At 64.1% G+C, this 111748-nt stretch carries 107 protein-coding genes, 1 tRNA gene and 1 pseudogene (2 of these 109 cut by a window edge); 52 read left to right on the top strand and 57 right to left on the bottom strand.

The genetic code is table 11. The features are described 5' to 3' along the window. The 4 genes from ACNJX9_RS03735 to ACNJX9_RS03720 form a co-directional block, all read left to right on the top strand. A protein-coding gene (locus ACNJX9_RS03735; protein WP_439407837.1) for an HIT family protein crosses the window boundary here: on the top strand, positions 1 to 388 show its 3' portion. 32 nt of this gene lie to the left of the window's left edge; the window shows 388 of its 420 coding nt (coding positions 33-420); its start codon lies beyond the left edge, outside the window; the stop codon is at positions 386 to 388. Positions 389 to 399: 11 nt separating this feature from the next. Continuing rightward, positions 400 to 1338 carry an NAD(+) diphosphatase gene (gene nudC / locus ACNJX9_RS03730; RefSeq protein ID WP_439407836.1) on the top strand — a complete coding sequence of 313 codons (939 nt, stop codon included), beginning with the start codon at positions 400 to 402 and terminating at the stop codon, positions 1336 to 1338. An 8-nt stretch (positions 1339 to 1346) separates the two neighbouring features. Next, positions 1347 to 2267, top strand: a complete 921-nt coding sequence (locus tag ACNJX9_RS03725; RefSeq protein ID WP_439407835.1) for a sugar kinase — start codon at positions 1347 to 1349, stop codon at positions 2265 to 2267. 99 nt (positions 2268 to 2366) lie between these two features. Then, positions 2367 to 2876, top strand: a complete 510-nt coding sequence (locus tag ACNJX9_RS03720) for an Lrp/AsnC family transcriptional regulator (RefSeq protein WP_057748368.1) — start codon at positions 2367 to 2369, stop codon at positions 2874 to 2876. 8 nt (positions 2877 to 2884) lie between these two features. Here the strand turns inward: ACNJX9_RS03720 and ACNJX9_RS03715 are convergent, their stop codons facing one another. The 6 genes from ACNJX9_RS03715 to ACNJX9_RS03690 all read right to left on the bottom strand — a co-directional run bounded on the left by ACNJX9_RS03715 (position 2885) and on the right by ACNJX9_RS03690 (position 9772). Beyond that, a complete protein-coding gene (locus tag ACNJX9_RS03715; RefSeq protein ID WP_439407834.1) occupies positions 2885 to 4384 on the bottom strand; it encodes a phosphomannomutase/phosphoglucomutase in 1500 nt (499 codons plus the stop codon). 155 nt (positions 4385 to 4539) lie between these two features. Then, entirely contained in the window at positions 4540 to 4746 is a 207-nt protein-coding gene (locus ACNJX9_RS03710; RefSeq protein ID WP_439407833.1) for a HepT-like ribonuclease domain-containing protein, read from the bottom strand. 123 nt (positions 4747 to 4869) lie between these two features. Continuing rightward, the gene (locus ACNJX9_RS03705) at positions 4870 to 5166 is read right to left on the bottom strand and encodes a nucleotidyltransferase family protein (RefSeq protein ID WP_439407832.1); all 297 of its coding nucleotides are present in this window, start codon (positions 5164 to 5166) and stop codon (positions 4870 to 4872) included. A 60-nt stretch (positions 5167 to 5226) separates the two neighbouring features. Then, entirely contained in the window at positions 5227 to 5739 is a 513-nt protein-coding gene (locus ACNJX9_RS03700; RefSeq protein ID WP_162268374.1) for a TIGR02281 family clan AA aspartic protease, read from the bottom strand. Positions 5740 to 5857: 118 nt separating this feature from the next. Further along, positions 5858 to 8332, bottom strand: coding sequence for an ATP-dependent helicase HrpB (gene hrpB, locus ACNJX9_RS03695; RefSeq protein ID WP_439407831.1), 2475 nt, complete (start codon positions 8330 to 8332; stop codon positions 5858 to 5860). Positions 8333 to 8455: 123 nt separating this feature from the next. Continuing rightward, a complete protein-coding gene (locus ACNJX9_RS03690) occupies positions 8456 to 9772 on the bottom strand; it encodes a UDP-glucose dehydrogenase family protein (RefSeq protein ID WP_439407830.1) in 1317 nt (438 codons plus the stop codon). A gap of 193 nt (positions 9773 to 9965) precedes the next feature. On the opposite strand from ACNJX9_RS03690, the gene ACNJX9_RS03685 reads away from it, so the two are divergent. After that, complete coding sequence (locus ACNJX9_RS03685) at positions 9966 to 11033, top strand: acyltransferase family protein (RefSeq protein ID WP_439407829.1); 1068 nt, start codon at positions 9966 to 9968, stop codon at positions 11031 to 11033. A gap of 107 nt (positions 11034 to 11140) precedes the next feature. On the opposite strand, the gene ACNJX9_RS03680 is transcribed toward ACNJX9_RS03685, so the two are convergent. Further along, entirely contained in the window at positions 11141 to 12112 is a 972-nt protein-coding gene (locus ACNJX9_RS03680) for a quinone oxidoreductase family protein (protein WP_439407828.1), read from the bottom strand. 96 nt (positions 12113 to 12208) lie between these two features. Here ACNJX9_RS03680 and ACNJX9_RS03675 point away from each other — a divergent pair, with 96 nt between their 5' ends. From ACNJX9_RS03675 to ACNJX9_RS03665, 3 genes are all read left to right on the top strand, one after another. Next, positions 12209 to 13051 (top strand): LysR family transcriptional regulator, encoded by an 843-nt coding sequence (locus ACNJX9_RS03675; RefSeq protein WP_439407827.1) that lies wholly within the window; start codon positions 12209 to 12211, stop codon positions 13049 to 13051. Between the two features lie 81 nt (positions 13052 to 13132). Next, positions 13133 to 16195: a DNA polymerase I gene (gene polA, locus ACNJX9_RS03670; protein WP_439407826.1), complete on the top strand. Its 3063-nt coding sequence runs from the start codon at positions 13133 to 13135 to the stop codon at positions 16193 to 16195. A 157-nt stretch (positions 16196 to 16352) separates the two neighbouring features. Further along, positions 16353 to 16988: a LysE family translocator gene (locus tag ACNJX9_RS03665; protein ID WP_439407825.1), complete on the top strand. Its 636-nt coding sequence runs from the start codon at positions 16353 to 16355 to the stop codon at positions 16986 to 16988. A gap of 43 nt (positions 16989 to 17031) precedes the next feature. Here ACNJX9_RS03665 and ACNJX9_RS03660 read toward each other — a convergent pair whose 3' ends face one another. Continuing rightward, complete coding sequence (locus tag ACNJX9_RS03660) at positions 17032 to 17658, bottom strand: glutathione S-transferase family protein (RefSeq protein WP_439407824.1); 627 nt, start codon at positions 17656 to 17658, stop codon at positions 17032 to 17034. Between the two features lie 198 nt (positions 17659 to 17856). Between ACNJX9_RS03660 and pyrE the strand changes: the two genes are divergently transcribed. Both pyrE and ACNJX9_RS03650 read left to right on the top strand, forming a co-directional pair. Then, positions 17857 to 18420, top strand: coding sequence for an orotate phosphoribosyltransferase (pyrE, locus tag ACNJX9_RS03655; protein WP_057744523.1), 564 nt, complete (start codon positions 17857 to 17859; stop codon positions 18418 to 18420). A 149-nt stretch (positions 18421 to 18569) separates the two neighbouring features. Then, on the top strand, positions 18570 to 19346 hold the full coding sequence (locus ACNJX9_RS03650; RefSeq protein ID WP_439410252.1) for a DUF2865 domain-containing protein: 777 nt from the start codon (positions 18570 to 18572) through the stop codon (positions 19344 to 19346). 97 nt (positions 19347 to 19443) lie between these two features. On the opposite strand, the gene ACNJX9_RS03645 is transcribed toward ACNJX9_RS03650, so the two are convergent. Further along, positions 19444 to 19875 (bottom strand): hypothetical protein, encoded by a 432-nt coding sequence (locus ACNJX9_RS03645; protein ID WP_057744520.1) that lies wholly within the window; start codon positions 19873 to 19875, stop codon positions 19444 to 19446. A 168-nt stretch (positions 19876 to 20043) separates the two neighbouring features. Continuing rightward, positions 20044 to 20289 (bottom strand): hypothetical protein, encoded by a 246-nt coding sequence (locus tag ACNJX9_RS03640; protein ID WP_220001399.1) that lies wholly within the window; start codon positions 20287 to 20289, stop codon positions 20044 to 20046. 206 nt (positions 20290 to 20495) lie between these two features. Here ACNJX9_RS03640 and ACNJX9_RS03635 point away from each other — a divergent pair, with 206 nt between their 5' ends. Together ACNJX9_RS03635 and ACNJX9_RS03630 are read left to right on the top strand one after the other, a co-directional pair. Next, positions 20496 to 23021: a glycogen/starch/alpha-glucan phosphorylase gene (locus ACNJX9_RS03635; RefSeq protein ID WP_439407823.1), complete on the top strand. Its 2526-nt coding sequence runs from the start codon at positions 20496 to 20498 to the stop codon at positions 23019 to 23021. Between the two features lie 188 nt (positions 23022 to 23209). Continuing rightward, the gene (locus tag ACNJX9_RS03630; protein ID WP_439407822.1) at positions 23210 to 24025 is read left to right on the top strand and encodes an acyl-CoA thioesterase; all 816 of its coding nucleotides are present in this window, start codon (positions 23210 to 23212) and stop codon (positions 24023 to 24025) included. Between the two features lie 173 nt (positions 24026 to 24198). Here ACNJX9_RS03630 and ACNJX9_RS03625 read toward each other — a convergent pair whose 3' ends face one another. The 3 genes from ACNJX9_RS03625 to ACNJX9_RS03615 all read right to left on the bottom strand — a co-directional run bounded on the left by ACNJX9_RS03625 (position 24199) and on the right by ACNJX9_RS03615 (position 29516). Beyond that, positions 24199 to 25815 carry a phosphoenolpyruvate carboxykinase gene (locus ACNJX9_RS03625; protein ID WP_439407821.1) on the bottom strand — a complete coding sequence of 539 codons (1617 nt, stop codon included), beginning with the start codon at positions 25813 to 25815 and terminating at the stop codon, positions 24199 to 24201. A 281-nt stretch (positions 25816 to 26096) separates the two neighbouring features. After that, a complete protein-coding gene (locus ACNJX9_RS03620; RefSeq protein ID WP_439407820.1) occupies positions 26097 to 28691 on the bottom strand; it encodes a CHAT domain-containing tetratricopeptide repeat protein in 2595 nt (864 codons plus the stop codon). A 78-nt stretch (positions 28692 to 28769) separates the two neighbouring features. Next, positions 28770 to 29516, bottom strand: coding sequence for a HugZ family protein (locus tag ACNJX9_RS03615; RefSeq protein ID WP_057744509.1), 747 nt, complete (start codon positions 29514 to 29516; stop codon positions 28770 to 28772). 240 nt (positions 29517 to 29756) lie between these two features. Between ACNJX9_RS03615 and ACNJX9_RS03610 the strand changes: the two genes are divergently transcribed. The 5 genes from ACNJX9_RS03610 to ACNJX9_RS03590 all read left to right on the top strand — a co-directional run bounded on the left by ACNJX9_RS03610 (position 29757) and on the right by ACNJX9_RS03590 (position 33858). Then, on the top strand, positions 29757 to 30458 hold the full coding sequence (locus ACNJX9_RS03610) for a response regulator transcription factor (RefSeq protein WP_027535781.1): 702 nt from the start codon (positions 29757 to 29759) through the stop codon (positions 30456 to 30458). Positions 30459 to 30653: 195 nt separating this feature from the next. Continuing rightward, complete coding sequence (locus ACNJX9_RS03605; RefSeq protein WP_057744507.1) at positions 30654 to 32444, top strand: sensor histidine kinase; 1791 nt, start codon at positions 30654 to 30656, stop codon at positions 32442 to 32444. After that, positions 32441 to 32935 (top strand): HPr kinase/phosphorylase, encoded by a 495-nt coding sequence (locus ACNJX9_RS03600; RefSeq protein ID WP_439407819.1) that lies wholly within the window; start codon positions 32441 to 32443, stop codon positions 32933 to 32935. Before ACNJX9_RS03605 ends, ACNJX9_RS03600 begins: the two co-directional genes overlap by 4 nt. A 207-nt stretch (positions 32936 to 33142) precedes the next feature. Further along, complete coding sequence (locus ACNJX9_RS03595) at positions 33143 to 33544, top strand: PTS sugar transporter subunit IIA (protein WP_007597752.1); 402 nt, start codon at positions 33143 to 33145, stop codon at positions 33542 to 33544. Further along, positions 33541 to 33858 (top strand): HPr family phosphocarrier protein, encoded by a 318-nt coding sequence (locus ACNJX9_RS03590; protein ID WP_057744504.1) that lies wholly within the window; start codon positions 33541 to 33543, stop codon positions 33856 to 33858. Before ACNJX9_RS03595 ends, ACNJX9_RS03590 begins: the two co-directional genes overlap by 4 nt. A gap of 95 nt (positions 33859 to 33953) precedes the next feature. Here ACNJX9_RS03590 and ACNJX9_RS03585 read toward each other — a convergent pair whose 3' ends face one another. Then, positions 33954 to 35579: a glycosyltransferase family 39 protein gene (locus tag ACNJX9_RS03585; RefSeq protein WP_439407818.1), complete on the bottom strand. Its 1626-nt coding sequence runs from the start codon at positions 35577 to 35579 to the stop codon at positions 33954 to 33956. Between the two features lie 114 nt (positions 35580 to 35693). On the opposite strand from ACNJX9_RS03585, the gene lepA reads away from it, so the two are divergent. The 3 genes from lepA to ACNJX9_RS03570 all read left to right on the top strand — a co-directional run bounded on the left by lepA (position 35694) and on the right by ACNJX9_RS03570 (position 40658). Continuing rightward, complete coding sequence (gene lepA / locus ACNJX9_RS03580; protein ID WP_057744496.1) at positions 35694 to 37505, top strand: translation elongation factor 4; 1812 nt, start codon at positions 35694 to 35696, stop codon at positions 37503 to 37505. Between the two features lie 360 nt (positions 37506 to 37865). Continuing rightward, complete coding sequence (locus ACNJX9_RS03575) at positions 37866 to 40397, top strand: metallophosphoesterase family protein (RefSeq protein ID WP_439407817.1); 2532 nt, start codon at positions 37866 to 37868, stop codon at positions 40395 to 40397. An 87-nt stretch (positions 40398 to 40484) separates the two neighbouring features. Beyond that, complete coding sequence (locus ACNJX9_RS03570) at positions 40485 to 40658, top strand: hypothetical protein (protein WP_157083436.1); 174 nt, start codon at positions 40485 to 40487, stop codon at positions 40656 to 40658. A 184-nt stretch (positions 40659 to 40842) separates the two neighbouring features. Here the strand turns inward: ACNJX9_RS03570 and ACNJX9_RS03565 are convergent, their stop codons facing one another. Then, on the bottom strand, positions 40843 to 41097 hold the full coding sequence (locus tag ACNJX9_RS03565; protein ID WP_439410264.1) for a hypothetical protein: 255 nt from the start codon (positions 41095 to 41097) through the stop codon (positions 40843 to 40845). Here ACNJX9_RS03565 and ACNJX9_RS03560 point away from each other — a divergent pair. Next, complete coding sequence (locus tag ACNJX9_RS03560) at positions 40999 to 41358, top strand: AAA family ATPase (protein ID WP_439410251.1); 360 nt, start codon at positions 40999 to 41001, stop codon at positions 41356 to 41358. The two genes, ACNJX9_RS03565 and ACNJX9_RS03560, sit on opposite strands and share 99 nt — an antisense overlap. 115 nt (positions 41359 to 41473) lie before the next feature. Then, a complete protein-coding gene (locus ACNJX9_RS03555; RefSeq protein WP_439407816.1) occupies positions 41474 to 41932 on the top strand; it encodes a GNAT family N-acetyltransferase in 459 nt (152 codons plus the stop codon). Between the two features lie 20 nt (positions 41933 to 41952). Here the strand turns inward: ACNJX9_RS03555 and ACNJX9_RS03550 are convergent, their stop codons facing one another. Further along, the gene (locus ACNJX9_RS03550) at positions 41953 to 43359 is read right to left on the bottom strand and encodes an FAD-dependent oxidoreductase (protein WP_439407815.1); all 1407 of its coding nucleotides are present in this window, start codon (positions 43357 to 43359) and stop codon (positions 41953 to 41955) included. Between the two features lie 379 nt (positions 43360 to 43738). Between ACNJX9_RS03550 and ACNJX9_RS03545 the strand changes: the two genes are divergently transcribed. Continuing rightward, a complete protein-coding gene (locus ACNJX9_RS03545; protein ID WP_057744482.1) occupies positions 43739 to 44029 on the top strand; it encodes a hypothetical protein in 291 nt (96 codons plus the stop codon). Positions 44030 to 44087: 58 nt separating this feature from the next. Here ACNJX9_RS03545 and ACNJX9_RS03540 read toward each other — a convergent pair whose 3' ends face one another. The 7 genes from ACNJX9_RS03540 to ACNJX9_RS03510 form a co-directional block, all read right to left on the bottom strand. Beyond that, entirely contained in the window at positions 44088 to 44339 is a 252-nt protein-coding gene (locus tag ACNJX9_RS03540) for a DUF3551 domain-containing protein (RefSeq protein ID WP_439410250.1), read from the bottom strand. A 63-nt stretch (positions 44340 to 44402) separates the two neighbouring features. Next, positions 44403 to 44654 carry a DUF3551 domain-containing protein gene (locus tag ACNJX9_RS03535; protein ID WP_063958215.1) on the bottom strand — a complete coding sequence of 84 codons (252 nt, stop codon included), beginning with the start codon at positions 44652 to 44654 and terminating at the stop codon, positions 44403 to 44405. A 635-nt stretch (positions 44655 to 45289) separates the two neighbouring features. Beyond that, positions 45290 to 45706 (bottom strand): SRPBCC family protein, encoded by a 417-nt coding sequence (locus tag ACNJX9_RS03530; protein WP_439407814.1) that lies wholly within the window; start codon positions 45704 to 45706, stop codon positions 45290 to 45292. A 200-nt stretch (positions 45707 to 45906) separates the two neighbouring features. Then, positions 45907 to 46431, bottom strand: a complete 525-nt coding sequence (locus tag ACNJX9_RS03525) for a hypothetical protein (protein ID WP_439410249.1) — start codon at positions 46429 to 46431, stop codon at positions 45907 to 45909. A gap of 67 nt (positions 46432 to 46498) precedes the next feature. Further along, positions 46499 to 47461 (bottom strand): tetratricopeptide repeat protein, encoded by a 963-nt coding sequence (locus tag ACNJX9_RS03520; RefSeq protein WP_439407813.1) that lies wholly within the window; start codon positions 47459 to 47461, stop codon positions 46499 to 46501. A gap of 81 nt (positions 47462 to 47542) precedes the next feature. After that, complete coding sequence (locus ACNJX9_RS03515; RefSeq protein ID WP_439407812.1) at positions 47543 to 48574, bottom strand: alpha/beta fold hydrolase; 1032 nt, start codon at positions 48572 to 48574, stop codon at positions 47543 to 47545. Positions 48575 to 48930: 356 nt separating this feature from the next. Then, a complete protein-coding gene (locus tag ACNJX9_RS03510; RefSeq protein WP_439410248.1) occupies positions 48931 to 51009 on the bottom strand; it encodes a putative bifunctional diguanylate cyclase/phosphodiesterase in 2079 nt (692 codons plus the stop codon). A gap of 530 nt (positions 51010 to 51539) precedes the next feature. On the opposite strand from ACNJX9_RS03510, the gene mepA reads away from it, so the two are divergent. The 5 genes from mepA to modC all read left to right on the top strand — a co-directional run bounded on the left by mepA (position 51540) and on the right by modC (position 55606). Then, a complete protein-coding gene (gene mepA / locus ACNJX9_RS03505; protein WP_439407811.1) occupies positions 51540 to 52499 on the top strand; it encodes a penicillin-insensitive murein endopeptidase in 960 nt (319 codons plus the stop codon). 275 nt (positions 52500 to 52774) lie between these two features. Further along, a complete protein-coding gene (locus ACNJX9_RS03500) occupies positions 52775 to 53278 on the top strand; it encodes a hypothetical protein (protein ID WP_439407810.1) in 504 nt (167 codons plus the stop codon). A 174-nt stretch (positions 53279 to 53452) separates the two neighbouring features. After that, a complete protein-coding gene (modA, locus tag ACNJX9_RS03495) occupies positions 53453 to 54232 on the top strand; it encodes a molybdate ABC transporter substrate-binding protein (RefSeq protein WP_439407809.1) in 780 nt (259 codons plus the stop codon). 13 nt (positions 54233 to 54245) lie between these two features. Continuing rightward, entirely contained in the window at positions 54246 to 54941 is a 696-nt protein-coding gene (modB, locus tag ACNJX9_RS03490; RefSeq protein ID WP_057744459.1) for a molybdate ABC transporter permease subunit, read from the top strand. A 2-nt stretch (positions 54942 to 54943) separates the two neighbouring features. Further along, complete coding sequence (modC, locus tag ACNJX9_RS03485; RefSeq protein ID WP_439407808.1) at positions 54944 to 55606, top strand: molybdenum ABC transporter ATP-binding protein; 663 nt, start codon at positions 54944 to 54946, stop codon at positions 55604 to 55606. Between the two features lie 146 nt (positions 55607 to 55752). On the opposite strand, the gene ACNJX9_RS03480 is transcribed toward modC, so the two are convergent. After that, the gene (locus tag ACNJX9_RS03480; protein ID WP_439407807.1) at positions 55753 to 57546 is read right to left on the bottom strand and encodes a potassium/proton antiporter; all 1794 of its coding nucleotides are present in this window, start codon (positions 57544 to 57546) and stop codon (positions 55753 to 55755) included. A 198-nt stretch (positions 57547 to 57744) separates the two neighbouring features. On the opposite strand from ACNJX9_RS03480, the gene ACNJX9_RS03475 reads away from it, so the two are divergent. Continuing rightward, entirely contained in the window at positions 57745 to 59061 is a 1317-nt protein-coding gene (locus ACNJX9_RS03475) for a mechanosensitive ion channel family protein (RefSeq protein WP_439407806.1), read from the top strand. A gap of 174 nt (positions 59062 to 59235) precedes the next feature. Next, positions 59236 to 60054, top strand: coding sequence for a type I methionyl aminopeptidase (map, locus tag ACNJX9_RS03470; protein WP_057744446.1), 819 nt, complete (start codon positions 59236 to 59238; stop codon positions 60052 to 60054). A 17-nt stretch (positions 60055 to 60071) separates the two neighbouring features. On the opposite strand, the gene ACNJX9_RS03465 is transcribed toward map, so the two are convergent. Then, the gene (locus ACNJX9_RS03465) at positions 60072 to 60992 is read right to left on the bottom strand and encodes a sigma-70 family RNA polymerase sigma factor (protein ID WP_439407805.1); all 921 of its coding nucleotides are present in this window, start codon (positions 60990 to 60992) and stop codon (positions 60072 to 60074) included. Between the two features lie 62 nt (positions 60993 to 61054). After that, positions 61055 to 61495 carry an antibiotic biosynthesis monooxygenase family protein gene (locus ACNJX9_RS03460; RefSeq protein ID WP_057744442.1) on the bottom strand — a complete coding sequence of 147 codons (441 nt, stop codon included), beginning with the start codon at positions 61493 to 61495 and terminating at the stop codon, positions 61055 to 61057. Positions 61496 to 61787: 292 nt separating this feature from the next. On the opposite strand from ACNJX9_RS03460, the gene radC reads away from it, so the two are divergent. Further along, positions 61788 to 62495, top strand: coding sequence for a RadC family protein (gene radC / locus ACNJX9_RS03455; RefSeq protein ID WP_439407804.1), 708 nt, complete (start codon positions 61788 to 61790; stop codon positions 62493 to 62495). 29 nt (positions 62496 to 62524) lie between these two features. Here the strand turns inward: radC and ACNJX9_RS03450 are convergent, their stop codons facing one another. Continuing rightward, positions 62525 to 64078 (bottom strand): serine hydrolase domain-containing protein, encoded by a 1554-nt coding sequence (locus tag ACNJX9_RS03450; RefSeq protein ID WP_439407803.1) that lies wholly within the window; start codon positions 64076 to 64078, stop codon positions 62525 to 62527. A gap of 174 nt (positions 64079 to 64252) precedes the next feature. On the opposite strand from ACNJX9_RS03450, the gene ACNJX9_RS03445 reads away from it, so the two are divergent. Next, the gene (locus ACNJX9_RS03445) at positions 64253 to 65041 is read left to right on the top strand and encodes a DUF4239 domain-containing protein (protein WP_439407802.1); all 789 of its coding nucleotides are present in this window, start codon (positions 64253 to 64255) and stop codon (positions 65039 to 65041) included. A gap of 24 nt (positions 65042 to 65065) precedes the next feature. Here the strand turns inward: ACNJX9_RS03445 and ACNJX9_RS03440 are convergent, their stop codons facing one another. The 9 genes from ACNJX9_RS03440 to ACNJX9_RS03400 form a co-directional block, all read right to left on the bottom strand. Further along, positions 65066 to 65371 (bottom strand): hypothetical protein, encoded by a 306-nt coding sequence (locus ACNJX9_RS03440; RefSeq protein ID WP_271620742.1) that lies wholly within the window; start codon positions 65369 to 65371, stop codon positions 65066 to 65068. Positions 65372 to 65586: 215 nt separating this feature from the next. Further along, complete coding sequence (locus tag ACNJX9_RS03435; protein WP_439407801.1) at positions 65587 to 65961, bottom strand: hypothetical protein; 375 nt, start codon at positions 65959 to 65961, stop codon at positions 65587 to 65589. A 100-nt stretch (positions 65962 to 66061) separates the two neighbouring features. Continuing rightward, a complete protein-coding gene (locus ACNJX9_RS03430) occupies positions 66062 to 67342 on the bottom strand; it encodes an RNA polymerase sigma factor (protein ID WP_439407800.1) in 1281 nt (426 codons plus the stop codon). Positions 67343 to 67373: 31 nt separating this feature from the next. Continuing rightward, positions 67374 to 67775, bottom strand: coding sequence for a YciI family protein (locus tag ACNJX9_RS03425; RefSeq protein ID WP_439407799.1), 402 nt, complete (start codon positions 67773 to 67775; stop codon positions 67374 to 67376). Between the two features lie 151 nt (positions 67776 to 67926). Beyond that, on the bottom strand, positions 67927 to 68619 hold the full coding sequence (locus ACNJX9_RS03420; RefSeq protein WP_057744426.1) for an AprI/Inh family metalloprotease inhibitor: 693 nt from the start codon (positions 68617 to 68619) through the stop codon (positions 67927 to 67929). Continuing rightward, complete coding sequence (locus ACNJX9_RS03415; protein WP_220001362.1) at positions 68619 to 69608, bottom strand: 2-hydroxyacid dehydrogenase; 990 nt, start codon at positions 69606 to 69608, stop codon at positions 68619 to 68621. The genes ACNJX9_RS03420 and ACNJX9_RS03415 overlap by 1 nt, the downstream gene beginning before the upstream one ends. Further along, complete coding sequence (locus tag ACNJX9_RS03410; protein ID WP_439407798.1) at positions 69608 to 70426, bottom strand: ABC transporter permease; 819 nt, start codon at positions 70424 to 70426, stop codon at positions 69608 to 69610. The genes ACNJX9_RS03415 and ACNJX9_RS03410 overlap by 1 nt, the downstream gene beginning before the upstream one ends. Beyond that, on the bottom strand, positions 70423 to 71238 hold the full coding sequence (locus tag ACNJX9_RS03405) for an ABC transporter ATP-binding protein (RefSeq protein ID WP_439407797.1): 816 nt from the start codon (positions 71236 to 71238) through the stop codon (positions 70423 to 70425). The genes ACNJX9_RS03410 and ACNJX9_RS03405 overlap by 4 nt, the downstream gene beginning before the upstream one ends. A 206-nt stretch (positions 71239 to 71444) precedes the next feature. Continuing rightward, a complete protein-coding gene (locus ACNJX9_RS03400) occupies positions 71445 to 72467 on the bottom strand; it encodes an ABC transporter substrate-binding protein (RefSeq protein ID WP_439407796.1) in 1023 nt (340 codons plus the stop codon). Between the two features lie 138 nt (positions 72468 to 72605). On the opposite strand from ACNJX9_RS03400, the gene ACNJX9_RS03395 reads away from it, so the two are divergent. From ACNJX9_RS03395 to ACNJX9_RS03385, 3 genes are all read left to right on the top strand, one after another. Continuing rightward, the gene (locus ACNJX9_RS03395) at positions 72606 to 73412 is read left to right on the top strand and encodes a creatininase family protein (protein ID WP_439407795.1); all 807 of its coding nucleotides are present in this window, start codon (positions 72606 to 72608) and stop codon (positions 73410 to 73412) included. 139 nt (positions 73413 to 73551) lie between these two features. Then, entirely contained in the window at positions 73552 to 73815 is a 264-nt protein-coding gene (locus tag ACNJX9_RS03390; RefSeq protein WP_057744551.1) for a hypothetical protein, read from the top strand. A 406-nt stretch (positions 73816 to 74221) separates the two neighbouring features. Continuing rightward, a complete protein-coding gene (locus ACNJX9_RS03385; RefSeq protein ID WP_439407794.1) occupies positions 74222 to 76189 on the top strand; it encodes a carbohydrate porin in 1968 nt (655 codons plus the stop codon). Between the two features lie 9 nt (positions 76190 to 76198). Here the strand turns inward: ACNJX9_RS03385 and ACNJX9_RS03380 are convergent, their stop codons facing one another. Beyond that, positions 76199 to 78274, bottom strand: a complete 2076-nt coding sequence (locus ACNJX9_RS03380) for a methyl-accepting chemotaxis protein (protein ID WP_439407793.1) — start codon at positions 78272 to 78274, stop codon at positions 76199 to 76201. Positions 78275 to 78488: 214 nt separating this feature from the next. Here ACNJX9_RS03380 and ACNJX9_RS03375 point away from each other — a divergent pair, with 214 nt between their 5' ends. Continuing rightward, a complete protein-coding gene (locus ACNJX9_RS03375) occupies positions 78489 to 79787 on the top strand; it encodes a hemolysin family protein (RefSeq protein WP_439407792.1) in 1299 nt (432 codons plus the stop codon). Positions 79788 to 79814: 27 nt separating this feature from the next. On the opposite strand, the gene ACNJX9_RS03370 is transcribed toward ACNJX9_RS03375, so the two are convergent. The 3 genes from ACNJX9_RS03370 to ACNJX9_RS03360 form a co-directional block, all read right to left on the bottom strand. Then, positions 79815 to 80057 (bottom strand): PilZ domain-containing protein, encoded by a 243-nt coding sequence (locus ACNJX9_RS03370; protein WP_439407791.1) that lies wholly within the window; start codon positions 80055 to 80057, stop codon positions 79815 to 79817. Positions 80058 to 80155: 98 nt separating this feature from the next. Beyond that, positions 80156 to 81844: an FMN-binding glutamate synthase family protein gene (locus tag ACNJX9_RS03365; RefSeq protein ID WP_430648612.1), complete on the bottom strand. Its 1689-nt coding sequence runs from the start codon at positions 81842 to 81844 to the stop codon at positions 80156 to 80158. Between the two features lie 280 nt (positions 81845 to 82124). Further along, on the bottom strand, positions 82125 to 82898 hold the full coding sequence (locus tag ACNJX9_RS03360; RefSeq protein WP_057744545.1) for a ferredoxin--NADP reductase: 774 nt from the start codon (positions 82896 to 82898) through the stop codon (positions 82125 to 82127). A 376-nt stretch (positions 82899 to 83274) separates the two neighbouring features. Here ACNJX9_RS03360 and ACNJX9_RS03355 point away from each other — a divergent pair, with 376 nt between their 5' ends. Then, positions 83275 to 84150 (top strand): ATP-grasp domain-containing protein, encoded by an 876-nt coding sequence (locus tag ACNJX9_RS03355; RefSeq protein WP_439407790.1) that lies wholly within the window; start codon positions 83275 to 83277, stop codon positions 84148 to 84150. Here the strand turns inward: ACNJX9_RS03355 and ACNJX9_RS03350 are convergent. Together ACNJX9_RS03350 and ACNJX9_RS03345 are read right to left on the bottom strand one after the other, a co-directional pair. Next, positions 84147 to 85067: an amino acid ABC transporter substrate-binding protein gene (locus ACNJX9_RS03350; RefSeq protein WP_439407789.1), complete on the bottom strand. Its 921-nt coding sequence runs from the start codon at positions 85065 to 85067 to the stop codon at positions 84147 to 84149. The two genes, ACNJX9_RS03355 and ACNJX9_RS03350, sit on opposite strands and share 4 nt — an antisense overlap. A 12-nt stretch (positions 85068 to 85079) precedes the next feature. Continuing rightward, positions 85080 to 86375 carry a dicarboxylate/amino acid:cation symporter gene (locus ACNJX9_RS03345; RefSeq protein WP_057744391.1) on the bottom strand — a complete coding sequence of 432 codons (1296 nt, stop codon included), beginning with the start codon at positions 86373 to 86375 and terminating at the stop codon, positions 85080 to 85082. 210 nt (positions 86376 to 86585) lie between these two features. Between ACNJX9_RS03345 and ACNJX9_RS03340 the strand changes: the two genes are divergently transcribed. The 4 genes from ACNJX9_RS03340 (at position 86586) to ACNJX9_RS03325 (ending at position 90256) form a co-directional block, all read left to right on the top strand. Continuing rightward, complete coding sequence (locus ACNJX9_RS03340; protein ID WP_057744388.1) at positions 86586 to 87587, top strand: NADP-dependent oxidoreductase; 1002 nt, start codon at positions 86586 to 86588, stop codon at positions 87585 to 87587. A 155-nt stretch (positions 87588 to 87742) separates the two neighbouring features. Continuing rightward, on the top strand, positions 87743 to 88582 hold the full coding sequence (locus ACNJX9_RS03335; RefSeq protein WP_439407788.1) for a cysteine rich repeat-containing protein: 840 nt from the start codon (positions 87743 to 87745) through the stop codon (positions 88580 to 88582). A gap of 118 nt (positions 88583 to 88700) precedes the next feature. Next, positions 88701 to 88916 (top strand): hypothetical protein, encoded by a 216-nt coding sequence (locus ACNJX9_RS03330; protein WP_057744385.1) that lies wholly within the window; start codon positions 88701 to 88703, stop codon positions 88914 to 88916. A gap of 185 nt (positions 88917 to 89101) precedes the next feature. Beyond that, the gene (locus ACNJX9_RS03325) at positions 89102 to 90256 is read left to right on the top strand and encodes an FAD-dependent monooxygenase (protein ID WP_057744382.1); all 1155 of its coding nucleotides are present in this window, start codon (positions 89102 to 89104) and stop codon (positions 90254 to 90256) included. 173 nt (positions 90257 to 90429) lie between these two features. Here ACNJX9_RS03325 and ACNJX9_RS03320 read toward each other — a convergent pair whose 3' ends face one another. Beyond that, the gene (locus ACNJX9_RS03320) at positions 90430 to 90942 is read right to left on the bottom strand and encodes a MarR family winged helix-turn-helix transcriptional regulator (RefSeq protein WP_057747090.1); all 513 of its coding nucleotides are present in this window, start codon (positions 90940 to 90942) and stop codon (positions 90430 to 90432) included. Further along, entirely contained in the window at positions 90932 to 91564 is a 633-nt protein-coding gene (gene maiA, locus ACNJX9_RS03315; RefSeq protein WP_057747092.1) for a maleylacetoacetate isomerase, read from the bottom strand. Before maiA ends, ACNJX9_RS03320 begins: the two co-directional genes overlap by 11 nt. Positions 91565 to 91763: 199 nt before the next feature. Here maiA and gtdA point away from each other — a divergent pair, with 199 nt between their 5' ends. Next, positions 91764 to 92804 carry a gentisate 1,2-dioxygenase gene (gene gtdA / locus ACNJX9_RS03310; RefSeq protein WP_439407787.1) on the top strand — a complete coding sequence of 347 codons (1041 nt, stop codon included), beginning with the start codon at positions 91764 to 91766 and terminating at the stop codon, positions 92802 to 92804. A 122-nt stretch (positions 92805 to 92926) separates the two neighbouring features. On the opposite strand, the gene ACNJX9_RS03305 is transcribed toward gtdA, so the two are convergent. The 4 genes from ACNJX9_RS03305 to ACNJX9_RS03290 form a co-directional block, all read right to left on the bottom strand. After that, the gene (locus ACNJX9_RS03305) at positions 92927 to 93745 is read right to left on the bottom strand and encodes an ABC transporter permease (protein WP_439407786.1); all 819 of its coding nucleotides are present in this window, start codon (positions 93743 to 93745) and stop codon (positions 92927 to 92929) included. Beyond that, positions 93738 to 94511, bottom strand: coding sequence for an ABC transporter ATP-binding protein (locus ACNJX9_RS03300; protein WP_439407785.1), 774 nt, complete (start codon positions 94509 to 94511; stop codon positions 93738 to 93740). Before ACNJX9_RS03300 ends, ACNJX9_RS03305 begins: the two co-directional genes overlap by 8 nt. A 90-nt stretch (positions 94512 to 94601) precedes the next feature. Beyond that, entirely contained in the window at positions 94602 to 95630 is a 1029-nt protein-coding gene (locus ACNJX9_RS03295; protein ID WP_439407784.1) for an ABC transporter substrate-binding protein, read from the bottom strand. Between the two features lie 35 nt (positions 95631 to 95665). Then, positions 95666 to 97030: an FAD-dependent oxidoreductase gene (locus tag ACNJX9_RS03290; protein ID WP_439407783.1), complete on the bottom strand. Its 1365-nt coding sequence runs from the start codon at positions 97028 to 97030 to the stop codon at positions 95666 to 95668. Between the two features lie 111 nt (positions 97031 to 97141). Between ACNJX9_RS03290 and ACNJX9_RS03285 the strand changes: the two are divergent. Next, positions 97142 to 98027 (top strand): annotated as a pseudogene (locus ACNJX9_RS03285) (LysR family transcriptional regulator). Positions 98028 to 98195: 168 nt separating this feature from the next. On the opposite strand, the gene ACNJX9_RS03280 reads toward ACNJX9_RS03285, so the two are convergent. After that, complete coding sequence (locus ACNJX9_RS03280) at positions 98196 to 99002, bottom strand: enoyl-CoA hydratase-related protein (RefSeq protein WP_439407782.1); 807 nt, start codon at positions 99000 to 99002, stop codon at positions 98196 to 98198. 155 nt (positions 99003 to 99157) lie between these two features. Between ACNJX9_RS03280 and ACNJX9_RS03275 the strand changes: the two genes are divergently transcribed. Next, positions 99158 to 100132: a ketopantoate reductase family protein gene (locus tag ACNJX9_RS03275; RefSeq protein ID WP_057747515.1), complete on the top strand. Its 975-nt coding sequence runs from the start codon at positions 99158 to 99160 to the stop codon at positions 100130 to 100132. A gap of 3 nt (positions 100133 to 100135) precedes the next feature. Here ACNJX9_RS03275 and ACNJX9_RS03270 read toward each other — a convergent pair whose 3' ends face one another. Together ACNJX9_RS03270 and ACNJX9_RS03265 are read right to left on the bottom strand one after the other, a co-directional pair. Beyond that, positions 100136 to 100813: an alpha/beta hydrolase family protein gene (locus tag ACNJX9_RS03270; RefSeq protein ID WP_057747496.1), complete on the bottom strand. Its 678-nt coding sequence runs from the start codon at positions 100811 to 100813 to the stop codon at positions 100136 to 100138. A gap of 25 nt (positions 100814 to 100838) precedes the next feature. Next, the gene (locus ACNJX9_RS03265) at positions 100839 to 101486 is read right to left on the bottom strand and encodes a TetR/AcrR family transcriptional regulator (protein WP_271603435.1); all 648 of its coding nucleotides are present in this window, start codon (positions 101484 to 101486) and stop codon (positions 100839 to 100841) included. Positions 101487 to 101560: 74 nt separating this feature from the next. Between ACNJX9_RS03265 and ACNJX9_RS03260 the strand changes: the two genes are divergently transcribed. Together ACNJX9_RS03260 and ACNJX9_RS03255 are read left to right on the top strand one after the other, a co-directional pair. Beyond that, positions 101561 to 102505 (top strand): SDR family NAD(P)-dependent oxidoreductase, encoded by a 945-nt coding sequence (locus ACNJX9_RS03260; protein WP_439407781.1) that lies wholly within the window; start codon positions 101561 to 101563, stop codon positions 102503 to 102505. A gap of 130 nt (positions 102506 to 102635) precedes the next feature. Beyond that, positions 102636 to 103781 (top strand): acyl-CoA dehydrogenase family protein, encoded by a 1146-nt coding sequence (locus ACNJX9_RS03255; protein ID WP_057747494.1) that lies wholly within the window; start codon positions 102636 to 102638, stop codon positions 103779 to 103781. 7 nt (positions 103782 to 103788) lie between these two features. Here the strand turns inward: ACNJX9_RS03255 and ACNJX9_RS03250 are convergent, their stop codons facing one another. After that, on the bottom strand, positions 103789 to 104673 hold the full coding sequence (locus ACNJX9_RS03250) for a LysR family transcriptional regulator (RefSeq protein WP_439407780.1): 885 nt from the start codon (positions 104671 to 104673) through the stop codon (positions 103789 to 103791). 103 nt (positions 104674 to 104776) lie between these two features. Here ACNJX9_RS03250 and ACNJX9_RS03245 point away from each other — a divergent pair, with 103 nt between their 5' ends. The 3 genes from ACNJX9_RS03245 to ACNJX9_RS03235 are packed head-to-tail and all read left to right on the top strand — an operon-like array spanning position 104777 to position 106261. After that, the gene (locus ACNJX9_RS03245; RefSeq protein WP_439407779.1) at positions 104777 to 105205 is read left to right on the top strand and encodes a DoxX family protein; all 429 of its coding nucleotides are present in this window, start codon (positions 104777 to 104779) and stop codon (positions 105203 to 105205) included. A gap of 17 nt (positions 105206 to 105222) precedes the next feature. After that, entirely contained in the window at positions 105223 to 105684 is a 462-nt protein-coding gene (locus tag ACNJX9_RS03240; RefSeq protein ID WP_439407778.1) for a DsrE family protein, read from the top strand. After that, positions 105677 to 106261: a TlpA family protein disulfide reductase gene (locus ACNJX9_RS03235; RefSeq protein ID WP_439407777.1), complete on the top strand. Its 585-nt coding sequence runs from the start codon at positions 105677 to 105679 to the stop codon at positions 106259 to 106261. Before ACNJX9_RS03240 ends, ACNJX9_RS03235 begins: the two co-directional genes overlap by 8 nt. Here the strand turns inward: ACNJX9_RS03235 and ACNJX9_RS03230 are convergent. Together ACNJX9_RS03230 and ACNJX9_RS03225 are read right to left on the bottom strand one after the other, a co-directional pair. After that, a complete protein-coding gene (locus ACNJX9_RS03230; protein WP_439407776.1) occupies positions 106258 to 107397 on the bottom strand; it encodes an amidohydrolase/deacetylase family metallohydrolase in 1140 nt (379 codons plus the stop codon). The genes ACNJX9_RS03235 and ACNJX9_RS03230 overlap by 4 nt on opposite strands. 199 nt (positions 107398 to 107596) lie before the next feature. Then, a complete protein-coding gene (locus tag ACNJX9_RS03225; RefSeq protein ID WP_439407775.1) occupies positions 107597 to 108223 on the bottom strand; it encodes a TetR/AcrR family transcriptional regulator in 627 nt (208 codons plus the stop codon). A 50-nt stretch (positions 108224 to 108273) separates the two neighbouring features. Between ACNJX9_RS03225 and ACNJX9_RS03220 the strand changes: the two genes are divergently transcribed. From ACNJX9_RS03220 to ACNJX9_RS03210, 3 genes are read left to right on the top strand one after another with little or no spacing between them, the layout of a single operon-like run. Beyond that, a complete protein-coding gene (locus tag ACNJX9_RS03220) occupies positions 108274 to 108678 on the top strand; it encodes a hypothetical protein (RefSeq protein ID WP_057747489.1) in 405 nt (134 codons plus the stop codon). A 38-nt stretch (positions 108679 to 108716) separates the two neighbouring features. After that, positions 108717 to 109973 (top strand): NAD(P)/FAD-dependent oxidoreductase, encoded by a 1257-nt coding sequence (locus ACNJX9_RS03215; protein WP_439407774.1) that lies wholly within the window; start codon positions 108717 to 108719, stop codon positions 109971 to 109973. A 2-nt stretch (positions 109974 to 109975) separates the two neighbouring features. Then, positions 109976 to 110413, top strand: coding sequence for an SRPBCC family protein (locus ACNJX9_RS03210; RefSeq protein ID WP_439407773.1), 438 nt, complete (start codon positions 109976 to 109978; stop codon positions 110411 to 110413). Between the two features lie 8 nt (positions 110414 to 110421). Here the strand turns inward: ACNJX9_RS03210 and ACNJX9_RS03205 are convergent. The 3 genes from ACNJX9_RS03205 to ACNJX9_RS03195 form a co-directional block, all read right to left on the bottom strand. After that, positions 110422 to 110498, bottom strand: a tRNA-Arg gene (locus ACNJX9_RS03205). A gap of 93 nt (positions 110499 to 110591) precedes the next feature. After that, positions 110592 to 111230, bottom strand: a complete 639-nt coding sequence (locus ACNJX9_RS03200) for an RraA family protein (RefSeq protein WP_439407772.1) — start codon at positions 111228 to 111230, stop codon at positions 110592 to 110594. Positions 111231 to 111293: 63 nt separating this feature from the next. After that, positions 111294 to 111748, bottom strand: partial view of an alpha/beta hydrolase gene (locus tag ACNJX9_RS03195; RefSeq protein ID WP_439410247.1) — the final stretch only. It continues 565 nt past the right edge of the window; the window shows 455 of its 1020 coding nt (coding positions 566-1020); its start codon lies beyond the right edge, outside the window; its stop codon occupies positions 111294 to 111296.

The following is a 111748-nucleotide window of genomic DNA, read 5'->3' as shown; positions in this document are numbered from 1 at the left end:
CCTGAAAGAGGACACCATCGACATCGGCGACCTGCCGCTGTCGAAGGTGCTGGTCATCAAGGACGCCAACTATCCCTGGCTGCTGCTGGTGCCGCGGCGGCCTGATGCGGTCGAGATCATCGATCTCGACGAGGTGCAGCAGGCACAGCTGATGACCGAGATCTCCCGCGTCTCTCGCGCGCTGAAGGAGATCACCAGATGCGACAAGCTCAACGTCGCGGCGCTCGGCAATCTCGTGCCGCAGCTTCATATTCACATCATCGCGCGCCGCACCGGTGACGCCGCCTGGCCGCGGCCGGTCTGGGGCGTGATGAAGCCCTTGGCGCATGACGCGGCCGAGGTACAGAATTTCATCAGCGCGCTTCGCAAGAAAATCTGGTTGGGTTGAAAGAACAAGAAATGTCAGCATTCGACTCGTTTCCCTTGGGGCAGCCGGCCTTCGTCACCAACGTCCTCGACCGCGCCGCGCATTTGCGCCGCGATGACGAAAAGCTGTTTGCACTGGAACAGAAACCGTCGTCGCGCGCCTATGTCGTCTACCGCGACTCGCTGCTGGTGAAGCGCGAGGGCGACAAGGTGCGTGCGCTGCTCTCGATCGACGAGGCGCTGAAATGCGGCGCCAATCCCGGCACGATCTTTCTGGGCTTGCGCGACGGCGCGGCGATCTTCGGCATGGGCCTGGCGCAAGCCGCAGCCGAGAAGCTGATCGGCCGTGACGACTACACCGTCACCGAGCTGCGCGGCATGGCGATGCAGGGCGCGATCCCGCCCGACCAGCTGTCGGCGATCGCGATGGCGAAGTCGATGGTCAGCTGGCATCAGCGCCACGGCTATTGCGCCAATTGCGGCGCCCGCAGCGCGATGAAGGAAGGCGGCTGGAAGCGCGACTGCCCGGCGTGCAAGGCCGAGCATTTTCCGCGCACCGATCCTGTCGTGATCATGCTGGTGGCAGCGGGCGAAAAGTGCCTGCTCGGCCGCCAGAAGCAGTTTCCGCCCGGCATGTTTTCGTGCCTCGCCGGCTTCGTCGAGGCCGCCGAAACCATCGAGGACGCGGTGCGCCGTGAAATCCTCGAAGAGTCGGGCATTCGCTGCACCGACGTGCAGTATTACATGTCGCAGCCCTGGCCCTATCCGTCGTCGCTGATGATTGGCTGCAGCGCGCGGGCGCTGAACGAGGACATCGTCGTCGATCATTCCGAGCTGGAGGATGCACGCTGGTTCACGCGCGATGAGGCGGCGCTGATGCTGAAACGGACGCATCCGGACGGGTTAGCCGGGCCGCATCCGTTTGCGATCGCACATCATCTGCTCGGCCGCTGGGTGCACGACAGGAGCTGAGGCTGCCGATGGCGCACTCTGCGACCGCGCCGCGCATCCTGTGCATCGGCATTCCCGTGCGCGACCTCACCTTCCGGGTGGAGGCCGTGCCGGAGCGCGGCAGCAAGGCGAACGCGACGCATCTTGCCGAGATATGCGGCGGCAACGCGCTCAATGCCGCGATCGCGATGGCACGACTTGGCGGCCGCGTCGCGTTTGCAGGTCCCATGGGCGACGCGCAGGAGACGTCGAGCGGCTTCATTCTCGAACGGATGGCTTCCGAGGGGATTGATGTCGGGCGGATCGTGCGCGTTCGGGGCGCTGCCACGCCCGTCTCGGCGATCATCATCGACGCATCAGGCGAACGAACGCTGACGATCTACCGCGATCCTGCGCTGTGGAGCGTGAAGCTATCTGACGCCGACGAATTGCTCGCTTGTTGCCAGGCGGTTCTCGTCGAGAGCCGCTGCGGCGTCTTCTGCATTGATCTCTGCACCGAGGCGCGCCGGCGCGGCATCCCCGTCATTGTCGGCGTCGATCGCGCGATGGCGCTGACCGACGATCTGCTCACGGCCGCCTCGCATCTGCTGTTCGCCAGCGCGCAGGTGCAGGAGACCGCTGGCATCACTGGTGACGGCGAGGCCTTGAAGCGGCTCGCCAAGCTCACGCCCGCTTTCCTCGCCGCTACCCGCGGCCCGCACGGCACGATCTGGCTGAACGAGGCAGGCCGGCTGGAGGAAACACCCGCCTTCCCGGTCGAGGCGGTGGATACGCTTGGCGCTGGCGACGTCTTCCACGGCGCCTTCACCCTCCGGCTCGCTGAGGGCGGAGGCCTGCCCGAGGCGCTGCGATTCGCCGCGGCCGCTGCGGCGCTGAAATGCACCCGCCATGGTGGCGGCCTGGCCGCACCGCAACGTGTTGAAGTTGAAGAGCTTTTGCGCAGCGTCTGAGACGCCGAGCCAGCCCGCCGCGGAGATTATGGGCTTGCTATAGAATGATTTTCTCTATATCAGGGAAATCAGCCCCTGAAATGGAACAAAGTTCTTCAAATGACCGACCTCGCTGTCCAGATCCCCGAGACCAGCCGCCGCCTCGACGCCATCGACCGCAAGATCCTGATGGTCCTCCAGGAGGATGCCTCCCTGTCCGTTGCCGAAATCGGCGACCGGGTCGGACTGTCCTCGACCCCCTGCTGGAAGCGCATCCAGCGCCTCGAGGCCGACGGCGTGATCCTGAAGCGGGTGGCGCTGGTCGATCAGAACAAGATCGGGCTCGGCATCTCCGTGTTCGTGTCGGTGGAGAGCTCGGATCATTCCGACGCCTGGCTGAAGAAGTTTGCCGAGGCGGTCAGCGCCATGCCCGAAGTGATGGAATTCTACCGTATGGCCGGCGACGTCGATTACATGCTGCGCGTCGTGGTCGCGGACATGCAGGCCTATGACATCTTCTACAAGAAGCTGATCAGCGCCGTGCCGCTGAAGAACGTCACCTCGCGCTTTGCGATGGAGAAGATCAAGTCGGTGACGGCGCTGCCGATCCCGGCGGTGGTAGCGGCTTAAGACAGTCCTCAAATCTTCTGGTTGTACTCTCCCACCTCGGGATGGGTCCGCAGCACGCTGTTCACCATCTCGAACATGTCGTGCATGCGTTGCTCGGAGACCGGGCTCTCGACCACGACCACGAGCTCGGGCTTGTTGGAGGAGGCGCGGACCAGGCCCCAGCTGCCGTCCTCGACGGTGACGCGCACGCCGTTGACGGTGACGAGATCGCGGATCGCCTGGCCGCCGATCTTGGCGCCCTTGGCCTGCAAGCCCTCGAAGTGCTTCACCACGGAATCGATGACGCCGTACTTCACCTCGTCGGCGCAATGCGGTGACATGGTCGGCGACGACCAGGTTTTTGGCAGTGCGTCCTTGAGGTCCGCCATCGACTTGCCGGGCGCGCGGTCGAGCATGTCGCAGATCGCGATCGCCGAGACGAGGCCGTCGTCATAGCCGCGCCCATACGGCTTGTTGAAGAAGAAATGGCCTGATTTCTCGAAGCCGGCGAGCGCACCGGTCTCGTTGGTGCGGCGCTTCATGTAGGAATGGCCGGTCTTCCAATAGGCGGTCCTGGCGCCCTGCTTCTGCAGCACGGGATCGGTGATGAAGAGGCCGGTCGACTTCACGTCGACGATGAACTGCGCGTCCTTGTGGATCGCCGACATGTCGCGCGCCAGCATCACGCCGACCTTGTCGGCAAAGATCTCCTCGCCGGTGTTGTCGACGACGCCGCAGCGGTCGCCGTCGCCGTCGAAGCCGAGGCCGACATCGGCCTTGTGATGCAGCACCGCGTCGCGGATCGCGTGCAGCATCTCCATGTCCTCAGGGTTCGGATTGTATTTCGGGAAGGTGTGGTCGAGCTCGGTGTCGAGCGGGATCACCTCGCAGCCGATCGCCTCCAGCACCTGCGGCGCGAATGCGCCGGCGGTGCCGTTGCCGCAGGCCGCGACGACCTTGAGCTTGCGCGTCAGCTTTGGCCGGTTGGTGAGATCGGCGATATAGCGTGCCGGATAGTTCTCGTGGAATTGGTAGGAGCCGCCCGCCTTGTTCTTGAACTCGGCATTGAGCACGATCTCTTTCAGCCGCGTCATCTCGTCGGGGCCGAAGGTCAGCGGACGGTTGGCGCCCATCTTCACGCCGGTCCAGCCATTGTCGTTGTGCGAGGCCGTGACCATGGCGACGGCGGGCACGTCGAGATCGAATTGCGCGAAATAGGCCATCGGCGTCACCGCAAGACCGATATCGTGCACCTTGCAGCCCGCCGCCATCAGGCCGGAGATCAGCGCATATTTGATCGAGGCCGAATAGCCGCGGAAATCATGGCCGGTGACGATCTCTTGGCTGACGCCAAGCTCGGCGATCAGTGCGCCGAGCCCCATGCCGAGCGCCTGCACGCCCATCAGGTTGATTTCCTTCTGGAACAACCAGCGCGCGTCGTATTCGCGGAAACCCGTGGGCTTCACCATCGGCTCGGATTCGAAGGCGTAGGTGTTGGGCAACAAGACGGATTTCGGCTTGGGGAACATTGAGGCGGTCTCGTGAAAATGACAGGAATCGATGCAGCCTTAGCGAAGGCCAGGGCGCGGTGGAAGGCGGGAATGAAGGCTTATGGCCGATAATTGCGGCAGTTTGGTAACGGGAAATGGTGCGCTGAGAGAGACCCGCGCTTCTGGCGCATCGGCTATCGGCGTGCCAGTTCGTCTTCGACGGCTGCCCTGAGAGATGGCAGGTCCTGCTGAACGATCTCCCAGACAAGGCGGGCTGCGACGTCCTCATAGTTGTGGCGATAGACATTGCCTGCAGCCGCCATCTGCCTCCATGCGATCGCTGGGTGCCTCGCCTTCAGTTCCTCTGGAAGACGCCGAGAGGCCTCCGAAATGATCTCCAAACATCGCGTAACAGTTAGACCGTCCGTAAATCCGTCGCGAATGCCTCGCGATCCAGATCTACGGCGAACTCGGTCGCCAAATCGATGTGATGTAAGATGTCCCGAAGGACTCCGTCGATGCGATCAGAAGGCATAGACAGCATCGGCTGTCGCGGCGGGCGCAACGTATGATTTCAGACCGTCGCGATTGACGATATCGACCCGCCCGTCAAAAAGGTTGGCGATATATTCCTTGAGTTCGATGTAGTCGAAGACCGTGATCCGCGCCTCCGGATCGATCTCGACTATAATATCGACATCGCTGTCAGGGCGATTTTCACCCCTCGCCACCGAGCCGAACAACGCGGCATGCAAGACGCCTCGCTCGCCTAGCGCGGGCTCGGATTGTCGGAGGATGTCGATCGCCTCGGGGCTGTTCATGGACGGAATATAGCACCCCGTCTGCCCTTAAGGGAGGCCCACCGACCAATTAGAGTGGATCTACTGCTCCAGCACCATCTGGCCGTTGGCGTACTCAAACCGCTTCAGGCGAGACAGGAAGGAGAGGCCGAGCAGGTTCTCGGACAGTGCAGCGTCCGGCAGCACCATGGCATCGACATCGCGCACCACGAGGTCACCGACCTCAAGCATCGCGATCCGGGTGCGCGCGGCCTTGACGGTGCCGTTAGCAGTGGTGACCGCGGCGTTGTACTCGTTGCGCGAGGGACGCAGGCCAAAGCGGGCGGCCGAGGTCTCGTTCAGCGCCACCACGGAAGCTCCGGTGTCGACCATGAAACCGATGCGCTGGCCGTCGATGCGGCCCTCGGTCTGGAAATGACCGCGGACGTCCCGGGGGATGTTGAGGCTGCGGCTGCCGGCCGGCGCGGTGGTCGCAACTGCGACCGTCGGATGCGGCGCTGACGTGGCGGAGGCGGAACTCATCCTGTCCGCCATCTGCGCCATGAATGTACCGAGACCGATCATCACGGCCGCGAAGATCATAATGTTACGCATCACACCACTTCCGAGCCGAACGCTCGATTTCACCACGCGGCGCACCCGTCTGCGAGCGACGCCGCGGCGGCGCCCGGGTCATTTTGACGAAAAGGATGAGCGAACGGTTAATGCGGACTCACGTCCCGCGCGGCTTCGGCCGCCGGGTCGGCAGCGCGGTCGCCGGATCGTCCGGCCAGGGATGGCGCGGATAGCGGCCGCGCAGGTCGGAGCGCACCGCGGCGTAACTGCCGCGCCAGAAGCCGGGGAGATCGCGCGTCACCTGCACCGGACGCTGCGCCGGCGACAGCAGCTCCAGCACCAGCGGCACCTTGCCGGCGGCGATCGAGGGATGGGTGTTGAGGCCGAACAATTCCTGCAGCCGCACGGCGATGGTCGGCCCCTGCTCGGCCTCGTAATCGATCGCCAGCACGCTGCCCGTCGGCGCCTCGAAATGTGTCGGCGCCTCGCGGTCGAGCCGCGCACGCATGTCCCAGGGCAACAGCGCCATCAGCGGATCGGAGAGATCACCGGCGGAGACGTCCTTCAGCGCGATCTTGCCGTAGAGCGCGGGCACCAGCCAATCGTCGCGCCGCGCGATCAACCCGTCGTCCGACAGGTCGGGCCAATTGTCGCCCTCGGCCTTGCGCAGGAACATCACACGGTCGCGCCATTGCTTTGCGGCCTTGGACCAGGGCAGCCGGTCGAGGCCTGCGGCGATCAGACCATCGGCAAAAATGCGCGCGGTGTCTTCCGAGGGCGACACCGCAAGCGTTGCTTCAGAAAGTGTGATCGCGTGCAGCACGCGCTTGCGCCGCGCGCGCAGCGCCATCGCGCCGCGGTCGAAGGAGATTTCGTCGGTGGTGTCGATATGTTCGGCAAAATGTCGCTCGATATCTTCTTCAGCAATTTGCGCCGCCAGCAAGATGCGCCCGCTTGCGGCCGTGCCCGTCATCTCACCGATCGCGATGTAGGGCGCGCGGGCCAGGGACGAGGTCTGCTCCACTGCGGCGCCGCGACCGTTGGCGAGTACAAAACTGCCATTACCGCGGTTGCGGGCCACGCGGTCCGGGAAGGCATAAGCAAGCATCAGGCCGGTCGAGAGATCCTCCTGCGGTCCCGGCTTCTCCGACGCTGCCACTTGCGAGGCCCAGCGCCGCGCCAGATCGCGCGCGCTCGCCGCTCGCGGCGAACGGTCGCGGCGAAACTGGTCGCGCCGGTGCTCCAGATCGGCGCTGTCGCCGCCGAGCCCGCGTTCGGTGAGGATCGCCGCGATCTCGGCCGCGTCCTCGCCGCACCCTGCGCGATGCGAATCCACGATCATGCGCGCCAGCCACGGCGGCAGCGCCAGTGCGCGCAGGCTCTTGCCCTCGGCGGTGATGCGGCCGTCGCGATCGAGCGCGTTGAGCTCGGTGAGGAGGCTTTTGGCTTCCTTCCATGCCGGCTGTGGCGGCGGGTCGAGGAACGACAGCGCGGCCGGATCGGCGACGCCCCATTGCGCGAGATCAAGCACCAGCGAGGAGAGATCGGCGCTGAGGATTTCCGGCTGCGTATAGGGCGCCAGCGAGGCCGTCTGCGGCTCGTCCCAGAGCCGGTAGCAGACGCCAGGCTCGGTGCGGCCGGCGCGGCCGCGGCGCTGGTCCACCGCCGCACGCGAGGCGCGGACCGTCTCGAGCCGCGTCAGGCCGATATCGGGCTCATAGCGCGGCACCCGGGCAAGGCCGGAATCGACGACGATGCGCACGCCTTCGATGGTGAGCGAGGTTTCCGCGATCGAGGTCGCGAGCACCACTTTTCGCGTGCCCTTCGGCGCCGGTGCGATGGCGCGATCCTGCACGGCGGCATCAAGCGCGCCGAACAGCGGCACGATCTCGATACTGGCGTCCTGCACGCGCTCGGCCAGGAAATTCTGGGTACGACGGATTTCGGCGGCACCCGGCAGAAAGGCGAGCACCGAGCCGCTGTCGGCGCGCAGTGCCGATGCGATGGCATCCGCCATCTGCCGCTCGATCGGTGCATCCGCCTTGCGGCCGAGATAACGGGTCTCGACCGGAAAGGCGCGGCCCTCGCTCTCGACGACCGGCGCTTCTCCGAGCAGCCTTGCGACACGCGCGCCATCAAGCGTCGCCGACATCACCAGGATGCGCAGATCTTCGCGCAGGCCGAGCTGCGCATCACGCGCCAGCGCAAGGCCGAGATCGGCATCGAGCGAGCGCTCGTGGAATTCGTCAAACAGGATGGCGGCAACACCGGAAAGCTCGGGATCGTCGAGGATCTGCCGGGTAAAGATGCCTTCGGTCACGACCTCGATGCGGGTTGCACGCGAGATCTTCGAGCCGAAGCGGACGCGATAGCCCACGGTCTCGCCGGCGCGCTCGCCGAGCGACTTGGCCATGCGGTCGGCGCTGGCCCGTGCCGCGATGCGGCGCGGCTCCAGCACGATGATCTTCTTGCCTTGGGCCCAGGGCGCATCGAGCAGCGCCAGCGGCACCCGCGTGGTCTTGCCGGCGCCGGGGGGCGCCACCAGCACGGCGGCGTTGTGCTGATCCAGCGTGCGCGAGAGGTCGTCGAGCACGGCATCGATCGGGAGGGGCGTATCGAAGTTGCGGGGCAAGGCCTATCCACTCGTCATGCCCGGGCTGATCCCGGGCATCCACGTCTTGGACTAGAAAACAGACGTGGATGGCCGGGACAAGCCCGGCCATGACGGTTTGAGGTCGACGATAATGCCTAACGATCAGCCCTGTACCGGCGGGCGGCCGACGCTCTCATAGGTGAAGCCGGCCGTAGCCATGTCTTCGGGGCGGAAGATATTGCGGAGGTCGACGACGACGGGCTGGGCCATGGCCGCCTTCAGCCGATCGAGATCGAGGCCGCGGAACTGGGTCCATTCGGTGACGACGACGACCGCATCGGCACCTTGCGCGCAGGAATAGGCATCTTCGCAATAGGTGATGCTGGGCAGCTCGCTCTTCGCCTGCTCCATGCCGACAGGGTCGAACGCCTTCACCTTGGCGCCCATGTCGAGCAGACCGGTGACGAGCGGGATCGACGGCGCATCGCGCATGTCGTCGGTATCGGGCTTGAAGGTCAGGCCGAGCACCGCGATGATCTTGCCGCGCAAGGAGCCGCCGAGCGCCTGGCTCACCTTGCGCGCCATCGCGCGCTTGCGGTTCTCGTTGACCGCGAGCACGGATTCGACGATGCGCAAATTGACGTCGTAGTCCTGCGCGATCTTGATCAGCGCCTTGGTGTCCTTCGGAAAGCAGGAACCGCCGAAGCCGGGACCAGCGTGCAGGAATTTCGTGCCGATGCGGTTGTCGAGGCCAATGCCGCGGGCAACCTCCTGCACATTGGCGCCGACTTTCTCGGAAAGATCCGCGATCTCGTTGATGAAGGTGATCTTGGTCGCGAGGAAGGCGTTGGCGGCGTATTTGATCATCTCGGCGGTGCGGCGCGCGGTGAACATCAGCGGCGCCTGGTTCAATGACAGCGGTCGGTAAATGTCGCCCATCACCTTGCGGCCGCGCTCGTCGGAGGTGCCGACCACGACGCGATCGGGAAACTTGAAGTCGCGGATCGCGGCGCCCTCACGCAGGAACTCCGGATTGGATGCGACCACGACATCGGCTGACGGATTGGTCTCGCGGATGATGCGCTCGACCTCGTCGCCGGTGCCGACAGGCACGGTCGACTTCGTCACCACCACGGTGAAGCCGGAGAGCGACTGCGCGATCTCCTTCGCCGCGGCGTAGACATAGGACAGATCGGCGTGGCCGTCGCCGCGGCGCGACGGCGTGCCGACCGCGATGAACACCGCGTCCGCATCCGCAACCGGCTTGGACAGATCGGTGGTGAAATCGAGCCGCTTGGCCTTGACGTTGTTGGCGACCAGCTCGTCCAGGCCCGGCTCATAGATCGGGATCTCGCCGCGATGGAGGCTAGCGATCTTCTTCTCGTCCTTGTCGACGCAGGTGACGTCGTGACCGAAATCCGCAAAGCAGGCTCCAGACACCAGTCCGACATAGCCCGTTCCAATCATCGCGATGCGCATGAAAATCCCTGCTTTGGCTTGGTTAACGAAACCCCTGATACGGGGCGGTTTAGCATTTTTCCGGCAGAAGAAAACCATCCGGCGCGAAATCAGGCATGCGAATTGTACAGGTAAAGAAATCCTAAGCCACAAGGCGGCAAACTGCCCCACGCCCGCACAGAGCCGGGCGGAATACGCCTCGAAAAGGGACACCATGGCATCACCAGGCACATCAGCCGCGACCGGGGGACCGAAAGCCCCGGACGCCGCGCGTGTCGACTGGGTCGATTACGCCAAGGGCATCTGCATCATCATGGTCGTGATGATGCATTCGGTGCTGGGGGTCGAGCTCGCCGCCGGCGAACCGGGGTTCATGCATCTGCTCGTGGCCTTCGCAAAGCCGTTCCGGATGCCGGACTTCTTCCTGATTTCGGGCCTGTTCCTGCCGCTGGTGATCGATCGGGACTGGCGAACCTATCTCGATCGCAAGGCGGTGCATTTCGCCTATTTCTATGTCGTCTGGGTGACAATCCAGTTCGGCTTCAAGGCGCCTGCCTTCGCGGCCGAAACCGGCTGGCGCGACGTTGGCCTGCTGTACCTGGAATCTTTCATCGAGCCCTTCGGCACGCTCTGGTTCATCTATCTGCTGCCGGTGTTCTTCATCGTCACAAAGCTGACACGCAGATGGCCGCCGCTCGCGATCTGGCTGATCGCGGCCGCGCTGGAGACGGCCCGCATCACGACAGGCTGGACCGCGATCGACGAATTCTGCGCGCGCTTCGTCTACTTCTATTCCGGCTATCTGTTCGCGCCTTATGTGTTCGCACTGGCGGACCGCGCACGAAGCCGCCCCACGCTTGCACTCGCGGCGCTCACGACCTGGGCGCTGGTCAATGCCGGCCTCGTCGCATCAGGCGCCGGCGAGTGGAGGATCGTCTCGCTCCTGCTCGGCTTCGCCGGCGCAGGGGCGATCATCACATCAGGCACGCTGCTGGCGCGCGCTGGATGGTGCAATTTCCTGCGCTTCTGCGGCGAGCATTCGATCGTGATCTATCTCGCCTTCTTCCTGCCGATGGCGGCAACGCGAACGCTACTGCTGCACACATCAGTCATTTCCGATATCGGCGCGATGTCGCTGATCGTGACCATTGTCGGCGTGCTCGGATCGCTCGCGATCTGGCAGGCCGCCTTGCTGCTCCACGCCGACTTCCTGTTCGAACGGCCCGACGCGTTCTGGATCGCGCCGAAGAAGCCCGGGCCGGTGTTGCAAGCGGCGGAGTAGACCGTTCTAGAGCGCGATGAGACCAGGATGAATCGTCATCGCGCTTTAGGTTATTGTTTGAGCATGATCTTTTCGGAAAACCGCTTCGCACTTTTCCGGATCATGCTTTAGGGGCGCAGATACAAAGCTCCCGTCGTACGCCCGGCTTCGAGGTCGGCCTGAGCCCGCGCCGCGTCCCGCAGGCTGTAGGCTGTGCCGCTGACCTGCAGCACGCCGTCGGTCATGGCGGCGAGCACCCGCGCGGCAGAACGGTGATACGCATCGGCATCGCTCATGTGGGCCATGACGCTCGGCCGCGCCAGCATCAGGCTGCGCCGCGGCCCGAGATCGTGAACATCGATTGATGGGATCGGCCCGGCCGACTGGCCAATGCTTGCGACGACGCCGAACGGTCGCACGCAGCCCAGCGTCTTCTGCAACGTCGTCGCGCCGACGCCGTCATAGGCGACATCGACGCCGCGACCGGCGGTGACATCGGCGACGGCTGCGGCAAAATCGGCATCCCGCCCAATGATCACATGCGACGCACCGGCAGCACGGGCGATCTCGGCCTTATCAGGTGATCCGACGGTCCCGATCACGGTCGCCCCTGTTACGCTGGCCCAGCGCGTCAGGAGCTGTCCGAGTCCTCCTGCCGCGCTATGGACGAGAATCGTCGTGCCAGGGCCAACCGGGAAAACACGATTGAGCAGCATGTCGGCCGTGATGCCCTTGACGAACACTGCCGCGACCGCCTCGTCCGGAATGCCGGCGGGAAGCTTGACGCAGCGCCAGGCTGGCAAATTGCGCTCGGACGCATAGGCGCCGACGGGAGTGCCCGCATAGGCGATGCGGTCGCCGATTTCGAGGCCGCTCACCTCCGGACCCAGCGCCGCAATAATGCCCACCGCCTCGACGCCGGGAATGCGCTCGGGTGGAAGCGCGTAGAGACCCATGCGCTGATAAATATCGATGGTATTCACGCCGATCGCGCTCTGCTGCAACCGGATTTCGCCCCGGCCTGGCGGCGGCAAATCAGCGCTCGCCAGCTCGAGCTGGTCTGCGCCGCCCGGACTCTTCAATCTCACGATGACGGCCATATCGGGGTCCTCCTGTCGATGACGAAGGACTATGGAATGACGCGAAAATCTGCGAAACTGCTCAAGATTGAGATCTTGTTGTGAGAATTCGCACAAATGGACTGGACCGACCTGCAGCATTTCCTGGCGCTCGCGCGCGAGGGCACCCTGTCCGCCGCGGCGAGGAGCCTCAATGTCGACCACGTCACCGTGGCGCGCCGCGTCGCCGCCCTGGAAGCATCCTTGTCGCTCAGGCTCGTCGACCGCAGGCCGCGCAGCTACGAGCTCACCGAGGACGGCAAGCGCATCGCCAAGATCGCAGCGCCGATGACGGACACGGCATTTGCGGTGGATCGCGCCGTGCAGGCCTCGAAATCCGGTATCGGCGGCGATATCACGATCAGCGCGCCACCTTCGCTCGCCAACGTCCTGATCGCGCCGAAGCTGATCCGGCTGCGACAGCAGCATCCCGGTATCAAGATCAAGCTGATCGGCGAGAAGCGCACGGCCTCGCTCAACCGTCGCGAAGCGGATCTGGCGCTTCGGCTGTCGCGTCCGACGGAGCCCGGGCTGATTGCACGCAAGATCGGCTATTTCGAGTTCGCCCTCTACGGCTCGCCCGACTATTTGAAGACGACGCCACCGCATGCTTTCGCATTCATCGCCTACGATTCCAGCATGGATGATGTTCCGCAACAACGATGGCTGATGCGCTTCGCCGCCTCACGCGAGATCGTGCTTCGCAGCAACGACCTGGAGAACCAGGCGGCGGCCGCGCGGACGGGAATGGGGCTCGCAGCTCTGCCAAAATTCCTCGGCGAGGCCGATCCACGGCTGGAGCGCCATGATATCGGCGGACGTCCCGTCGGGCGCGAGGTCTGGCTGGTCGTCCATCGCGACCTGCGCCGCACGCCCACGGTGCGCATTGTTGCAGGTTTCATCGAGGACTGCCTGGCCTGATGCCGCGATTTGCTGTGCGAGTCGGCAAAATAGCGATCCCCCGAGGCTGTCTTTTGCCGCAAAAATTCATACATTGCGGCCATGCCCAAGAGCTCCCAAAAGACATCCCCGAAAACCTCAGCCAAAGCCGACACCATGCCCGCTGCGGCGACAGCTGCTGCCAAACCGGTCGCAGCCAAGGCGGCCGGCAAAGGCGACCATATCTTCCTGGTCGACGGTTCCGGCTACATCTTTCGCGCCTATCACGCGCTGCCGCCGCTGAACCGCAAGTCCGACGGCTTGCAGGTCAATGCCGTGCTCGGCTTCTGCAACATGCTGTGGAAGCTGCTCCGCGAGATGCCCGAGAACAACCGGCCGACGCATCTGGCGATCGTGTTCGACAAGTCGGAAATTACCTTCCGCAACAAGATCTATCCCGACTACAAGGCGCACCGGCCGCCGGCGCCTGACGATCTGATCCCGCAATTCGCCCTGATCCGCGAGGCGGTGCGCGCCTTCGATCTCCCCTGTCTGGAACAAACCGGCTTCGAGGCTGACGACCTGATCGCCACCTATGCGCGGCAGGCGAGCGAACGCGGAGCCACCACGACCATCGTGTCCTCGGACAAGGATCTGATGCAGCTCGTGGATGACAAGGTCACGATGTACGACACCATGAAGGATCGCCGCATCGGCATCCCTGAGGTGATCGAGAAATTTGGCGTGCCGCCGGAGAAGGTCGTCGAGGTGCAGGCCCTGGCCGGCGATTCCACCGACAACGTACCCGGCGTGCCCGGCATCGGCATCAAGACCGCGGCGCAGCTGATCGTCGAATATGGCGACCTCGAACAGCTCCTGTTCCGCGCCACCGAGATCAAGCAGCCGAAGCGCCGCGAAGCCTTGCTTGAAAACGCCGAGAAGGCGCGGATCTCGCGGCAGCTCGTCCTGCTCGATGACAAGGTTGATCTCGAAGTGCCGCTCGACGACCTCGCGGTCCACGAGCCAGACGCGCGCAAGCTGATCGCTTTCCTGAAGGCGATGGAATTTTCGACGCTGACACGCCGTGTCGCCGATTATGCGCAGATCGATCCTTCCAATGTCGATGCCGATCCCGGCTATGCCAGCGGCGCCAGCGTATTCACGACGCTGCCGCCCTCCGACGTCGTGCCCTCGCCGGGAACAGGCACGCCGGCACAGGCGCGGCCGGGCCAGCGCAACGCATCGGCCGGCAAGGAGGACAAGGCCGCGAGCCCGAAGGGCGCGCCGATCTCGCTCGCCGCTGCGCGCGAGGAGGCGCTGCGCAGGCTTCCGGTTGACCGGGCCAAATACGAAAACATCAAGTCGCTGAAAGAGCTCAGCGCCTTCATCGCACGCATCCATGATGCCGGCCAGGTCGCGATCGAGATCAAGGCCAACTCGATCGATCCCATGCAGGCCGATCTCTGCGGCGTGGCGCTGGCGCTGGCGCCGAACGAGGCCTGCTATGTGCCGCTGGCCCACAAGCAGTCCGGTGGCGGCGCCGGCCTGTTCGACGCCGGCCTCGCACCGGATCAGGTCAAGCACGCCGATGCAATCGAAGCGCTGCGGCCGGTGCTGGAATCACCCGGCATCCTCAAGATCGGCTTCGACGTCAAATTCGCTGCCGTGATGCTGGCGCAGCACGGCATCACCTTGCGCAACACCGATGATGCGCAGTTGATCTCCTATGTTCTCGATGCCGGCCGCGGCTCTCACGCGCTGGAGCAGCTGTCCGAGCGCTGGTTCGGCCATGCCATGCTGAAAGAGGGCGAGCTGCTCGGCAGCGGCAAGAGCAAGATCACCTTCGACCAGGTGCCGATCGACAAGGCCGCGCCGCTGTCGGCAGAGGGCGCCGATATCGCCTTGCGCATCTGGCGCGTGCTGAAGCCGCGCCTCGTCGCAGAACACATGTCTACGGTCTACGAGACGCTGGAGCGGCCGCTGGTGTCGGTGCTCGCGCGCATGGAGCGGCGCGGCATCTCGATCGACCGCCAGGTGCTGTCGCGGCTGTCAGGCGACTTTGCTCAGACCGCCGCGCGGGTCGAGGCCGAGATCCAGCAGATCGCCGGCGAGCCCGTCAATGTCGGCAGCCCCAAGCAGATCGGCGACATCCTGTTCGGCAAGATGGGACTGCCAGGCGGTACCAAGACCAAAACCGGCGCGTGGTCGACCACGGCGCAGGTGCTCGACGAGCTCGCCGAGCAGGGCCATGATTTTCCGCGGAAGATTTTGGAGTGGCGCCAGGTCTCGAAGCTGAAATCGACCTACACCGACGCGCTGCCGACCTATGTCAATCCGCAGACCCATCGCGTGCACACGACCTACGCGCTGGCCGCGACCACCACGGGCCGGTTGTCGTCGAACGAGCCGAACCTGCAGAACATCCCTGTTCGTACCGAGGACGGCCGAAAAATTCGCCGCGCCTTCATCGCGACGCCGGGGCATAAGCTCGTTTCCGCCGACTATTCGCAGATCGAGCTGCGGCTGCTGGCCGAGATCGCCGACATTCCCGTGCTGAAGCAGGCATTCAAGGACGGCCTCGACATTCACGCGATGACGGCATCGGAAATGTTCGGCGTTCCGATCAAGGGCATGCCGAGCGAGATCCGCCGCCGCGCCAAGGCGATCAATTTCGGCATCATCTACGGCATTTCGGCGTTCGGGCTCGCCAACCAGCTCGGCATCGCCCGCGAGGAAGCCTCGGCCTACATCAAGAAATACTTCGAGCGCTTCCCCGGAATCCGCGCCTATATGGACGAGACGCGCGACTTCTGCCGGAGCCACGGCTACGTCACCACGCTGTTCGGCCGCAAGTGCCACTACCCCGACATCAAGGCGTCGAACGCCTCGGTGCGCGCCTTCAACGAGCGCGCGGCGATCAACGCGCGGCTTCAAGGCACCGCCGCCGACATCATTCGCCGCGCCATGACGCGGGTGGAGGATGCGCTGGCCGAGAAGAAGCTATCGGCCCGGATGCTGCTGCAAGTGCATGACGAGTTGATCTTCGAGGTGCCGGACGCAGAGGTCGAGAAGACGCTTCCCGTCGTGCAGCACGTGATGCAGGACGCGCCGTTCCCGGCCGTGCTGCTGTCGGTGCCGCTGCATGTGGATGCGCGGGCGGCGAATAATTGGGACGAGGCGCACTGAGCCATTTTCTTCACCTGTCCCCGCCTGCGCACCGCTGATGTCACACACGCGGTGTCGGGGGCGAGATGCGCAAAGCCATTGTCCTCCGAGCAATATCGCGATGGCCCCGCGGAGCCGCGCCTATTAGAATCGCTGCATCTCCCGCACCGGTTCATCCATGCCCCATACATCCGCCCTGCTCGGCTTCGCCCTCGTCTGCTTCGGTCTCGTGCTCACGCCCGGGCCGAACATGATCTATCTGATCTCGCGCTCGATTACGCAGGGCCCGGCGGCGGGCATCGTCTCGCTCGGCGGCGTCGCACTGGGCTTCGTGTTCTACATGCTGTGCGCGGCGTTCGGCATCACGGCGCTGCTGCTCGCGATCCCCTTCGCCTACGACGCGCTGCGCTTTGCCGGCGCCGGCTACATGCTGTGGCTGGCCTGGCAGGCGGTGAAGCCGGGCGGCCGCTCGCCGTTCCAGGTGAAGAAGCTCGCGATCGACAGCCCGCCCAAATTGTTCACGATGGGGCTCGTCACCAACCTGCTCAATCCGAAGATCGCGATGCTGTATCTGGCATTGCTGCCGCAGTTCATCGATCCCATGGCCGGCAGCGTGCTGATGCAGTCGGTGGTGCTGGGCGCGATCCAGATCGCGATCAGCGTCAGCGTCAACGCGATGATCGCGCTCGCCGCCGGATCGATCGCCCTGTTCCTGGCGAGCCGGCCGAGCTGGATGCTGGTGCAGCGCTGGCTGATGGGGACCGTGCTGGCCGGCCTTGCGGTGCGGATGGCCGTGGAAGCGAAGAAGGTGTGATTTTCACCTCTCCCCGTAAGCACGGGGCGAGGCAAAAGAAGCCTCAATCCAGCTTCGCGTCCATGCCGCGCTTCACCGCCGGACGCGCCATCAGCGCCTCGTACCAGCGCTTGACGTTGGGGAAGTCGGCCAGATCCACCTTGTGGCGGGGATGGCGCCAGGCCCATCCGAGGATGGCGAAATCGGCGACCGAGAGGTCGCCGGCGACGAACTCGCGGCCGTCCAGGCGACGGTCGAGCACGCCGTAGAGCCGTCGCGTTTCCGCCATGTAGCGCTTCAGGCCGTAGGCGCGGTCCTGCTCGTTCTCCAGTGCAATGAAATGATGCACCTGGCCGGGCATCGGGCCGAATCCGCCCATCTGCCACATCAGCCATTCATAGACCGGAATGCGCTCACCCAGCGATTTCGGCAGGAATTTGCCGGTCTTCTCGCCGAGATAGAGCAGGATCGCGCCTGATTCAAAGATGCTGACGGGCCTGCCATCCGGCCCCTCGGGGTCGAGGATCGCCGGGATCTTGTTGTTCGGGGACAGTTTGAGGAACCCGGGCGCCATCTGCTCGCCCTTGGTGATGTTCACCGGAACCACCATGTAGGGGAGCCCCATTTCCTCCAGCGCAACCGAGATCTTGCGGCCATTCGGCGTGTTCCAGGTGTGCAGCTCGATGGTCATTTGCCCGTTTCCTTGCCCAATTTTCTTGCCCGTTTTCTTGCCCGCATGTCCGGCATCCACCTACTCCAGGAAGCTGCACCCCCACAACCGACAGAGCGGGATGGCCGATCCCTGTTGACGGTGGACACCCCCACTGGAATGTCGTCGCGGTCGCGGATAAATTCCGCCTCCTCTCAAAATGCTGTTCGAGGGACCGCCGTGTCGAAATCTGCCTCCCGCGCCCGCCTGTTCGAAATCATCCGCCGCCGCTCCTTCGGCCGCGGCGAGGTGACGCTCGCGTCGGGCCGCAAGAGCGATTTCTACTTCAACCTGAAGCCGACCATGCTCGACCCCGAGGGCGCGACGCTGCTCGCCGAGCTCACCTATGAAACGCTGAAGGACGATAATCTCGATTTCATCGGCGGGCTCGAGATGGGCGCGGTGCCGCTCGCCGGTGCGCTGGCGCAGATCTCCTGGATCAAGGGCCATCCGATCGCGGCGTTCTTCGTGCGCAAGAAGCCGAAGGAGCATGGCGCCAGGCTCGCGATCGAAGGTCTGCCCAAGGGCGAGACGCTTGCCGGCAAGCGCGTCGTGATCGTCGAGGACGTCACCACGACAGGTGGCTCGGCAATGAAAGCCGTGGAATCCGTGCGCGAGACTGGCGCCGAAGTGGTGCTGGTGCTGACCATGGTCGACCGCGAGGAAGGCGCCACCGATACGTTCGGCGCGGCCGGCCTGCCGTTCCGGTCGCTGTACAAGGCGTCGGAATTCCTGAAGGCTTGACGGCGCTGCGCCCCCTTCAACCGCTCATTTACCATCCCGCCTTATGGTGAATCATGTGCTGAGACCCGATGGTCGCGGCCGGTTCAGTAGCGTCGGTGGAGTAAGCGTTGCGTACAATCGTGTCCCATGCGCGCCTGCGGCGTCGCGCGATGCTTGTGGCCGCCATTCTCGCAAGCCCGCTGCTGGCGACCCCGGCTCCGGTTTCGGCAGAGGGCCTGTTCGACTTCTTCTTCGGCGGAATGCAGCAGCGGCCTCAGCGCGACGTGCCGCAGCAGGCGAGCCCCTTTGTTGATCCCTTCGCCAGTCAGCAGAACCAAGGCCAGCCCCAATATGTGCCGCCAACGCGCACGGCTGCTGCCGGCGGCTCCGGCCCTGCGTTCTGCGTGCGCAGCTGCGACGGCAAATATTTTCCGCTGATGCGCGGCCTCGCTTCGCCGGCGCAGATGTGTCAGGCCTTCTGTCCTGCCAGCGCGACAAAGGTGTATTTCGGCTCCTCGATCGACAGCGCTTATTCGCAGACCGGCGAGCGCTATGCCGACAGCGAGAACGCGTTCGCCTATCGCAAGGCGCTGCGCGCCGACTGCACCTGCAATGGCCGCGAGCCGGCCGGACTCGCCCCCGTCGATCTGACCCTCGACGCTTCGCTGAAGGCCGGCGATGTCATCGCCACCAGCGACGGCCTCGTTGCCTATACCGGCGTCCGCCTCGGCCAGGAACAGACCGCGGAGTTCACCCCGATTGCGTCCTATCCCGGCCTCACCGCCCAGGTCCGCGCCCTGCTCGGCGAGATGAAGGTGGCCCCGGTGCGCGCGGAGACAGTGGCGGCCGATGCCCCGGCCGCCCAGATCGCGCGCGAGACGCTGCCGGATGTGGCGGCCGCGCCGAAGACGCAGGCGAAATCGGCGAGGCGGGCGGGATTGGATTGATTGGTCATTCCGGGGCATCGCGCAGCGATGAATCCGGAATCTCGAGATTCCGGGTTCAATGCTAACGCATCGCCCCGGAATGACGGCGAGCAAGCCTCTACCTCCCGATAATCACCCCGATCACATTCGGCGCGGCCAGATATTTCTCCTCGATCGCCGCGCGCGCGGCGGCGCGGTTTTCGGCCGTGAGCAGGCCGCGCTTCTCGGCCAGGATCATCCAGCAGAAACCCCACCAGTCGGTCAGCATGCCGGTCTCGCTGACGAGGTCATAGCCCTGCTCGGCTGCGAAGATGCGCGCATGCGCTTCGTCGAGCGTGTCGAGGAAATGATGATCCTCGACCGAGAACAGATCGTCGCTGATATCGTCGATGGTGTAGCCCCAGATCGACTGGCACACCGCGTTGAACTCGCGGTCGAACTGGTCGTCGTCGATCCTCTGGCGCCGCGCCGCCTGATGCAGCCGCGACAGCGACCGCGCAAAATCGGCGATCCGGGTGAGGGCAAATTGATCGAAGGCAATGGTGGACATGTAGTCCTCGCGACTGACGTCAGACCCTAGATATTGTGTCGGCAATGCGCCGAATCATAATGATATATCAAAGACTTGCTAAAGTGTTCTTAATTTGTTCCGATGGCTTCGCAATGTTGTCCGGCGAAGGCCGGGACGACACCAGTGGTGTTGCGCCAGCAGCCCCCCTCAATTCGCCGCGGACATCAACTTGTCCCCGCACGCGCTCGCGTAAAACTTGCCGCCGCATTGGCGCTTGATGGCGGCGCAGCGCTGCGCAGGCGTTGCGTTTTGTGGGAGCGAGACGGCGCAGCTGAGGCCATCGGCGCTGCGCCCGGGCCTGTCGGCGGCGAAGGCTGCGCTGGAAGCGGTGATGCAGACGACGAGAACAGCAGCGGCGGCGATTTCGATCAGCAGTCGCATCAGTGGCTTCATGGGCGCTTCCTCCACAGTGATGGCTGAATTTGCGCCCAGTCTAGCACCAAATCGGCGTTTCTCCGTGCTGGTCCGGGTTCCCAAAGCGGCCCGTTCCTTGCATAATTTTGCGCCAGCGCAGTGCATTGCCGCGCCAGTCATGGTTCCGGCAAAGGGCAGGTTGCGTAGGGTTTAGTGGTGGTTCTGTCGACCAGGAAGTGACGGCCTTGCAAGACCAATCGTTCCAGTCAAATTTCCCCGCCCCCGATCAGCCCATCGATGAGCTCGCGCTGGCGGAGATCAAGGGTGCGATCCTGGCGAAGCTGCGTCTTGCCATCGGCAAGGACGCGGGCATGGCGACCAAGCACGACTGGTACCAGGCCGCGGCGCTGGCGCTGCGCGACCGCATCGTGCACCGCTGGCTCTCGGCCGAGAAGCGCAGCTACGACGCGGGCCGCAAGCGCGTCTATTATCTGTCGCTCGAATTCCTGATCGGCCGTCTCTTCACCGACGCGCTCAACAATATGGGGCTCTTGAAGATCTTCGAGGTCGCGCTCGGCGATCTCGGCGTGTCGCTGCCCGAGCTGCGCAAATGCGAGCCGGATGCGGCGCTCGGCAATGGCGGCCTCGGCCGTCTCGCCGCCTGCTTCATGGAGAGCATGGCGACGCTGTCGATCCCCGCGATCGGTTACGGCATCCGCTACGATTACGGCCTGTTCCGCCAGATCATCAATCAGGGCTGGCAGCAGGAATATCCGGACGAATGGCTCGGCTTCGGCAATCCCTGGGAATTGCAGCGGCCGGAAGTGATCTACGACGTCAATTTCGGCGGCGGCGTCGAGCATGTCGACGACAAGGGCCGCGACCGCGCGATCTGGCATCCGGGTGAGACCGTGCAGGCGATCGCCTATGACACGCCGATCGTCGGCTGGCGCGGCCAGCACGTCAACGCGCTGCGGCTGTGGTCGGCACGTTCGCCCGATCCGCTCAAGCTCGACGCCTTCAACATGGGCGACTATGTCAGCGCCAGCGCGGAGCAATCGCGCGCGGAGGCGATCTGCAAATTCCTCTATCCCAACGACGAGAGTCCGGCGGGCCGCGAGCTGCGGCTGCGCCAGGAATATTTCTTCGTCTCGGCCTCGCTGCAGGACCTGATCAAGCGGCATCTCGCCTCCGACGGCCAGCTGCGCAGCCTGTCGAACAAGGTCGCGGTGCAGCTCAACGACACCCATCCGAGCCTTGCCGTCACCGAGCTGATGCGCATCCTCGTCGACCTCCATAATTTCCGCTGGGACGAGGCCTGGAAGATCACTGTCGCGACGCTGTCCTACACCAACCACACGCTGCTGCCCGAAGCGCTGGAGACCTGGCCGGTCGAGCTGTTCGAGCGTCTCTTGCCGCGGCATCTCGAGATCATCTACCGCATCAACGTGCAGCATCTGGCGCTCGCCGAAGCCCGCGCCCCCGGCGACATCGACTTCCGCGCCTCGGTCTCGCTGATCGACGAGAAGAGCGGCCGCCGCGTGCGCATGGGCCAGCTCGCCTTCGTCGGCTCCCACCGCATCAACGGCGTCTCGGCGATGCATTCGGACCTGATGCGAGAGACCGTATTCCACGATCTCAACCATCTCTATCCCGGCCGTATCACCAACAAGACCAACGGCATCACCTTCCGCCGCTGGCTGATGCTGGCGAACCCGAAGCTCACCGAACTCTTGCGCGAGACCTGCGGCGAGGCCGTGCTGGATGATCCGACCCAGCTCTCGCTGATCGAGGCCCGCGCCAGCGACGCCGAATTCCAAAAGAAATTCCGTAGCGTCAAGCTCCACAACAAGACCGCGCTGGCGCGCCTGATCGGCGAGCGGCTCGGCATCAAGGTGGACCCGACCGCGCTGTTCGACGTGCAGATCAAGCGCATCCACGAATACAAGCGCCAGCTCCTCAATGTCATCGAGACGGTCGCGCTGTACCAGTCGATCAGGGACGATCCAAACGGCAATTGGGTGCCGCGGGTGAAGATCTTTGCCGGCAAGGCGGCGGCGAGCTACCGCTACGCAAAGCTGATCATCAAGCTGATCAACGACGTCGCGGAAGTCGTCAACAACGATCCCGCCATCGGCGGCAAGCTGAAGGTCGTCTTCCTGCCGGACTACAATGTCAGTCTCGCCGAGGTGATCATTCCAGCGGCCGACCTCTCCGAGCAGATCTCCACTGCCGGCATGGAGGCGTCCGGCACCGGCAACATGAAGCTGGCGCTGAACGGCGCCATCACCATCGGCACGCTCGACGGCGCCAATATCGAGATCCGCGACCAGGTCGGCGCGGAGAACATCGCGATCTTCGGCATGGAGGCCGGCGACGTGATGATCCGGCGCAAGCAGGGGCTCGATGCCTCCGACGTCATCCGCAATTCACCGAAGCTGCAGCGCGCCATCAACGCGATCGGCGCCGGCGAGTTCTCGCCCGGCGATCCCGGCCGCTTCGAATCGATCGCGCATGCGCTGCGCTATCTCGACCATTACATGGTCAGCGCCGATTTCGATTCCTATTACGAGGCGCAGCGCGCGGTCGATGCGCGCTGGCTGGTCTCGCCGGCCTGGACGCGTGCCTCCATCCTCAACGTCGCTCGCATGGCGTGGTTCTCCTCCGACCGCACCATCCGCGAATATGCCGAAGAGATCTGGAACGTGCCGGTCAATCCGGTCACGCCGCCGTTCCAGACTGCCGAGGAACGGCGCGACGCCACGGGGTGATATTTCCGCAGCGTGGAAGCGGCGTTACCTGCGAGGTCATTGCACAGTCGGGCGATGGCTGTGGTATGATGGCCGTCATTCCGGGGCGGCTCGCAGAGCCGAACCGCAGGTGCGCAATTGCGCACCGGGGAATCTCGAGATTCCGGGTTCGATGCTTCGCATCGCCCCGGAATGACGGATGGAGACAGATGCACGCCAAGCTCCCGCATCCCTTCGACGATGCGACTCGCATCACCGCCGGTGACTCGCACTGGCAAGGGCACACCAGCGACGACTATTGGGCCTTTGTCGGTCCGTTCGGCGGCGCCACCGCTGCAACCATCCTGCGGGCCCTGATCGAGCATCCGCAAGCCGCAGGCGATCCGCTGGCGCTGACCGTCAATTACTGCGCGCCGATCGCCAAGGGCCCGTTCGATCTCGACATCCGCCTGGTGAAGGCCAACCGCTCCAGCCAGCACTGGAGCGTCGAGCTGTCGCAGGGCGGCGGCGAGGTCGCAACGCTCGCCACCGCCGTATTCGCCGAGCGGCGGCCGTCCTGGGAGCACAGGGTGGCGCAATACCCTGACGCAAGGCCGTTCGAGCAGACGCTGCCCTTCCCGAAGATCCAGGCATCCTGGGCCAACCAGTACGAATTTCGTTTCGTCGAGGGCGAGATGCGGCTCGGCCCGCCGCAGGCCGAGCTCGCCAGCACCTACTCGAAAATCTGGATCAGCGATCGCAGACCGCGCAAGCTCGACATGCTGTCGCTGACGTCGATGTCGGACGCCTTCTTCGGCCGCATCTTCCACGCCAGGCGCGAGCTGGTGCCGTTCGGCACGGTGTCGCTGACGACCTATTTCCACACCGACAGCGAGGAGCTCGCGGCTGAGGACATCACGCGCGTGCTCGCGACGGCCGATTCGAAGATCATGCACAAGAGCTACGCCGACCAGAACGCCGAGCTGTGGTCGCCGAACGGACGGCTGCTCGCGACCAGCACGCAGATCGCGTATTTCAAGGCGTAGCTGTTTCCGCAGACTCCGTCATTGCGAGGAGCTCTTGCGACGAAGCAATACAGACTATCTCCGCGGAGGGATTCTGGATTGCTTCGCTGCGCTCGCAATGACGAATGGAGAGAGCGTACACAAAACAAAAGGGCGGCCTCGCGGCCGCCCCTTGCACTTCAAACCCTGAGAGCTCACTCCGCCGCCAGCTTCACATCCGGAGCCGCTGCGCGCACCTCCGCATCCACCTGGGCTTCGAACTTGGCAAAGTTCTGCTGGAACATGCCGACCAGCGCACGGGCGGTCTTGTCGAACTCGTCCTTGTCCTTCCAGGTGTTGACCGGGTTGAGGATCTCGCTGGGCACGCCCGGCAGCGCGGTCGGGACCGCGAAGCCGAAATATTTGTCGGTGCGGAATTCGACGTTGCGAAGCGAGCCGTCGAGCGCGGCAGTCAGCAGTGCGCGCGTCACCTTGATCGGCATGCGCGAACCGGTGCCGTACTTGCCGCCGGTCCAGCCGGTGTTGACCAGCCAGCAGTCGACATTGTGCTGGGCGATGAGATCACGCAGCATGTTGCCGTAGACGGACGGGTCGAGCGGCAGGAAGGGCGAGCCGAAGCAGGTCGAGAATTCCGGCTGCGGCTCGTTGCCGAGGCCGCGCTCGGTGCCGGCGACCTTGGCGGTATAGCCGGAGAGGAAGTGATACATCGCCTGCGCCGGCGAGAGTTTTGCGATCGGCGGCAACACGCCGAAGGCGTCGGCGGCGAGCATCACCACGTTCTTGGGCTGCGGCGCGCGGCCGGTACGCGACGCATTCGGGATGAAGTCGAGCGGATAGGCCGAACGCGTGTTCTCGGTCTTGGAGCCGTCGTCGAAATCGACCACGCGGGTGTCTTCGTCGAGCACGCAGTTCTCGAGCACAGCGCCGAAGCGGGTCGACGCCGCGTAGATCTGCGGCTCGGCTTCCTTCGAGAGCTTGATGCACTTGGCGTAGCAGCCGCCTTCGAAATTGAAGACGCCGTTCGGGCCCCAGCCGTGCTCGTCGTCGCCGATCAGGGTGCGGTTCGGATCGGCCGAGAGCGTGGTCTTGCCGGTACCCGACAGACCGAAGAAGATCGCAGTGTCGCCCTTGGGGCCGACATTGGCCGAACAGTGCATCGGCATCACGCCGCGCTCGGGCAGATAATAGTTCAGCGTGGTGAAGACCGACTTCTTCATCTCGCCGGCATAATAAGACCCGCCGATCAGGACGATCTTGCGGGCGAAGTCGATGGCGACGACGTTCTCCGAGCGGCAGCCATGACGTTTGGGGTCGGCGCGGAAGCTCGGCATGTCGATGATGGTGAGCTCCGGCACGAAGGTCGGCAGCTCGATCGCCTCGGGGCGGATCAGCAGCGTGCGGATGAACAGCGAGTGCCAGGCGAGCTCGGTGAAGACGCGCGTCTTGATGCGGTAGGCCGGATCGGCGCCGCCATAGAGGTCCTGCGCGAACAGGCGCTTGCCTTCGGCATGCTTGAGGAAGTCCTGATACAGCGTCTCGAACTGCTCAGATGTAATCGACTGATTGCCGGCCCACCACATCTTCTTGTCGGTGGTAGCGTCACGCACCGTGAACTTGTCCTTCGGGCTGCGGCCGGTGAACTCACCGGTATCAGCGCAGAGCGAACCGTCGGCGGACAGCACCGCCTCGCCCGCGGAGAGCGCGTATTGATAGAGTTGCGGCGCGCCGAGGTTCCAGTGAACCTGCTTGAGATTCTTTAAGCCGAACTTGTCGGCGCCGAAGGCACCGTTGCGCACGCCCGTCTCTTGCACGAAAAATCCTCCTAGAACCCGCGACACACTGCGCGACCAAGCTTGGCGCCATCGCGGTCACCATGAATTATAGGCCGATTGGCCTCGGTTGGATGACCTAATACTGATGAACGCTGGCGTTGCCAAGCTGATCCCGCAGGATTTGGTTTATTCAAGGACCGCGCCAAACGTCGCGCATGTCAGCTCTGAACGTGCGCAATCGAAAATCCACCAATGGTCGCGCAACCAATTGCCGCTTTCGGCGTTATCGAATGTTTTGCGATGCACAATGCCGTGCTGTTCTATCGTACGGCGCCTTCGCCAATCAGCGCGAATGGCCCCCACATCGCGGGATACGCATTGCGCAGCGACGAAGGATCATCAGCATAGGTTAACATCGCGCGCCGAAGGGCTTCGGCTCGACCGATTCCTGGTTCGTTTTTGAGCAGATCGAAAGTCGAAGTGGTCAAGCGCGTGGCAGCTTCTGAATCCACGGCCCAATGCGAAACGAGCAGCGCGCGTGCGCCGGCGTAGAAGAAGGCGCGCGCCAATCCGGACAACGCCTCGGCACCGGGCTTGTCGCCAGCGATGGTGTTGCAAGCCGACAGCACGACCCAATCTGCATTGAGCTTGAGCTGCGCAACCTCGCTCGCCGTGAGCAGACCGTCGTCGAGCTCGGAAGGCTGATCGGGAATCGAGAGCGCAAGCGACGGCTCGCCTACACCCTTGATATCGCCGGCGACGAGGCCGTGGGTCGCGAAGTAAATGATGCCGTATTGAGCAAGCGCTGCACGCTTGAGCGTCGTCTCGCTGGCATCGCGGCCGAGATGGATGTCGGCATCGCTCGCGCCGACGTCTTTCGCGACGGCGTCCAATTCGTCTGCGGTGTCGGGAAGCTGCGGCAGCGCCTGTGCGAGCCGCGCACGATCGACGCCTGCACCACGCCAGAAGTCGGTATAGGCTGATGTCGCGATATTGCGCGCGGCAACTTTTCCGCTTGCTGCACGCCGATCGGAAGGAGCGCCCTCGGCGGGATTGAACACGGGATCGCCAAAGCCGGTCATCGGCTTGACGCCCTCGTCCTTGCGCGCGAAAGCCCGCAGCGACTTCAGGCTGACGACCGATGGCAGTACCGAGACGGCGTGACGCCGCAGCAGCCAGGCCGCGCTGCGATAGCCGTCAAGCGTATCCGGGATCGCAGCTTGCGGCGGCTCCGTGACGAGCAGGTGAAACGGCAGCGCGGTCAGGGCGCCCGATGGCACCATGAGCAGACTGCGTTTGTCCTTGATCAACGCCTCAACGGGACCGAGCAGCGTGACATAAAGCTCGTTGGCGAGCGCAAGGTCGAACAAGCCTGATTTGCCAGAGCCATTGCGGGCCTTGCCGACATCGAGACCTCTGCGGACCGCGCTCACCTTCTGGGCCAGCGCGTCTGCGCCGAGCGGAATCTCTTTCCACTCCGCGCTCTCGCGCGTGATGGCGATGACATAGCCGCGCTTGTCGACGATGGAATAGAGCACCATCGCCTCATCGCTCGACAGCAGCGGCTGCACGTCCTTGACCGTCAGGGGCAGCGGATTGGACAGTGAGGCGTAGTCGGGAAACTCGACGGCAAGCGCCTTCTGCAACGCCGCGCGCTCGCTCGCGATCGCCGCGATCCGCGCACGACTGCGCTGCTCGGAGGCGACGTCGCGTTGCGCCGATGACTTCGACACGGCCGCGATGATCGCCTTGTCGAGGGCGTCGGATTCAGCCGCGAGATCCTGGTCCTTGCGCACCAGCTCGGCGAGCCGGTCGGTGCCTGCGGCAAGCCTGACTGCAAGCTTGTTCACGGCCGAAGCGGCGGACGATTGCGTGCCACGTTGGATCGCGGCCAGCGCCTCGTCCAGCACCTTGTCATCAGCCAGCAGGGCTTGCTGGCGCGCGGCAAACAGGATCGGCAGCACCACACGCAGCTGCGCGCGATCGCCCGCGAGGGTTTTTTCCGCGAGCGGCAATGCGTCCGCAATTCGCCCTGATGCATAGAGGAAATAAGCGAGATTGCCGGTCGATGTCGCGACATCGGGATGATCGGGCCCGAGCGCATGCTCGCGGATGGCAAGGGCGCGGCGATAGAGCGGCTCGGCATCGGCATAGCGCTGCTGGTGTTCGTAGAGTCCGGCGAGATTGTTCAGGGACCGCGCGACGTCGGGATGATCAACTCCCAACACCTTCTCGCGGATCGCGAGCGAGCGCTTGATCGGGGCCTCGGCCTCGGCATCACGGCCGAGATCGCGATCAAGCTGGCCAAGATTGTTCAGCAGCATCGCGACCGCGGGATGCTCGGGACCGCCGACTTTCTGATAGATCGCGAGCGCGCGCTGGAACAGCGGCTCGGCCTCCGCAAAGTGCTCCTGCTTCACATAGAGCGTGGCGAGATTGTTGAGGGACTGGCCGACATCGGGATGCTCGCGCGAGAGCGCCTTCTCGCGGATCGCCAGTGCGCGCTTGAACAGCGGCTCGGCATCAGCAAAGCGGCCCTGCCGCTGATCGAGCGCGGCGAGATTGTTCAGCACGGGCGCAATCTCGACGCTGTCGAGGCCGGTCCCCTTCTCCATCAGCGCGATGGCACGCTTGTAGATCGGCTCAGCCTGATCGTCGTGCCCCTGGTCGGCATAGATCTGCGCGAGGTTGTTGAGTGCGGCGGCGAGATCACGGTTATTGCCGGTCTTCTCAAGCGCAGCCACCATGGCCTGCGCCGGCGGCAAGGCTTCGGAATATTTGCCGGCGGTTCTCAGTGCATTGATGCGCGCGCTCTGCGCGGTCAGACTGCCCGTCTGGGCGAGGCCGGGCGTGGCATTGGATGCGGCGATCGCAAGCGCGAGGCCTGCGACCAATGCCAAACGACGACTTACCATGAACCCTCGCTGCCAACCTCGGACCGATCACGATCTTGGGTCGCAGCGTTGGGAGGCGACGTTCAAAATGTGTCGCAGCTAGTCCGCCTTTTGGCCCACCTTGGCGCGCGCTTCGCCCGCCAGGCGGACCAGCATCTTGCGCAGCTCCGTGCCATCAGTGACCCGCTCCGGAAAATCGAGCCGCAACGCGGTCTGGCCGTCCTGCATGTCGAGGCCCTCTGGGTCGCAGCCGGTGCACCGCCAATCGCCCTTGGCCGCGCCCAGCAGCTTCGTTGCATAAAGGCCCATGGCCTCGCGGTGGTCGGCATTCATATGCTCGACAGCGCCCGCCTCCGCCGCCAGCAGGTCCTCAGCGCCGGCGAGGTCCGTGAGGAACTGCTCGGGCTTGAGATCGACAATCCGGCCAAACCCGGCGACCAGATGGGTTCCCGAAGGGATGATCCGGAAGAACGAAAAATCCTTAAATGAGACAAAGGCTTCTGCCGACGGATGGGCATTGAGATACCGCCGCTGGAGCAAATCCTTCTCATTCTCAGCCTGCTCGGCGCGGCCCGACAGCATGATCCGGGCGCCTTCCAGCGGATCGCCGGAGGCGCGCTCGTCCAGCATCAGGGAGACCCTGTTGTCGGCGAGGATATTCCTGGTGTGGACCGCCAATCGAGAGATCAGCAGGATCGGCGAGCCGTCGGGGTGGCTCGCCAGATTGACCAGGGAACAATAGGGATCGCCGCTGCCAGCCATGAGGGTTGCGAGCGCGCCCTGCCGCGAGCGCCTGAGCAGCGATTTGGCGAGCTGTTGGGGAACAAAATCGGGGGTCGGTTGCATGGGCTTTCTCGGCTCAGGTGGTTGCAAGGCGGGCCTTTTTTCGGGTAAACCCGAGCCCGGTTATGGGTCGATATGCGGCGAATCCGCCGTGTTTCGTGGAACTTGGTCACACTTCAGCCCAGCTTGCATTGCTCGGTGACAAGGTTCGAATGCCAATTCGGCACCCATGTATGCGGCGCATCACTGGATTGCTCGCCGTTTAAAGCCACGACCCAAACGGAAAGCAGAAAGCAGAGGCTCATGCCCACAATCGCTTTGGTCGACGACGACCGCAACATTCTCACATCCGTCTCGATCGCGCTGGAAGCCGAAGGCTACCGCATCATGACCTACACCGACGGCGCCTCGGCGCTGGACGGCTTCCGCACCACCCAGCCTGATCTCGCGATCCTCGACATCAAGATGCCGCGCATGGACGGCATGGAGACGCTGCGCCGCCTCAGGCAAAAGTCCGACCTGCCGGTGATCTTCCTGACCTCCAAGGACGAGGAGATCGACGAGCTGTTCGGCCTCAAGATGGGCGCGGACGATTTCATCCGCAAACCGTTCTCGCAGCGCCTGCTGGTCGAGCGCGTCAAGGCGGTGCTGCGCCGCTCGGCGCCGAAGGATCCGACCGTCGCGCCGAAGGAGAACGACGCCAAGGCGCTCGACCGCGGCCTGCTGCGCATGGATCCGGAACGGCATACCTGCACCTGGAAGAACGAGCCGGTCACGCTGACCGTCACCGAATTCCTGATCCTGCAGGCGTTGGCGACCCGGCCCGGCGTGGTCAAGAGCCGCAACGCGCTGATGGACGCCGCCTATGACGACCAGGTCTATGTTGACGACCGCACCATCGACAGCCACATCAAACGGCTGCGCAAGAAGTTCAAGGTGGTCGACAACGATTTCGAGATGATCGAGACGCTCTACGGCGTCGGCTACCGCTTCAAGGAAGCCTGAGGCGTTCGCGCCTTCACGACAGCTGAGGGCTGCGCCGGTTCTGATTCCATCAGAACCGGGCATGCTCTGAAGCGCATTCGCGCTTCAGGTTATTGTTTGAGCACGATCTTTCGGAAAACCGCTGCACACTTTTCCGGATCATGCTCTAGGATGCGAAAACCGTTGCAACGAACCGTCCTAACGCGGGCGTAAGCATTGCTTGACCGAACGCAGCCCGATCAGAGTTCGAACGCCGAGGACATTGCGTCCCGCGGCGCCTCGGACCATGAGGACAAGCCGGTTGCAAGAGGCTGGGGACCGCTGAACTGGCTCAAGCGCGCCGGACAGTTCTTCTTCGCACTGTCGTTCTCGAGCCTGACCCGCCGCATCGTCTCGCTCAACCTTGCCGGTCTCGTCGCCCTGGTCGCAAGCATCCTGTATCTGTCGCAGTTCCGCGCCGGCCTGATCGACGCCCGCGCGCAGAGCCTCTTGGTGCAGGCCGAGATCATCGCCGGCGCCATCGGGGCATCCGCAACGGTGCAGACCAACGCGATCACCGTCGATCCCGAGCGGCTGCTCGACCTGAAGCTGGGCGAGAGCTACGGCGGAGTGGATGATTCGCTGGATTTTCCGATCAACCCCGAGCGCGTGGCGCCGGTGTTGAGCACGCTGATCTCGCCAACCAAGACCCGCGCGCGGATCTTCGATCCGAACGGAAGCGTGCTGCTCGACAGCCGTGATCTCGATGTCGTTCGGGGCTTTCCGCTGCCGCCCCTGTCGGAAAAGCCAGGCGTGATCGAGCGCGTCAAGGCCGCGGTGCGCACCTGGCTGAACCGCGGCGACTTGCCGCTCTATCGCGAACTCGGACGCGAAAACGGCAATGGCTATGTCGAAGTTGCCGGTGCGCTCCAGGGCCAGAAGCGCTCGATGGTGCGGGTCAATTCGCGCGGCGAGGTGATCGTCTCGGTTGCCGTCCCGGTGCAGCGCTCGCGCGCCATTCGCGGCGCGCTCATGCTGTCGACCCAGGGCGACGAAATCGACCGGATGGTCACGGCCGAGCGCCTCGCGATCCTCAAGGTCGGCGGCGTCGCCGCAGCGGTGATGATCATGCTGTCGCTGCTGCTGGCGAGCACGATCGCGGGCCCGGTGCGCCGGCTCGCGGACAGTGCCGAACGCGTCCGGCGCCGCATCAAGACCCGCGTCGAGATTCCCGACTTCACCCGCCGCCGCGACGAGATCGGCCATCTCTCCGGGGCGCTGCGCGACATGACCAGCGCGCTCTACAAGCGGATCGAGGCGATCGAGATGTTCGCCGCCGACGTCGCCCATGAACTGAAGAACCCGCTGACCTCGCTGCGCTCAGCGGTCGAGACCATGCCGCTGGCGCGCAATGAGAACAGCCGCGCCCGCCTGCTCGAAGTGATCGAGCACGACGTCAAGCGGCTCGACCGGCTGATCTCTGACATCTCGGACGCAAGCCGGCTCGATGCCGAATTGCAGCGCCAGGATGCGATCCCGGTCGATCTCAAGCGGCTGCTCGGCACGCTGGTGGCGGTCGCCAATGAAACAAAACTCGGCCACGACGTCGCCGTCGAGGCGCGCTTCGAGGGCCGCAGCCCGACCGATACGTTCGCTGTCAGCGGCCATGATTCGCGGCTCGGTCAGGTGATCTCCAACCTGCTCTCCAATGCGCAATCCTTTTCGGAAGCCGGCAGCAAGGTGCGCCTGACCTGCCGCCGGGTCCGTGGCGAAATCGAGATCGTGGTCGACGACGACGGCCCCGGCATCCGCGACGACGCGCTGGAGCGCATCTTCGAGCGCTTCTACACCGACCGGCCGCACCAGGGCTTCGGCCAGAATTCCGGCCTCGGCCTCTCGATCTCCAAGCAGATCGTCGACGCCCATGGCGGGCGGATCTGGGCCGAGAACCGCGCCGGCCCCGCCGACGAAGACGGCGCACCGACGGTTGCCGGCGCGCGCTTCGTGGTGAGGCTGCCGGCGCTATGAGCCAAGGCAGCCTGAACGAAGGCAGTTTGAACGAAGGCAGGTTGAACAACGGCGGGCCGAGCGTTCACGCCTCCGCGGTCAAGGTCGGGTCGTGGGCGGTGCTGATCCGCGGGCCGTCCGGCGCCGGCAAATCGCGCCTTGCCTTCGATTTGATCATGGCGGGCCGTTCGGGGGTGGTCGAAAGCTCCGTCCTGGTCGGCGACGACCGTGTCCATCTGGCGACAGTTGGCCAGGAAATTGAAGTGCGCCCCGTCCCGGTCCTGGCTGGCCTGATCGAGATTCGCGGGCTCGGAATCCGCCGCTGCGACTTCGTGGAGCATGCGACGGTCGGCCTCGTGGTCGATCTGGACGCCGAAGACGCCGAGCGACTGCCGCCACCGGAATCGCTGAAAACCACAATTTTCGGTGTCGAAATACCGCGAATCCCTGTTGGCCGCGGCTATTCGCCCCTTCCCTTGGTTGTTGCGGCCTTGACTACTACCAAGAGTTAACCTTCGACTAACGCTTCAGCCGATTGTTTGAAGGGAAATGGTAACCATATGAACCCCACACTCGCGACCGAGTAGACCGGCGCAGCTCCCCTCATCCATCCGTCTAGATTCAGGGAGATACGCAACATCCCCTCTTGCGCGGGGGCTCTGGATGGTCAAAGTGGCGCGTTCGTGCGGCGCACCAAAAGCGCCCGCGGGAGTTTTCCGATGATTGGTCTAGTACTTGTGACCCACGGGCGCCTTGCCGACGAATTCAAGGCGGCGCTTGAGCATGTGATGGGTCCACAAAAGCAAATCGAAGCGATTACGATCGGCGCTGAAGACGATTCCGATCTCTGCCGAAGCGACATCATCGAGGCGGTTAACCGCGTCGATTCAGGCGACGGTGTTGCGATCCTCACCGACATGTTCGGCGGCACGCCGTCGAACCTTGCGATTTCCTGCATGAGCCGGCCCAAGGTCGAAGTGCTCGCGGGTATCAACCTGCCCATGCTGGTGAAGCTTGCCAAGGTACGTGAGGAGCGCCCGCTGCCGGACGCGATCGCGATGGCTCAGGAAGCCGGCCGTAAATACGTCACCATCGCCAGCCGCGTGCTCGCCGGCAAATGAGCGACGACGCGCCACAAGCCGGGGCGGGCGCGCCCGCCGGCGCGATCTCCAAAGAGCTCCTGATCATCAACAAGCGCGGCCTGCACGCCCGCGCCTCGGCGAAATTCGTCCAGGCGGTGGAGCGCTTCAACGCGCAGGTGTGGGTGACGCGCGGCGGCGAGACCGTCGGCGGCACCTCGATCATGGGCCTGATGATGCTTGCCGCAGGCCCGGGGACCACGATCACGGTCGCGGCAGCCGGCACTGATGCGGAAGCTGCGCTTGCGGCAATCACTGAACTCGTTGAAAGCAAATTCAACGAGGAGGGCGTGTAATCTCCATCGTCATTCCGGGATGGTGCGACAGCACCAGACCCGGAATCTCGAGGTTCCGGGATCGATGCTGCGCATCGCCCCGGAATGACGTTCGATCACTTCGCCGGCGGCGCAATGTAGATGTTCCACGTCATCGCCGGGCCCGCCTTGCCATGGGTGAAGCGGCGCGTGGTCATCACGATCCGCTCGGCGTTCGGCGCGATCTCCGACACCCATTTCTCGAACGCGGGCAGACGCCCGTCGGTCGGATCGAACACGCCGATGAAGCCGTATCTCTTGACGTCGTCGAGTGACGACAGTCCGGAGCTCCAGGCCTCGTTCGGGATGAACGCGACCGGATGGTCGGGGCTGTAGAACACCATCGGCTGGATCGACTCCATCGTGCCGGCGACGACCGCCCAGCGCGAGGCGAAGCGGGAATGCCAGGTTTGCGTCAGCTCGCGCGCGAGCTCGGAGCGCGCGCCGTAGGTCGCCGTGTTGTCCTTGTTCGCCGCCATCTCGCGCGCTGCGATCCAGGGCGAGGCGACGAGCGTCGCGACACTGAGCACGAGCCAGATCGCCACGATGTTGAACAGCACGGCGCTCTGCACCCGCAGCGCAGGAATCGCGACCAGCGCCAATGGCACCAGGAAGAACAGCGAGATGCCCCAGTCGGTCTTCATATAGATGCTGAAGGCGAGCGCGCCGAGCGGCGGGCCGGCCGCGACGATGATCTGGATGATCCAGATATTGCGCGCCTGGGAAACATCGACGCCGGGATTGACGCCGCGCGCCCAGGCCCGCGTGACGATGCGCAGGGGTGCGCGCAACAGCAGGGTCCACCATGGCGGTACCAGCGCCATCGCAAGTCCGGCAAGCGCGACGGGGAGAGCCAGCAGCGCGGCATTGTGCAGGACGTAACCGAGCACGAGCTGATGCACGAGACCGGCGTCCTCGATGCTGTAGGTATCGCCGGCATAGGTCAGCGGCACGAAATGCGAATCCGCCAGCCAGATGACGTGCGGGATCATCGCGACGGCCATCGTCGCGACCGCGACCCAGGGCGCCGGCGACAGCAGGAACCGCATCCGTTCCGGATGGATCAGCGCGGCAAGGCCGATGGCGCCGATCATGGTCAGCACCCAGTATTTGGTCATCAGCGCCAGCGCGCCGGCAAGCCCGAGCCAGACTCCGGACTGCCAGCTCCGCTTCTCGAACGCGTTGAGATAAGCGAGCACGACGAGCGGCAGCGTCACCAGCTGCAAAAGATCGGGGTTGTACTTGAAACCCTTGAAATTGAAGATCGGGTAGAGCGCGACCATCACCACGATCAGGAAGGCGCGGCGCGGATCGACCACACGCAAGCTCAGCAGCCAGCAGATCACCATGCCGACGCTGACAGTCGCCATCGCAAGCGCATAGGTCGCCCAGTCCGTCGCGGGAAAGACCTTGAACCAGAGCCCGGCGATCCAGCCCGACAGCGGCGGATGCTTGCCATAGCCCCACAGGAATTTCTGGCCCCAGCCCCAGGCTTCTGCGACGTCCATGTGAACGTCCTGCGCTGCCTTGAGATTGATCAGGATGAAGGTCCAGATCACCGCATGGAGGATGGCCAGCTGGATCACCAGCCAGAGCCGGGCGGAGGGGGCGATGGCGTAGGCAACCAGCCAGGCCCGGAAACGGTCAAAGCTGACCCGGGCTTTTACGCGCGGTCGGGCGGAGGGGATCGAGGTGGTGGACATGGGCGCTTGCGTAGCGCGTTTTGGACCAGCGTGGAATCAGCTTGGCGTGAAGAAACGCCCTGAAAATACAGCAATATGGTTGCCGCACGGGGATGTGAGTGGTATCCCGCGCCCATGACGACCGTCCCCATTTCCAACATCCGCAATTTCTCCATCGTCGCCCATATCGACCATGGCAAATCGACGCTGGCCGACCGCCTGATCCAGATGACCGGCGGCCTCTCCGACCGCGAAATGGCGGGCAAGGAGCAGGTGCTCGATTCCATGGACATCGAGCGCGAGCGCGGCATCACCATCAAGGCGCAGACGGTGCGCCTCGCCTACCGCGCCAAGGACGGCAAGGATTACATCTTCAACCTGATGGACACGCCCGGCCATGTCGACTTCGCCTACGAGGTGTCGCGGTCGCTGGCGGCGTGCGAAGGTTCCCTGCTGGTGGTGGACGCCAGCCAGGGCGTCGAGGCGCAGACGCTCGCCAACGTCTATCAGGCCCTCGACAACAATCACGAGATCGTTCCGGTCCTGAACAAGGTCGACCTTCCCGCGGCCGAGCCCGAGAAGGTCAAGCAGCAGATCGAGGACGTCATCGGCATCGATGCGTCGGACGCGGTGATGATCTCGGCCAAGACCGGCCTCGGCATTCCCGATGTGCTCGAAGCCATCGTCACCCGCCTGCCGCCGCCGAAGGGCGATCGCGATGCGACGTTGAAGGCGCTGCTGGTCGACAGCTGGTACGACGTCTATCTCGGCGTCGTCGTTCTGGTGCGCATCGTCGACGGCACGATGAAGAAGGGCCAGCGCGTCCGCATGATGGGCACGGGCGCGGCCTACGACGTCGAGCGCGTCGGCTTCTTCACGCCGAAGATGCAGCAGGTCGACGAGCTCGGTCCCGGCGAGATCGGCTTCATCACCGCCGCGATCAAGGAAGTCGCAGACACCCGCGTCGGCGACACCATCACCGACGACCGCAAGCCTGTCACCGAGATGCTGCCGGGCTTCAAGCCGGCGATCCCCGTGGTGTTCTGCGGCCTGTTCCCGGTCGATGCCGACGACTTCGAGACGCTGCGCGCCGCGATGGGCAAGCTGCGGCTGAACGACGCCAGCTTCTCCTTCGAGATGGAGACTTCGGCCGCGCTCGGCTTCGGCTTCCGCTGCGGCTTCCTCGGCTTGCTCCACCTCGAGATCATCCAGGAGCGGCTGTCGCGCGAGTTCGACCTCAATCTGATCGCGACCGCGCCGAGCGTCATCTACAAGATGAAGCTGACCGACGGCACCGAGCTCGAGATCCACAATCCCGTCGACATGCCCGACGTCGTCAAGATCGAGGAGATCCAGGAGCCCTGGATCGAAGCGACGATCATGACCCCCGACGAATATCTCGGCAGCGTGCTGAAGCTGTGCCAGGACCGCCGCGGCGCGCAGAAGGAGCTGACCTATGTCGGCTCCCGCGCCATGGTGAAATACGATCTGCCGCTCAACGAGGTGGTGTTCGACTTCTACGATCGCCTCAAGTCGGTGTCGAAGGGCTACGCCTCGTTCGACTATCATCTCACCGATTACAAGCCGGCCGATCTCGTCAAGATGCAGATCCTGGTCAACGCCGAGCCGGTCGACGCGCTCTCGATGCTGGTGCACCGCACCCGCGCGGAGGGGCGCGGCCGCGCCATGGTCGAGAAGATGAAGGAGCTGATCCCGCCGCACATGTTCCAGATCCCGATCCAGGCGGCGATCGGCGGCAAGGTGATCGCGCGCGAGACCGTGCGCGCGCTGCGCAAGGACGTCACCGCGAAATGCTACGGCGGCGACATCACGCGCAAGCGCAAGCTTCTGGAGAAGCAGAAGGAAGGCAAGAAGAAGATGCGGCAGTTCGGCAAGGTCGACATCCCGCAGGAAGCTTTTATTGCCGCGCTGAAGGTGGATAGCTGAGGCGGGCCGGGATCCGGCCCCGGTTCTCCGAGCCGGACGAAGCAAATTTCGAAAACAACCCCATGCAAAGTAGCCGACGCGTTGGCGGCGCTGGGCAATTTCGATTTTTTCGAATTACACTTGCTCCGTCGGGCAAAACAGGCGTATGCTGGCATCATGGCCGTGGTGCAGCCGGCAGACGACGATGTCCCATCGAACCATCCCCGTCGTACGCTCATCGGCCGAATACCCGGAGGACGTTGCGGACTCCACAGCCTACGAGGTTGCGGTGCCAGGCCGCGCGCCAAAATTCTACCTTTACGAGTGTTTGGTCCCCTGCCTATAGTGGCGCATTACACTTGGTGGCGGGGAGGATCATTGATGGCCCGCATCGCCCATATTTCCGACATCCATTTTGGCAGGTCCTTTGTCGTCGACGTCTGGAACCGGATCAAGGATGAGATCGCCGCATTCCATCCAAAGACAATCATAGCCTCGGGAGATTTCACCGACGACCCCGATCCGCTGCTGCTGCTCGCCGCCAAGAGCGAGCTTCAGGATTTGTGCAAGCGATGCGGCGAAGGCACCGAATTCTTCGTGGTGCCGGGAAACCACGATCTGCTTGACCTCGGCAATATCCTGCATCCCGGCAGTGCGAAATGGTTCGATCGCGTCATGTTCCGCGACACGACGGATCTTAGAAACAGACTCCAAGCGGATCTGGGCTTTCCATTTGGCCTGAATGAGGAAACGCTGCGCTGGACGAAATTTCCGCGGTTTCGCCGGATGCGGCCAAGCAACTGGCTTTCGCTTGCGACGCGAACCGACAAATGCGATGGACGGCTGCAAAGCTGCGACTATCGGAGGGCCGGCAGAAGATGGCCGACCCGCAGCATCCATGACCGGACACTCATCACCTGCCTCGATTCCAACAATCCGTCGTTACGGCAGTTTGTCTTTGCGACCGGAACGATTGGACGAAACCAGATCGAGAGAATCAAGCCCTCGAACCTGCTTCCAGCCTGCCCGTGCTGCGCGAGGGCACCGGCAGAGACCGAAAATGGCGGAATCCTGCTCCGGGTTGCCGTCCTGCACCACCACCCGATGCCGATCGCAGTTCGCGACAAATCTCTCGATGATGCGGAGCAAGAGGCCAGGCTCGAGCCCTTCCTGATCCTCAAGAACAGCGGCGATCTCGTGCATGAGCTGCAGCGCTTGAAGTACGACCTTGTTCTGCACGGCCACAAGCACCGGCCACAATTCGCAAGAGTTGAGTTGGGCGCCGATCGTCCGGAGCGCTATCCGATTTTGGTGCTTGCCGGCGGCAGCACCGCGAAGCGCGATGAAGATCCATCAGACAACACACTCCGCGATATCGGGACAGAACCCAACGGTCGGTTGAGGGTACGGACATTCTGGCAGGGCAATTTGCAGGACGAGCGGAATTATTGCGAACCGATCGAGATACTCAAGCGGCGCGCCTTCGCACGAGCCCTGGATCGAACCGGCATCAAGGCGAAGCACCTGATCTCGGATGTCGTGATCGACGAGGTCGGTCATTTGCGCAGCCTCGACACGACGTCGCATTTGAGAGTGATGGACAAGGATCGGACCTTGACCGGCCTTGTCTCCAACGTCGATCTCGCTGCTCACGATACCCGTCTGGACGTTGAATTGGAGGAAGGGAGCGATCGGGCCGCCCTGTGCGTGCGTGACGATCCCGGCAACCTGTATCGTTTAAACGACCCCAGGTCCCCTGCGGATAGCTTCTACTGGTTGAACTTCCACGAGCCGCTGGCAGCCGGCCAACAGCCGTTCACCTTTGCGATCCGCGAGGCGGCCGCCAACAGCATGGCGATGAGCCAGTGGGAGATCGAGCAACGCTCGCACGGTCGGGGTGGCGCGGGAGATCCCGACTACGGTTACGAGGAGGTTGGATCACACATCAGCTACCCGATCGAGAAACTGACGATACGGGTGACGTTTCCTCCGAATTTCGAAGGCATCGCACCGAGGCCGCGCTGCCGGCGGCATCCGGCGATGCCGGACTTTCCTTTGCGTTACCTTCCCGAGCAACGTCCCCGACGCAATCAGCCCGGGCCTCAACTCATCTCCGACGACGATCTCGCAAAAGAGGAAATGCGAGAGCTGACCTACGACGCTCGAGATCGAGCATGGGAAGTGGAAATCGATCATCCGATCCCCGGGTGCTCCTATAGCCTACAATGGCGCGTGCCCGATCCGCGTGCACCACAGAAGGTTTGCGACCGCTCGACGGCTTACCGAAAAATGCTCGCGCGCCTTGTCGACCCAAGTTGCGACGACGACATCGTCGAGAAGTGCCGGGAACGTTTCGACCGGCTCGCAAGAAGCCTCATGAAGCGCTTTCATTTCGAGTACGACGACACGGAGAAGCAAACCGTCTTCCTGATGTTGTACGAACCCGCCGATCTCTGCCTGCGGCCCGCTTTGACGCAGGGCCCAATACCTGATGGAAATTACCAGGTGCCTCTCGGGGGCGGCGTGGCCGGAGCCGCCTTTCTGCAGAGGCAGATTATCGCCTGGAAGAACGATCCGAACAGCAAATCCCTGATCAGACCCGCCTCGTCGGGGGCGCTCAATTCGCATTGGGTGCTGGCACTGCCGGTCTTCCACCAGGGAGGTCGCAATGCGAAGGGCGACGAGCTCGACACCGAGCCGGGCGCCGTGCTCGCCGTCATTACGCTTGGATCGGACAGTGCGGCATCGAGAATTAGCGAATGCGCCCCCAACGACGATGACCCGAAGGGAGAAATCGCCAAAGAGATCGGGCAAGACGCTCAAATCCTGGCCCAACAATGCGTTTTCGACATGCTTCGGATCATCGGCAAGGTCGGAGATCAGGCCGACCCCGTAGTTCCCACGGTGCCGTGAAGCGGAAACTCCCTTGGACGGCCGGCCCGGCCGATCTTGGATTCTTAACCATTTTCGAGTAGGATCAATTGATAGACGGAGACCGCCATGCGAATTGCGGACAATGTGATCGTGCATGACCCCGAGACGAGCCTCGGCAAGATCAATGCCGATCGGCTGCGTGCCCATGGTTGGCCCGAAGAAGTGGTCCAGCAGCAGCAGCAGCGCGAACAATCGTCGCAAGTCTCGCCGGTACCGGCTTCCGTTTCGACTCCGGATTAGCACCCTGCCGGATCTTGCCCCGGGCCTCGGATCCGGATCACCAAGCCAAACAGACCCCCTCACCCGATCGCAAAATCCGCCGCCGTCTCGGCGTGAAGCGCCGTAGTGACGAATGTCACGACGGAGGTATCGGCTGCGTCCGCCCGCGTCGTCATCTCGATGCAGAAATGCTCGCCCGCTTCTGCTACCTTAAGTAGATATATTGCCCTTGGTTTTCCCGGCACCGATGTAGTGTCATCCGCCCCATCCGAATAAGCCGACCTGTCGGAACAGCAATATGCCAACCGCTCACCTGATCCACGGATACATCGGTGCCGGGAAAACCACCTTCGCTCGGAGGCTGGAGCGAAAGTTGCCCGCCATCCGCTTCAGTCACGGCGAATGGATGGCGCGTCTCTATGGCGACGATCCTCCCGTTGATCAGTTTCAGGAATTCCACGACCGTGTCTCCAAGTTGATTGAGACGCACTGGACAAGATGCGTGGAGCTTGGGCTCGACGTGGTGCTCGATCTCGGCTTCTGGTCGCGAACCCAGCGGAGTCAGACCAGGGCGACCGCCGTGGCCTTGGGGGCCAGCGATCTATCGTTTAGAGTGTCCGGACGACGAAGCCTGGCGACGTGTCGAGCGGCGCAACCTCTATCTCGACGGCAGCCTGCATATCGTCCGACACACCTTCGACGCTCTCAAGAGCCGGTTTGAACCACTCGGAGACGATGAGGAGCGAATTGAAGTTGAACTCTAAGGCGCGATGAGATTCGGTTGAATGCGCTTCAGGTCGGGAGCGGCTCTAACGGCGTCTGATGGGACTCCAGAAGTGGCGGACATTTCACTTGAACGAGTGGCTGATCAATTGCCGACCGGCTTCGCCGAGCTGGAGGCGGACGCAATAGCGGATGGCCATCAGCACATGACCCGGCTGGCCGCGGAGCTAACAGAAACTCCTGCCATTTTTCATGCAATCTACGCCTGCTATCTCGACAACAGACTCGCCGGGATCGGGGCAATGACCGACGAACCTGCCCTGGCGGGACAACCGACATGGCGAATGCGACGCTTCTACGTGCATCGTGAGTTCAGGCGGCGCACGATTGCCCAAGCCATTGCCAGCGCGCTGTTGCAAAACGCCTCTGGCAGCGTTTCGACCGTGACCGTCCATGCTGGCAATCAGACCGCGGCGCGGTTCTGGGAAGCGATTGGATTTCGCCGCGTTGCCGGTCTGGCCTGGTCTCACGAGAGAACAATCCCGGACGCAACGAACGCTCGGCGAACATGACCGCCCTTTTGTCGCAGGGATCAGCCGTCCAGCAGCGCCGCCATCCGATCACGGTCGATGATGTTCGGGTCCGGCGGGAGCGAATAGCCGTCCATCGAAGCCAGTTTTGCGGCGATCGGCGGTCTGGCCATGACCTCCTGAGGCAGCGCAACACACAGCGCGATTTCGATCATGCCACGGAGCACGTCGGCGTCTTCGGATGAGGCAAGGAGAAGCTTCGCCATGATCGGGTTGGGTGGCGGCATCGGCAGGCCCGCTTCCAGCGCGTTCATCTCGGCGATCCGCGCGCGGTCCGCGGCGATCTGGTTTCGATAAAACGGACCGACCCGGCGCTCGGTCTCGGCGTCGTATTCCAGACAGAACGCTAAGGGATCGTTGACGTGACGACGAGCGACGTCGCGGAGCACCTGTGCGTGCAGAAGACCGACGCTCAGGCCGCGTCCGGCGGACGGGTTGGTACACGCCCAGGCATCGCCGACCGCGGCGAATCCCGTGATCACCGGCTGGCCATCGACGACAAACCGCCGGTAGCGATCGATGATTCCTGCCATCAGAAGGACTGATGTGATTGGCTCTCCGTCGAGCCAATGGGCTTGCCGCGAGCATGCCGAAACCACACGATGGAACGTGGCCGTATCGCGCAAGGCCCGCATCGCCTTGTTCCTTGACGAGGTATACAAGGTGACCGACCAGGTGTCGTTGTCCCCGTCCAGGGTCAGGATCGAGAACAAGCCCATCGGCGTGAGCGCGCGTCCCATCCTGCGCGGGCGCCGAGGCCCGGAAAAATATCGGGTAAAATAGGCGAAGTTGCTGTCTTCGGCTTCCTCGATCGGAGCGCGGCCTCCCGCGCCGAGAATCCATTCGCAGGCCGGGCTTCGCCGCCCCATGGCGTCTATGACGAGATCAGCGCGAATCTCCTCGCCCGACGTCGTGCGGACCCCGGTCACGTGCGGCACAGCAGGGACAGCCGCTGCGCCCGTGATCAATTCGCGAACCTTGACGCCGCGGCGGACAGTCACGTTGGGTGCGGCTTGCGCCATGGCGGCGACGGCCCATTCAACGGTCGGCCTCCGCCCCGTGACGAAACGCAACGCCTCGTCACCGGGACGCGGTGCCTTGTCTGTCAGGGTCGGGGGAAGCGAGCGGCTGTCGAGATAGTCCACCCAAACGCAGCCGGCGCCAAGCAAATCATCCGTCAAGCCAGGCAGTTCCTGATCGCTGATCATCCGAAACCGCGCACTGAGGTTGTGAGGTTGCCTGAATTGGGCAACTCCCGGGCGCTCCCACGAGTCCCATCCAATCGCGGACGCCGTGGGTCGATCTGCCGAATCAGCCTCCAGGACTGTGACGCGGTGGCCGTCGCGACCAAGCATCGCCGCTGCGCACAATCCGATCACGCCTCCGCCGCAGATGACGACTTTGCTCATCCGTTCCTCCCTGGCGTTCGTCGGACGGCGAAGTCGAGGAATCGCCATCGTCGAAGACGAACAGCAACGAGACCCGCTCACACGGACACGGGTCACCCAAGAGATAGGTCGATGTGGCGACGGGGAGGTTCAAAGCCCCCTGAGCTGCCTTATGAGTTCCATTGGTCGGCGATGGCTCGTGCGCGACGTTCGGCCTCGCCAGCCGTATCCGATCTGCTTCCGAGAGATCCGTCTCCCCGGTGTTGATACGACAGCCAACAGGCCGCTTCCGCGGCCGAGCACAGGCCAGGGCAAGGCCCATCGCAGGGGCCGGTATGCACGCATCGTTAACAGGTGCGCCATCACGATCAGATCCCGCGATCTTCATCGGGATCGACGCATGCATACGCTCGCCATGGCCGTTGCATACGGCCTCTACCTCGTCATCGTGATCGGAGCGATAGGGCTCGCGATCATTGCCGTGTTCTGGCTCCCCGATCGCCTGCTTGGATTTCGGAGAGTCGAGGGGATCGTGGTGGTGCCCCTGGCGACAATCGCGATCTGGCTGCTCTTGTCCTATGGAGCGGTGCCACTGCCCGGCATCCTGATCATCAGTCCGCACAAGCTTCTGGCAGGCCTGGCACTGACCTGCGGATTGATCTGGTGCTTTGTCGAGGACAATTGGCTGTGATGTTCGAGAACTCGCGAGATCAGTTGAGCGCTACGCGCTGATGCTGCCGCCATCGCGCCTATCGGTGACGCGGAAGGCGCACCGGCTGAGACGGCTGCTGCACATAAGGGTTCGTCAAGCACATGGCGGAAAGGCCGGCACCCGCCGCCCTGCACTCGTCCCACGAACTATACTGGCATGAAATATAGGTGGCGCCGCCCCATTCCCATGTCTGCAGGCACACCGGATAATTGCCGTTGAATCGTTGAGCCGAGGCCGGCGTGGACGCAGACATTGCAACCCAGGCGAGGAGAGGGAGAACCGCACGCATCATGTGACTCCGGGGATTTTCGAATCCGGCTTGCAGCAGCGGACTGCCGAGCGCTTGCCGGACTTACTGTGATCTATGCATCCGACGCGGAGGCGGAGGCGGCGCCGGCTGCCTGAACCTCACCCGCGGGTTGATATCGCAATAGAGGTTCCAGCGTCCGGATGCCGAGGCCAGGCACTGCTCTCGCGTCTCATACATGCAGTCGCCGGAATAGCCGAGTTCTCCGCCCATGACGCACCAGGGATAATCGCGGTCAGCGCGCGCTGCGGAGGAAAGCCCCACCAGCATGACAACAACCAGAATGGCGATTCGCATGAGATCCTCCATCTTGTCAGCCGAACCGCGCCGCAAAATGCTGGACCCTGGCAACGTCGCCGGTCGGCTGAGCATGGCTTACGAATTGTTCCCCGAAAGGGCAAGCACCAATCCTGCAGCGCACGACATCGTGCCTCATCCGTCACGAGGGATCACCATCGGTTTAGGAACGTCCTCACGCGGCTTCGGTTGACCGACACAACCTCAAACGGAGTTGAACGATGCGAAAGACAATCTTCTCGCTGACCATGTGCGCGCTGCTTGCCGGAGCGTCGATCGGTTTCGCCCACGCGCAGGCAGGCGGCACCGGCGCTGGCGGAGCGGGTGGCGGAGCAGGTGCTGGCGCTGGTGCCGGAACAGGCGGTGCCGGTGTGGGGACCGGAGCAGCCGGCTCCGCGGCGGGGACCGGATCGAGCGGCGGCACAACCGGCATGGGCGGCAGCGCTGGCACCGGAAACACGGGTGCGAGCGGATCCGTGGGCGGCAGCAATGGCGGTCAGGGAGGAGGTCCCCAGGCCCTTCGTCCAGGCAGAGCCAAAGATCCGACCCGTCGCTGACGCTATCGCCCTGTCACCTGATACGGAAAGAGGCTGCTGAGCCCCGCTCGGCAGCCTCTGTTTTGTTAACCCGGCGCCTTACGACGCCTTCTGCTTCGCCTCGACATATCGTGCAAAGTTGTCGAGAATCGCCTGCCAGCCGGCTTGCTGCTGCTCGACCGAATGGGTGGTTTCGCCATCGAAGGTGACGCGGACGACAACGCCTTTGGCGCCAGGCACGAAATCGACCTCGGTCTTGCGATCGCCGAAGGCATATTCGATCCGCTTGTGCTCGAGGATCTTCGTGTAGGTGCCGGCGAAGTCGAAACCCATGCTGCCGTCCTTGGCCTCCATGCGGGACGAGAACAGGCCGCCTTCGCGCAAATCGACCGTCGCCCTGGTCGTATGCCAATCGTCCGAAGCGGCGTTCCACTTCACGATGTCGGCAGGCGTCGTGTAGGCACGCCAGACCTGATCGATGGGGGCGGCGACGCTGGTTTCGACGGTGATTCTCATGGGTTATTGCTCCAGTTCGATATTTGACGGCGCGAGGTGGCGACATCGCGGCCCCTGTGCGGGATTGGTTGACAGCACTTCCGCGGCGTGTCCACCCAAGGACGGTCGAGACCCGCCCATGCCGACATGGTCGCGCCGTCAATGCGATAAAAAATGGAAAGCTGCCGCCGGGGACGACCGGCCTGCTTGCGGCCGGCGCGTCAGCAGACCTTCTGAAAGCGCGCGCGCCAGCGCGACGCCTTGACTGGCGGGAGCACGTAGCTCTTGCCCTCGGCCGAAACCGTCAGCGGCTGGCCGGAGCTTAAGAGATCCAGGAATTGAGTTTCCAGCTCGCCCCATTTGTCCTCGCCGAGGTCGGGATGGCCGAGGTCCGCCTGGTTGAACCACGATGTATCAGGCGGGAAGTTTTCGGGAGCGGCGTAGGTGAAGCCGGCAAAATCCATCTGCGTCTTGCCGTTGCCGATCGTGATCGTGGCCTCGGTGTGATCCTGCTTCGGTGCCTGCCCCGGATAGACCGCATCGAGCTCGTAATGCGTCCCGCAGCCGAAGCGAAACACTGTCTTGTGGTTGATGTCGTTAAAGCTGAGCCATGGCCGGTCGTAGCGGTCCATCTCGAGCGTCCATGCGCCGCGCAGGATGTCCTTCGACGGACCGCCGGCGGCCGTTGCGGCAGACAATCCGAGCCACGACAGGGCGAGGACAAGTCCGAGCAGTCTTGCAAGCATCGGCACGGCAACCTCTCAACGCGATCCGCGATGATCCTCACAGCAAAGGCGCTTCGCGCGGGCCTGTTCAGATCGCCCCTGTCTTGCCGCGAATGGCCATCGACCGCTTGATGACTTGCTGCGCGTCGGCGTAGCGGCCCTCATCCTTGTAGAGATCGGCCAAATTCTCCAGCACGTCGGCAATGTCAGGATGGTTGGGGCCGAGCGTCTTCTCCATGGTGGCGACCGATTGCTTGTACAGCCGCTCGGCGTCGGCCAGACGACCCTGGCGCCCGTAGAGTGCGGCCAGATTGTTCTGCGCCTGCGCGATATCGGGGTGATCGGGCCCATACGCCTTCTCCGTTACCGCCATCGCGCGCTTGAGCAGCCGCTCGGCCTCGGCATAGCGATGCCGGTGGATATAGGCGTCGGCGAGATTGCTCATCAGCACCGTGGCTTCGGGATCGTCCGGACCTTGCGCCTTCTCGAGCACGGCGAGCCCGCGCTTGAACAGCGGCACGGCCTGGTCGTAGCGGTGCTGATTGCTGTAGACGGCGGCGAGGTTGCTCAACGCCAGCACGATGGAGGGATCGTTGGGACCGCGCGCCTTCTCGCCGATCGCGAGCGACCGCTTCAGCAGCGGCTCCGCATCGGCGTAGCGCTCTTCCACGCGGTAGAGCTCGCCGAGATTGTTCAGCACCATCGCGACCTCGGGATCGTCAGGGCCGAGCGTCTTCTCCCGGATCGCCAGCGAGCGCTTGTACAGGAGCTCGGCGACCGGATATTGACCGAGATTGTAATGAATGGTGCCGAGGTCATTCAGCGGCATCGCGACGTGGGCATCGTCGGCGCCGAATTCCTTCTCGCGCAGGGCCAGCGCCTGCTGGGCGAGCGGCAGCGCCTCGGTGTATTTGCCGGCCCGATAAAGCTCTTTCATCTGCCGGGTGAGCATGCCGGCCTCATCCTCGCTCGCATGAGACGGCGTGGCCAGCGACAAGCTCAGCGCGAGCGCGGTCATCGCAACACAGATCGATGCTTTCAGGGCCTTCATCGCACGTTCCTTGCCGCTGATGTCAGGGACTTCAGTGGCTTTGGTGCGCCTGGAGGCCGGGCAGGTTCAATGTGGGCGGGATCAAGTGAAGAAGTTGCGCAGCTTTTCGATCACCAGCTCCGGCGCCTCCTCGGGCAGATAGTGTCCGCAAGGCAGGCTTTCGCCGCTGATATCCACGGCCTTTTCGCGCCAGGTCTGGCGCACGTCGTAGGTCGATCCGACGACGCCCTTTTCGCCCCACAGCGCGAGCAACGGGCACGCGATCCGCTTGTCTGCATCGGCCGCATCGTGGACCAAATCGATGCCGGCGGCGGCGCGGTAATCCTCGCAGACGGCGTGCAGCGTCTCGGCCGTATAGCAGCGGCGGTATTCCGCGAGGGCGAGCGGATCGATCGCGCCCGGCGTCTTGTTCTGCTTGTTGATGTGCGCCTGCAGATAGAAGTCGAGATTGTTGCCGATCAGGGTTTCCGGCAGCGGCGCCGGCTGGCTCAGGAAGAACCACCACATGTAGCGCATGGCGAACTCCTTGTTCGCCCTGGCGTACATCGTCGCGGTCGGCGCGATGTCGAGCACGGCGGCCCTGGTCACGGCGGCGGGATGATCCAGCAGCAGGCGGTGCAGGACACGTGCGCCGCGGTCGTGACCTGCCGCGAAGAAGCGCTCGAAGCCGAGTGCGCGCATCACCTCGACCTGGTCGCGCGCCATCTCGCGCTTGGAATAGGCGATGCTGTCCTTGCCGCCGTGGGGCTTGCTGGAATCGCCGTACCCCCTGATATCGGTGAGCACAACCGTGAAACGCTCGGCGAGTTTTGGCGCGACCTTGTGCCAGCACACCAGTGTTTGCGGATGGCCGTGCAGCAGCAACAGCGGCGCGCCCTCGCCCTTCACGAAGGTGTTGATCTCCGCGCCCGACGTCCTGATGCGGCTTTGGCGAAAGCCCGGCAGCAGTTTTTCGATCTGATCGGTGGCCACTTCTGTCTTCTCCTCGGCGAAGGCGGGCAGATCTAGCATCGTCGAACCGATCGCGCCTGTGGTCGTCGCCGCGAGCGACACCAGGCGGCGACGGGTCAGCCCAGCGTCGGACAAATGTTCTGCCTGCCTATTGTCGGACATGTTGCGTTCCCCCGGACGGAATTCGGCTCTTTCCGCGAAGGTGCCGGCCCACCTGACGAAAATCCAATGTCAGGTCGAAATATGATTATGCACGCCTTGCATAAGCGACCCGGCCGAGCGCCGTACAGCGCGAGGGGATGATGGCGGTCAGGCGAAGTCGGCGATAACATACTGTCGCGGACATTGGACACAGATCGATGGCATTCTGGATCGCGAGCGCAGCCGGATTGGTGATCGCCTATGCCGCGGCTCGGGCACAGCCGCCCCATGAGGCCGACATGCCGGATATATTTTCTTCCGACGCATGCATGATCGTAATTTGAACTATCGTTTTTGGGACAGCCCGCCTTCAAGCGCTACGCCACCAGCGCGTCCCCGCCGTCGATGCCACGCTGCGCCGCGAGCAGGCTGATGATCTCGACGTTCGGCCGGGCCTTGCTGAACAGAAAACCCTGGCCCTCGTCGCAACCCTCGGCGCGGAGGCAGCTCAGCTCGGCCTCGGTCTCGACGCCTTCGGCGGTGATGGTGACACCAAGGCCTTTGCCGAGACTGACGATGGAGCGGATGATCGCCTGTGCCTCGCGATTGGCACCGAGATCGCGCACGAAGGACTGGTCGATCTTGATCTTGTCGAACGGGAAGCTGCGCAGATAGCTGAGGCTGGAATAGCCGGTGCCGAAATCGTCCATCGAGATGCGCACGCCGAGCGCACGCAGCGCATGCAGCGTCGCCAGCACCTGCGCGCTCTTCTCCAGCAGCAGTGTCTCGGTGATCTCGAGCTCGAGCCGGCGCGGCGGCAGGCCGGAATGCTTCAGCGCGTCCGTCACCACCGACAGCAGATTGCCGCTGCGAAACTGCAACGGCGACAAATTGACGGCGACGCGGACGTCGTCCGGCCAGGTCGCGGCATCGAGGCAGGCGCGGCGCAGCATCAGGCCGCCGAGCGGATTGATCAGCCCCGTCTCTTCAGCGACCGGAATGAACTCGGCCGGCGAGACCATGCCGCGCTCGGCATGCGGCCAGCGCACCAAAGCCTCGAAGCCGGTGATGCGGCCGCTCGATAGGTCGATCAGCGGCTGATAATAGGGGCGCAGCACGTCGTTCTGGATGGCATCGCGCAGCTCGACCTCGATCTTGCGGCGGCTCTGCGCCCTGGCATCGAGCGCGGCCTCGAAGAAGGCGAAGCTGCCGCGCGAATCCTGCTTGGCGCGCGACAGCGCCATGCCGGCACTCTTGAGCAGCTTTTCGGACTCCTCGCCGTCGCCGGGCGCCATCGCAATGCCGATGGAGGCGCCGATCACCACGGAATGGCCGTCGAGCAGATAGGGATCGGCGATGGCCTCGAGCAGCCGCTTGGCAAGGCCCACCGCGTCCTCGGGCCGCGCCAGGCCGCTCTGCACGATCGCGAACTCGTCGGAATTGAGCCGTGCCAGCGCGTCTTCCTCGCGCAAGGTCGAGCGCAGCCGCTTGGCGACGCCGCGCAACAGCTTGTCGCCGATCGCGTGCCCCAGCGTGTCGTTGACCGCCTTGAAATTGTCGAGCCCGAGCATCAGCACCGCGACCTTCTCGGAGCTGCGGCGGGTGTGCAGCAGCATCTCGTCCATGATCTGGCGCAGCCGATTGCGGTTCGGCAGTCCGGTCAGGGCGTCATGCTGGGCCATGAAGGCAAGCCGCGCCTCGGCGCGCTTGCGCTCGGTGATGTCCATCAGCGCCAGCAGCACCGCGGGCCGGTCGGCATAGGTCAATTCGCGGGAATAGATCGCAAGGTCGATCAGCGCACCGTCGGCCTTGACGTGCTTCCAGATGCGCGCGGCCTGCTCGTCGCTGGAGCGGTCGATGGTCCAGGGCGGCTCGCTGTCGAAGGCCTGCAGCGAGCGGATCTTCAGCCGCTCGAACTCGGCGCGGCTGTAGCCGTAATGCGCGATCGCGGCGTCGTTGACGCCGAGGATGCGCTCGTCGTCCAACGCGCAGACGATCATGGGGACGGGATTGCCGTCGAACAGCAGGCGGAACGAGGCCTCGCGCTGCTTCAATTCGGTGATGTCGACGCGCAGGCCGACCACGCCGCCGTCATCGGTGCGGCGTTCCTCGATCAGGATGACGCGGCCGTCGGACAACGTCTGCTCATGACGCTTGCCGGGCTCGTAGAGCTTCTTCAGCCGTGCGGCGATCCACTCCTCCTCGTGGCCGGCCGCTTCCGGATAGTCGCCGCGGGCGACGCCGACGCGCAGCGTGTCCTCCAGACGCGCGCCTTCCTGGAACAGATCGGCGGTCTTGCTGTAGATCTCGGCGTACTGCTTGTTCCAGAGAACGTAGCGGCCTTCGGGATCGAGGATCACGATGCCTTGCGGCAGGAGATCGACGGCTTGGCGCAGCCGGTCGTGCGACCTGCGGGCGTCCGCGATGGCGGCTTCAGCTTCCGCGCGGCTCTGCATGAGCAGATCGCGTTCGATCAGCGGACTAGTCGCGCGCGCAAAGCGCGGCTTGCGCTGACGTCGTCCCGCACGCACGCCCTGCTTTCGCTTTTTTGCTTTTTTGGACCCCAAACTCAACTTCACACGCCTTAACCGCGCCCAGCGGCCGCAACTCTTGCTCCAAGTGTCTGAAAGAAAAGTAATCCCGGCCAGCGGCGGCACCGACAAGCGGGCCGAGCGTCGGACCATTTGCCCGTTTGCGAGGCGCGAGAAACCTCACCAGGCGCGTCGAACCTGCTTCCGCGTCGCGACCGGCGAGAGAGAAGGCGCAAAAACGCGCAGTCTCCATGAATCAATTCCGGAACAGACGCCGCTTGCATGCAGGCGACACGCGCATCTCGTTCCGCGCACGAATTTTGGTCAATGCAGGATAGAGTTATCGTATCGTTAAGAACGGCCGGCATGGGGATGATCGGCGGAAAATTAAATGTCGTGCTGGGCGCATCGCCGCGCGCGGCATCGGCTCCGCGATGGGCTATAAGAGTGTCAAGATGAGTCGCCGCCGCATCATTCCTCTCCTGCTTGCGATGACGCTCGTCGTCATGAAAGTCCTGGCCGCCGGCGGCGCGCTGGCCCAGGACAAGGGCAGCGTGAACCCGAAGCCGCTGCCGCCGCTCGCCAATCCCAATGATCCCAAGATCGGCGCCAAGGAGCTGTTCGCGCGAAAACTGCTGCCCTCGAAAGGGCCGGCGCACGTGATCGGCTCCTATGTGAAGGGCTGCATCGGCGGTGCCGAGCAGATGCCGCTCAACGGCGACACCTGGCAGGTCATGCGGCTGTCGCGCAATCGCAACTACGGCCACCCCGACATGATCGCGCTGATCAAGCGCCTTTCGGCCAAGGCGCACAAGGACGCGGGCTGGCCGGGCATCCTGGTCGGCGATATCGGCCAGCCGCGCGGCGGGCCGGCGCTGTCAGGCCATGCCAGCCATCAGATCGGGCTGGACGCCGACATCTGGCTGACGCCGATGCCGGACCACCGGCTCTCGCGCGAGGAGCGCGAGGAGATGTCGGCGGTGATGATGGTGCGCGAGGATCGCCTCGACATCGATCCCAAAGTCTTCACATCAGGCCATGTGCTGGTGCTGCGCGATGCGGCGCAGGAGCCGGCGGTGCAGCGCATCTTCGTCAATCCCGCGATCAAGAAGGCGCTGTGTCGTGAGGCCAAGGGCGACCGCTCCTGGCTGTCGAAGATCCGGCCGTGGTGGGGCCACGACTATCACTTCCACATCCGCATGCGCTGCCCGGCCGGCGCCACCGACTGCAAGGGCCAGCCGTCGCAATCCGAGGACGAGGGCTGCAAGCCCTCCGATCTCGCCTATTGGTTCAGCGAGGGCGTGCTGCATCCCAAGCCGCCGCCTGAGCCGCCGAAACCAAAGCCGCCGATGACCTTGGCGCAGATGCCGGCGGCCTGCAAAGCCGTGCTGCGGGCGCCGGACGCGAAGCCGTAGGGGCGCGGCTGCTCGTTAGCCCGGATGGAGCGAAGCGCAATCCGGGAAAGCCAATCACTCTGCGCGAGGGACCCGGATTACGCTGGCGCTCCATCCGGGCTACGAGCTGCGCTTGTTCGGGATGACGATGAGTTGGTTGGTACGCACTCCCCAAATACACTAATATCCGCCCTGCCCCACGGCCGTAAGCCTGCGGCATTTCGGGATGCGCATCCCGCCTCCGACAAAACCTGACCGCACGCCGCGCTAACGCGTGGCCAACGATGAGAATTGACATGCGCGTCCTCGCCCTTCTTGCCGTGCTCTCGATCAGCGCGACCTCTGCCTTTGCCGCGGAGGAGCCCAGCGGCTGCGACAAGTTCAAATGGCCGATCGAGCGCGACCGTGCCGCGCTGACTGCACCTGACCGTGCCAAGCTGGCCTCGGGGGCCGAGCAGGCTGCGGTGCCCTCCTCGGCGATCACGCTGGGGCTGGTCGCACCTAACGAAGCAAAGCTGCCGTCGCCGCCCGAGCGCGCGCCGAAGGACGGCACCTTTGCCGGCTTCATCAGCATCAAGGCGGCCAAGGCCAGTCTCTACACGATCAGTCTGTCCTCCGGCGTCTGGGTCGATCTGGTCCAGGAGGGGCATGTCCTGAAACCCGTGGCCTTCAGCGGCGCGACCGATTGTGACGGCATCCGCAAGGCCATGAAATACGAACTCTCGGACAAGCCCTTCGTGCTCCAGATCAGCGGCGCCAAGGACAATTCCCTGTCCATTTCCATCCTGCCAGCGCAATAAGCGGGACCTTTGACCTCCGGCCTTAGCCTGCTATCTTCGCATCTGCGATATCCCCGCCGGCCGTAAGCCGTCGCGGGGGGACGTGGAACAGCGCTTCCGCCCGTCGCGATCCAACCACCCACCGCCAGATTTGCGCGTGCGTTTGCGCGCGCGGGCTCGCACGGAGCGCCATCGATGTATCGTATCGCCGGACTTTTCATTGCCTTCGTCATGCTCGCGGGCCTCGCGCCTGCCAGCGCCGAGGACAAGACCATCACGGTTTTCGCCGCCGCCTCGATGAAGAACGCGCTCGACGAGGTCGATGCCGCCTACACCGCCAAGACCGGCATCAAATTCAGCGTCAGCTATGCTGCGAGCTCGGTGCTGGCAAAACAGATCGAGCAGGGCGCGCCGGCCGACGTGTTCGTCTCCGCTGATACCGACTGGATGGACTACGCGGTCTCCAAGAAGACCATCGACGCGCCTTCCAGAGTCAACCTGCTCGGCAACAGCATCGTGCTGATCGCACCAAAGGATGCCAGGATCGACAACGTCACGATCGCGCAAGGTTTTGATCTCGCAAAACTCGCCGGCGACGGCAGGATCGCGACCGGCGACGTCAAGTCCGTGCCAGCAGGCAAATACGCCAAGGCCGCACTGGAGAAGCTGGGCGCCTTGCAGGCTGCCGAACCGAAATTCGCGATGGCCGAGAGCGTGCGCGCCGCGCTGACGCTGGTGGCCCGCGGCGAGGCCAATCTCGGGATCGTCTATTCCACCGACGCCAAGGTCGAGCCCGGCGTGAAGATCGTCGGCACCTTCCCGGCGGATTCGCATCCCGCGATCATCTATCCGGTCGCGGCAACCACCACCGCCAAGCCCGAGACCAACGACTATCTCGCCTTCCTGCGGACCAATGCGGCCAAGACCATTCTGGAAAAATACGGCTTTAAATTCCTGATCAGCCCGACGACCTGATTTTTAGCACTTGATGCTCGACATCTCTCCCGCTGAATGGACGGCGATCCTGCTCTCGCTCAGGGTCGCCATCATCGCGACGCTGGTGGCAACGCCATTCGGCATTGCGCTGGCGTGGCTGCTCGCCCGCCGCGATTTCTGGGGCAAGTCCGTGCTCGATGCGGTCGTGCATCTGCCCTTGGTGCTGCCGCCCGTCGTCACCGGCTATTTGCTGCTGCTCACCTTCGGCCGCCGCGGCCTCGTCGGCAGCTTCCTCGCCGATCATCTCGGCATTGTCTTCGCGTTCCGCTGGACCGGAGCTGCGCTCGCCTGCGGCGTGATGTCGTTCCCGCTGCTGGTGCGGCCGATGCGGCTGTCGATCGAGGCGATCGACCGCAAGCTCGAGCAGGCCGCCGAGACGCTGGGCGCCGCGCCGTTCAAGGTATTCTTCACGGTGACGCTGCCCTTGGCGCTGCCCGGCGTGCTCGCCGGCATGGTGCTGGGCTTTGCCAAGGCGATCGGCGAGTTCGGCGCCACCATCACCTTCGTCTCCAACATTCCCGGCGAAACCCAGACGATCTCGTCGGCGATCTATTCGCTGATCCAGACGCCCGATGGCGACGCGGCTGCAGGCAGGCTCGTCATCGTCTCGATCGTGCTCGCGCTCGGCGCGCTCATATCAGCCGAATGGTTCGCCCGCCGCGCCACCGCGCGCCTGCACGGGAATTGACCATGCTGCGCGTCGACGTCGAAAAACAGCTGGGCGAATTTTCGCTGCACGCGACCTTCGCCAGCGAGGGCCGCGTCACCGGCCTGTTCGGCGCGTCCGGCGCCGGAAAGACCTCGCTGATCAACATGATCGCGGGCCTGCTGCGGCCCGACCGCGGCACCATCGTCATCGACGGCGAGACGGTCGACGACACCGCATCAGGCATTCATGTGCCGACCTGGCGCCGTCGCATCGGCTACGTCTTTCAGGATGCACGGCTGTTTCCGCATCTCAACGTCGCGCAAAATCTCGATTATGGAAGGCGGATGAACCGTCTTGCGGCCGATCCGGCGCAGCACAAGCGCGTCGTCGAGCTGCTCGACATCGGCGCGCTGCTTGATCGGCGTCCCGGAAAGCTATCCGGCGGCGAGCGCCAGCGCGTCGCGCTCGGCCGCGCGCTGTTGTCCAAGCCGCGTTTGCTGCTGCTCGACGAGCCGCTCGGCGCGCTCGACGAGGCCCGCAAGCTCGAGATCCTGCCCTATCTGGTACGGCTGCGAGACGAAGCCAATATCCCCATGGTCTATGTCAGCCACGACGTCGCCGAGCTGCGCCAGCTCGCGACGCAGATCGTGATGCTGAGACAGGGCCGCGTGACCTCGTTCGGCGGCGTCAAGGTGCTGACGTGATTCTGTAGCCACTCTCGTAGGGTGGGCAAAGGCGCCCTTGCGCCGTGCCCACGATCTGTCTCGATCACGCAAAATGCGTGGGCACGCTTCCGCCTTCGCTCTTCGAGCTACGGCGGACAAGTCGCTTTGCCCACCCTACGGCAGGGTCACACCCCCGCCACCGACGACCATATCTCCGCAAGCTTCTTTCGCAGCGCCTGACGCCGCGTCAGTGGCGCCGGGGTCTCGTCGTCTTCCGGCAGGCGGAGGCCGACGACGTTGACGCGGCCGCCTGAGATGCTGCGCGCCACCAGCACGATGGTATCAAGCGCGAGCTCGGCGCCCTCCTTCGGCGCGCGGTCGAGATGGACGTCGAAATAATCGGCAAGCGTGAGCTTGCCCTCGTCCTCGGTCACCTTGACGCCGTAGATCCCGGCGAGCTCGGCGAGCGTGTGATCGCCTGAGACCATGAAGTCGCCGAGCAGATGCGGATCGGGCGCCGTGCTCGGCTGCATGTCGACGAAGAAGCGGTCGAGCGCCTCGGCCTTCTCCGGCGGGGCCAGCAGGTAGATGTAGTCGCCGGGCGCGACCGGCTCGGCCTCCACGGGCGTCAGGATGTGCTCGTTGCGGATCACCAGCGTCGGCTTCGACCAGGACGGGATCAGGCCGCGGCGGAAGTAAAGGCTTTTGGGCCGCACCGGATAGCCGACGAGCTGCTGCTCGAGCTGGCCGGGCAGATCGAGCTCGATGCGGCGCGGCCCGCGCTCGGTGCGCGGCAGCGCCACGTGCAGTTTTCGCGCGGCCGGTGCCAAGGTCCAGCCTTGCAGCAGCAGCGAAATGATCACCACGACGAAGGCGACGTCGAAATAGAGATAGGCTTTTGACAGGCCGACCAGCATCGGGATCGACGCCAGGAAGATCGCGACCGCGCCGCGCAGGCCGGTCCAGGCGATGAAGATCTTTTCGCGCCAGTTGAAGCGGAATGGCGCCAGGCACACGAACACCGCGATCGGCCGCGCCACCAGCATCAGCACCAGCGCGACGGCAATCGCCGGCAGCACGCTGGAGCCCAGCCGGCTCGGCGAGACCAGCAGGCCCAGCAGCACGAACATCACGATCTGCGCCAGCCAGGTCGCGGCATCCAGAAACGCCACCACCGAATTATGCGCGCGCGTCGGCCGATTGCCGATGATGATGCCGGCGAGATAGACGGCAAGGAAGCCCGAGGCGTGCATGATCTGCGAGCCGCCGAAGATCACGAGCGCGGCGGTGGTCACGAACGGCGCGTGCAGGCCCTGCGGCAGCGCGACCTTGTTGAGCCCGATGACGACGAGGCGCCCGCCGATCACGCCGACGACGGCGCCGAGCAACGCCTCCTGGACGAACTCCATCACCACATGGCCCGGCGTGCTCGAGCCCAGCGAGATGTATTCGACCAGCATCAGGGTCAGGAAGATCGCGAAGGGATCGTTGGTGCCGGATTCCGCTTCCAGCGTCGCACCGACGCGCGGGCGCAGCCGCAGGCCCTGGGTGTGCACCAGGAGGAACACCGCGGCCGCGTCGGTGGAGGCCACCACCGCCCCGACCAGCAGCGACTCCGTCCAGTTGAGGTCGAGCGCGAATTTCGCGAACGGCGCCGTGATCAGCGCGGTCAGCAGCACGCCGACGGTGGCGAGCACCACGGAGGGCGCGAGCACGGTGCGGATGCTGGCAAAGCGCGTCTTCAGACCGCCGTCGAACAGGATCAGCGCCAGGGCCACCGAGCCGACCAGATAGGTGGTGCCGACATCGTTGAACTGGAGCTGGCCGGGGCCTGCATCGCCCGCCAGCATGCCAATCGCGAGAAAGACCAGCAGCAGCGGCGCGCCGAAGCGCAGCGCCAGCAGGCTCGACAGGATGCCGGCCATGACGAGGACGGCGCCGAGCAGAATGGCGATGCTGAAAGAGTCGAGGGAAGCCATCCACCTTCCGGGTACAAATCGCTGGAATTGCATCCTTATCGTCGCCACACTCCTGCGCCAACCCATTTTCGCCCGCTCGCGGCAATCTGCCCTTATTTTGCGGCCTTAACGCGCTTCACATGCCGGTGTATCGATGGTCCGGCCGCTGCGCCGCCTTCGAATCAAATCCTTCCGCCTGCTTCCCGACGAGACCGCCTGATGGACATGGACCTCAAAGACCTCATGGAGTTCGTGCAGACGACTGCGCGCAGCGTCGGAGCGGAGATCTCTTCGCCCTGGTTCTACCTGCAGTTCGGCCTGATCCTGACGGCGGCCGGCATCGCCTATGCGGCGGATACCGGCGTTCACAACCGCGTCGACATGAGCTCGGTGGCGATGCGCTGGCCGCTGCCGCTCCGGCACTTCGCCCGTGTGATGATCGCGAGCGCCTCGACGGCGGTGTTCACCCTGCTGGTGATCATCTTCCGCGTGGTGATGTATCACGCGACCTGGCCGAGCCGCAGCTATCTCCTGATGGTCGCCGCCAAGCTCGGGCTCGCCTGGCTGGTGATCCGGCTGCTGACCTCGGTGCTGCGCAATGCCTTCTTCGTCAAGCTGGTGTCGGTTGCGGCCTGGTTCGTCGCGGCGCTGTCCATCCTCGGCCAGCTCGAGGCCACGGTCGACCTGCTCGATTCCTACGCCATCGTGCTCGGCGGTCTCAGGCTGACACCGCTGCTGCTGCTCAAGGCCGGCGCACTGCTGATCCTCGCGCTCTGGCTCACCAACATCGCCAGCAATTTCGCCGAGAGCAAGATCAACTCGACGACCGATCTGACGCCGTCGGTCCAGGTGCTGCTGATCAAGATCATCCGCATCGGGCTGCTTGCGGTCGCGATCGTGATCGCGCTCGGCACCGTCGGCATCGACCTCTCGGCGCTTGCGGTGTTCTCCGGCGCGGTCGGCGTCGGTATCGGTATCGGCCTGCAGAAGATCGTCGCCAACTTCATCTCCGGCATCATCCTGCTCGCCGACAAATCGGTGAAGCCGGGCGACCTCGTCACCATCGGCGACAATACCGGGCGCATCAGCGCGATGAAGACGCGCTATATTTCCGTGGCCGCCGGGGACGGCCGCGAATTCCTGGTCCCGAACGAGGATCTGGTGACGCAGAAGGTCGTCAACTGGACCTACACCGACAAGAACACGCTGGTGAAGATCACCTTCGGCACCAATTACGACGCCGATCCGAAGCTGGTCTGCAAGCTGGCGATCGAGACCGCCTCGGCCCATCCGCGCGCCCAGAAGGGCAAGCCGCCGAACTGCCTGCTGACCGAGTTCGCGGAGGCCGGCATGAAGTTCTCGCTGACGCTCTGGCTCGCGGATCCCGACGGCATGGATGCCGTCAAGAGCGACGTGATGCTGGCGCTGTGGGACGCCTTCAAGCGCGAGGGCATCCGGGTTCCCTACCCCGTCCGCGAAATCCGCGTCCGCGGCGGGGCGCTGCCGGTGGAAACCACCGTAGAAGTCCCGAATTGAGACCGCTTTCGGCCGCATGGCCGGCGGAATTCTCGTTTTGGCGCGTTTTCTTCACGCGAACCGGTCCCCACTTCGCTCGAAAACGCTCTGGCCAAGCTTGCACGAAATCCCCCAATCATTAAATTAGAGCCTCAAATCAAGCCCTTCCGCCATATTCCAGAAGATAGCGCCCGCATGAGCTACGTCGAAGCCACCGATACCTCGCTGCGCAAGACCGGACAGATCAAGCTGCATGGGCCGAACGCCTTTGCCGGCATGCGCAAGGCGGGTGCTCTGGTGGCGAAGTGCCTCGACGAGCTCACCGACATCGTCGGCCCGGGCGTGGCGACCGATCGCATCGACGAATTCGTCCGCGAGTTCGCCTTCAGCCATGGCGCCTATCCGGCGACGCTGATGTATCGGGGCTATCGCTATTCGACCTGCACCTCGCTCAACCACGTGGTCTGCCACGGCATGCCCGGCGACCGTCCGCTGAAGGAAGGCGACATCGTCAATATCGACGTCACCTTCATCGTCGACGGCTGGTATGGCGATTCCAGCCGGATGTATGCGGTCGGCCCGATCGCGCGCAAGGCCGAGCGGCTGATCGAGGTGACCTATGAGGCGATGATGCGCGGCATCGCCGCGGTGAAGCCCGGCGCCACCACCGGCGACATCGGCCACGCCATCCAGAGTTTTGTCGAGCCGCAGGGCATGAGCGTGGTGCGCGATTTCTGCGGCCACGGTTTGGGGCGCATGTTCCACGACGAGCCGAACATCATCCATATCGGCCGTCCGGGCGAGGGCGTGCAGCTCAAGCCCGGCATGTTCTTCACCATCGAGCCGATGATCAATCTCGGCAAGCCGCATGTGAAGATCCTGTCCGACGGCTGGACCGCCGTGACCCGCGATCGCTCGCTGTCGGCGCAGTTCGAGCACTCGGTCGGCGTCACCGCCACCGGCGTCGAGATCTTCACGCTGTCGGAGCGGCACGGCGAGAAGCAGATCGGCTGATCTGCTTCCACCTCGACTCATCGGTCCAGCGTGATCAGCTCGGCGCCCTCGATCGCGTAAGTCGCGAACAGAAAATCCCTGATGTTGACGATGTTGCCGTTCTCCCAGTCGAGCAGAACGAAGTAGCGCGGCGGACCTGACGGATCCTGCGGGTCGAACATGATGATCGCGGGGCGGCGGTCGACGAAGCCCGGGACGCAATGCCAGGGGCTGGTCTCGGCATAGCGGTGGAAATACTCGCTGACATCGCGGCGGCCGGCCCGGCGCGTCCGGTTGACCATCTCAAGCCGCACGTCGTCGGCCAGCATGTCGCGCAGGGACTCGAAATCGCGCGCGTTGAAGCGCTCGACATAATGCATCAGGCGGGCGCGCTCGCCGGCCTCCAGTTCAGGAGGGCTGACCTCGTCGGGCTCCGCCGCGAGCTCGCGCAGGCGAACGCGGCCGCGTTGCAGCGCGCCCTTGGTCGCCGCGACGCTGCCGCACATGATGTTGCAGACCTCATCGACGGAATAGCCGAGCACGTCGCGCAGGATCACCGCGCTGCGCTGCGTCACCGGCAGGCGCATGAAGGTCCCGAGGCTCGCGGTGACGCTCTCGCGTTCGGTCACGGGGCTGGTCAAAGCGGGGATCATGTCCAGATCGTCATCGGCGTGAGCAGCGTTGGTGCGGGCGCGCCGGCGCAGGAAATCCAGCGCCGCGTTATGGGCGATGCGGAACAGCCAGCCCTCCGGATTGTCCAGCGGCTCGGTCCGCGGTGCGGCCTCGAAGGCTTTGAGCAACGCGTCCTGAACCACGTCCTCGCCGTCGATGACCGAGCCTGTCATGCGCGCGCAGTAGCGATGCAGAAGCGGCCGCATCTCCACGGCAAGGCGTTCGAGGGCCTGAAGGGCGGTCTGCCGGACCGCCCCCGTGCCATTGCCGGTCACATCGTCTGCCAAGCCTGACCTCCCGTCATCCGAATCCGTGATACGTCAATCGAGATCGCAGCGCCACACACGGGTCAGGCATGATTGACCTCGACGACTTCGCACAGGATGGTCTCGGCCTTGGCGATCGCGGCCAGGCGCTGGATGTAAGGCGCGAATTTCGGATCTTTGCGGAAATTCTCGATGTCCTGGGCGTTCCGCCATTGCGAGTAGTTGACGGCGCGGCCGCCCTCCTTGCCGGCGTGGACGCTGGACGAGATGAATCCGGGCTGCTTGCTGAAGAAGTTCTCGGTGCCCTCTTTCAGGAGCTCGACCAGCTTTTGCTGGTTACCAGGCTCGACCGTGAAGACGTTGACGAGGGTGGTGATGTCGCTGCCGGTGCGGATGGTGGCTTCCATGTTCGAACTCCTGGTCTGGCTGTGGGACGGGACGATCTGGGCGGCGAGCAGGGCGCCGGCCCCGAGCCCGGTGGCAACGATGGCGCGTCGCGACGGCGCGGGTTTGTTCTCTGGCATCGATGTTCTCCTTCCAAGACTGTGCTGGCCGCTCGGTGGGTTCACATCGCTGAGACGAACGGGGACGTGAAAAGGAAACGGTCGGCGCGAACTTTTTTTGCTCAATCCGCCCTCCGGCGCGGTGTTGGTGAACACGACGACGGTCAGCCTTCGCGACGGGATCGACGAAAAAGCTCTGGACTTGGGCACAGTTGAAGGTCCAGCCCGCCCTTCCGGCGATTTTGCGAGCGCACTCTGCTTCATCGCAATTGGCGGTTGCAAAAGCGACAATCCGCGGCAATGCTGGCGGGCGATGCCCGCCAAGACCGATGCCGACAAAACCAACCTAGAGGACACGCCGCACTATCTCGGCCATCGCGAGCGGCTGCGCGAGCGCTTTTACAGCGCCGGCGCGGACGCGCTCAGCGACTATGAGCTGCTCGAGATGGCGCTGTTTCCGGCGCTGCCGCGGCGCGACACCAAGCCGCTGGCGAAGACGCTGATCAAGACCTTCGGCTCATTCGCCGAGGTGGTGCATGCCCCGGTGGCGCGCCTGCGCGAGGTCGACGGCGTCGGCGAGGCCGCGGTCAACCAGCTCAAGCTGATCGCGGCGGCGGCGCATCGCGTCGCCAAGGGCGAGGTCAACAGTCGCAACGCGCTGTCGTCCTGGAACGAGGTGATCGCCTATTGCCGCACCAGCATGGCCTTCGCCGACAAGGAGCAGTTTCGCCTGCTGTTCCTCGACAAGCGCAACCAGCTGATCGCCGACGAGGTGCAGCAGACCGGCACCGTCGACCACACTCCGGTCTATCCGCGCGAGGTGATCAAGCGCGCTCTGGAGCTGTCGGCGACGGCGCTGATCCTCGTGCACCCCTCCGGCGATCCTTCGCCCTCGCAGGCGGACATTCAGATGACCAAGGCGATCATCGATATCGCCAAGCCGCTGGGGATTGCGGTGCACGACCACATCATCGTCGGCAAGAACGGGCATGTGAGCTTGAAGGGCATGCGGCTGATCTGAGGCCCCGTTGCGGGACCGCGACGGCTTCACTATCCGCCGGGCTCACTGTCTACCGAAACGTCGCGGCCTTCCCGATCCTTGGCGTGCAGAATGAGCCTGTCACCGTCGAACGACAAGGTCCATTTCTGTAGTTCATCCATTCCGACCGCCTGGCGCTCGATCTCAAACGTCTTGTCGTTCAACCACTTCCCCTTGGTCGCAAATACTCCGGAGGCGGTCAGCTGTCCCTTGCGATACAGACCATCAAGTCCAATCGGATCGCTAAACTGGAGCAACTGTCGACCTCGATCCCGCGCGTATGCCTGGAGATCATAGTGCGGATTTGGATCGATGAGGGTCAGCGACAGCGATTTCACACCCAGCGCATTCGCCGGAAATTTGTAGGTCTTTCCCGATATTGCCGATGCGATCTCGGGCGTAGCCCCGACCACCGTCGCCGTTTCGGTCGATAGCTCGCGAATCTTCTCCGCGAGCAGATTTGCGCCGGCTGCGTCCGGAGGCAATGCCCCTTCGGATTTCACCGCACCGGCAATCAAATCTGCCAGCCTGCCCAACGGACAAAAGTCTCTGGCGGTCGTGACCGCAACGATGTCCAGCCGCGGCAAGACCATGATGAGCTGGCAATGATATCCGTCCGCGATGTAGACATTCTTTTCGGGAAGCGCCCAGAACAAGTTGGAGTACCGCAGGTCCGGTGCCCGGGGCATATTCATGTTCACGGTTGCATGGTTGACCTTGTCGATCCAGCCGGGTGGAAGCAGCGACTTGTTCTCCCACTGGCCGTTGCGCAAATAAAGATAGCCGATCTTGGCCATGTCGCGGGGCAGTAATGCCAGACCGAATCCGCCGATCGGAATGCCCTGGGGATCGCGCCACCAGTTCGAGACGCTGATCCCGAGTGGGCCGAACAGCTTTGCCTTGGCATAGTCTGCGGTGTTCATCCCCGCGAGCTTGGCAATGATGGCGGACAGTACATGCGTACCCCCGCTGTTGTAATTGAAGATGTCGCCCGGCGTGCTCGACATTGGGCGATCAAGGACGAATTGGGTCCAGTCCTGCTCACGGCTCATCTCGATCATCGTATCGGGGCGCCCGTCCAGCGGCTCCTTCCAGTCGAGGCCGGAGGTCATGTCGAGCAGGTTCTGAATCGTTATGGCTTTCTTTCTGTCATCAACATTCGCGATGGCGCGATCGCCAAAAAAATCCAGCATCGGATGGTCGAAGCTGTCCAAGAGGCCGTCCTTGCGGGCGATCGCAACCAGGGTGCCGACCACCGCCTTGGTAGCGGAGTTTATCCGGTGCGGAATGTCGGCGGCATACGGGGCGTAATAGGCGTCCAGCACGATTCGTCCGTGCCGGACCAACAGGAGGCTGTCGAGGCTGCGGGTTGCGCCGAAATCAAGCAATTTGGCAAGCGCCGCCGAATCCATGCCCTGCTCTTCCGGCGTAGACGTTTGCCATTGCCGTGTCGGCCAGATGATTGCGGCTTCGTCCTGCGCATAGACCGAATGGCTGCAGATCGAAGCCGCGAGCCCGAACATAGCAAGCGCTGCGCCCGAAACGGCAAATCGTAGCTTTCGCATGGAGCCTCGCCGACTGATTGCAGCATAAATCTTCTTCTACCGAGGCCCCGACTGTCAATTGCCGCATCCGCGCAGCGAGTGCACGATCACATTATCATCCGGCGTAAGCGGGACACGCCAGGCCGCGAGGGGTTGCGGCTGATTTTCGCCCACGAATCGCGTAGCAGGAACCGCATGAGCGATTGGCTACACAATTTGCCGGTGCCCTTGATGGCGCTGGTGATCTTCGGCTTCACCTATCTTCTGGCAGCAATGGCGTTCGTCGCGGTCGCGCTGGTTGCCACGAAGGAGCGCGCGGCATCGCTGAAGGCGATCTCGCCCGGCATGCTGCCGGTGCTCGGCATCATCTTCGGCCTGTTCGTCGCCTTCACCGCGGCGCAGGTCTGGGGTGACAGCGATCGCGGCGGCGCCGCGGTGAGCCGCGAGGCCAGCGCGCTTCGAAGCGCCATACTGCTTGCGGCCGGCCTGCCGGCGGAGCAGGACGCAAAACTACGCGGACTGGTGCACGACTATGTCGAACAGGCCGTCGCGCAGGAATGGCCGATGATGGCGCACCAGGAAGCCTCGCTGAAGGCGACGCCGGCGCCGCTCGCCGAGGCCCTGCAGATGGTCGTCACGATGGCGCCGCAAGGTCGCGCGCAGGAGACCACGCAGCGCGAGATCCTCGCTGCGCTGGAGCAGGCGCTGGACGCGCGCAGGCAGCGCATCGTCGTCAGTCTCGCTTCGGTGAATGCGGTGAAATGGTGGTGCCTTTATCTCCAGGCTCTGTGCGAACTGCTGGTGATCGGTTTCGTGCATTGCGACAACCGCCTGGGATCGGCGATCGCGATGGGCCTGTTCGCGACCGGCGTCGCGACTTCGGTGCTGCTGATCGCAGCGCACGACCGTCCGTTCACCGGCCAGATCTCGATCTCGCCGGAGCCGCTGCGCCAGATCATGCCGGAAGCGCCGGGCAGGTCCTAGACGAAAGCGCCAGTGCCGACCGGTTCAGTAGCAGTATCGCGGATCGACCGGGACGTAGCGGCCGTCGGGGCGCTGCATGTAGCAGCCGCGCTGATAGGCATAATAGCCGGAGCGGCGGCGTTCGCCTTCGGCGGCGATCGCAGCGCCCGTGCCGGCGCCGACGACGGCACCGATGGCCGCGCCGCGGCCACCGCCAAGCGCGCCGCCCAAGATCGCTCCGCCCACGCCGCCGATGATGGCGCCGCCGACGGCGTCCTGCGCCAGCGCATCATGGGCCGGGATGGCAAAAGCAACCGAGAAACACACCGCAATTCCAAGGCGTCGAAGCATCCCGAATCCTCCATCTGATGGCCAGTCATAACGGCTGGGACGATGCCGGGCCAGAATATTGTTTGGACCCGGCGCGCCCCGCGGCTTGCGCCAAGCACCCCCCTGTCGCGACGCCCATGGATGACCATTGGTCCCCTCAGATCGAGGACCCTTTGTCCAGGGTGAAAGAGAGCACGATCGCGTCCGGCTCTACCGGAAAGGGGCGATTGCGACGGCTAAGGATCGAGCCAGCGCTGCACGGCCTCCACCGTGTCGGCGGGCGTCGTGTTGAAGCAGATGGCAGCCTGCGGCGCCAGGTGATGGACCAGGTTGAGCACTTTCTCGAACAGCAGCAGCCGCTCCTTCGGCTCGCGCAGACCCGCGCCGATGACGACGCAGTCGAAGTGCTCCTCGCGCAGCGCCGCCGTCACGGCAGCTTCAGCGGTGGCATCGAGATCGATCAGGCAGCTCGTGACCTCGTAGCCGAGGCCGCGCAGGCGCAGGAGCTGCGCTTCGATATAGTTGCGCACGAGCGCCGGCGTGAGCTGCGGAAAGGTGCTGTCATCCGCACTGCCGGGTTCGATGCCGATCGCAAGGACGCGCTTGGCCATTGCAGGATTCCCTGATCCGACCGTCTTCATTGCTAACAGACTGCCGACCGACCGGTTCCCGGGGGGCTCCTGGCGATCACACGCTTGCGCGGATCATGCTCTAGAGAGACTGATCGCCGAGCGCCGCGGCGCGGCGCTGCATCAGCGCGCGCTCGCGTCCGTTGGTCGCAAGATGCGCGGCGGCTGCAAAAGCCTGCCGCGCTTCTGCGAGCCGTCCAAGCTTTTGCAGCAGGTCGCCGCGTACCGCCGGCAGATGATGATAGCTCGCCAGCGCCGGGGCGCCGGCGACCGCATCCAGCACGTCGAGGCCGGCTTGCGGCCCTTCCGCCATGCCGACGGCGACCGCACGGTTGAGCTCGATGATCGGCGAGCGCACCAGCCGTGCCAGCTCGGCGTAGAGCTGCGCGATGCGCTGCCAGTTGGTCGCTTCCGCCGTCTCCGCCCTGGCGTGGCACGCCGCGATCGTGGCCTGGAGCGCGTAGAATCCGCCGCTGCCGCCGAGCTCGCCGGCGCGTTCGAGCGAACGCAGGCCGCGGCGGATCTGCAACCAGTCCCAGAGCGCGCGATCCTGATCCATCAGCAGAACAGGATCGCCGTTCGCGTCGGTGCGGGCACGGGCTCGCGAGGCATTCAAATCCATCAAGGCGACGAGGCCGTGCACTTCCGGCTCGTCGGGTGCAAGACCCGCGAGCACGCGCCCGATGCGCAGCGCCTCGTCGCAGAGCTGCGGACGCAGCCATTGCTCGCCGCGCGCCGCGAGATAGCCCTCGTTGAAGATCAGATAGACGACCTCGAGCACCGAAGCGAGACGCTCCGACAGAGCCTCGCCGGATGGCGTCTCATAGGCCAGACCGGAATTCGACAGCGTCCGCTTGGCGCGAACGATGCGCTGGGAGATGGTCGCCTCGGGCACGAGGTAGGCGCGCGCGATCTCGCAAGCGGTGAGGCCGCAGATCATGCGCAGCGCCAGCGCCGCGCGCGCCTCGCGCGACAGGATCGGATGACAGGCCGTGAAGATCAGCCGCAGCAATTCATCGCCGATGTCGTCGTCGAGCGCGGCATCGAAATCGGGCACGATGTCCTGCTCCTGCAACATGTCCCGCGCCAGCATGGCGTGCTTGTCGCTCAGCATCCTGCCGCGACGCAAATGATCGAGCGCACGGCGCTTCGCTGCTGTCATCAGCCAGGCGCCGGCATTGTCCGGCACGCCCGTGATGGGCCACGCCTCCAGCGCCGCCACCAGCGCGTCCTGGGTCAGCTCTTCCGCAAGCGGCACGTCGCGCAGCATCCGCGACAGCGTCGCGATCAGCCGCGGCTGCGCCACGCGCCAGGTTGCGAGAATCGTGGCACGGACGGCTTGATCGATGTCGGCGGCCGTCATCGCCGCCGACCATGACGCGCGATGCTGTCCATCAGGCGTGGGCAGCCGCCTTCGCGTTCACCTCGCAGCCGCCGTCGACATCAGGCGTGGCGAACGCCCGCAATTCGCAGGTCCCGTCCCAGCCCGGCATGTGATCGAGGTGGAGCTGCATGAATTCCTTGGCCATGGCCAGCGCCTCCGCCTTGTCGCGCAGCTCGAAAATGGCGTAGCCGCCGACCACTTCCTTGGCCTCGATGAAGGGACCGTCGATCACGCTGAGCTCGCCGTCGACGATGCGCACACGGGCGCCGGATGCAAGCGGCATCAAGCCGCCATTGTCGAGCATCCGGCCGGCCTTGATTTCCCGCTCGGATATTTTCTGCATGGCCTCCATCAGCGCGGGGCTGGGGCCTTTCATGGGCTGGCTGGAGGTGACGATGTACATGAAACGCATGCAAAACTCCTGGTAAAGCGAGACGCGGCCGGTTCGGCCGCGCGATCAGCTCGCTACCCAGATGACGATCCAGCCGGGGCCGGGTCGACATGGCCTCAGAAAAAATTGGACCAGTGGAAAATTGCGGGGCAGAAAGGTTAACGGACCGCGCCTATTGGCGCAGCATGATCAGGGGATCGGCCGTGTCGGGAACCCGCCGCCATTGCGCATTGTCGTCGGCCTCGAACTGCCAGACCTCGCCCGATTTGGACATCAGGATGATCTGGCCGCGCTCGAGCCGCCATTGCGTCGGGTTGAACTGGGCGATGGCCGCATCGCATTTCGGCTTGAGGAAGACCTGGAAATTGTCCTGATCCGCCTCCGTGTTGGTCAGCGTTATCCCGCAGATCGGCTGGCCATTGCCCCGGACCATCGCCCAGTCGCCGATCATCTGGTCCATCGACTTGGCCATCGAGCGGGCGGCGGCGAGATCCTGCAGGATGTAGACGCCCTCGCCCTGGCGCAGGCCCTCGAAGATGCCGGCCTCGACCTCGGTGAAGTCGATCACGGATTCACCTGACGCATCCTGCAGGCGGACGATATCGAGGCCCTTGATGCTCCAGGCGACGATATCCTTGGTGAAGGGCAGCGCGGCCTTGCAGGCCGGCTCCAGCTCGAGCCTGAAGCCTTGCGCGGCGGCATCGCCCTTCATCGTGACGACGCAGGTCTTGCTGCGTTCGGTGGTGGAGAGCTCCCACTGCCCGACCATCTCCTTCTTCAGGGTTGTCGTATCCTGCGCATGTGCGACGCCGGTCGCGGCCAACAGGGCCGCGACGGCGAATGCAACGGCCCGAACAACTTGCATCAGCGCCCCTTGAACGGCGTCTCGGCAACCGGCGTCAGCGGCGGCTTGCCGGAGAACCATGATTTGAGGTTGTCGACCACGAGCTGGTCCATGGCGTTGCGCGTCACCACCGAGGCCGAACCGATATGCGGCAGCAGCACGACGTTCTGCATGGCCTTGAGTTCATCAGGCACGTTCGGCTCGGCCGCGAACACGTCGAGGCCGGCAGCGAGGATGGTGCCTGACTTCAGCGCCTGGACCAGCGCCTGCTCGTCGACGACAGAACCGCGGGCGACGTTGACCAGCACGCCGCGCGGGCCGAGCGCCTTCAGCACCTCGGCATTGATCATCTTTTCGGTCGAGGCGCCGCCGGGCACGATCACGACAAGCGTGTCCACCGCCTTGGCCATCTCGATCAGATCAGGGTAGTGCTTGTAGGAGACATCCTTGGACGGATTGCGCGAGTGATAGACCACCGGCACCAGCGAGGCATCGAGCCGGCGCGCGATGGCCTGGCCGATCCGGCCCATGCCGACGATGCCGACCTTGCGGTCGCGCAGCGAGCCGACGCTGAGCGGATAGTTCTGCGTGTGCCAGAGGCCTGAGCGCACGTAACGATCGGCCTTGATGAATTCGCGCAACGTGGCGATCAGAAGGCCCATCGCGACGTCGGCGACCTCCTCGGTCAGCACGTCAGGCGTGTTGGTGACGATGATGTTGTGCTCGGCGGCGTATTTGGCGTCGATATGGTCGTAGCCGACGCCGAAGCTCGCCACCATCTCGATCTTGGGCAGCTGCGACAGCGAATCCTTGTCGGCGCGGACGGTGTGATAGGTCACCGCGACGCCGCGGATCTTGTCGCGGATCGCCGGCGTCAGCCGCTCGAGGTCACCGCGCGTCTCGGCCTTGTGCACGACGAAATGATCGGAAAACCCGTTCTCGAGGATCGGCCGCGCCGGCCCATAGATCAGAAGGTCGATCTTGTCGGACGAAATCGAACCGGTAGACATCAGGTTTCCTTTCCAAGCGCGCTCTCATGCCAGCGCCGTAAAACGAGGTGGGAAATTAGCGCCAGCACCCCATAGATGACAATCCCGGCCAGCGACAACAACAGCAGCGCCGCGAACATGCGGGGTATGTTCAAGCGATAGCCCGATTCCGCGATCCTGTAGGCAAGGCCCGAGCCGGCCCCCGCCGTTCCCGCCGCGATCTCGGCGACGACGGCGCCGATCAGCGACAGGCCGCCGGCGATGCGCAGGCCGCCGAGGATATGGGGCAGCGCCGCAGGCAGCTTCAGGAAGCGCAGGGTCTGCGGCTTCGAGGCGCCATAGAGCTGGAACAGCCCGGCGAGATTGCGGTCGACCGAATTGAGCCCGAGCGTGGTGTTGGACAGCACCGGAAAAAAGGCGACGATGAAGGCGCAGACGACAACGGCGGTCTGCTGCTCCAGATAGATCAGCAGCAATGGCGCGATCGCGATGACGGGCGTCACCTGCAGCACGACGGCATAGGGGAACAGCGAATATTCCACCCATTTCGACTGGTTGAACAACAGCGCCAGCGCGATGCCGCCGATCCCAGCGGCGACGAATCCTTCAAGCGTCGTCAGCAGCGTGGTGGCGAGCGATTGTGACAACACAGCCCAGTCCTTGATCAGCGTCAGGACTATCGCCGACGGCGCCGGTAGCACATAAGGCGGAATCTCCTTGACGCGAACCACGAGTTCCCAGGCGGCAAGGCCGGCCGCAAACACGATGACGGGCAGCACGAAGCGCACCGCGCTTTGCGCGCCCGACGGCTTTGCGGCGACGGCAGCTTGCGCGTTCATAGTGTCGACCGCCCTGAATAGGACGGCGCGAGCGCGGCCGAGACGCGCCGGCAATAGTCAGAGTACGCGGTGGACGTCCGGAACTCCTCGCCGCGCGGCTCGACGGTCTCGATGCGGATGTCGGCCTGAATGCGGCCGGGCCGCGCCGTCATGACCACGACGCGCTGCGACAGATAGACGGATTCGAACACCGAATGGGTGACGAAGATGACGGTCTTGCCGAGGCTGCGCCACAGCGCGAGCAGATCGTTGTTGAGGCGGAAGCGCGTGATCTCGTCGAGCGCGGCGAACGGCTCATCCATCAGCAGGATATCAGGATCGGTGACCAGCGCGCGGGCGAGCGACACCCGCATCTTCATGCCGCCGGATAATTCGCGCGGAAACGCATCGGCGAAATCGGCAAGCCCAACGCTCGCCAGTGCCGCATCGGCGCGTGCCCGCCCTTCGGCCTTGGCGATGCCGCCAAGCTTCAGCGGCAGCCGCACGTTCTCGCGCACGCTGGTCCACGGCATCAGGGTCGGCTCCTGGAACACGAAGCCGATGCCATGACCAATTTGGACATCACCCTCATGGCGCGACACCCGCACCGCGCCCGATGATGCCGGGCTGAGCCCCGCAATCAGTCGCAGCGCCGTCGACTTGCCGCAGCCGGAGGGGCCGAGCAGCGAGATGAACTCGCCTTGGGGCACCGCGAGATCGAGCGGACCCAGCGCCATGACGCCGTTGTCGTAGACCTTCGTCACGCCGCGCAGGTTGACGGCAAGTGCCGTCAGGCCGGCCTCGATCGTCGACGAAGGTCTGCGCTCTACCATCGGGCGCTAGCTGTTGTGGGGCTCGGTCGAGCAGCGCCTCTCGCCTCTCCCCATCGGGGAGAGGTCGGCGCGCAGCGCCGGGCGAGGGGGCGCAGGTCCCACGAGAGAGCGTAACCCCTCACCCGGATCGCATCTATCGATGCGATCCGACCTCTCCCTATGGGAGAGGTGAACCAAGCCACCGCTATTCCCGATCCGATCATACGCTACGGCTTGTTCGGGCGCAGCTCGACGCCGACGCCCTTGTTGACGAAGCGCAGCGTGTAGGACTTGCGGAAGTCGAGATCGCCCTTCACCACGCCGGCCTTCACCATCTTGTTGAAGAATGAGGTGTAGCGCTCGTCGCTCATCGCGCCGATGCCGCTCTTAAGGGCGTCGCCGGAATCGACGATGCCATATTCCTTCATCTTGGCGACGGAATAGGCCAGCAGATCGTCGGTCATTTCAGGATTGAGCTTCTTGATCATGGCATTGCCGGCGGAATTGTCGCGGTAGATGTAATTGTACCAGCCGACGATCGAGGCATCGACGAAGCGCTGCACCATGTCAGGCTTCTTTTCGACGATGTCGCGCCGGGTCTCGATCAAGGTCGAATAGGTGTTGAAGCCGGCATCGGCGAGCAGGATGACGTTGGGCTTGAAGCCAGCAGCCTTCTCGACGGCGAAGGGCTCGGAAGTGACGTAGCCCTGCATGGCACTCTTGGGGTTCGCGATGAAGGGCTGCGGATTGAAATTATAGGGCCGGACGTTCTTCTCGCTGAACCCGTATTCGGACTTGAGCCACTGGAAATAGCTGCTCATGCCCTCCTTGGAGACGAACAGCGTCAGCGGCTTGAGATCCTCGAGCTTGGTGACCTTCGCATCCGGCTGCGACAGCAGCACCTGCGGGTCCTTCTGGAACATCGCGGCGATGGTAACGACGGGGACGTTATTGGCCACCGCGTCGAACGACATCAGCGTGTTCGCCGCCATGAAGAAATCGATCTTGCCGGCGATCAGCAGCATGCGGTTGTTCTCGTTCGGGCCGCCGGGCACGATGGTGACGTCGAGCCCGTATTTCTGGTAGGTGCCGTCGGCGACCGCCTGGAAGAAGCCGCCATGCTCGGCCTCGGCGACCCAGTTGGTGCCGAAGCTGACCTTGTCCAGGGTCTCGCTGCGCGCCGGCAGGATCGATACGACAGAGGCCAGCAAGCCCGCCGTCAATGCTCGCCGCAGATGGGAAGGGCTCATGAATGCACTCCGTGGATCGCTTCTAGCCGATGTGACAACAACGCGATAAAACCGCAATATATCAGGGGACGCGAACCGGCCGGGCCCGCGTCCCCTGATAACCCAAACTACGTGACAAATTCGGGCAAAGAAACCTTGATGACGCCTTCGCGCGACTGGACCGAGATCCGCTGGGCCGATGCGAGCCATGCGGACATTTCGCGTTGGATCGCGGTGCTGCCGCTGGCGGCAACCGAGCAGCACGGCCCGCATCTACCTCTCGAGACCGACGTGCTGATCGCCGAAGCCTATTTTGCGCGCGTGCGCGAGCTGCTGCCGGCGACGTTGCCGGTGACGTTCCTGCCGATTGAACGCGTCGGCATCTCCACCGAGCATATCGACTATCCTGGCACGCAGACGCTGCCGAATGAAGTGGCGCTGAGGCGCTGGACCGGGATCGGCGAGGACATCGCGCGACGTGGCGTCAGAAAGCTCGTCATCATCACCAGCCATGGCGGCAACAGCGCGGCGATGATGCTGGTGGCGCAGGATCTTCGCGCGCATCAAAAACTGTTCGTGGTGACGACATCGTGGTCGCGGCTGTCGGCTGCCGACAAGCTGTTCCCATCGGATGAAGTGCGCCATGGCATTCACGGTGGCGCGGTCGAGACCTCGATCATGCTGGCGCGCTATCCCGACCAGGTGCGTGCTGACGCGATCGCGGATTTTGCCGCGAGCAGCATCGCGATGGAGCAACAATATCGCTGGCTCTCGACCCAGCGGCCCGCGCCCTTTGCCTGGCAGGCGCAGGATCTCAACGCGAGTGGCGCCGTCGGCAACGCCACGCTGGCGGTGCCCGAGAAAGGCGAGCAGCTGCTCGACCAGGGCGCGCGCGCCTTTTGCGAGCTGCTGGCTGAGGTCGATAAATTCGACGTGAGCAGGCTCGCCAAGGGCCCGCTCGGCTAGCCGACATCCATCTGAAATCACTCGCGAAAGCGCCGGTTTTCCGAGCCGGGCCGAGCATCTTCGAACCGGATCGGCCAAGCCTCCGTCCAATTGGGCACGCGGACCACAACGGACCGCCTCAACCCGGATGGAGTTTCACATGTCGATCAAGACCAGGATTGCCGCCGTCGCTCTCGCAACCCTCACCATCACCGCTGGCGTCGCTTCCACGACCTCGACCGCTCAAGCCAAGCCGCTCGGCTGGGGCTGGGGCGTCGGCGCCGGCATCGCCACCGCCGCCATCGTCGGCACCGCGATCGCCGCCAGCAACGAACCCTATTACTACGGCTATCACCGCTGCGGCTGGGTAGCCCAGTACAACGCCTTCGGCCAGTACATCGGCCGCGTTCGTACCTGCTACTGATCTGAGGTTCTGAGGCCGATCTTACGTGGATCCTGCGTCCGGCACGGGCGCCTCATCCACCCCGTGTCGTGCCCCCGACCCGCCCGGTTGTCCCCCCGGGCGGGTCACCCTTTTTGGGGCGTCGGGAATTCGTTGCAATACCGTCACATGAGGATGCGAACCATCCGCTGCGACATTCTGGACGAGTTGCTATTGCAAATTATTAGCAATAACGTCTGATGAGCGCGGGGCGGGATTGAAATCGCGTCGAAACGAGTTCATCTCGTTCGATCGCGCGAACAGCCAAGGTCCTGATGACAGAATCGCCGCGAATCGGCAGGGATGTCGCGGCGGCTGGGTTACATTCGCGTCTTTGGGCGCGTGCTTGGGGGCGTGCGTTTTGACGTTGAGAAGTCATCGACACCAGTTGTGGCGGACGGCGGCGGCCATCACCGCCGGCGTGCTGGCTTTTCCCGCGGCCTGCCGTGCGGCTGACCTGCCCCTGAAGGCGCCAGCGCTGAAGGCTGTCTATGACTGGACCGGCTTCTATATCGGCGCGCATGTCGGCGTCACCCGCGGCACCTCGTCGGCGACGCTGACCGATCCCACGATCGCAACCGACAACAACGTCTTCACCGGCGCGACCGGGGGCGTGCAAGCCGGCTATAATTGGCGCCTGAATTCTGGCCTGCTGCTCGGCCTGGAGGGCGACATCTCCTTTCCGAATTACCTGCCCTCCAACCATGTCGTGTCGTCGGCTGCGACGGCGCTGTCGAGCGCGGAAGAGCGCTGGGACTATGTCGCGAGCCTGCGCGCCCGTCTCGGTTACAGCACTGGCAATTGGCTGTTCTACGCGACCGGCGGCGCGGCCTTCGCCGGCGAGCGCTTTCTCTCGACGCCGACGGGCGGCAATGAAGAGAAGGTGCTGAACACCCGGTTCGGCTGGATCGCGGGCGGCGGCGTCGAATACGCCTTCGCGTCGCACTGGAGCGCGCGGCTCGAATATCTCTACAGCAAGTTCGAGCACGCCAACGTCACGTTCGCATCAGGCGGGCAATATTCGTCGTCGATGGATTTCCAGAGCCTGCGGATCGGCCTCAATCGCAAGATCGATTGGCCGGGCATGCCGAGCTACAATCCGAAATCCGATATTACCGACACCGAATCGAGCCGTTGGGAAATCCACGGCCAGTCGACCTTCCTGCCGCAGGGACATCCATCCTTCAGCGCGCCCTATACCGGGCCGAACAGCCTGACGACGTCGCCGGATTTGCAGGAGACATGGAGCAACTCGCTCTATCTCAATGCACGGCTGTGGGACGGCGGCGAGGTCTATTTCAATCCGGAGCTATTGCAGGGATTCGGCTTCAACAACACCACGGGCGCGGGGGGCTTTCCCAACGGCGAAGCGCAGAAATCCGGCTTCCCCTATCCGCACTTCAATGCCTCGCGTCTGTTCGTGCGCCAGACCTTCGGCTTCGGCGGCGAGCAGGAAGAGCTTGCCAGCGGTCAGCTTCAACTCGCCGGCAAGGCCGACATCTCGCGACTAACCTTGCAGGTCGGCAAATTCTCCGTGGTCGACGTGTTCGATGGCAATGCCTACGCGCACGATCCGCGCAAAGACTTCATGAACTGGTCGATCTGGGCGTCCGGCGCTTTCGATTATGCCGCCGACAAGCTCGGCCTGGGCTATGGCGCCACCGCCGAATTGAACCAGAAGCAATGGGCGTTGCGCGCGGGCTACTTCCTGATGGACGCCGTGTCCAACTCGAACAATTTCGACATGAACATCGGCCGTCGCGGCGAATATGTCGTGGAGCTTGAGACGCGCTATTCGCTGTTCGGCCAGCCCGGCAAGCTGCGCACGCTCGGCTTCGTCAACAGCGACTTCTCGGGCAGCTATCGCGAGACCCTGGACAACCCCGCGTTCGGCGTCGACATCACCCAGACCCGGCGCGGCCGCCTCAAATACGGCTATGCGCTCAACCTCGAACAGGCTGTTACCGACGACATCGGGGTGTTCGGCCGCTGGAGCTGGAACGACGGCCGCAACGAGATCATGGCCTTCACCGATATCGACCGCAGCCTGTCCGGCGGCGTCTCGGTGAAGGGCACCAAATGGGGCCGGCCCGACGACGTCGTCGCCATCGCCGGCGCCGTCAACGGCCTCTCGCAGGACCATCGTGACTTCCTCGCCGCCGGCGGTCTCGGTCCGCTGATCGGCGACGGCGCGCTCAACTACCGGAACGAGCGCGTGCTGGAAACCTACTACGCCTATGCGCTGAACAAGGCGCTGACGCTCACCGCCGACTACCAGCTCATCGTCAATCCCGCCTACAATGCCGATCGGGGGCCGGTCTCGGTGTTCTCGGGGCGGCTGCACGGGGAGTTCTGAGCACGCCTCTTATGCGGCTCGGATCGCGTCCAGGAACTTTCCGACCTCGCTCTTGAGACGGGTGCTTTCGCCGGACAGCGATCTGGCTGCCGCGAGGACGTTGGCGGATGCCGATCCGGTCTGGTTTGCGCCGTGCTGCACGTCGACGATGCTGGCGGAAACCTGCTGGGTGCCGCGCGCAGCCTGCTGCACGTTGCGGGAAATCTCGCGTGTCGCCGCGCCCTGCTCCTCGACCGCCGAGGCGATCGCGGATGCGATCTCCGACATCCTCGTAATCGTGTCGCTGATCGCCTTGATGGCGCCGACGGACTCCTCGGTCGCGGCCTGGATGCCTGAGATCTGCTGGCTGATCTCGCCGGTGGCCTTGGCCGTCTGTTCGGCCAGCGCCTTGACCTCGGAGGCGACCACCGCGAAGCCGCGTCCGGCCTCCCCGGCCCGCGCCGCCTCGATGGTGGCGTTGAGGGCGAGAAGGTTGGTCTGGCCCGCGATCTGGCTGATCAGCTCGACGACGTCACCGATCCGCCCCGCCGCCTTGGCGAGCTCGCCGACATGATCGTTGGTCCGCTCGGCCTGCTGCACGGCTTCCCCGGCGACGCGCGCGGAGTCCTGAACCTGCCGGCCGATCTCGTCGACCGACGAGGCCATCTCCTCCGCCGCTGCCGCAACGGTCTGCACGTTGGTGGAGGCCTGCTCGGAGGCCGCCGCGACGGTGGCGGTGACCTTTTCCGATTGATCGGCGGCGCTCGTCAGCGTTCCCGCTGAAGTCTCCAGCTCCGAGGAGGCCGACGCGACCGTGTTGATGACGTCGCCGATCATGGCCTCGAAATCGCGCGCGATCTGGTCCATGCGCTGGCTGCGCTTGAGCTTCGCCTCGGCCTCGACCGCAGCGGCCACATCTGCAGATTTTTGAGCGAGCAGCGAATCCTTGAAATGCCGCAACGAGCCGGCGACCTGACCAATCTCGTCGTCGCGGCCGGTGGCCGGAATCTCGACCTCGTGTTGTCCGGCGGCGAGCGTGCCGATCACGCCCGCCAGCTTCGCCAGCGGCGTCACAACGCGGCGACGCAGCATCAAGGTCACACCGGCCAGCGTGCCGAGCAATGCGAGCACGGCAACGGCCGCGAGCGCGAGCATCGCCAGCGCACCGCTGCGGGCAGCCGAGGCGCGCTCGGCCGCTTCCGCCAGGGCGGCGTCGCGCACTCCGAAGAACATCTGGATGGCGGGCACGATCACGTTGGCAAACTCATCGTTGGTGATGCCGTACTTGCCGTCGGCGCGCGCAGCGGGCATCTCCTTTTCAACTACTGGCGCAGCTCTTCCAAAATAGGACTCGCTCGCCGCCTTGAACGCGGCGGCGATGCGCGGCGGATTGCCGAGCTGGTCGATGCCGGCCGCGATCCGCTCGCGATCGGCCTCGACACGCCCCTGCATGCGATCCATCAGAGAGAACTCAGCCGTCACCAGCGGTCGATGTGCGGTCAACGCCGGGGCCAACGTCGCGGCGCGATTGCCGGCCGAGACGCGAAGATCCTGCGCCGTCCTCGCCAGGCTCAACAGCGCCGCCAGCGAGGAATCGGCATCCACGACCCTTCCCTCCAGCCGGTTCATGATCGGTTCGATACCGGCGATGACCTCGGCAACGGCGGGAAGGAAGCCCTTGATCGCAGCGCTGTCGCGCGCAGCGAGAGGAACGCTCATCGCGCGGTCTGCAGCGGTGGTGATGTCCTTCAGCCGCCGCGCTGTGCGGTCGAGGTTTTCGGCCATCGGAGCGCCGTCATCCAGCATCAGAAGGGCGCGCCTTGCGCTCTCGAAGGAGGCTTCGGCCGCTTTCGCAGCCTTGGTCGTGGCGTCGGTCTGAGCCTGCGTCGCAGCTCCCTCCTGAAAGATGGGAGAGATGTAGGGGGCACGAAGGCCGGCGACGTGTTGGCTGACCATGAGGATCGTGCCGAACGCATCGACCCGCTTGATCGCGTCGGATCGGTCGGTGAAGATGCGGGCCTGGGGTATCAGCACCTCGGCGCCAAGGATGACCGCAAAAACCGTCACCGTCAGCATCGACAGCGCGAAAAGCTTCCCTATCCGCATCCTCAGGTCCTCGAACAGATTTCTGCAAATTGTCAGAAAATCTAACGGGCGGCGGCTAAGAGCCCGTTAAGCAGGGTTCCGTAGTTCCGCGGAGTGTCAGATGGACGGGGGCGCGGGAACGGCGGCGCCTGATGCGACAGAATGCCGGCATTTTCCCCCAGAATACCTATATCAGCGCGGTCGAGCCGCCACACTCCCTTACCTTGGAAGGTCAATGCTCTCCGTCGAACTCATCATCGTCGTCGTCCTGATCGTCATCAATGGCCTGCTCTCCATGTCGGAGCTGGCCGTGGTCTCATCGCGCCCGGCGCGGCTGTCGGTGCTGGCCGCCAAAGGCGTACGCGGTGCCGAGCGCGCGCTGACATTGGCCGCCGATCCCGGCAAGTTCCTTTCGACCGTGCAGATCGGCATCACGCTGGTTGGCGTGCTCTCCGGCGCCTTCTCCGGCGCGACGCTCGGGCAGCGGCTGACGCAATGGCTGGTCGAACTCGGCGTGTCCTCGGGCATTGCCGACATTGTCGGTGTCGGCATCGTCGTCACCATCATCACCTACGCGACGCTGATCGTCGGCGAGCTGGTGCCGAAGCAGGTGGCGCTGCGCGACCCCGAGAGCATCGCAGTGAAGGTTGCGCCCGCGATGCACGTGCTGGCGCGGGTCTCGCTGCCGCTGGTGTTTCTGCTCGACCTCTCCGGCAAGCTGATCCTCACCCTGCTCGGTCGTGGCGGCAAGGCGGAAGAGAAAGTGTCGGAGGACGAGATCCATCATCTCGTCAACGAGGCCGAAAGCGCCGGCGTGCTCGAGCCCGGCGAGAAGGAAATGATCGCGGGCGTGATGCGGCTCGGCGACCGCCCGGTCGGCGCGGTGATGACGCCGCGCACGGAGGTCGACGAGATCGATCTGAACGATGATCAGGCGGCGATCCAGGCGCTGATCACCAGGAGCCCGCATTCGCGCTTTCCGGTGTGCGACGGCGATCGCGACAAGCCGATCGGCGTGCTCCAGGCCAAGGATCTGCTGGTTGCCTATATGCGCGAGCGCACGCCCGACCTGCGCGCGCTGGTGCGCGAGACGCCGATCATTCCGGCATCCGCCGACGCGCGCGACGTGCTCGCGATTTTGAAGGCCGCGCCCGTGCATCTCGGTCTCGTCCATGACGAATACGGCGCCTTCGAAGGCGTGGTGACGGCGGCTGATATTCTGGAATCGATCGTCGGCGCCTTCCATTCCGAGGAAGGCCCACCGGAGCCGGCCTATGTCAGGCGCGCGGACGGCTCGCTGCTGGTCTCGGGCTGGATGCCGGTCGACGAGTTCGGCGAGCTCTTGAGCGTCCAGCTGCCGCCGCATCACCGCTACAACACGGTAGCCGGCCTCGTGCTGCAGCAATTCACCGTGCTGCCCCATGTCGGCGACGCCTTCGACTTCGCCGGCTGGCACATCGAGGTGGTCGATCTCGACGGCCGACGGATCGACAAGATTCTGGCGAGCCGGCGGGGTGAGGTGGAGACGGGGTAATTTGCCGCGCGCAGCAAGCGCAAAGCCTCACCCGAACCGCACCCCGATCCGCTTCTCCTTGCGCCACACCACCGTGCAGGGCAAATGCGCGCCCTCGGCCTTGATGTTCAGGGTGAAGCGCTCGGGAATCCCGACCGGGCTGGTGACGTCGAGGGCCGCGCCGGTGTCGGAGAAATTGCGGACGGTGCAGTCGATCGCGCCGCCGCCGAACTCAATGGTTCCCCCCTTCAATACGCGGTGCCTGGCCTTGCTGCGTCGTTCTTCGTCCATCGGAACATTTTACATCCCAAGCTGACACAAGGGTTAAAACGCAACCCCGATGCCAGCAAATTTAGGCCAGCGCGACTCCTGGTATGGCACGGAAACCCTCACGGCAGTGGCTGGAACGACGCCGCCTGGGCCAGCCGCCAGGCATCGCGGAACCGCGGATCCTCGGTGCCTTCGAGCAGCTCGCCCGGCCGCAGCGCCGGATAGAGCTGGGCAAAGGATTGCACCTTGGTCGTCGACGTCCTCTGACTGAAGTGGATCGGGCGCAGCTCCTGCGGATGTTCGAGGCCGGCGGCAGCGATCAGCTCGGTCAGCGAGTGCAGCGTGGCGTGGTGATAGTTGGCCACGCGGTCGATCTTGAGCGGCACGTAGAGCGCGCGTGCCCGGGTCGGATCCTGGGTCGCGACACCGGTCGGACAGCGGTCGGTGTGGCAGCTCAGCGACTGGATGCAGCCGAGCGAGAACATGAAGCCCCGCGCCGAATTGCACCAGTCGGCGCCGATCGCCATCGCGCGGGCCATGTCGAAGGCGGTCGCGATCTTGCCCGATGCGCCGATCTTGATGCGGTCGCGCGCGTTGATGCCGATCAGCGCGTTGTGGACGAAATTGACGCCCTCGCGCATCGGCATGCCCAAATGGTCCATGAATTCCAGCGGCGCCGCACCGGTGCCGCCTTCATTGCCGTCGACCACGATGAAATCGGGATAGATGCCGGTCTCCAGCATCGCCTTGCATATGGCCAGGAATTCCCAGGGGTGGCCGATGCAGAGCTTGAAGCCGGCCGGCTTGCCGCCTGAAAGCCGTCGCATCTCGGCGACGAACTGCATCATGCCGGTGGGAGTCGAGAAGGCGCGATGCGAGGCCGGCGAAATGCAATCCTCGCCCATCGCGACGCCGCGGATCTTGGAGATTTCTTCCGAGACCTTTGCCGCCGGCAGCACGCCGCCATGGCCGGGCTTGGCGCCCTGGCTGATCTTGAGCTCGACCATCTTGATCTGGTCCTGGCTCGCAACCCGCGCGAACGCCTCCGGATCGAAGCTGCCGTCGCGATGGCGGCAGCCGAAATAGCCGGAGCCGATCTCCCAGATGACGTCACCGCCCATCTCCGCGTGATAGGGGCTGAAGCCGCCCTCGCCGGTGTCATGGGCGAAAGCGCCCTTCCTGGCGCCGGCATTGAGTGCGCGCACGGCGTTGGGGCTGAGCGCGCCAAAGCTCATCGCCGAGATGTTGAACACCGAGGCCGAATAGGGCCTTGCGCAGTCCGGCCCGCCGATGGTGACGCGAAACTTCTCCTCGGCATGCGCCTTCGGCGCAACCGAGTGATGCATCCACTCATAGCCCTCGCGATAGACATCCTCCTGGGTGCCGAACGGACGCTTGTCGAGTTGCATCTTGGCGCGCTGATAGACCACCGCGCGGGTGTCGCGCGAGAACGGCATGCCGTCCTTCTCGCTCTCGAAGAAGTACTGCCGCATCTCCGGGCGGATTTCCTCCAGGAGGAAACGGATATGCGCGGAGATCGGGTAGTTGCGCAGCACCGCGTGGCTCTTCTGCATCAGGTCGCGGACGCCGAGCAGCGTCAGCGCGCCGAAGATGCAGATCGGGACCAGCAGGATGTCGAAGATCCTGCGGTCGGCGATGGCGATGCCGATCAGGAGTGCGGTGATGACGGCGCAGATCGTCAGGACGATGAAGCGCGGCGAGAATGGCAGCAGAAGGGTCTCCATGATCCCCTCTTCCGCCAGCGGCAAACGTTTGGGCAATTCCTGCGTCTTGTTGTTGTCGGCCACGATTCCCACCCTCTCGCCAGCATCAGGCGGAACGATACGCCCGCGCCTGTCATACGGATATGACGCAGCGCTTGTTTCAGGCTAGCGAATTCGCCCGAGAAAAATCAATCCACCGAGAGGTTGGGCTATTGCACTGCAGCAGAGGCGGGGATGGAAGGAGCAGCTGGCCGGCCCCTTAACGGGGCTGCGCGAAGACCGACAACGACCAGCCTTCGCCCGATTCGACTCGGTGGCGACGGATCCTGGCTTTCGCCAGCACGACGCCGAGAGCGAGCGCCGATCAACGCTCGACGAACGCCTTCTCGATCACGAAATGGCCGGGCTTGTTGCCGCTTCCTTCGACGAAGTCACGGCTCTCGAACATCGCCTTCAGCTCTTCCAGCATCGCCGGGCTGCCGCACATCATGATGCGATCGGTCTCGATGTTGAGGGGCGACTGCCCGATATCGTTGAAGATCTGCTCGGAGTTGATGAGGTCGGTGATCCGGCCACGATTGCGGAACGGCTCGCGGGTCACGGTCGGATAATAGATCAGCTTGTCGGCGAGCAGCTCGCCGAACAGCTCGTCCTCGCGCAAATTCGCGACCAGCTTCTCGCCATAGGCGAGCTCGGAGACCTGGCGGCAGCCGTGCACGAGCACGATGCTCTCGAACTGCTCATAGACCTCGGGGTCCTTGATCAGGCTGGCGAAGGGCGCAAGGCCGGTGCCGGTCGAGAGCAGCATCAGCCGCTTGCCGGGGATGAGGTTGTCGGTGATCAGCGTGCCGGTCGCCTTGCGGCCGACCAGGATGGTGTCGCCTTCCTTGATCTTCTGCAGGCGCGAGGTGAGCGGGCCGTCCTGCACCTTGATCGAGAAGAACTCGAGCTCTTCCTCGTGATTGGCGCTGGCCATGCTGTAGGCGCGCAGCAGCGGGCGGCCATCGACCTCGAGCCCGATCATGGCGAACTGGCCGTTCTGGAAACGGAAGCCGGTGTCGCGCGTGGCGCGGAAGCTGAACAGTGTGTCGGTCCAGTGCTGGACGGAAAGAACCTTCTCTCGGTAAAACGCGCTCATGATTTTCGATATTCCGAATGTCTTGCGGTTTTCGGGCAAAAGCGTTGCCCGGCCCTGAAAACGGGCGGACACCATTTGCCATGGCGGAGGATTTCGCGTGTGTGATCTACGCCATTGAGACCAATAATCAACCTCGTTCCGGATGCAATTGATGCTGGTCAATCAGGCATTTGCGGCGGAAATGATCACATCATGAACGGATCTGCTGTCCGGCGCGCGTACGGGGCAATTTCTTTTCCCTTTCGGACCGGAAAGCAGCACTTAATTTCCATCGCGCTCGCGAGAATTTCATTAAGAATAGCTCTGACTTTCACCCCACTATGGCGCCATTTCCCGCATTTTTGCGGCTTTTGGCGCCAGGGAACGATCGAAATACATGGCAAGCAGTGAACGGACCTTCGTCCAGGCCATCAGGCGCTATTGCGCGGCGCACGACATCGAGGTCGATGTCCGCGCCGGAGGCTGGCTGATCGCGATGCGCCGGGACGACCAGCGCCGCTTCGCCTTCGGCTACGACATCGGCCTTAACAGCGCGATCGCGCATCGGCTCGCCAACGACAAATCCGCCACCGCGGAGGCGCTGTCGCTGCAAGGCGTGCCCTGCATTCCACATCACCTCTTCCTCAACCCGAAGCTGGGCGAGAAGGTTGTCGGCCTCGGCTGGCGCGAGGCCATGCTCGAGCTGCTTCACGACCATCCGCAGGGCGTGGTGGTGAAGCCGAACGAGGGCACGTCGGGGCGCTCGGTGTTCAAGGTGACGACGGCGGCAGAGTTCGACCACGCGGCGAACGAGGTCTTTTCGATGAGCACCGGGCTCGTGATCTCGCCTTATGTCGCAATCGAGGACGAGGTCCGTGTGATCCTGCTCGATGATGTGCCCCGCATCGTCTACAGCAAGCAGCGTGGCTCGGATTGGCGGCATAATCTGGATGCCGGCGCCAAGCCGGTGTTGCTGGCGGACGGCGCGGTGCGCACGGCTTGCGTGAAGCTCGCGGTCGACGCTGCGCGCGCCATCGGCATCCGCTTCGCGTCGATCGACGTGGTGCGCGTCGATGGCGCGTGGAAGGTGCTGGAGATCAATTCCGGCGTGATGATGGAAGCGCTGAGCAAGCTGCATCCGGAGCTGGTGCAGGCGACGTACGATACGGCGCTGGATCGGGTGTTTGGGGATGCTTCCCCGAGCACCAACCCATCGCCGTCATCCCGCGCAATGGCTAAGCCATTGCGGGGGGATGACGGGATAGCGAGCTAATTATTCGCGCTAGCGGAATCGTCCATCGCCTTGAACGCTTCTTCCAGTTGCAGCGAGATCGGCACGTTCATTTTCTCGCCGGTCGGCATGCGTGCGATGAACCATTTGTTGTAGAGCGGCACGAGATCGTGGTTGGAGCCGAGCTTGCGGAAGGTGCGCTCGATCACGGCGGAGAGCTGCGGCTCGCCCTTGCGGAACATGATGCCATAGGGATCGTAGGACAGATAATCGCCTGTTACGCGGAACTTGTCCTGCGACTTGTGGCGAACGATCAGGCCCGAGAGCAGGATGTCGTCGGTCGCAAACGCGTCAGCCTTGCCGTCGACCAGCATCTGGTACGACTGCTCGTGGTCGGCGCCGACGACAATGTTCAGGCCCAGCGACAGCTTCTTGTCGGCCGCCTGGACCGCCTGCTCGTTGGTGGTGCCCTTCGTCACCACGACGGTCCTGCCCTTCAGGTCCGCCAGCTGCTGGACGCTGGAGGCCTTCGGCACCATCAGCTTGGTGCCGGCAACGAACATCAGCGGCGAAAACGCGACGCGCTTGGCACGCTCGGAATTCGCGGTGGTCGAACCGCATTCCAGATCGATCTTGTTCTGGAGCACCGCGTCGATGCGATCGTCCGAGGTGACCTTGACGTAGTCGATTCTGAGATTGGGGTCGTCGACCTCGACGCCGATCTCCTCGACGATGGCCTCGCAGAGCTCAAGGCTATAACCAATCGGCCGCCCCGACGGGTCGAGGAACGAGAACGGCGGCGAGCTCTCGCGATAGCCGAGCCGCACGGCGTGCGCTTTCTTGATGGCCGACAGCGTCGGGCTAAGCCCTTCGTTGCCGCCGGTCTGGGCGGAGGCACCAGACGCCAGCAGACACGCTGCCAGCAAAAGGCCGCTCGAAATCGCCGTCAAAGGGCGCATGACGCACTCCCGTCAATGACCGGCCATCGCAGGCACTTCACCCGGCACCATGTCTTCAGGTACGGCATCGCCCGGCCCCATCGCATGCTCGGGCCCGAGCTCGCCTTCCCACTTCGCCACCACCGAGGTCGCCAGCGTGTTGCCGATCACGTTGGTGGCGCTGCGGCCCATGTCGAGGAAGGTGTCGATACCCATGATCATCAACAGCCCCGCCTCGGGAATGCCGAACTGCGACAGCGTCGAGGCGATCACCACGAGCGAGGCGCGCGGCACGCCGGCCACGCCCTTGGAGGTGATCATCAAGGTCGCCAGCATCGCGAGCTGCGTGCCGAGCGACATGTCGATGTGGTAGGTCTGCGCGATGAAGACGCTGGCGAAAGTGCAATACATCATCGTGCCGTCGAGATTGAACGAATAGCCGAGCGGCAGCACGAAGCTCGAGATGCGCGAGGAGGCGCCGAAGCGGTTGAGGCCTTCGAGCGTCTTCGGGTAGGCCGCCTCCGAGCTCGCGGTGGAGAACGCGATCATCAGCGGCTCGCGGATCAGCTTCAGCAGATGGCTATAGCGCGGCCCGATCACGACGAAGCCGACGACCACCAGGATGCCCCAGAGGATGAACAGCGACAGATAGAAGCCGCCCATGAACACGATGAGCTTCCAGAGCACCAGCAGGCCGTTCTTGGCGACCGTCGCAGTGATGGCGGCCCAGACCGCGAACGGCGCAAACAGCATCACATAGCCGGTCACCTTCAGCATGATGTGGCCGACATCGTCGATCAGCGACAGGAGCTGCTTGGAGCGCTCGGGCAATGCGCCCATCGCCACCGAGAAGAATACGGCGAAGATCACGATCTGAAGGATCTCGTTCTGCGCCATCGCGTCCGCGATCGAGGTCGGGATCAGATGGGTCAGGAATTTCTCGATCGAGAAGGCCGAGACCGGCAGGCCGGTCGATTGTCCCGCCGCGGGCAGCGTACCGGGGAAGTTCGCGCCGGGCTGAAGCAGATTGACCATCACGAGGCCGAGCAGCAGCGAGACGAAGGAGGCGCTGATGAACCAGCCCATGGTCTTGGCGAAGATGCGCCCGAGCTTGGAGCCCGACCCCATGTGGGCGATGCCGCCGACCAGGGTCGCGAACACCAGCGGCGCGATGATCATCTTGATCAGGCGAAGGAAGATCACGGCGATCAGGTTGATGGAGGAGGCCCAGTCGCCGCGCGTGTCGGGCAGGAAATTGTAGATCGCCGAGCCCATGATGATGCCGAGCACCATCGCGGCCAGGATGTATTGCGTAAACCTGTTCGACATTGAAAGAACCCCCACGACACCGACCGCTTCATGATGTCGCAGATATGACAGCGACGCAACACGCTTTGCGTGCGATGGCTTGCCGGATGTTCCCGTTGCGAAACGGGACGTAGCGATCTAGCCTGCATGCAGCGCACAACGAATGCGGCTTGCACGTTTTGTTTGCGGCAAGTGCTGCAATAAACATCAAACAATCAGAGAGGGACCGCCATGACCGGGAGCATCAATCGCCAAATTCTTCTGGTGGAGAAGCCGAGCGGAAAGCTCGGCCCCGAGCACTTCAAGATGGTCGATGGCACACTGCCGGAACCGAAGGACGGCGAAGCCCTGTTGCGCGTGCGCTACATCTCGCTCGATGCCGCCAACCGCGCCTGGATGCACGGCGCGACTTACCGTTCGGCGGTCGAAGCCAACAGCGTGATGGCCGGCGGCGGCATTGCCGAGGTGGTCAGCTCGAAGGCGCCCGAGCTTGCGCCCGGCGACATCGTGTTCGGCGATACCGGCTGGCAGGAGTTTGCAGCAGTACCGGCAAAGCAATTGACGAAAATGCCGAAGCTCGAGCCGATGACGCATCTGCTCAGCGTGTTCGGCATCGCCGGCCTCACCGCCTATTTCGGCCTGCTCGAGGTCGGCAAGCCCAAGGAGGGCGAGACGGTCGTGGTTTCGGCCGCCGCGGGCTCGGTCGGATCGATCGTCGGACAGATCGCCAAGATCAAGGGATGCCGCGTGGTCGGCATCGCCGGCGGCGCCGACAAGTGCCACTGGCTGACCTCAGAGCTCGGCTTCGATGCGGCCGTCGACTACAAGGACGGTGCGGTGTTCAAGGCGCTGCGCGCAGCAGCTCCCAAAGGCATCGACGTCTATTTCGACAATGTCGGGGGCGACATTCTGGAAGCCTGCCTGCCACAAATGAACAATTACGGCCGCATCGCCTGCTGCGGCGCGATCTCGCAATATGACGGCACGCCTTCGGCCCATGGCCCGCGCGGCGTGCCCGGCCTGATCGTGGTGAAGCGGCTCGTGATGCAGGGCTTCATCGTGATGGACTACATGAAGGAGAGCCAGCGCGCCCTCGCTGATCTGCAGGCCTGGGTGAAATCCGGCAGGCTGAAGGTGCAGGAAGACATCATCGACGGATTGCAGAACACGCCGAAGGCGCTGATCGGACTGCTGGCCGGCGAGAACCGCGGCAAGCGCATGATCAGACTCTAGCGACGTAGTTACGTCGCAATTCCGCGGGCATTATCTACTTGCGGTAGTGGCCAAAGCAGCCAAGATACCGCTCGCGAGGCATCACTCGCGACGATTGCGTTTGTACGGCATTTCAAAAATCATCGGCGTTACCGACAGGGCAGGAATTCACTCAAATGTTCAAAACGTTGAGACATGCATCAACGCGTCACGCGTTGCTCGCCGCAGTACTCTTCGCAACTGCAACAAGCGCGTTCGCGCAGACCGAGGCCCAGAAGAGCGCGATCCGCTCCGCATGCCGCTCGGATTTCATGGCGCATTGCGCGAGCGTGACGCCCGGTGGCGTCGAGGCGTATCAATGCCTCCAGAGCCACATGTCGAGCCTGTCAGCGGGATGCCAGACCGCGGTTCGCGCGGTCGAGCCGGCGGCAGCACCCAAAACCGAAGCTGCGCCGGCAAAATCCGAACCCGCCAAATCTGAGCCTGCCAAATCTGAGCCTACAAAGACCGAAGCGGCGCCCAGCGCCGAACCCGCGGCGAAGCCAGCCGCCAAAACTGCCCCGAAGGCAGAAGCGGCCAAGCAACCGGCCAGCGCGCAGGTCGCCGCGGTCAAGAGCGCATGCCGCGCCGATTATCCCAAGGTTTGCGCCAGCGTGCCGCCGGGCGGCGCTCCCGCGCTGGAATGCCTCGAGAAGAACAAGGCCAAGGTTTCGTCGGCCTGCGCGAAAGCGGTGACCGCCGCGGCCGGTGGCGGCGCAGCGGCTGCCGCGCCGGCAACTGGCGCCGCGCCCGCAGCCGCAGCAGCGCCGGCCGCCGCGCCCGCCGTGATCGTTCTGCGCCCGCTGCTGCCGCGCGAAGAGCTGTTCATCGTGCGCTCCGCTTGCGGCGCGGACATCCGCTCGCTCTGTGCCGGCGTCGCGCCGGGTGGCGGCCGCATCGTGCAATGCATCGCCAGCAATGCGGCGTCGCTGTCGCCGGCCTGCAAGGACGTGCTCGCACCATTCGCTGCGCGGTGAGGGGCACGCAGCGCGCATCGTCATCGATATGGGCGGCGCGCGTGAATTTTCGCGCGCTCCTTGCGACCAATCCGTTGCCGATAGCAGATTCAATCACGACAAGACCGGGAGAAACCACATGCGTGCATTTCTGCTAATTGCGTCTGCATTGTTCGCCTTCGCGGCGACCATGACCTTCGAATCCTCCGATGCCAACGCGGTGGTGTGCGCGCGCGGCGTCTACCGCGCCGGTTGCGCCGGCCCGAACGGCGCCGTCGTGGTTCGTCACCCGGTGCCAGTGGTTCGCTGTACCAGGGTGTTGGTGAACGGGGTCTACGTGAAGCGCTGCGTCTGACGCCCGGGTGGTCAATCCGGCGCGGTTTGGCTATGATTCGCAACTGACGGCTTTGGGCACCCGCGAGGCGGGTGGCTGCGGCCGTGCTGCGACGCACCTCGCCTTGAGTTCCGCTGGCGTGGGACACCGCAGCCCATTAGTTGACCCTGAGACAGTAAGCATACTGCCAATTAGGGAGGCAGGATTTGCGGATCGCCGTGATTGGCGGGGGACCCGGCGGGCTCTACTTCGCCTATCTCTGGAAGAAGCGTCATCCCGAGGATCAAGTCGACCTGTTCGAACAGAACCCGGCCGATGCGACCTGGGGCTTTGGCGTCGTGTTCTCCGACCAGGCGCTGGAATTCCTGCGCGCCGACGACCCCGAGACGGTCGATGCGATCGCGCCGCATATGGAGAGCTGGGAGAACATCACGCTCAATCTCAGCGGCGACAGCGTTGCCATCGACGGCGTCGGCTTCTCCTCGATCGGGCGGCTGGAGCTCCTGCAATTCCTGCAGCAACGCGCGCTCGACGTCGGCGTCACCTCGCGCTTCGACACCCAGATCCAAACGATCGACCAGTTCAACGGCCACGATCTGGTCGTCGCCGCCGATGGCCTCAACTCGCTGGTGCGCCGCGCCTATGAGGGCGATTTCGGCACGTCGCTGTCCTACTCCTCCAACAAATTCGTCTGGTACGGCACCTCGAAGCGCTTCGACACGCTGTCGCAGACCTTCGTGAAGACCGACCGCGGCGCCTTCAACGCCCATCACTATCGCTATTCACCGACCATGAGCACCTTCCTGGTCGAATGCGACCACGCCACCTGGCAGGCCTATGGCTTCGCCTACAAGGACGCCGAGCAATCCAAGGGCGTGTGCGAGGAGGTGTTCGCCGACACGCTCGGCGGCCACTGCCTGGTCTCCAACAAATCGGTCTGGCGCAATTTCCCCTGGGTCTGGAACGAGCACTGGTCATTCAAGAACATGGTGCTGCTTGGGGACGCGCTGCACTCGGCGCACTTCTCCATCGGCTCAGGCACGAGGCTTGCGATCGAGGACGCGATCGCGCTGGTCAAGGCGCTGGAATCGGATGCCCATCTGTCGACGGCGCTGCATCGCTACCAGGCCGCGCGCAAGCCGGTGGTGCAAAAACTGGTCAATGCCGCACGCACCAGCGCGTTCTGGTACGAGCATTTCGCCCAGCACATGCAGCTTGGCCTGATGGACTTCGCCTATAGCTACATCACCCGCTCCGGCCGCATCGACGATTCCCGGCTGCGCGCGATGTCGCCGGCCTTCATGGCACGCTACGAGGCCGAGAAGAACGGCGGAGACGCAGCGGGCGAGGCGACGGCATGAGGCGCGAGCAATCGTAGGGTGGGCAAAGCGGCTTGTCCGCCGTAGCTCGAAGAGCGAAGGCGGAAGCGTGCCCATGACTTCCGATCTGTTGGAGAGACGTGGTGGGCACGGCGCAAGGGCGCCTTTGCCCACCCTACAAGATCTGGGGATGAGGCGACGGTATCGTCTCCCCCTCAACCCACCTTGCCCAAATGCTCCAGCGCGTCCTCGGCCCGCAGCGGCACGCGCGAGGCCTCGTTGTTGAGCTCGACGAGCTGTGACATCAGCCCCATCAGCGCCTTGCGCTCCGTCGGCTTGAGCGGCTCCAGCATGCGCGCCTGGGCGCGTTCGACTGCGGGGACGATCTCGCGCAGGATCGCGACGCCCGGCTTGGTCAGATAGAGCAGCTTGATGCGCTTGTCCTCGGCTGCCGGCTTGCGCTCGATAAAATTCTTGGCCTGAAGACGTTCGATGACGCTGCCGAGCGTGGAGCGGTCGAAGGCGATCACCGCCGACAGCCGCGTCGCGTCGATGCCGGGATGGGTGTGGATCGCGATCAGCGCTGCATATTGCACCGGCGTGAGATCGAAAGCCTTGCACTCCTCCATGAAGATCGAGACCGCGATCTGCTGCATGCGCCGGAACAGATAGCCCGGCGCGGCATAGACCGCGTCCATCGTGATCGGAGGCAGCGGCTTACTCGGCATCGGGCTGCTTCTCCGGTGCTGCGTTGGCGAAGGCCGGCAGCGCCTTGGCGGCGGCCTCGGCCATGAGCAGGCGCGGATAGGCCGCGACATCGACGCCGAAGCGGCGCGCATTGGCGAGCTGCGGCACCAGGCAGAGATCAGCGAGCGTCGCCGCAGCGCCAAAACAAAATGGCCCCGGCTCTTCTTTGATCAGGGTCTCGCAGGCCGACAGCCCCTCGCGATTGACCCAGGCGGCCCAGTCCTGCACTTTCTGCTCGGGCAAACCAAGTTCGCGCAGCCGCGCCAGCACCTTCAAATTTTGCACCGGATGGGTGTCGCAGGCGATCGCCAGCGCGAAGGCCCGCACCTTGGCCCGCTGCAAGGGGTCCCTTGGCAGGAGCGGCGGATTCGGGTGTGTCTCATCGAGCCACTCGATGATCGCGACGGATTGGGTCAGTACCGCTCCCGTGTCGCTTTCCAGCGCCGGCACCAGGCCTTGCGGATTGATGGCGAGATAGGCGGGCGCGCGTTGCTCGCCCTTGCGTAAGTGATGCGGCAGATGCTCGGCGCCGAGACCCTTGAGATTCAACGCGATCCTGACGCGATAGGCGGCGCTGGAGCGGAAATAGCCGTGCAGCTTCATCGGAAGCCCTCCCCTTTTTGTCGTTCCGGGGCTCGCGAAGCGAGAACCCGGAACCTCGAGATTCTCAGGTGCGCAAGTGCGCACCATAGTTCGATGCTATCGCATCGTCCCGGAATGACGACCTTGTATGTCCTTCGTCAAGTTGACGCTACCTAGATCGTCAGTATACTGTCAATCAAAAACGTCGGGAGCAGCAACCATGGAAGCCGTGACCAAGACGCCGGAACGCGAGGCGTTCTACAGGAAGATCGACGGCGAGAATCTCACCGCACTGTGGACGGTGATGAGCGATCTGATCACGCCGGAGCCGAAGAGCGCCTGCCGGCCGCACTTATGGAAGTTCGACGTCATCCGCGACTACATGACGGAGGCAGGCCGGCTGATCACGGCCAAGGAAGCCGAGCGGCGCGTGCTGGTGCTGGAGAACCCGGGCCTGCGCGGCCAGTCCAAGATCACGACTTCGCTCTATGCCGGCGTGCAGATGGTGGTGCCCGGCGACGTCGCGCCCGCACATCGGCACAGCCAATCGGCGCTGCGCTTCGTGCTCGAAGGCAAGGGCGCCCACACCGCCGTCGATGGCGAGCGCACCGCGATGGAGCCCGGCGACTTCATCATCACGCCATCGATGACCTGGCACGATCATTCCAACGAGACCACTGATCCGATGTTCTGGCTCGACGGCCTCGACATCCCGCTGGTGCAGTTCTTCGACTGCTCCTTTGCGGAAGGCGCCAAGGAAGACCAGCAGAAGATCACCAAGCCGGCCGGCGACAGCTTTGCCCGCTATGGCCACAATCTCTTGCCTGTCGACGTGAAGCGGTCCTCGAAGACCTCGCCGATCTTCAGTTATCCCTATGTCTACACCCGCGAAGCGCTGGAGAAGGCGCGGACCAGCCAGGAGTGGGATGCCTGTCACGGGCTGAAGCTGAAATTCAGCAACCCCGAGACCGGCGATTTCGCGATGCCGACCATCGGGACCTTCATCCAGCTGCTGCCGAAGGGTTTCGAGACTGCGCGCTACCGCGCGACCGATGCGACGGTGTTCTGCCCGATCGAGGGCAAGGGTCGCAGCCGCATCGGCGATGCCGTGTTCGAATGGGGCCCGCGCGATCTGTTCGTGGTGCCGAGTTGGCAATGGGTGACGCACGAGGCGGATGAGGACGCGGTGCTGTTCAGTTTCTCGGACCGGCCGGTGCAGCAGAAGCTGGATCTGTTTCGCGAGGATCGCGGCAACGCGTGAGGCGTGACGGTCTCGTAGGGTGGGCAAAGGCGCACTTGCGCCGTGCCCACGTCTTCGCGACTCCTGAAAAGAATGGTGGGCACGCTTACGCTTTGCCCACCCTACGGCAGCGGAAATTTTGGCTACCGCCAGTGCAACAGCCGCACTTCCAGCCAGCCGATCACCTTGCCGACTGCGAGGCCAAACACCGACAGGATCACCACGCCCGCGAGCAGTTGATCCGTCTGCATCAGATTGCCGGCCTGGAGCACGAACGCGCCGATGCCGAATTGCGCGCCGATCATCTCGGCGCTGACGACGAGCAGCAGCGCCACCGACGCCGTGATGCGGAAGCCGGCGAGGATCGCGGGCAGGGCGCCGGGCCACACCACCTTGCGCACGATGGTGGCAAAGGGCACGTTGAAGCTTTGCGCCATGCGAATGAGATTGCGCGGCACCGCGTCGACACCGCTATAGACCGAGATCGCGGTCGAGAAGAACACCCCGAGCGCAATCGTCGCGATCTTCGGCTCTTCGCCGATGCCGAGCCAGAGGATCAGGAGAGGCAGCAGCGCGATCTTGGGAATCGGGAACAGCGCCGAGATGAAGGTGATGCCGACGCTGCGCGCGAGGCGCGACAGGCCGATGGCAAAGCCGACCACGACGCCAGCCGCCGTTCCCAGCAGCCAGCCGACGCCGATGCGCAGCAGCGAGGCCGAGAGATGCTGCCAGAGCGCGCCCGACATCGCGAGCTCGTAGATCGCCCGCACGATCGCCGAGGGCGCCGGCAGGAACAACGGATTGACGAGCCTGGCACTGCCAGCCGCCTGCCAGATCGCGATCACGAGGGCGAGCGCGATCCAGCCGCCGAAACGGCTCGACGCAGGCACGAAGCCCGCGCCGCGGAAGCGCACGCGCCGCGTGGTTTCGTCGGCCGACGTCTCGGTCGCGCGATCAAGCATGCTGGACCTCGCGTTCGGCATCGATCGCCTCGTTGCGGATCAGCGACCAGATCTGGTTCTGCAGCGCGAGCAGCTGTTCACGTGCAGCGATGTCGCCGCGCTCAGTGCGGGTCATCGGCACCGCCACGACCTCGCGAATACGGCCGGGCCGCCGCGACAGCACCACAATGCGATCGGCAAGGCGCGCGGCCTCTTCGAGATTATGCGTGACATAGACCGCACCCATGCCGCCATCGGCGAGCAGGCGGACGAAATCTTCCATCAAGAGCTCGCGCGTCTGCGAGTCCAGCGCCGACAGCGGCTCGTCCATCAACAGAATCGCGGGCTTGACTGCGAGCGCGCGCGAAATGCCGACGCGCTGGCGCATGCCGCCGGACAGCTGCTTTGGATAGGTTTTGCGAAAATCGGTCAGCCCCGTGCGACGCAAGGCATCCTCGACCAGCGCGCGCCGCTGCGTGGCCGAAAGCTGGGTGTGCAGCAACGGGAATTCGACGTTCTCCTCCACCGTGGCCCAGGGCAGCAGAGCAAAGTCCTGGAACACGAAGGTGAGCGGATTGAGACTGTCCGCCGGCGGTGCGCCGCGCAACTCGGGCGAGCCTGAAGTCGGCAGCAACAGCCCGCCAAGTATCGACAGCAGCGTGCTCTTGCCGCAACCGGACGGACCCACGATCGCCACCACCTCGCCGGCGCTCACCGTGAAGGAGACATCGTCGAGCACGGCGAGATCGCCGAAGTGGTGCGAGATGTGGTTGGCGATCAGGTCCATGTTATCTTGCTCGTCTACTCCCTACTCCGTCGTTCCGGGATGGTCCGAGATTCCGGGTTCTCGCTTCGGGAGCCCCGGAATGACGAAGGGCTAGTCCGCCTTCACATAGTCCTTGGCGATGATCGCATCGGCATCATAGCCCTTGTCGGCAAAGCCCTGCTCCTGGAGCCATTTGATCTGGTTGTCGACATTCTTGACGTCGAGCTTGCCGTCGGGGTCGATATAGGCGCAGTTGCCGACCACCTGCTCGACCGGCAGGTTGGTGTATTTGGCGATGATCTCCAGCAGCGGTTTTGTCTGCTGGTTGATCGGCGCGACGCCGTCCTTCATCGACGCCAGAATCACGTCGTGATATTCGCGATCGGCCCTGGCGAGGACGGCAAGGAATTTCGTCACCAGCACCTTGTTGGCCAGCGTCTTCGGCGAGGCGAACACCGCGCCGAGCTGCCAGGGCGTTTCGTCCCCGACCCAGCCCAGGAATTTCGCGCCGCCATCGTCCATCAATTTTCGCGCCGTCGAGATCGGCAATAGCGCCGCATCGACGGTCTCGCCCTTCAGCGCCGCGGCTGCGTTCGACAGCGATTGCAGCGGCACGATCTTCACGTCGGACAGCCTGAAGCCGTATTTGTCGGCGAGCAGGCCGAGCGAATAATGGAAGGATGAGCCGACCTGCGTCATCGCGATGCGCTTGCCCGCAAGGTCCTTCGGCGTCTTCAGGCCGGCGGCGTAGGCGTTGTTGCTGGCGAAATAACCGATCAGGGGATAGCCTGGTTTCTCGCGGCTCATGCCGCCGATCACCTTCAGCACGCCCTTGCCGGCGAGATTGTAGAGGCCCGCGGTGAAAGCGGTGACGCCGAAATCGACGTCGCCCGAGGTGGTGGCGACCGCGATCGGCTGCGCCGCATCGAAGAACTTCAACTCGATGTCGAGGCCGGCGTCGCGGAAATAGCCCTTGTCCTGCGCGATGAAGACGGGCGCGGAGGACGACAGGCGGAGCACGCCGACCTTGGCCTTCAGCGCATCCTCGGCCCTGGCCGTCGCCGTCGCCATCGCCATCGCCATCGCCATCGCCATCATAGCCAAAAGGCTGAGTGCCGCGACCCGCGCAATCCCGATCATCCCGCTTCCTCCAATAATTCTCTTTTTGCAGTCCGTTACAGGCCCTTTGGCACGGGCTCGTCCCGTCCGATGAAGGCGCCCTGTTGTTTCAATGTTTCCTGCAATTTTTCAACCGGTATGTCACGCGGGATCCGATTTCCGGACAGCGCCAGCGCAGCCGCGGAACCGGCCGCCTCCCCCATCACGAAGCAGGCCCCCGACACCCGCGCCGCCGACTGGCCCTCATGGGTCATGGAGGCGCAGCGGCCGGCGACGAGAAGGTTGTCTACGCCCTCCGGCACCAGCATGCGATACGGCAATTCGTTGTAGCCGCGCGATTCCGGGATCGGCGGGAAAGTGAAGACCACATCGCCTGGAACATGCGCCTCGATCGGCCAGCCATTGACGCCGATGGAATCCTCGAACGAGGCGCAGCCAAGCACATCCTCGCCGCTGAGCTGGTAGCCGCCCTTGATGCGGCGGGTCTCGCGGATGCCGAGCTGCGGTGGCAGATCGACGATGTAGGATTTTTCAAAGCCCGGCACCGTCCGCAGGAATTCGAAGGCGGCAAGCGCCTGCCTGCGGCCCTCGATCTCGCCGCGGGTGAGATCATCGGGCTCAACACCGTTGATGGCGTGGCCGTCCTCGCGCGCCACCTGCGTGAAGTTCACCCGCCATTCGATGCCGGATTTCTGCGGCCGCACGATCGCGCTCTTGCGCGGGAATTTGTGGGTGCCGGCCGCGGTCGCCGCTTCCATCAATTGCGGGATGGTCCGCCAGGCATCGCCCGCCCTCACGGGATCGATGCCGTTGAGACGGAGCATCATCGACGGATACAAGGGATGACCATGCTCGTCGCCGATCTCGAACGGCGCGCCGGCCCAGACCGCGAGATCGCCGTCGCCGGAACAATCGATGAAGATCTCTGCGCGCACCGCCTGCCGGCCGGCCTTGGTCTCGACCATCAGCGCGTCGATGCGGTTGTCATCGCCCATCACGACGCCGGCGCCGAGGGCATGGAAGAGAATGTGCACCTTGTGGCTCGCCAGCAGTTGATCGGCCGCGATCTTGTAGGCCGCGGTGTCATAGGCCTGCGCGAAGACCTTGCCGAGGATCAGATGCGGCGCGTTGAGGCCGTTCAGATGATCGATCCGCGCCAGCAGATCGGACGCCATGCCCTGCACCAGCCTGATGGCCTCGCCGTAGACGTTGCCATGCAGGCCGCAGAAATTGGTGACGCCGGCCGCGGTGCCCATGCCACCAAGGAAGCCGTAGCGCTCGATCAGCAGCGTCTTGCGCCCGGCGCGCGCGGCTGAGGCCGCAGCGACGATGCCGGCCGGGCCGCCGCCGAGCACGACGACTTCATATTCGCCGTAGAGCGGCACCTGTCGTGCCGGTTCATTGATCGTCATGGCCCGCATGGCGCGTCCTTCCCAAAAATCCCTTGCTTGGGGCGGACTATGAATTAACGCGTGGAGGGCTACAATCTACCAAAATATGCGATCAGCTTTCTCGAATCGCGAAAGGTCGACATGGACATCCTGGTGAACCTTCAGGCCTTCCTCGCCACCGCTGATACGGCTGGATTTTCCGCCGCTGCGCGAAAACTCAACGTCTCGACCTCAGTGGTGGCAAAGCGCGTCACGCAGCTCGAGGCGCGGATCGGCACACCGCTGTTTCACCGCTCGACCCGGCAGTTGCGGCTGACCGAGGCCGGCCAGCGCTACGTGCATCGCGCCCGCGGCGTGGTGACTGATGCGACCGACCTGCTGTCGCGCATGGGCGAGAAGGGCCACGATCTCGTCGATCATCTCCGCATCAAGGCCCCGACCTCGATGACGGTGGCGCGGCTTGCCGATGCCTTCAGCGCCTTCCAGACACAAAACCCGCGGCTGAAGCTCGAGATCGTGCTGCTCGACCGCCCGGTCGATCCGGTCACCGAAGGGTTTGACATCGCTATCGGCGCCTTCCCGCATTCCTTCGGCGGCGTGGTCGATGAGCCGCTGGTGCCGTTGAAGCGACTGCTTTGCGCCTCGCCGGCTTATTTGAAGAAGCACGGCACGCCAAAGCATCCGCGCGACCTCGTCGAGCATCGCTGCCTCAGCTTCATGCCAACTGGCCCCGAATGGGTCTTTGACGGGCCGCGCGGCCGCATCACCATCCAGGTCAGCCCACTGCTGTCCTCCAACGAGGGGCATGTGCTGGCGCGCAGCGCGATCGCCGGCAACGGCATCGCGCTGATCTCGCATTATCTCGTCGCGGATGCGCTGCGCGACGGCACGCTGAAGCCGGTGCTGCGCGACTTTCCGATTCCGGAATTGTGGGTGAAAGCCGCGAATCCCGGAACGCCGGCGCAATGCGGCCGCGGTGCAGGCGCTGCTGACCTTGCTGAAAACGTCACTCGCACCGTCGCTGTAAATGATGGTGCCGTAGCCCGCATGGAGCGCAGCGGAATGCGGGACGCCGGCCCCGGATTGCGCTTCGCTCCATCCGGGCTACTTGCTTCGCAGAGTCGCGCGCATCTCAACAATTTCGTCGTCCGGGACAAGCAAAGCAGATCCACGACGACGGCGGAGTGAAGCGTGCTCAGCCCTTCCCGCCGCCGCCCCACTTCGCCGGGCGCTTCTCGGTGAACGAGGCCAGCCCCTCCGCAGCCTCTGCGCTCTGGCGCTTGAGCGCGTGCAGCTGGACGAGCCGCGTATAGGCCGCATCGTCCACCGCCATGCCGCCGAACGAGCTTTCCAGCGCCAGCCGCTTGGTCTCGGCCATCGCCTCCGGGCCGTTGGCGAACAGTTGCTCGACCACCTTGCTGCCTGCGGCTTCGAGATTTGCGAGCGGCACCACCTCATGGACGAGGCCGATGCGGCGGGCATCCTCGGCGCCGAAGCGTTCGCCGGTAAGTGCGTAACGGCGGACTTGCCGTACACCAATGGCGTCGCAGAGCTGGGGAATGATGATCGCGGCGGTCAGGCCCCAGCGCACTTCGGTGATGGAGAACAGGGCGTCGTCGGCGGCGATCACGACGTCGCAGGCCGCGATCACACCGGTGCCGCCACCGAAGCAGCCGCCCTGCACCAGCGCCACGGTCGGGATCGGCAGGGTGTTGAGCCGCTGCACAGCCTCGAACGTCGCTCGCGACGCCGCCTCGTTGGCCTCAGGCGACTGTGGCCGCACGCCGTTGATCCATTTGAGGTCGGCGCCGGCCTGGAAATGCTTGCCGTTGCCCTTGAGCACGACGATGCGAAGCTTGGGTTTCTTGGCCAGATCGTCCAGGGCCGCGAGCACGCCTGATATCAGGGCGCCGTCATAGGCGTTGTTGACCTCCGGCCGGTTCAACGTGACGGTCGCAACCCCACGCTCATCAAGGCTCCACAGCACAGGGTTGGCAGTCATCGGCGATCCTCCGGTCATTCTGATGGCGCGCACTATGGCCGAGGCAACGCATCCCGATCCATATCTTTCCAGCGTAGGGCGGCCGCGCCCATCGCATGGCGGCTTGTGTCATGCTGCCGCCGGGCGACGACCAAAGATCAGGGACGGGACATCATATGCGCATCTGCATTTTCGGCGCGGGCGCCGTCGGAAGCCATCTCGCGGTCAGGCTCGCCCGCGCCGGCCACGAGGTCTCGTGCGTCATGAGGGGCGCGCATCTGGAGGCGGTGCGCGCCAATGGCCTGAAGCTGCGCGTCGGCGATTCCGAGGTTGCGGCCAAGGTGAACGCATCGGGCGATCCGGCCCAGCTCGGCCCGCAGGACGTCGTGATCTCGACGCTGAAGGCCACGGCATTGACTGGCCTCGTCTCCAGCATCAAGCCGCTGCTCCGGGACGACACCGCCATTGTGTTCGCCCAGAATGGCATTCCCTGGTGGTACGGTATCGGCCTGCCGCCGCGGCACCCGACGCCGCCGGACATTTCCTTCCTCGATCCCGGCGGACGCCTGCGCGCCTGCATCCCGAAGGAGCGGATCATCGGAGGCGTCATCTTCTCTTCCAACGAGGTGGCGGCACCCGGCGTGGTGCAGAACCTCACCCCGGACCGCAACCGCCTCTTGATCGGCGAATGTGACGACCGCAATTGCGAGCGCATCACCAGGCTCCGCGGCGTCTTCAATGATGCGCGGCTGGAATCGCCGCCGGTGGCCGAGATCCGCGAGGCGATCTGGTCAAAGCTACTGACCAACATGTCGCTGTCGGTGCTCTGCCTGCTCACAGGTCAGACTGCGCGGGGCGTACGCGACGACCCTGCCTTCACCGAAGTCATTCCGCGGATGCTGAACGAGGCCAACGACATCGCGCAGCACTTCATTCCCGAGGTCAAGCGCGTGACCCGCAGCGGCCCCGCCCCCAACCACAAGCCGTCGCTGCTGCAGGATTACGAGCTCGGCCGTGCCATGGAGATCGACGTGCTGGTGAAGGCGCCCGCCGCCTTCGCGCGCACCGCCGGCCTGTCGACGCCGACGCTCGACCTGATCGCAGCGCTCGCGATCCAGAAGGCGCGCGACAAGGGGCTGTATTCCGCGTGAACGTTAGGCGAGATCGTCGATCCAGCCCGCGAGCGTGTCTAGCACTTCCGCCAGCGCCTCGTCGTTGGTGCGGCCGGACCTCTTCAACACCGCGAAGGAATGATCGCCGCCTTCGATCTCATGCAGCGTCGCCTTCGCCCCGAGCGCCGCGACGACGGGCCTGAGCAGGCTGAGATCGGCGAGGCCATCCCGCGTTCCCTGAAGAAACAACATGGGAATGGCGACGCCGGCAAGATGCTCGGCGCGCTCGGTGGATGGCTTCTTGTCGGCATGCAGGGGAAAGCCAAGAAAGGCGAGACCCTTCACACCAGGCAACGCTGCCTTGGACTGCGCCTGCGATGTCATGCGGCCGCCGAACGATTTACCACCGGCCACGAGCTTCAACCCCGGGCACAGCCGCGCCGCCTCCTCGACCGCGGCGCGGATGGTGGCATGCGCGACGGCCGGCTGGTCGGGACGGCCCTGTTTGTTCTCCGTGTAGGGAAAATTGAAGCGGAGCGTCGCAATGCCGCGCATCGAGAGGCCCACCGCAATCTTGTCCATCGACACATGCCGCATGTCGGTACCGGCGCCGTGCGCCAGTACGTAGCACGCACGCGCATTGTCCGGCTGCATCAGGATCGCGGACACCGTGCCGATGCGTCCGATGTCGAGCTTGAGCTCAGTCGCCTTGGCCGTCATGACGCCTCACCCCCTGGATCTGCATTTAGCGGCTCGCCGGCCAGAGATAGTTCAGGACATGATTGAGTGTCGTCATGATCTCGCGGTAGCCGGCCTCGCTCTGCACTGAACCGAATTTGTCCTCGAGGGCCAGCTTGGCAAAACCGTGGACGGTGGACCAGGCGGCCGCGGCGGCGGTCTTCGCCTGCTTCGGCGTCCCCCCGACAAGCTCGGCGATGATGATCTCGAACTCGTGCCCGGCCGCCCTGCTTGCCTGCCTGAGACGCGGATCGTCCGCAACCAGGCGCTTGTTGGCAAACATCATCTGGAAGCGGCCGGGATGCTTCAGCGCGAATTCGACATAAGCGAGGCCCTGAGCGTGGAGTTTTTCGCGCGCGCCCTGCTTGCGGGATGCGGCATCCCGCAGCGCGTCGGCCAGCGCCTCGTAGCCGCGGATCGCGACCTCGGTCAGCAAGCCCTGCGCATTGCCGAAATGATGCGACGGCGCGGCCGGGGACACGCCGGCGCGGCGGGCAGCTTCGCGCAAGGTAAAGCCTTCGGCGCCTTGCTCGGCGAGAATGGCCTCGCTGGCCGCGATCAGGGCCTCCTGAAGCTCACCATGATGATAGCCGGCTTCCGGCTTCGGAACCTTGCGGCTCGGCTTGGCGCGCGCGGGCGCGATCGGTTTCGTCATGCGTAACTTGACACTGTTTAGATTGGCGGCTATCTATCTTAACACTGTTTAGATTGACCGGCCGGGAGTTCGAAATGACCGAAACGGAGCATAGCACCGCGTCCTCCCCGATGAAACGGCGCCATCTGGTCGGCGGCGCCGTGCTGGGCATGCTGACGAGTGCCCTTGGCGGCCTTGTCGGCGGCGTGGCGCTCGGCCAGGGCGCGGCGCTGCCGCAGCAGAGACCGAGCGGCCGCCAGCGTTTCACCGACAAGGTCATCATCGTGACTGGCGGCACCTCCGGCATCGGCCGCGCCGCCGCACTGATGTTCGCCGCCGAAGGCGGCAAGGTGGTGTTCTGCGGACGCAATGTCGAGCGCGGCACGAAGGTGGAAGACGAGATCAAGGGCGGTGGCGGCGATGCCGCGTTCGTCCGCGCCGACGTTCGCAACGAGGCCGAGGTCAAGGCCCTGGTCGACAAGACGATCGAACTTCATGGCCGCCTCGACGTCGCTTTCAACAATGCCGGAATTTCCATCGAGAAGCCGCTGCATCAGTACAGCGCGGCCGAATTCGACGACGTGATCAATACCGATCTGCGCGGCGTGTTCCTGGCGATGAAGTACCAGATTCCGCACATGATGCAGAAGGGCGGATCGATCGTCGTCACCTCGTCATCCAACGCCATCGCCACGTCGGCGAAGCGCTCGGCCTATTCCGCGGCCAAGCGCGGGCTTGTCGGCATGGTCCAGGCCGCGGCGCTCGAATACGCCCAGTACGGCATCCGCATCAACACCCTGATCCCGGGCACGACCGATACGCCGTTCATCCGCAGGCTCGCCGGCATGGACAATCTGCCCGATGCAGCCTGGCACATCGCGGTTGCGCAATGGGCCAAATCGCACGTTCCGGGCATGCAACGTGTGGCAACACCCGAGGAGATCGCGGCCTTTGCGCTGGTGCTCGCCTCGGACGATCATCCCTATGCAACGGGCGGACAGTTCGTCGTCGACGGCGGCAAAACCGCGCAGGCGGGATAGCCGGCAGCCTGAAAACACTGGCATCGGCAGCCGGGGTTGGCGTACCACGGCGGGCGGGCTTGCGCCCGCTGTGACCGTTGTGGCACGCGTGATGCCTACGCGCCTGCGACAAGATCGACCGAGGGTGACCATGGCCTACCGCTCCTCCTGGATGACCGAAGAGCTCGACGTCTTCCGCGACCAGTTCCGGAAATATCTCGCCAAGGATCTGGCGCCGCATGCCGAAAAATGGCGCGAGCAGAAGATGGTCGACCGCTTCGCCTGGCGCGGGCTCGGCGAGATGGGCGCGCTGCTGGCAAGCGTGCCGGAGGAATATGGCGGGCTCGGCGCAACCTTCGCCTATGACGCCGCCGTGCTCGATGACCTCGAGAGCACGGTGCCGGAGCTGACCACCGGCGTCTCCGTGCACAGCGCCATCGTCGCCCACTACATCCTCAATTACGGCTCGGAGGAGCAGAAGAAGCGCTGGCTGCCGAAGATGGCCACGGGCGAGATGGTCGGCGCCATCGCCATGACCGAGCCGGGCACCGGCTCGGATTTGCAAGCCGTCAAGACCACAGCGAAGAAGCAGGGCAATTCCTACGTCATCAACGGCCAGAAGACATTCATCACCAACGGCCAGGCCGCCGACCTCGTCATCGTGGTCGCCCGCACCGGCGAAGCGGGCGCGAAGGGGATCTCGCTGATCGTGGTCGAGACCGAAGGCGCCGAAGGTTACAAGCGCGGACGCAACCTCGACAAGATCGGCCTGCAGGCCTCCGACACGTCCGAATTGTTCTTCGACAACGTTACGGTCCCGCCGGAAAACTTGCTCGGCAAGGAGGAAGGCCAGGGCTTTGTGCAACTGATGCAGCAATTGCCGCAGGAGCGCCTGGCGCTCGCGGTCGGCGCCGTCGCCTCGATGGAGCGCGCCGTCAAGCTCACCACCGAGTACACCAAGGAGCGCAAGGCGTTCGGCAAGCCGCTGCTGGATTTCCAGAACACCGCCTTCACGCTGGCCGAACGCAAGACCGAAGCCATGATCGCGCGCGTCTTCGTCGACTGGTGCATCGAGCGCCTGGTCGCCGGAGATCTCGACACCGTCACGGCGTCGATGGCGAAATACTGGTGCTCGGACAAGCAGGTGCAGACCGCCGACGAATGTCTCCAGCTGTTCGGCGGCTACGGCTACATGCAGGAATATCCGATCTCGCGCATCTTCATCGATTCGCGCATCCAGAAGATCTATGGCGGCACCAACGAGATCATGAAGCTGCTGATCGCGAGATCGCTGTAGCGGGGCGCTACTTCATCCGCTTGTCGGCGGCAATGAAGTCGATGAAGGTCCTCACTTTCGCGGAGAGATATTTGCGGCTCGGATAGACTGCGAACAGCTTTCCGACGAAGATGATGTGCCCGGGCATGACGTGCTCGAGCCGTCCAGCCGCGATGTCCTCGGCGACCAGCCATTTCGGCAGGAAGGCGAGGCCCATGCCTTCCAGCGCCGCCATGTGCAGTAGCGTTTCGTTGCCACTGCGTAGCACCGGGTTGAACTTGATGGTTTCAGTTCCGTGTTCGCCCGCGAAGGAGAAACTCTCGCCGGGATAAAGCGCATAGTGCAATAGCGCCTGGCCGGCGATATCGCTCAGCTTCGTCGGGCGCCCGGCGCGTTTGAGGTAGGCAGGTGCTGCGACCATGTAAAAGGGCACGTTGGTGATGGGCCGCGCGATCAGCGCCTCATCGGGTGCGCCGGTCGCGCGCAAGGCGAGATCGAATCCCTCCTCGACCAGATTGACCAGCCGCCCGCTGAGATCAATGTCGAGATGCACCTCGGGATAGCGCGCCTGGTAGTCGGCCAGCACGCCCGCGAAGATCGGATTCGCCATCCACACCGGCGCGGTCAGCCGCAGCGTACCGCGCGGCACGACGGTCGCCTTGCTGACGGCAGCCTCGACCTCGTCGAGCGAATCCAACATCTGCCGCGCCTGCTCGAAATAGAGCGCACCGCTCTCGCTCAGGCTGACGCGCCGGCTGGTCCGGTTGAGCAGCCGCGTGCCCAACCGCTTCTCGAGTTGCATCACATGCTTGCTCGCCATCGCGGGCGATATGCGCAGGCGCTGCGCCGCGGTTGCAAAGCTCTTCAGCTCCGCGACCAGGCAAAACACCCGCATGCTGACCAGGGAATCCATGAGATCATCAACATTCAGGAAAGGAATCGATCCTGGAACCGATAATGATCAAAAATAGTGAAACCATCAAATGGTGGCAGCCCTCACATTTGGAGAAGCCACCATGTCGACCACCACCTTCGAGACCGCTACACCCGGCCGAGCCCTTCGCATCGGCCTCTGGGCCGCGCAAATCCTCATCGCCTTCGCGTTTGTCGGGGCGGGGCTGGTCAAGCTGACCACGCCCATTCCGCAGCTGGCCGCCATGATGCCCTGGGCCGGCCAGTATTCCGAAACCTTCGTTCGCTCCATCGCACTTGTCGATCTCGCCGGCGGGATCGGCATTCTGCTGCCGGCGCTGACGCGAATACTGCCGCGGCTGACGGTGCTCGCCGCGCTGGGCTGCTCGGTGTTGCAGGTGATTGCACTCGCCTTCCATCTCTCGCGCGGCGAGGCCGAGGTGACGCCGCTCAACATCGTCCTGCTCGCGCTCAGCCTGTTCGTGCTGTGGGGTCGCAACAGCAAGGCGCCGATCGCGCCGCGTCGGTTCTAAACGGCCACGCCGCCGCCATGATCCCTGCCATCGGATGGTCCCGCAGGGGACTGCTCGCAGGCACCGCGATCCTCACGGCCGGCGGCGCAGCCGCGGCCAGGGAGGATCGCCTCGCTGATGGCGTCGTGATCCTGATCGACAGCAACGAGCCTTATGTCATCGGACACGCGATCAGCTATTCCGCCAATCTCGCCAAGCACTTTGCCGACAAGGGTACCCGCCTGCTGATCGAGGTCGTCGCCAATGGCAAGGGCATCGACGTTTTCAGGGCGGACAAGACCCCGCTGGCCGAGCCGCTGGCGACGCTACGCCGGTCGCTGCCTGATCTCATCTACAGCATGTGCGCTTCGTCCAAGGCGATCGCGGAAGCCAAGGAGCAGCTCTCGATCCCGCTGATCCCGGGCGCGAACCTCGTGCCCTTCGGCATCGGGCGCGTCGTGGATCTGCAACTGAGGGGTTGGGCCTATATCCATGCGTGAGACCCACCACGCGTTGTCGCGGCGATCGCTCCTGATCGCCGCGCCGGCGCTTCTTGCCTTTCTGCCTGCGGGCGGTGCGCAGGGAAGCTGGCCGCCGGTGTTCGAAGCCGGGCGCAGCCAGTTCACCGTGGTGCGGCCGCGCGCGCCGATGCCGCCGCTACGGCTTCAGGACCTGCATGGAAAAGACGTGGTGGTGACGGCAAAGCCGGGACGCATCACCCTCGTCAACTTCTGGGCGACGTGGTGCGCGGCGTGCCGGCTCGACCTGCCCGTGCTGGCGAGCCTCGCCGGATCGCAACGCGATCGTCTGGATGTCGTCGCTGTCTGCACCGACACGAGAGATTTGCGCAAGATCACCGCGTTCCTCGCCGGCCTCGCCGTAAAGAACCTCGCCTGCTATGCCGATGCCTATGGCGCGGCCGCGCAAGTATCGACAGAGATGTTTCCCATCGTCGGCATGCCCATCACCTATCTGGTCGGGACGAGCGGCCATGTCGAAGGCTACATTGCCGGCGCGCCCGACTGGCTCTCACCGGCAGGCGCGCAATTGCTGCAATTCTATCGCGAGCAAACCTAGTTCGGATGCCACCAGCGGCCGCCGATGACGACGCCCTCCGAAACGATCTTCTTGTCGCCGATGAGGTGCTCGCCGACGACGTCCTCGTAGTGGAACTGGCCTTGCTTCACCGAGATCAGCGTGGCATCGCCGACGCTGCCCGGCTTGAGCGTGCCGAGCTCGAGCCGCCGCAGTGCCATCGCGGCATTCTCGGTCGAGGCCTTGATCACGTCCGACAGCGGCATGCCCATGCAGAGGAATTTGGACATGGTCGTCACCTGGTCGAACGCCGGGCCGTCGATACAGAGCTGGTGGATGTCGGATGAAATGGTGTCGGGATAGAAGCCGTTGGCGAGCATGGCGCGCGCGGTCTTGAACGCGAACGAGCCCTTGCCGTGGCCGATGTCGAACAGCACGCCGCGCTCGCGCGCGTCGAGCACCGCCTTCTTCACCGTGCCCTGCGCGGTCACCGGCGAATTCGGGAAGGGACGGAAGGCATGGGTCAGCACATCGCCGGGCCGCAGGCGCGCCAGCACCTCTTCATAGGTCGGCGGCGGATGATCGATATGCGCCATCAAGGGCATGCCGACCTCGTCGGCGACCTGGAGCGCGATATCGAGCGGCACGGCGCCTGATGTGCCCGAGGAGTGCAGCCCGACCCGCACCTTGATGCCGACGATGAGGTCGCGGTTGGCGTCCGCCACCTTGGCCGCCTCGATCGGGTTCATCAGCCGCAATTCCTCGCTCTCGCCGACCATGATCCGGTGCGAGAAGCCGAAAATGCCGGCATGGGAGACGTGCAGATAGGCGAGGATGCGGACCTGGCTCGGCTCGATCACGTGCTTGCGGAAGCCGGCGAAATTGCCGGGGCCGGCGCTGCCGGTGTCGACCGAGGTGGTGACGCCGGAGTTGCGGCAGAACTCCTCGGCATCGATACCGAGCGAAGTGCCGCCCCAATAGACATGGGTGTGGAGATCGATCAGCCCGGGCGTCACGATGAACTGCGAGACGTCGCGAACTTGAGTGCCCGGATCCGCCCTGAGCCCGGAGCCGACCGCGGCGACCTTGCCACCCGAAAACGCGACATCCGTCACGGCATCGAGCTTCTGCGAGGGGTCGATCACCCGCCCGCCGCGCAGGATCAAATCGAAAGGCATCATCGTCTCCGGATCAGGCAAAACATGGACCGGGCTGGAAGGTGCGCTTCCAGCCCGGCCGCCTCTGTTAGCAATTTTCACACCAGCGAAGCAAATCAGCAGCGGACGATTTTCCAGCAGGAAACATCGACTGCGACTGACCTAGCGGGTTTGGCCTGTCGATCTTCACTTCGGGATTCAACCCGCCCGCTCGCGCCCTTCACTTGATCTTGGCCACCGCCGCCTTCGTGGCGCTCGTGAGCAAGGCGCAGATGGCGGAGACGGATCTCGCTCCCGAGAGCATCCGAAAGGTCGCACAGCTGGTAAGGACGTAAATCAGATCGACAACATCGCGCTTGGCGTTGGTCGGCGTGTCTTCGGCAGCTATTCGTGCAATCAATTCTCCAATGAGAGGCCGGCGACGCTCGTTACGCGCCGCGAGCGCTTGGGCGAACTCCTGGTCAATCGCCATGGCGTCATGAAGGCGCGCCACCGCGGGGTCGCTGTCCCAAAATTCGCAGAAGATCCGAACCGCCATCTCAAGGCCCTTTTCAGGGTCGGGATAGGCGGCGGCGTCCTCCAGGCTAGCGAGCCCTCCCCGGCTGGCGATGTCATCAAACACTGCTTCGAGCAGCCCGCGCCGCGAGCCGAATTGGTTATAGACGGTCAAGCGCGTCACCTTTGCCGCTTTTGCGACTGCGTCGAGCGAAAAGGTGGTGATGCTGTCCTCCTCGCGAAGGAACCGCGTAGCGGCCTGAATGACCTGGTTCCGCTTCGCCGCGGCAGCTTGGGCCCGCGCCACGCTGACATACGCACGCTTAGGCACGCTCCGCCTCTTGAATTTCAATATACATCGTGTATATCCAAACTGCTTCGTGCAAAAGGGTCGAAATTCCTATGCAGCCGGTTCTGCTTATAGCCATTTCGCTCCACGTTCTCGCTGCCACGTTCTGGGCCGGCTCGACTTTCGCATGCGCCCGGACGACCGGGAATGATGGTCAGCAGCTGTTCGCTCCGCAGTTGGGCGCGGCAGCCGTGGCAGTGCTGTCAGGTGCCTACCTATGGAAAGCGTTGCATGAGGGTTCATTTGGGCCCACGGAGCAGCTTTTGAGCGCAGGCGCCGTGGCGGCAATCGTCGCGCTCGTCATTCAAATAACAATCATTCGTGGCGCGTTGCAGAGGCTGCGGACGTCCTCGGGCGACGACGCAAAGGTGCGATCGCAATTGGCCACGGGGTATCGCAGCGCGGCTATTCTTCTCGCGGTCGCAGTGCTCGCCATGGCCGCGTCACGCTACGCCTAGCCTCTTCCAAACAGAAGCGTGTGCAGAGGAAGCAATCGATGTCGCCATCACTCGGTTCAAGTCATGAAGCCTACGATGTCGTAGTTCTGGGAGCCGGATACGCGGGCATGATGGCGGCTCTTCGACTAGGTCGACGCCGGCTTGGGCTTCGCGTTGCACTGGTGAACGGCAATGAGCAGTTCGTCGAGCGCGTTCGACTGCAGGAGACGATGGTCGCCCCGGTAAAACCGCGGATCGCGTCCCTTTCAAGATATCTGCGCCGTACCAATGTCCGGTTCATACATGCTTGCGTGCTGTCGCTCGATCCAATTCGGAATACCGTGACGATCGATGAGGATGGTTCACCGCGCACGATTGCTTTCACGCAACTGATCTACGCGCTGGGCTCACATGTCGACACCGACAATGCCGCTGGCGCACCAGAGCATGCCTTTCGTCTTGATCCGGGTGAGGGTCCGCGGTCTGCCGCCGCGCTGCGAGCCGCGCTTCATGAAATTGCCGGGCGACCCGCTCGCGTGCTTGCTGTTGGCGGCGGACCGCTTTCGGTCGAGGCTGCGGGCGAAGCCAAGTCGACATGGCCCAATATGAGCGTGACGCTGCTCAGCCCCACGCGTGTTGGCGATTTCAGCAGCGCCGAGGTTCAATCCGTCATCAGACGCGACCTGACAAGATTGGGCGTCGAGCTTGTCGACAACGAACGAGTTACCGGGATTGAGAGCGACGCAGCGATGACCGCCAGCGGGCGGCGCATTCCTTTCGACATATGCATCTGGGCTGCAGGCATGCGCGCTCCCGCGATTGCGAGGCTGGCTGGGCTGCAGGTCGATGCTCAAGATCGCGTGGTCGTCGGAACCGATTTGAGGTCGGTGTCTCATCCCGCGATTCTCGCCGCCGGCGATAGTGCGCACCCGAATGGACCGACCGGCGCGCCGTTTCGCGCATCTGCATTGGCGGCGGCTGTTTCCGGGGTCTATGCGGCAGAACAAGCCATCGCCCGGAGCCAGGGCCGACTCATCCGGCCATTTAGCTTCTCAACCTTCGCACAAGCCGTCGCCGTCGGTCGGTTCGCGGCACTCTTCCCCCTTGATGCCAACGATCACCAGATACTTTTCGTGGTGGGGGGACGCATTGCGAGTGTGTTGCGGAGCGTCCTGATCTGGCTTGTTCTTCATTTCATCACCTTCGAACGGCTGCTGCCGGGCGTTCAGACGTGGCCAGGACGAAAGCGAGCGGCCGCCCCACCCGCCAGTCAGAAGAGCCCGGATCGGCTCGCGAGAAACTCTGAAAGAGCTTGACGATGCGTGATCAAGAAGAGGGCAGGGACAAGCGCGCGATCGTTGTCCACTACCGGCTATCCGCACCGCCACGCAAAGTCTGGCGTGCGTTGACGGAGCCGCGGTTGCTCGAAAGTTGGCTGATGCCCAACGACATCGAACCCGAGGTCGGGCGCCGCTTCACGTTTCGCACCACGCCGGCGCCGGGATTTGACGGTGTCGTCAAGTGCGAAGTCTTGAAGGTCGAGCCCGACTCGCGACTTGTCTACTCCTGGCGCGGAGGGCTTCTTGACACGATCGTGACCTGGACACTCAAGCTCTCGTCGACCGGCGGCACCGATCTCCGGCTCGAGCATACCGGCTTTGACCGCGAACATAGCGCGACCTACGACATGCTTAACGAAGGATGGCGGAAGAAAGCCGCGGGCTCGCTGGAGCGCGTCTCTTCATCGCTCGACTAGGTGAAGGCTGGCGATCCCGGCATGACTCGAACATGCGACCTACGGTTTAGGAAACCGCCGCTCTATCCGGCTGAGCTACGGGACCGCGGAACCTGCCGATGAGGCAGGTTGCCTGGAGCTGTACATATCAAAGCGAGCGCCGAATCGGAAGCCCTTCGCTTGGGCAACAAGCGGTCGGTCAGGACTTCCCGTAAGCCCCCTGGTAGCGGCCCTCGCGGATTGCCTTCAGGGTGTCGTCCTCGCGCTTGATCTGGACGCGCACCGCCTCCAGCAGGGCCGCGGCGCCGGCGGCGGGAAACGACACCACGCCGTCTTCGTCGCCGACCACGATGTCGCCGGGCGAGATCACGCTGCCGCCGATCGTCACGGGCACGTTGATCTCGCCGGGGCCGTTCTTGTAGGGGCCGCGATGAATCACCGCGCGGGCGAAGCAGGGGAAGTCGTCGGCGGCGAAGGCCGCGACATCGCGGATCGCGCCGTCGATCACATAGCCTTCGGCTTTGCGCCATTGCGCGATGTTTTTCATGATCTCGCCGACCAGCGCCCTCGTCTCGTCACCGCCGCCATCGACCACGATGACGTCGCCGGGGCCGACCAGCTCGAGCGCGCGGTGGATGGCGAGATTGTCGCCGGGCCGGGTGCGCACCGTGAAGGCCGCACCCACCAGCTTGCCGCTGCGATGATAGGGTTTCAGCCCGACTGCGCCCGGCAGCCGGCTGAGATTGTCGGAAATGATCGAGGTCGGCGCATTCCTGAAACCTGCGATGATATCGGCCGGCGGTTTCGGCACGCTGTTCGCTGCGATGGTAATCGTCATGGCGTTTGGTCCTTTTATGATCTTATTCGGCGTGCGCCCGTGCCATCCTTCAAGACGTCCAGATCAGCGCTCCGCGCCGCAGCCCGGGATATCGAACAGCGCGGCGAGGCCGCATTTCGAGGTCAGCATCTTGTCGCCGTCATGGCCGACACCGGCGACGTCCCACACCCTGTGATTGGGCGTGCCGTGACCGCGCTTGGCCATCGCGTCGGCATAGGCATGACCGCGGACGTAGCGATTGGGGCCCTGTGCCTCGCCCATGCAGCTCTTGTCCGCCGCGGGCTTGGTGTCGAGCGTGCCGAGCAGATAGATCACGTCACGCTCGACATAGCGCTGCTCCAGCGCTTCAGGCGTTGCGTCCGCCAGATAAGGCGGCCGTCCGTCCATGCCGTATTTCCAGACATTGTAGCCCTGGCAGGACGCGGCAATCGCCGGCACCGGCCGTTCGCCGCTGAAATAAGCATAGGACGACGGATTGGCGACGACGTAGCGAACGCCGATATGCTGACGCGACAGCG

Origin of the sequence: Bradyrhizobium sp. BLXBL-03 (assembly GCF_051853015.1) — a bacterium.
Classification (GTDB): domain Bacteria; phylum Pseudomonadota; class Alphaproteobacteria; order Rhizobiales; family Xanthobacteraceae; genus Bradyrhizobium; species Bradyrhizobium manausense.
This window is presented reverse-complemented; position numbering and strand designations above follow the sequence as displayed.

What these genes read in the sequence shown, in the direction of transcription:
- nudC (WP_439407836.1), top strand. Translation starts at nt 400, where the DNA reads ATGTCAGCATTCGACTCGTTTCCCTTGGGGCAGCCGGCCTTCGTCACC.
- ACNJX9_RS03725 (WP_439407835.1), top strand. Translation starts at nt 1,347, where the DNA reads ATGGCGCACTCTGCGACCGCGCCGCGCATCCTGTGCATCGGCATTCCC.
- ACNJX9_RS03720 (WP_057748368.1), top strand. Translation starts at nt 2,367, where the DNA reads ATGACCGACCTCGCTGTCCAGATCCCCGAGACCAGCCGCCGCCTCGAC.
- ACNJX9_RS03715 (WP_439407834.1), bottom strand. Translation starts at nt 4,384, where the DNA reads ATGTTCCCCAAGCCGAAATCCGTCTTGTTGCCCAACACCTACGCCTTC.
- ACNJX9_RS03705 (WP_439407832.1), bottom strand. Translation starts at nt 5,166, where the DNA reads ATGAACAGCCCCGAGGCGATCGACATCCTCCGACAATCCGAGCCCGCG.
- ACNJX9_RS03700 (WP_162268374.1), bottom strand. Translation starts at nt 5,739, where the DNA reads ATGCGTAACATTATGATCTTCGCGGCCGTGATGATCGGTCTCGGTACA.
- ACNJX9_RS03690 (WP_439407830.1), bottom strand. Translation starts at nt 9,772, where the DNA reads ATGCGCATCGCGATGATTGGAACGGGCTATGTCGGACTGGTGTCTGGA.
- ACNJX9_RS03685 (WP_439407829.1), top strand. Translation starts at nt 9,966, where the DNA reads ATGGCATCACCAGGCACATCAGCCGCGACCGGGGGACCGAAAGCCCCG.
- ACNJX9_RS03680 (WP_439407828.1), bottom strand. Translation starts at nt 12,112, where the DNA reads ATGGCCGTCATCGTGAGATTGAAGAGTCCGGGCGGCGCAGACCAGCTC.
- ACNJX9_RS03675 (WP_439407827.1), top strand. Translation starts at nt 12,209, where the DNA reads ATGGACTGGACCGACCTGCAGCATTTCCTGGCGCTCGCGCGCGAGGGC.
- polA (WP_439407826.1), top strand. Translation starts at nt 13,133, where the DNA reads ATGCCCAAGAGCTCCCAAAAGACATCCCCGAAAACCTCAGCCAAAGCC.
- ACNJX9_RS03665 (WP_439407825.1), top strand. Translation starts at nt 16,353, where the DNA reads ATGCCCCATACATCCGCCCTGCTCGGCTTCGCCCTCGTCTGCTTCGGT.
- ACNJX9_RS03660 (WP_439407824.1), bottom strand. Translation starts at nt 17,658, where the DNA reads ATGACCATCGAGCTGCACACCTGGAACACGCCGAATGGCCGCAAGATC.
- ACNJX9_RS03650 (WP_439410252.1), top strand. Translation starts at nt 18,570, where the DNA reads ATGCTTGTGGCCGCCATTCTCGCAAGCCCGCTGCTGGCGACCCCGGCT.
- ACNJX9_RS03645 (WP_057744520.1), bottom strand. Translation starts at nt 19,875, where the DNA reads ATGTCCACCATTGCCTTCGATCAATTTGCCCTCACCCGGATCGCCGAT.
- ACNJX9_RS03640 (WP_220001399.1), bottom strand. Translation starts at nt 20,289, where the DNA reads ATGAAGCCACTGATGCGACTGCTGATCGAAATCGCCGCCGCTGCTGTT.
- ACNJX9_RS03630 (WP_439407822.1), top strand. Translation starts at nt 23,210, where the DNA reads ATGCACGCCAAGCTCCCGCATCCCTTCGACGATGCGACTCGCATCACC.
- ACNJX9_RS03620 (WP_439407820.1), bottom strand. Translation starts at nt 28,691, where the DNA reads ATGGTAAGTCGTCGTTTGGCATTGGTCGCAGGCCTCGCGCTTGCGATC.
- ACNJX9_RS03615 (WP_057744509.1), bottom strand. Translation starts at nt 29,516, where the DNA reads ATGCAACCGACCCCCGATTTTGTTCCCCAACAGCTCGCCAAATCGCTG.
- ACNJX9_RS03610 (WP_027535781.1), top strand. Translation starts at nt 29,757, where the DNA reads ATGCCCACAATCGCTTTGGTCGACGACGACCGCAACATTCTCACATCC.
- ACNJX9_RS03600 (WP_439407819.1), top strand. Translation starts at nt 32,441, where the DNA reads ATGAGCCAAGGCAGCCTGAACGAAGGCAGTTTGAACGAAGGCAGGTTG.
- ACNJX9_RS03595 (WP_007597752.1), top strand. Translation starts at nt 33,143, where the DNA reads ATGATTGGTCTAGTACTTGTGACCCACGGGCGCCTTGCCGACGAATTC.
- ACNJX9_RS03590 (WP_057744504.1), top strand. Translation starts at nt 33,541, where the DNA reads ATGAGCGACGACGCGCCACAAGCCGGGGCGGGCGCGCCCGCCGGCGCG.
- ACNJX9_RS03585 (WP_439407818.1), bottom strand. Translation starts at nt 35,579, where the DNA reads ATGTCCACCACCTCGATCCCCTCCGCCCGACCGCGCGTAAAAGCCCGG.
- lepA (WP_057744496.1), top strand. Translation starts at nt 35,694, where the DNA reads ATGACGACCGTCCCCATTTCCAACATCCGCAATTTCTCCATCGTCGCC.
- ACNJX9_RS03575 (WP_439407817.1), top strand. Translation starts at nt 37,866, where the DNA reads ATGGCCCGCATCGCCCATATTTCCGACATCCATTTTGGCAGGTCCTTT.
- ACNJX9_RS03570 (WP_157083436.1), top strand. Translation starts at nt 40,485, where the DNA reads ATGCGAATTGCGGACAATGTGATCGTGCATGACCCCGAGACGAGCCTC.
- ACNJX9_RS03550 (WP_439407815.1), bottom strand. Translation starts at nt 43,359, where the DNA reads ATGAGCAAAGTCGTCATCTGCGGCGGAGGCGTGATCGGATTGTGCGCA.
- ACNJX9_RS03545 (WP_057744482.1), top strand. Translation starts at nt 43,739, where the DNA reads ATGCATACGCTCGCCATGGCCGTTGCATACGGCCTCTACCTCGTCATC.
- ACNJX9_RS03540 (WP_439410250.1), bottom strand. Translation starts at nt 44,339, where the DNA reads ATGCGTGCGGTTCTCCCTCTCCTCGCCTGGGTTGCAATGTCTGCGTCC.
- ACNJX9_RS03535 (WP_063958215.1), bottom strand. Translation starts at nt 44,654, where the DNA reads ATGCGAATCGCCATTCTGGTTGTTGTCATGCTGGTGGGGCTTTCCTCC.
- ACNJX9_RS03530 (WP_439407814.1), bottom strand. Translation starts at nt 45,706, where the DNA reads ATGAGAATCACCGTCGAAACCAGCGTCGCCGCCCCCATCGATCAGGTC.
- ACNJX9_RS03525 (WP_439410249.1), bottom strand. Translation starts at nt 46,431, where the DNA reads ATGCTTGCAAGACTGCTCGGACTTGTCCTCGCCCTGTCGTGGCTCGGA.
- ACNJX9_RS03520 (WP_439407813.1), bottom strand. Translation starts at nt 47,461, where the DNA reads ATGAAGGCCCTGAAAGCATCGATCTGTGTTGCGATGACCGCGCTCGCG.
- ACNJX9_RS03515 (WP_439407812.1), bottom strand. Translation starts at nt 48,574, where the DNA reads ATGTCCGACAATAGGCAGGCAGAACATTTGTCCGACGCTGGGCTGACC.
- ACNJX9_RS03510 (WP_439410248.1), bottom strand. Translation starts at nt 51,009, where the DNA reads ATGCAGAGCCGCGCGGAAGCTGAAGCCGCCATCGCGGACGCCCGCAGG.
- mepA (WP_439407811.1), top strand. Translation starts at nt 51,540, where the DNA reads ATGAGTCGCCGCCGCATCATTCCTCTCCTGCTTGCGATGACGCTCGTC.
- ACNJX9_RS03500 (WP_439407810.1), top strand. Translation starts at nt 52,775, where the DNA reads ATGCGCGTCCTCGCCCTTCTTGCCGTGCTCTCGATCAGCGCGACCTCT.
- modA (WP_439407809.1), top strand. Translation starts at nt 53,453, where the DNA reads ATGTATCGTATCGCCGGACTTTTCATTGCCTTCGTCATGCTCGCGGGC.
- modB (WP_057744459.1), top strand. Translation starts at nt 54,246, where the DNA reads ATGCTCGACATCTCTCCCGCTGAATGGACGGCGATCCTGCTCTCGCTC.
- modC (WP_439407808.1), top strand. Translation starts at nt 54,944, where the DNA reads ATGCTGCGCGTCGACGTCGAAAAACAGCTGGGCGAATTTTCGCTGCAC.
- ACNJX9_RS03480 (WP_439407807.1), bottom strand. Translation starts at nt 57,546, where the DNA reads ATGGCTTCCCTCGACTCTTTCAGCATCGCCATTCTGCTCGGCGCCGTC.
- ACNJX9_RS03475 (WP_439407806.1), top strand. Translation starts at nt 57,745, where the DNA reads ATGGACATGGACCTCAAAGACCTCATGGAGTTCGTGCAGACGACTGCG.
- map (WP_057744446.1), top strand. Translation starts at nt 59,236, where the DNA reads ATGAGCTACGTCGAAGCCACCGATACCTCGCTGCGCAAGACCGGACAG.
- ACNJX9_RS03460 (WP_057744442.1), bottom strand. Translation starts at nt 61,495, where the DNA reads ATGCCAGAGAACAAACCCGCGCCGTCGCGACGCGCCATCGTTGCCACC.
- radC (WP_439407804.1), top strand. Translation starts at nt 61,788, where the DNA reads ATGCCCGCCAAGACCGATGCCGACAAAACCAACCTAGAGGACACGCCG.
- ACNJX9_RS03450 (WP_439407803.1), bottom strand. Translation starts at nt 64,078, where the DNA reads ATGCGAAAGCTACGATTTGCCGTTTCGGGCGCAGCGCTTGCTATGTTC.
- ACNJX9_RS03445 (WP_439407802.1), top strand. Translation starts at nt 64,253, where the DNA reads ATGAGCGATTGGCTACACAATTTGCCGGTGCCCTTGATGGCGCTGGTG.
- ACNJX9_RS03440 (WP_271620742.1), bottom strand. Translation starts at nt 65,371, where the DNA reads ATGCTTCGACGCCTTGGAATTGCGGTGTGTTTCTCGGTTGCTTTTGCC.
- ACNJX9_RS03435 (WP_439407801.1), bottom strand. Translation starts at nt 65,961, where the DNA reads ATGGCCAAGCGCGTCCTTGCGATCGGCATCGAACCCGGCAGTGCGGAT.
- ACNJX9_RS03430 (WP_439407800.1), bottom strand. Translation starts at nt 67,342, where the DNA reads ATGACGGCCGCCGACATCGATCAAGCCGTCCGTGCCACGATTCTCGCA.
- ACNJX9_RS03425 (WP_439407799.1), bottom strand. Translation starts at nt 67,775, where the DNA reads ATGCGTTTCATGTACATCGTCACCTCCAGCCAGCCCATGAAAGGCCCC.
- ACNJX9_RS03420 (WP_057744426.1), bottom strand. Translation starts at nt 68,619, where the DNA reads ATGCAAGTTGTTCGGGCCGTTGCATTCGCCGTCGCGGCCCTGTTGGCC.
- ACNJX9_RS03415 (WP_220001362.1), bottom strand. Translation starts at nt 69,608, where the DNA reads ATGTCTACCGGTTCGATTTCGTCCGACAAGATCGACCTTCTGATCTAT.
- ACNJX9_RS03410 (WP_439407798.1), bottom strand. Translation starts at nt 70,426, where the DNA reads ATGAACGCGCAAGCTGCCGTCGCCGCAAAGCCGTCGGGCGCGCAAAGC.
- ACNJX9_RS03405 (WP_439407797.1), bottom strand. Translation starts at nt 71,238, where the DNA reads ATGGTAGAGCGCAGACCTTCGTCGACGATCGAGGCCGGCCTGACGGCA.
- ACNJX9_RS03400 (WP_439407796.1), bottom strand. Translation starts at nt 72,467, where the DNA reads ATGAGCCCTTCCCATCTGCGGCGAGCATTGACGGCGGGCTTGCTGGCC.
- ACNJX9_RS03395 (WP_439407795.1), top strand. Translation starts at nt 72,606, where the DNA reads ATGACGCCTTCGCGCGACTGGACCGAGATCCGCTGGGCCGATGCGAGC.
- ACNJX9_RS03390 (WP_057744551.1), top strand. Translation starts at nt 73,552, where the DNA reads ATGTCGATCAAGACCAGGATTGCCGCCGTCGCTCTCGCAACCCTCACC.
- ACNJX9_RS03380 (WP_439407793.1), bottom strand. Translation starts at nt 78,274, where the DNA reads ATGCGGATAGGGAAGCTTTTCGCGCTGTCGATGCTGACGGTGACGGTT.
- ACNJX9_RS03375 (WP_439407792.1), top strand. Translation starts at nt 78,489, where the DNA reads ATGCTCTCCGTCGAACTCATCATCGTCGTCGTCCTGATCGTCATCAAT.
- ACNJX9_RS03370 (WP_439407791.1), bottom strand. Translation starts at nt 80,057, where the DNA reads ATGGACGAAGAACGACGCAGCAAGGCCAGGCACCGCGTATTGAAGGGG.
- ACNJX9_RS03360 (WP_057744545.1), bottom strand. Translation starts at nt 82,898, where the DNA reads ATGAGCGCGTTTTACCGAGAGAAGGTTCTTTCCGTCCAGCACTGGACC.
- ACNJX9_RS03355 (WP_439407790.1), top strand. Translation starts at nt 83,275, where the DNA reads ATGGCAAGCAGTGAACGGACCTTCGTCCAGGCCATCAGGCGCTATTGC.
- ACNJX9_RS03350 (WP_439407789.1), bottom strand. Translation starts at nt 85,067, where the DNA reads ATGCGCCCTTTGACGGCGATTTCGAGCGGCCTTTTGCTGGCAGCGTGT.
- ACNJX9_RS03345 (WP_057744391.1), bottom strand. Translation starts at nt 86,375, where the DNA reads ATGTCGAACAGGTTTACGCAATACATCCTGGCCGCGATGGTGCTCGGC.
- ACNJX9_RS03340 (WP_057744388.1), top strand. Translation starts at nt 86,586, where the DNA reads ATGACCGGGAGCATCAATCGCCAAATTCTTCTGGTGGAGAAGCCGAGC.
- ACNJX9_RS03335 (WP_439407788.1), top strand. Translation starts at nt 87,743, where the DNA reads ATGTTCAAAACGTTGAGACATGCATCAACGCGTCACGCGTTGCTCGCC.
- ACNJX9_RS03330 (WP_057744385.1), top strand. Translation starts at nt 88,701, where the DNA reads ATGCGTGCATTTCTGCTAATTGCGTCTGCATTGTTCGCCTTCGCGGCG.
- ACNJX9_RS03320 (WP_057747090.1), bottom strand. Translation starts at nt 90,942, where the DNA reads ATGCCGAGTAAGCCGCTGCCTCCGATCACGATGGACGCGGTCTATGCC.
- maiA (WP_057747092.1), bottom strand. Translation starts at nt 91,564, where the DNA reads ATGAAGCTGCACGGCTATTTCCGCTCCAGCGCCGCCTATCGCGTCAGG.
- gtdA (WP_439407787.1), top strand. Translation starts at nt 91,764, where the DNA reads ATGGAAGCCGTGACCAAGACGCCGGAACGCGAGGCGTTCTACAGGAAG.
- ACNJX9_RS03305 (WP_439407786.1), bottom strand. Translation starts at nt 93,745, where the DNA reads ATGCTTGATCGCGCGACCGAGACGTCGGCCGACGAAACCACGCGGCGC.
- ACNJX9_RS03300 (WP_439407785.1), bottom strand. Translation starts at nt 94,511, where the DNA reads ATGGACCTGATCGCCAACCACATCTCGCACCACTTCGGCGATCTCGCC.
- ACNJX9_RS03295 (WP_439407784.1), bottom strand. Translation starts at nt 95,630, where the DNA reads ATGATCGGGATTGCGCGGGTCGCGGCACTCAGCCTTTTGGCTATGATG.
- ACNJX9_RS03290 (WP_439407783.1), bottom strand. Translation starts at nt 97,030, where the DNA reads ATGCGGGCCATGACGATCAATGAACCGGCACGACAGGTGCCGCTCTAC.
- ACNJX9_RS03280 (WP_439407782.1), bottom strand. Translation starts at nt 99,002, where the DNA reads ATGACTGCCAACCCTGTGCTGTGGAGCCTTGATGAGCGTGGGGTTGCG.
- ACNJX9_RS03275 (WP_057747515.1), top strand. Translation starts at nt 99,158, where the DNA reads ATGCGCATCTGCATTTTCGGCGCGGGCGCCGTCGGAAGCCATCTCGCG.
- ACNJX9_RS03270 (WP_057747496.1), bottom strand. Translation starts at nt 100,813, where the DNA reads ATGACGGCCAAGGCGACTGAGCTCAAGCTCGACATCGGACGCATCGGC.
- ACNJX9_RS03265 (WP_271603435.1), bottom strand. Translation starts at nt 101,486, where the DNA reads ATGACGAAACCGATCGCGCCCGCGCGCGCCAAGCCGAGCCGCAAGGTT.
- ACNJX9_RS03260 (WP_439407781.1), top strand. Translation starts at nt 101,561, where the DNA reads ATGACCGAAACGGAGCATAGCACCGCGTCCTCCCCGATGAAACGGCGC.
- ACNJX9_RS03255 (WP_057747494.1), top strand. Translation starts at nt 102,636, where the DNA reads ATGGCCTACCGCTCCTCCTGGATGACCGAAGAGCTCGACGTCTTCCGC.
- ACNJX9_RS03250 (WP_439407780.1), bottom strand. Translation starts at nt 104,673, where the DNA reads ATGGATTCCCTGGTCAGCATGCGGGTGTTTTGCCTGGTCGCGGAGCTG.
- ACNJX9_RS03245 (WP_439407779.1), top strand. Translation starts at nt 104,777, where the DNA reads ATGTCGACCACCACCTTCGAGACCGCTACACCCGGCCGAGCCCTTCGC.
- ACNJX9_RS03240 (WP_439407778.1), top strand. Translation starts at nt 105,223, where the DNA reads ATGATCCCTGCCATCGGATGGTCCCGCAGGGGACTGCTCGCAGGCACC.
- ACNJX9_RS03235 (WP_439407777.1), top strand. Translation starts at nt 105,677, where the DNA reads ATGCGTGAGACCCACCACGCGTTGTCGCGGCGATCGCTCCTGATCGCC.
- ACNJX9_RS03230 (WP_439407776.1), bottom strand. Translation starts at nt 107,397, where the DNA reads ATGCCTTTCGATTTGATCCTGCGCGGCGGGCGGGTGATCGACCCCTCG.
- ACNJX9_RS03220 (WP_057747489.1), top strand. Translation starts at nt 108,274, where the DNA reads ATGCAGCCGGTTCTGCTTATAGCCATTTCGCTCCACGTTCTCGCTGCC.
- ACNJX9_RS03215 (WP_439407774.1), top strand. Translation starts at nt 108,717, where the DNA reads ATGTCGCCATCACTCGGTTCAAGTCATGAAGCCTACGATGTCGTAGTT.
- ACNJX9_RS03210 (WP_439407773.1), top strand. Translation starts at nt 109,976, where the DNA reads ATGCGTGATCAAGAAGAGGGCAGGGACAAGCGCGCGATCGTTGTCCAC.
- ACNJX9_RS03200 (WP_439407772.1), bottom strand. Translation starts at nt 111,230, where the DNA reads ATGACGATTACCATCGCAGCGAACAGCGTGCCGAAACCGCCGGCCGAT.